This is a genomic window from Paenibacillus oryzae, assembly GCF_001675045.1.
GTDB classification, from domain to species: domain Bacteria; phylum Bacillota; class Bacilli; order Paenibacillales; family Paenibacillaceae; genus Pristimantibacillus; species Pristimantibacillus oryzae.
Window position 1 is genome coordinate 1 of sequence record NZ_LYPA01000043.1, and the last position, 115,343, is coordinate 115,343.

Consider the following 115,343-nt stretch of genomic DNA (forward strand, 5'->3'; position numbering starts at 1 on the left):
ACATAAGTAGGAGGATGCTAATAATGATGGTTCAAGGAATCCCTTGTCCCATCTGCCTTGGCGAATGCCGAGAGGCTATTAGAATTAAAGGTAGGCAACCTTTCGCTGCGTAACAATCGCGGGCGGGAGGTTGCCTTTTTTCATTCCGGCGAGGCTGACTTGCAATCCTTGCAAATGTAACGCACAATATAGGAATGCAGGTTGGCTCCCATGAAAAGGTGCTGATCGTGATGAATGACACAGAGCAAAAAATAAAAGAAATGATTATTGAGCTGCATCGCATTCCGGGCATAGGCTGGCATAACATCGACAGAGCCGTTAACGCCGCAATGTGGACCACGGAAAGCTGGGACGCCGGGCAGCTTCAGGAAATCGGGTTCCGCAAGGAACGCGCCCAGAAAGCGGCCGCTTTGCTTGCAGGCAAGCGACAGAGTCCGGATTTGGCAAGCTCTGGCCAGATAGAACAGAGCGGGACCGCAATCATCACATATTATGACAAAAATTACCCTTCTATATTAAAAGAGATTGCACAGCCGCCTTGGGTGTTGTATGCTAAGGGACGGCTGGAGTTGCTGGAACGCCCCGCTGTGGCGCTGGTAGGCACAAGGGTGCCCACCGCTTACGGCAGGCATACGGCGGCTTTAATGGCGCGCGAGCTGGCTCAGGACGGCTTTGCCGTAGTTAGCGGCCTTGCCAAAGGGGTAGATGCCATTGCGCATCTGGCGGCTTTGGAGGAGAAGGGCGGTACGATCGCCGTTTTGCCTACGCCCATTGATACCTGCTACCCGTCAGAAAATCAGTCCTTGTTCCGGAAGATCGCCCAGAATGGGCTGCTTCTTTCCGAAACGCCGCTTGGCACGGTGCTTCATCGCGGACAATTTCATCAACGTAACCGCATTATCGCGGGATTGTCCAGAGCAACGATCGTTGTGGAGGGAGCAAGCCAGAGCGGTTCGTTAATAACCGCCAAATTTGCATTTCAGATGGATCGTGAATTGTTTGCCGTTCCCGGACCGATCTCATCGCCCAAAAGCGAAGGTCCAAACGCCCTTATACGGGATGGAATGGCGAAGCTGATTAGCTCGTCCAGACAAGTAGCCAGTGAGCTGGAGTGGCTTGGAGATACAGTTTCCAAGCAGCTGGCAGGACGGAGTGACGGGCCGTCTTACGCTTCTTCAGGAGAAAGCGAGGAGGAGCTTAAGCTGATCGCGCTTTTGCAGGATCAACAGCTTACGATCGACGAGCTCCATGAAACATCTGGCATTCCGTTTGGACATTTGAACGCACTTCTGCTAAATTTATGTATAAAACGGAAAATCGGGCTGCAAGCAGGCTCTATATACTGTGTATTGTAACTAGTCGCAAAGAGAGGAGGCACCTCGTATGGCAGATTCATTAGTTATCGTAGAATCACCGGCCAAAGCCAAAACCATCGGCAAATATCTGGGAAGCAAATACATTGTGAAAGCGTCAATGGGTCACATTCGGGATTTGCCTAAGAGCCAGATTGGCGTCGAGGTGGAGAATGGCTTTAATCCCAAATATATTACGATTCGCGGAAAAGGCAGCGTCCTGAAGGAACTGAAGGATGCCAGCAAAAAAGTTAAACATGTCTTTCTAGCGGCTGACCCCGATCGCGAGGGGGAAGCGATTGCTTGGCATCTGGCTCATTACCTGGAGCTGAATGAAAAAGAAACCTGCCGGGTCGTATTTAATGAAATAACAAAGCAAGCGGTCAAGGATGCGTTCAAAAACCCGCGTCCCATTAATATGGATCTGGTTAACGCCCAGCAGGCGCGCCGTATTCTGGATCGTCTGGTAGGATACAAGATTAGTCCGCTGCTTTGGAAAAAAGTGAAAAAAGGGTTGTCTGCCGGGCGCGTTCAGTCCGTTGCGGTCAAGCTGATTAATGACAGGGAAAATGAAATTGAGGATTTTGTGCCTGAGGAATATTGGTCCATAACGGCAAAGCTGCAGCACAAAGGGCTGACGTTTGATGCCAAATATTATTCCTTAAGGGGCGAAAAGCGCGAGCTTGCCAAGGAAGCCGACGTTCAGGAAGTGCTCGCGGCCATGAAGGGGCTTCCGTTTAACGTTTCCGAGGTCAAGGAGAAAGAGCGGCTTCGCAATCCGGCGCCTCCATTTATTACGAGCTCGCTGCAGCAGGAAGCTGCGCGCAAGCTCGGCTTCCGCGCGTCCAAAACGATGTCGGTAGCCCAACAGCTGTATGAAGGCGTAGAGCTTGGCAAGGAAGGCACGGTTGGTTTGATCACCTATATGAGAACAGACTCTACCCGTATATCGCCTGTGGCTCAGGAAGAAGCTCAAGCTTATATTTCCGAAAAATACGGAGCAGAATTTTGGCCGGAGCAGCCGCGAGTTTATGTAAAAAAGAACAGCAATGCCCAGGATGCGCACGAAGCCATCAGGCCAACCTCCATTCTGCGCGACCCGGAATCCATGAAGCCTTTCCTGTCCCGGGATCAATTGCGTTTGTATAAGCTTGTATGGGAGCGTTTCACCTCAAGCCAGATGTCATCCGCCGTTCTGGATACGATGACCGTCGACTTAAAAGCGGGAGAAACTGTATTCCGCGCTTCCGGCTCCAAGGTTAAATTCCCCGGCTTCATGAAGGTGTACGTTGAGGGTAACGACGATGGAACGGTTGAAGAACATAAGTTTTTGCCTGCATTAGCGCTGGGCGAGGAAATCAAGCCGGAGGCCATCGAGCCCAAGCAGCATTTCACCCAGCCGCCGCCGCGTTATTCTGAAGCCCGCCTGGTCCGCACGCTGGAAGAGCTGGGCATTGGACGCCCCAGCACGTATGCCCCGACGCTGGAAACGATCCAGAAGCGCGGCTATGTTGCGATGGAAGAGAAAAAGTTTATGCCGACAGAGCTTGGCGAATTGGTTATCCAGCTGATGGAAGAGTTTTTCCCGGAAATACTGGATGCGGAATTTACAGCCAACATGGAGGGCAATCTTGACCACGTTGAGGAAGGAACCGAGGACTGGGTAAAGGTGCTCGCCAATTTCTATGAATCCTTCGAGAAGCGGCTTGAGGTTGCAGAGGAAGAGATGAAGGAAATCGAAATTCAGGATGAGGTTTCCGATGAGCTGTGCGAGAAGTGCGGCCGCCATCTTGTTTATAAAATGGGCCGCTTCGGCAAGTTCCTGGCTTGCTCCGGCTTTCCGGATTGCCGTAATACAAAGCCGATTGTGAAAGATATCGGGGTGGCGTGCCCCAAGTGCAGCGAGGGTAAAATTATTGAGCGCCGCAGCAAAAAAGGCCGGATTTTTTATGGCTGCGATCAATATCCGGGCTGTGACTTTGTATCGTGGGATAAGCCGACAGGCAAGCCATGTCCCAAATGCGAAGCCATGTTAGTTGAAAAGCGCAATCGCAATGGCGTACGCCTTCAATGTGTATCCTGCGATTACAGCGAAGAAGTGCTGGATGAGGACCATGAGGAGCAGGCATAACCATCTATTATAAAAGACGGGCCCCGGCTTAATAAGCCGGGCTTGCCTGTCCCTGCGGCATTGCCGCCGCTTTTGACTTTATCCGTCAGAATCTTCAAAAAATTAGTTTAAGGTTTGTTGTAGACAAGCCAATCGGAAGGAATGAAGTTTTTTGTCTCAGAAGGTGACCGTTATCGGCGCCGGTCTCGCAGGAAGCGAAGCCGCTTGGCAAATTGCGAGTCTCGGTGTACCGGTAGTACTTTATGAAATGCGTCCTGCTAAGCAGACGCCTGCTCATCATACCCATCAATTTGCGGAGCTTGTGTGCAGCAACAGTCTGCGCGCCAACGGACTCAGCAATGCAGTAGGCGTCTTGAAGGAAGAAATGCGCCGTCTGAACTCCCTTATTCTTAGCTGCGCGGATCAACATGCCGTGCCAGCGGGCGGAGCGCTAGCCGTTGACCGCGAGGGCTTCTCAGGCGAAGTGACGAACCGTTTGCGCAATCATCCACTCATTGAAGTTCGTAATGAAGAAGTAACCGAAATTCCGGGGGAGGGGATTACGGTTATCGCTACAGGACCGCTAACGGCGCCTGCGCTGTCGAGCGGAATCCGCGAACTGCTTGGAGAAGAGTATTTTTACTTCTACGATGCGGCCGCCCCCATTATTGAAAAAGATTCCATCGACATGAATAAGGTATATCTTGCTTCCCGTTATGACAAAGGCGAAGCGGCTTATTTGAATTGTCCAATGGACGAAGAGGAGTTTAACGCTTTTTATGAAGCGTTGATCGCGGCGGAAACAGCAGAGCTGAAGGAGTTTGAAAAAGAAATTTATTTTGAAGGCTGCATGCCTATTGAAGTGATGATGCGGCGCGGCAAGCAAACGGCTCTGTTTGGACCGATGAAGCCGGTCGGCCTGGTTAACCCTCATACGGGCAAGCTGCCGCATGCCGTTATTCAGCTTCGCCAGGACAATGCTGCGGGTACGCTGTACAATATGGTTGGTTTTCAGACCCATCTGAAGTGGGGAGAGCAAAAACGGGTGTTTAGCATGATTCCGGGGCTGGAAAATGCCGAATTTGTCCGTTACGGAGTGATGCACCGCAACACGTTTATCAACTCGCCCAAGCTGCTGAAGCCAACCTATCAAATGCAGCAGCGCGAAGGCCTCTTTTTTGCCGGTCAAATGACGGGCGTTGAGGGGTATGTGGAATCCGCGGCATCGGGTCTCGTTGCGGGCATTAATGCTGCGCGCGTCGCTAAAGGCGAGGAGCCGCTGGTTCTTCCCGAGATGACGGCGCTTGGAAGTATGGCTCATTACATTACGACTGCCGATTTTAAGCATTTCCAGCCGATGAATGCCAACTTTGGCCTTTTCCCGCCGCTTGAAAAACGGATTAAGGGCAAAAAAGAGAAAAACGAAGCGATCGCTAATCGCGCTCTTGAGCAAATTGAAGCTTTTAAAAAGGAACATTTGCCGCATATCGCCGTACAGTAGACTATGAGAACTTGATACAAGGAGGCATCGTCATGGAAATGCAGTTTCATGCCACAACGATTTGTGCTGTTCGTCACAACGGCAAAGGAGCAATTGCCGGCGACGGCCAGGTTACCTTTGGCAACAGCATGGTCATGAAGCATCAGGCGAAAAAGGTTCGCAGGCTTTACCGGGGACAAGTGGTTGCCGGATTTGCGGGTTCGGTTGCGGACGCGATAACGCTTTTCGAAAAATTTGAAGCCAAGCTGGAGGAGCATCACGGCAACCTGCAGCGGGCCGCAGTGGAATTGGCCAAGGACTGGCGATCCGATCGGATTCTGCGCAAGCTGGAAGCGATGATGCTGGTAATGGATAAATCGGGTTTGCTGCTTATTTCCGGCAATGGCGAAATTATCGAGCCGGATGACGGCATTTTGGCGATTGGCTCCGGGGGCAGCTTTGCTCTTTCGGCCGCAAGGGCGCTGAAGCGTCACGCGACGGATATGGAAGCAAAGGACATGGCGCGGGCGTCGCTTGAAATAGCCTCAGAGATTTGCGTGTTCACCAATCATAATATTATTGTCGAAGAAATCGTATAGATGATAGCGGAGGCGATGAAACCATGGGAAATGATGCGTTGACACCGCGCCAGATCGTCGCGGAGCTGGATAAATACATTGTAGGCCAAAAGGATGCCAAACGTTCCGTTGCGGTAGCGTTGCGCAATCGCTATCGGAGAAGCAAGCTGGACGAATCCATTCGGGACGAAATTGTGCCCAAAAACATTTTGATGATCGGCCCGACGGGCGTGGGCAAAACGGAAATTGCCCGCAGGCTGGCGAAGCTGGTCAAGGCGCCGTTCGTAAAGCTGGAGGCAACCAAGTTTACCGAGGTTGGTTATGTCGGCCGCGATGTGGAGTCCATGATTCGCGATCTGGTGGAAACAGCAATCCGTATGGTCAAGTCTGAAAAAACGGAAGGCGTCAAGGATAAAGCGGAGAAGATGGCGAACGAACGAATCGTCACGCTGCTGGCTCCTTCGGCGGCAAAGCAAAAATCCGCCAAAAATCCGTTTGAAATGTTGTTTGGCGGCTCTAGCGAGGAAAAACCGGAGGAAGTCGACAAGGAAGGCGACCAGTCGCTGCAGGCGCGGCGCGCGCAAATCAGGGAACAGCTCGCGGAGGGCAAGCTCGAAAATGAAGTGATCGAAATCGAGGTGGAGGACACCTCTCCAAGCATGCTGGATATGCTGTCGGGCCAAGGTCCCGAAGGCATGGGCATGAATATGCAAGAAATGTTAGGCCAACTGATGCCGAAGAAGCCGAAAAAACGGAAACTTCCGGTCAAGGAAGCCCGCAAAGCGCTTACTCAGGAAGAAGCCAACAAACTGATCGATATGGACGACGTTATTACAGAATCCATTACGAGAGCGGAGCAAAGCGGCATCATCTTTATCGACGAAATTGATAAAATAGCCAGCCCGTCCAGAGGCTCCGGCCCGGATGTTTCGCGCGAGGGCGTTCAGCGCGATATTTTGCCCATCGTGGAGGGTTCAACGGTCATGACGAAATACGGTCCGGTCAAAACGGACTATATTCTGTTCATTGCTGCGGGCGCGTTCCATATCGCGAAACCATCCGATCTTATTCCGGAGCTTCAAGGCCGGTTCCCGATCCGGGTGGAGCTTACCAGCCTTAGCCTGGATGATTTCGTCAGCATATTGACCGAGCCAAAAAATGCGCTGACCAAGCAATATACCGCACTCTTGCAAACCGAGGGCATTGACGTTCAATTTTCGCCGGAAGCCATTCATGAACTGGCATCCATTGCCGCTGACGTCAATCGCAATATGGAAAACATAGGAGCCCGCAGATTGCATACGATTCTGGAGAAGCTGCTGGAGGATTTATCCTTCGAAGCGCCGGAGCTGTCGTTGGAAAACATGACGATTACGCCTGAATATGTACGCGAGAAGCTGGGGAACATCTCCAAGGATCGCGATTTAAGCCAATATATTTTGTAAGGGTCAAGTCTGGGAGGACAATAGGAAATGAGCTTATTGAACAAAACAAGAACGCTAAACCGGCTGCTGCAGCGCGCAGCCGGCAAGGCGGTTAACTTCCGTGAAATGGCGGAGGTGCTGTGCACGACGATTCAGAGTAATGTATTTGTCGTTAGCCGCAGGGGGAAAATTTTGGGTTGCGCGGCCATCGACGTATACGATCATGACTTTCTACGCTCGCTTGGAGTGGACGAGCTTAGATTCTCAGTACCGGCAAATGACCGTTTTTTGGATGCGGGCGAGCCGTTAACAAACGTAAAGCCTGATGCCGGCATAGGTGAAGCCTTCCCGCGTCTTGGCGATGGCGAAATTATGACGATTGTTCCTATTGTTGGCGGCGGCGACCGGCTGGGTACGCTGATTCTAACCCGCCCGACGGGCGAATTTGATGAGGATGATCTTGTGTTGGCGGAATACGGATCAACCATTGTTGGCATGGAAATCCTGCGCGAGCGTGCGGACGAGATTGAACAGGAGGTTCGGAGCCGCGCCGTGGTTGCCGTTGCTGTTGGTTCGCTGTCGTTCAGCGAGCTGGAGGCGGTGGAGCATATCTTTGAAGAGCTGGACGGCAAGGAAGGATTGCTTGTGGCATCCAAAATTGCGGATAGAGTGGGCATCACGCGTTCCGTTATCGTCAACGCTTTGCGCAAGCTGGAAAGCGCGGGCGTTATCGAAACCCGCTCCTTAGGCATGAAAGGGACCTATATCCGTATCTTGAACCAGCAGCTTCAGCAGGAGCTGCAAAAAATAAAAGCTTAACAAAAGTCATGGTTCTCCATGCCGCATGCGTAAAGCCTTTTTCATATTTTTTTGGTCGAAAAGCCCCATCTTGATTTAAAAAGATGGGGCTTTTTTCTTATTGTAATAAATTAGGAAATTAGTGAAGATAGTCGTGTTAGCGAAAATCGACAAAGTCATCTCATTTTTTTAATAAAAATCTGTCGAACGAGGAAGGAATGCGCAAAATTCTGTTGAATATCTTATGTCAAAGAGATTTTCATAGCGAAAGTGGTGAACAAACATGAATCTTCTAAACGGCTCATCATTTCAGCGGATGGAAGCGGCTGTCTATGCGGCAGAAATGAGGCAGCGCGTCATCAACAACAATGTAGCCAATGTCGAAACACCGCATTTCAAACGCTCAGAAGTCGTCTTTGAACAACTTTTGGAGCAGGCAATAGGTACTGGATTGACAAAATTGTCGGGTATTAGGACTGATCCCAGACATCTTCCAATTGGGTCCTCGGCTTCGAAATTGCCTGAAGCTCAGGTCGTTACCGACACCGGAACAACAATGGGCAATAATCAGAACAACGTCGATCTCGAAAGAGAAATGTCCCTGCTGGCTAAAAACCAGCTCAGCTACAACTTCTACATTCAGCAAATCAACCATGATCTGAAAATGATGCGTACTGCTATTGAAGGAAGGGGGTAGCCTGAATGAGAATATCTACGGGGTTTGATATCAGCGCTTCGGCCCTTACAGCGCAGCGTCTGAGAATGGATGTTATTTCATCAAATATTACCAACGCAGAATCGACAAGAGGAAGTTATGTCAACGGTCAGTTTCAACCTTACAAGCGCAAGATGGTCGTGCTTGAGCCGCTGCAACAGTCCTTTTCATCTCTGCTAAACACGCAGCTTGGCCGTAAGGAATCCCTACAGGGCGTAAGAGTAGCCCAAATTAAGGAGGATCAGACACCAAGCAAACTAGTGTACAACCCAACCCACCCCGACGCCGACGCCAACGGCTATGTAAATATGCCTAACGTTGATATCGCCAAGGAGATGGTCGATATGATTGCGGCATCTCGTGCATATGAAGCAAACATAACGGCTCTTAACGCAACAAAAAGCATGTTTGTCAAGGCGCTGGAAATCGGCAAGAGGTAGTAGTCGACAACGATAAGGAGGGAAGAGATGATACAATCGGTAACGCTGGGCCAGACTGCGCAGGTGAAGCTTAATGAACTGGGACAAGCTCAAAAAGCAACGCCCGCCGAAATGACGGAGTCTTTCGGACAAATGCTGCAGACGGCCATCAACAATGTGAACGCACAAGAAAAAAATGTACATAAGTTGAACGATCAATATTTAGTTGGCCAGGTGGATGTAACGAAAGTGCTGATTGCCGCCGAGCAAGCGCAGCTCAGTTTGCAGTTTACCTCACAGGTCCGCAACAAGGTAGTGGAAGCCTATCAGGAAATGATGCGGATGCAGCTTTAGGAAATGGATCAGCATAGTAATTGGGTGAGGTGACAACGTGAACGAGAAAATCGCCCAATATCGCGGCAGACTTTCGCAATTCTGGAGCCAGATGGGCAGAAAACAAAAAATATGGCTAGGCGCGTCACTGGCTGGATTGGTGGTTGCAATTACATTGCTGACCATTGTATTCACCCGAACTGAATACGAGCTTGCGTTTCAAAACCTTGATTCGACAGACGCGCAAGCAGTGATCACTTATTTGGATGGTCAATCCATCCCATACAAGTTGTCCGATAGCGGGACAAGCATCTACGTGCCGAGCAAAATGGTTACGAAAACGAAAATTGCCGTAGGCTCCCAAGGCATGGTACAGAATGGTTCGATTGGATTTGAAATTTTCAGCTCCAACACCTCTCAGCTGGGAACAACGGAAAACGAATTTAATGTTATCAAACAAAGCGCTTTTAACGGCGAGGTTCAAAAGCTGCTGAATGGTCTTCAAGGTGTTCAAAGCACCAAGGTGCTGGTCACAGCTCCGGAAGCCAGCGTGTTTCTGACACCGGCTGATACAGGAAAACCTACAGCTGCTATCGTTATGCAATTTACGCCTGGCTTTAGGCCGACCCAGCAGGCCATTGATGGCTACTATAATCTAGTAAAAGCTACAGTGACCAACTTGGAAATAGAGGATATTACCATCTCCAGCCCGCAAGGCGAGCTCACTCCGTCTATGACGGCCAATGCAGCCGCTGGCAGCGCTGATGTTGTGGAGATGCAATTCCAGATTCAGCGTAAATACGAGGCCGAGCTTAAAAAGAATATCCAGCAATTTCTTGGACCGCTTGTCGGTACGGAAAATCTGGTGGTCAGCATATCCAGCAGCATGAACTTCGATAAGAAGGTCAGCAATGAAAACCTGGTGCGGCCGCTTGAAAATAACAATAATAACGGCATTATTGTGAGCGAAGAAATCAACAGCTCCACCTCGACGGGCGAAAGCTCGCCTGCGGGCGGTGTTGCCGGGACTGGCGAAACCGATGTTCCGGGTTATGAAGCGTCATCGCAAGGCAGCAGTTCTTCGGAAACGAACTCGCAAATTCGGAATTACGAGGTCGACCGGATTACCAGCAGCATTGAATCGGGGCCTTTTGTCGTAAAGGATTTGTCCATCAGCATCGGGATAGATGAGACGGTGTTGCCGGATGAGGCCAGCCGGACGCCAATTATGAATTATTTGACCACGCTGGTGCGCGCTCAATTGGCTGATTCTGGTCAGGATATTAATAATGACGCTGTCATTACCAGAAAAGTTTCGCTGATTGCCAGAAATTTTGCAGAAAATCAAACAACTGCAAGCTCAAGCGCCATTTCGCTTCCTTGGGCAATCGGGCTTGGCGTTGCCGCTCTGGCTATCATTGGCGGTTTGGTCTACTTCCTGTCGAGAAGAAGAAAGCAGGAGGCCATCGAAGAAGTGGAGATCGCCGCACCAAACAAGGTGGAATATCCTACGCTTGATCTGGATAATGTGACCAATGACAATCAAGCTCGCAAAAATCTGGAAACACTCGCCAAACGCAAGCCTGACGAATTTGTCAACCTTCTTCGCACATGGCTTGTGGATGAATAGAGGTGTTGTAATTGTCCAAAAGCATGCAAGGACTAACAGGGCGCCAGAAAGCAGCCATTTTGTTAATTACATTGGGACCTGAAGTGTCTGCGCAAATTTTCAAGCATTTACGCGACGAAGAAATTGAGCAGCTCACGCTTGAAATTGCCAATGTGCGCAAGGTGGACAGTCTGGACCGCGAAACAATATTAAGCGAGTTTCATCAGATTTGTCTCGCGCAGGAGTATATATCGCAAGGCGGTATTACGTATGCAAAAGACATTTTGGAGAAAGCGCTTGGCGAAGCAAAAGCGATGGAAGTTATTAACCGGTTAACGGCCACGCTGCAGGTAAGGCCATTCGACTTTGCAAGAAAAGCCGAGCCCGCGCAAATTCTGAACTTTATTCAGAACGAAAATTCCCAAACGATTGCGCTCGTATTGTCTTACCTGCAATCGGATCAATCGTCGCAAATATTGTCGTCGCTTCCGCAAGAGAAGCAAGCCGATGTTGCTCGCAGAATCGCGTTGATGGACAGCACATCGCCGGAGGTTATCGCTCAGGTGGAGCGAGTGCTGGAGCAAAAGCTGTCGGCTACGGTAACGCAGGATTACACCAATGCTGGCGGCATTGATTCCATTGTTCAAATTTTGAACGGCGTAGATCGCGGCACGGAGAGGACGATTCTGGACTCGCTGGAAATTCAGGACCCGGAGTTGGCCGAAGAAATCAAAAAACGGATGTTTGTTTTCGAAGATATCGTCAATATCGACAACCGCTCGATTCAACGGATTATACGCGACATCGAAAACGCCGATCTTCAGCTTGCCCTCAAAGTGGCGAGCGAGGAAGTACGCGAAGCGATTTTCCGCAATATGTCCAAACGTATGGCAGAAACGTTCAAAGAAGAAATGGAATTTATGGGCCCGGTCAGGCTGCGTGACGTGGAAGAAGCGCAAACCCGCATCGTGGCTACAATCCGCCGTTTAGAAGAGTCGGGCGAAATTATTATCGCACGCGGCGGAGGAGATGATATCATTGTCTAATTTGATTAAATCTTCTAGCGTTATTTCGTTGGACCAGCTCAAAAAGCTGCAGAGCGCAAGTCATCATCGCGAGGTTTTGACCCGCTTATCGGATGAAAACAGTCAGGATATCGAGGTTGGGCCAGATGAAGAAACGGTTTCGCTTCGCGATCAGATTTTGGCAGACGCACAGGCATTCGCCAATGAGCGGCTGCAGGAAGCTTCGCTGGAATGCGAAAGGATGCTGGCCGAGGCAACGGCTCAAATAGATGTCTGGTGGCTGGAAAAACGCTCCGAGGATAATGCGGCATTTGAGCAAGCAAGAACATCCGGTTTCGAGCAAGGCTTTCAGGAAGGCGCCGCCGCTGCGGAAGAAAAACTGAAGCAGGAATGGCAGGAGAACCTGGATGCAGCATCGGATGCTCTGAAGGGCGCTTATGCGCTTCGAGAGCAGATTATTCAGGAAGCAGAGCCTTTTCTTGTAGAGCTTAGCTGCGCCATTGCGGAAAAAATCATTGGAAAGCAGCTGAGTCAAGCTCCCGAAATGGCGCTGGAGCTTATTGTCAAAGCCTTGTCCCGCCGAAGGGAGCAAGGCGTAATAACGCTTTGCGTTTCACCTCAGCAGCTTCCATTCGTACAGGCGGCAAGGGAAGAGCTGAATATGGCCATTGATTCTCAGGCCGAGCTGCAAATTTTGCCCGATTCCACCGTTAAAGACAATGGTTGTGTCATTCGTTCGGCATTTGGCAGCATTGACGCGCGTATCGATACCCAGCTCCAGGAGATTAAACGCGAGCTGATCCAATTGGCGCATCAGAGCAATGAGGAGAGAAGTCAAAATGGGGACTGGAATCAAGCTTGATTCGGCAAAGTATCTGGAGCACCTCAGGCCGATTGATCCCGTACGCGTGAATGGCAAGGTAACCCAGGTCATAGGACTTACTGTGGAATCGGAGGGGCCGGATGCCAGCATTGGCGACTTGTGTTATATCTATCCTTCCAAAAGCGCCAAACCGCTGAAGGCGGAGGTGGTAGGCTTCAGGGACAACAAGGTGATCCTGATGCCCCTTGGCGATCTGCATGCCATAAGTCCTGGCTGCGATGTTGTAGGCTCCGGCAAGCCGTTATCGGTTCAGGTAGGCTCGGAATTGCTGGGCAAGGTACTGGATGGATTGGGTAATCCGCTTGATGGCAGCTTGTTGCCCAGCCGAATGCAGCATTATTCAACCCATAATGCTCCCAGCAACCCGCTTGGCCGTCCAAGAGTGGTACATCCGCTGAGCATCGGGGTCCGCGCCATCGACGGTTTGCTGACAGTAGGGCAAGGGCAGCGGGTTGGCATCTTTGCCGGCTCCGGAGTCGGCAAAAGTACGCTGCTGGGCATGATCGCCCGCAATACTTCCGCCGACGTCAATGTTATAGCGCTGATCGGCGAGCGGGGCCGCGAGGTATTGGAATTTATCGAAAAGGACCTTGGCCCTGAAGGGCTTGCGCGTTCGGTTGTCATTGTTGCGACCTCCGACCAGCCGGCTCTGATTCGTATGAAAGGCGCATTAATTGCAACGACGATAGCCGAATATTTTCGGGATCGCGGTTTGAACGTCATGCTGATGATGGATTCCGTTACCCGTTACGCAATGGCGCTGCGCGAGGTCGGTCTTGCTATCGGCGAACCGCCGGCAACCAGAGGTTACACACCGTCCGTGTTTGCCGCTTTGCCAAAGCTGCTGGAGCGCGCGGGAACCGGTGCAACAGGGTCCATTACCGCGTTTTATACTGTTCTGGTTGACGGAGACGATATGAACGAGCCAATTGCGGATGCCGTGCGCGGTATTCTGGACGGACATATCGTATTGAGCCGCCACCTGGCGCATAAGGGACATTTTCCGGCTATTGATGTTTTGGCTTCGGTCAGCCGCGTTATGAAGGAAATTGTTTCAGAGGAGCAGCAGGATGCGGCAAACGCGCTAAAACGTCTGCTCTCTATATACAGGGATTCGGAAGATTTGATCAATATTGGGGCGTACCAGCAAGGCTCAAACAAAGAAATTGATTTGGCGCTTCAATATATAGAAGACATTCACGCTTTTACAAAGCAAAAAACGAATGAAAAAGTGACCTTAGGCGAAACGCAAGAGTCATTAATTAATCAATTTCTTAGGAGTTGAGTGCTGCGGTGGCATCCTTCCACTATTCATTTCAAAAGGTTGTGGATCTTAAGGCAAGCCAGAAAACACAAGCGGAATGGGTGCTTTCAGGAGCGCTGGGCGAACTCTCCACTCAGGAACAAAATCTCTATCAGCTTCGTCAAAGCCAGGCAGAGTGGGAGGAAAGGCTGCATCAGGCCACCACACAAGCAGTGCCATTATCAGACCTGCTTGTTATCGGCCAATATCTGGACCATCTGCAAGCATGCATTGAACGCAAGCTGGAGGACGTTCAACACGCTCAAAAGGCGGTGGATCAATGCCGCTCCAAGCTGGCTGACAAGATGAAGGATGAAAAGGTTTGGCTCAAAGCCAAAGACCGCGCCTGGGAAAGTTTCCGTCATGCTTTGCAAATCAAGGAGCAAAATGAGCTGGATGAAATGGCAACGGTTCGTTTCATCATGCCGTCACCGTAGAAGGCTGCAACGCTGGCAAGAGGGAGTGATCGAAATTGGCGGACACAAATGATGAAGCTCAGAAATACAACGGCTTTGAACGTTTTATGTTTTTAATGATACCGATTCTTGTCGTGATCGTTTTGCTGGGCGTCTTGCTTTATGCAACAAACAGCGACTTCCGCAATCGGACGCTGGAAATCGGTCAAAACATACCTGTTCTCAAAAATGCGCTTCCAAAGCCTGAATCAATGAGCGGCATTAAAGACGACGAAAGCGTGCGTTCAGTCAAATTAAATGAAAAAATCGATGAATTGGAGACGGAGCTGCTGACGCTTAAAAGCGAGCTTGCCGCTGCAACCCAAACCAAGGAAACGCAGGAGCAGTCCATCAAAGACCTGGAAGATGAAAATGCCCGGCTTAAGCTGGCAAATGAAGAGGGTCTTCTGGAGGATGAGCAATATGAGGCCAAAATTTCCGAGCTCGCCAGCATGTTTACCAAAATGACGCCTAGCAAGGCTGCTCCAATTGTACAAAACATGACCGTGGATGAAATGGTTCTGCTGTTTTCCGCAATGAGAGTTGACGATCGAGTGCGCATTATGGAAAAGATGGATGCAAAAATTGCTGCGGAAGCAACCATGAAGATGAAGGACGCCGTTAAGGCCAAAGATCTGCAAATAGCGGCGCTGCAAGCGAGACTGGAAGAGGCGTCGCAGCCGAAGGAAACAACGGTTTCCTCTACTTTGGATCAGGATCAGCTAAGCGCAACCTTTGGCGCTATGAACGCAGCCAGTGCGGGAGAGCTTTTGGTCAAAATGATTGAAGTGAGCCCTAGCAAGGTGATGAGAATTTTAAATTCGGTCAGCGATTCGGCGCGCTCCTCCATTTTGAGCGAGATGTCCAAAATCGACAAAAACGCAACTGCCAGTATGATGTCCAGACTGATGTCCGGCTCTTAGACGCATTCATAAAGCCAGCCAATAAGAAGGGAGGTGAAAAACAATAATGGATGTAATGGTAGCAGGTTCAAATACCGCTGTAGCTCCTAACGGCTCAGCGCCAGTAGCAAGCGTGAAGCAAGGAACAACGGCTGCAGAAGGTGCAGCAGGCTTTCAAACGGTGCTGGTCAAGCAAATGGGCGGTCAAGCGGAAGCTCAGGAGTCAACAGCCGCTCCGAATGCTTTGGTTGCATCGGCAGCAGGTCTGCCGCAAGAAGGCGCTGTGCTGCCGGAATTGCCGGAGCTGGAGCAGCTTCTGGCACTAATGGATTCGTTAATAGACCAGCTTGATGCTCAGCCGGAAGAGGATGCTCAACAATCCAATGCCAGCCCTGAAGAGCTGTTGGCCGCATTGGAAGGTATGCAAGCTTTATTGGTTTTGCTTGGCCTTCCTGCCGTTCACTTGCAGAAGGCGGTTAATGAAGCAACTAACGCTGTCGTTCAAGCGGAGGATGACGCTTCTCAAACGTTAACCCTGAAAAGCGGCTTGCAGGATACGCTCCTCCAGTTGCAAACATTGCTCCAGCAAGGCTTGCATAAGCAGGTTCAAGGTCAGGAGCCCGCGGCTCTGGTTGCCAAGCAGCTTGGAGAGCTTGCTGCCTTGTTGAAAGGCGAAGCTCCGAAGCAGCAGCCCTCCCAGAAGGAGACCGTACAAACTCCTGCATGGGTCAATACCGCATCCGCTTCGGCTAAGGACGCTTCGGTTTTGCTTCAACGCATGTCTCACCAGGCTGTCCACCCTTCCATTCTGGCGGCGGCGGTTCAAGGCAGCGAAGTGACGACCCAGGCTGATGGAGGCTTGCAGCAGCAAGGAGAGATGGTTGCCGCAACGCCTGTTTCTCTGCTTGCTCAACAAACCGTCCGGGAGCATGCGCCGATGCCAGCACCAAGCCAGACCGCGAGCACGTTCGTGCTGGCTGAGGATTTTGCTGAAACGATGCGCGGCATGATTGTGACGAAGTTTGATATCCGATCCTTGAATGGAGCTTCAGAAGCCCGTCTTACTCTGTTTCCGGAGCATTTGGGCGGAGTAGATGTTCGCATTTCGATGCAAGGCGGCGTGCTTACCGCTGTTTTTATGACGGATACGGCGCATGCCAAGGATATGCTTGAAAATCAAATGGCGCAGCTGCGTTCATCGCTTCAGGCACAAGGCTTAAACGTCGATAAGCTGGAGGTTACTCAAAGCGAGTCCTCTGCCGTGCTTAGCGGGCAAAACGGGCAGGAGCAGGGCAATCGCAACCCGTTCCGCAATTCTCAGGATCAGCAGAATGACGAGCGCGTAACGGACAATGCTTTTGAATCGGAAATTGCCGAGCAGGCAGCCATTCAGGAGCTCGGTTTTGGAAGAAGTATTAACGAAACGGCTTAATGCAATTCCTATCGGACAAGGACGGGGGTGAACAGAAATGGCCGACAGTGTATCTACCAGTAACGTTTGGCCTAGCTATCACAAGAGCAATGTCCAGAAAGCAGCTGAAAAATCATCGTCCAATACGCTTGGCAAGGATCAGTTTTTGTCCATCCTGGTAACGCAGCTTCGTAATCAGGACCCCATGCAGCCTATGCAGGATAAAGAGTTTATTGCGCAAATGGCGCAGTTTACCTCTGTGGAGCAGCTGATGAATATGGCGACCGAAATCGGTAAATTGCGACAAAGCATCGGATCAGCTTCAAGCATGATCGGTAAATGGGTAGAGTGGCAGGAGTACGATGAGGAAGGGCAAATCATTCCTTTTAATGGTAAGGTTGACTCGATTTTGTCCAAGGAAGGCGTATTGTATGCAAAGATTGGCGATAGCGAGGTTGCATTGGACTACCTGATCTCTATTTCCGAAAGTCAGCCCGCTCAAGGAGCGGAATCAGCTGGGGAGAAGGATGAGGTGGAGGAAGCGTGAGCGACAGCATGAAAATTGGACACCTGTTCCCTATAAGTCCTTCGCCGCTGCAGGTTGACAAAAGCTATCAAAAAGCTCAGGGCGAAATGAAGAGGCAAGGCGCGGAGTTTCATGACCTGCTGCAATCGAAAGTGCTCAAGTTCAGCCATCATGCGGAAGTAAGAATGGAGCAACGCGGTATCCAGCTCAAGCCGGAGTCGCTGTCCCGAATTATGAATGCGGTGGACGAGGCGGCTTCCAAAGGCGCGCGCGATTCTCTTATTGTGTACAAGGATATTGCGATGATCGTTAATGTACCCAGTCGCACCGTTGTAACGGCAATGGATGAAAGCGGCATGCGGAGCAACGTCTTTACCCAGATTGACAGTGCGATTATTTTGACATAAGGCTGGACCATTCAGGAGGCCTGCGGCTGCGGACCGACAGATGTAGCCGCCAGTAAGCACTAATACCCCAAATTGGAGGAAATGAAACCATGTTGAGATCAATGTATTCAGGCGTTTCCGGCATGAGAGGGTTTCAAACCAAGCTTGACGTAATCGGCAATAACATTGCCAACGTCAACACAATCGGCTTTAAAGCCGGAAGGGTTATGTTTCAGGATATTTTGAGCCAGACCGTATCCGGTGTGACAGCGCCTGAAGACGGAGCGCGGGGCGGCGTAAACGCTCGCCAAATCGGCCTGGGCGTAGCGATCGGCGCAATTGATACAATCCATACAGCGGGCAGCGCCATGCAAACGAATGATGCAAAGGACCTGCGGATTGACGGCGACGGATTTTTTGTTGTATCGGCCGGAGACGGAACTGAACAGCTGCTGACTCGCGCGGGCAATTTCACCATTGACGGCGCGCGACAACTTGTTACTGCGGACGGCATGTTCGTTCTGGGCGTGGACGGAGCGCCTATCGTTCTTGCCCCAGAAATTACGGCATTCAGCTTCAGCCAGGACGGCAGAATTATTGGCGTAACGGCTGACGGACAGGCAGATGGTGGTCAGCTTGGCATCGTTAAGGTTGTCAATCCCAGCGGCCTGGAAAAAATCGGAGGCAATTTGTACCGGATGACGGTTAACGCCAATCCGGAAGGAGAATTCGAAATCGTTCCGGCTAATGACGCCGATGCAGGAACCGGCGCAGTTATTTCCGGCCAGCTAGAAATGTCGAACGTAGATTTGACGGCCGAGTTTACGGAAATGATTGTTGCGCAACGCGGCTTTCAGGCAAATTCCCGCATAATCAGCACATCCGATGAAATTTTGCAGGAAGTTGTTAACCTGAAACGTTAATTTTGTAGCAAGCCGGGAGGCTGGTTCAGCCTCCCTTACATAAAGGAGGCCGCCTGATGATTCCTGTAACGCGCTTGAACGGCACGAAGGTCATTATCAATGCTCTTCTGATTGAATGGGTTGAAGAGGCTGCCGACACGGTTATTTCACTCTCGACAGGCAACAAGCTTGTGGTTAAGGAAAGGGCCGACGAAATCATTGCATTGACCAGCCAGTATTTAGGCACGATCGGCCTTATTAACGCGAACCATAAGCTGGAAAGATTGGAGGGTCCGGCATCATGAAAAAAATGTTGCCCTGGTTAGTTTCTATTGTTCTCTCAATTATACTTATCGCCATTGTTGCGGTTATCGCATTTAACTACATGTTTGACGACAAAGACGGAAATAAAGAACCAAAACCCGAAGTCAAGGTGGAAACCTTGTCGGCCAAAGAACGGGTTGAGGTTACATCTGTTCTAACAGAGTACCGCCGGAACTTGAAGGATCAAAATTATGTCGTCATTTTGAGCTTTGCTTTCCAGCTGGACAGCAAAAAAACGAAAGAGGAATTTGATCAGATTTTGGATCTAGAAATTAAACCGGTCATCAGCCGGACTTTGGCCGATACGACGGCTAGCGAGCTTCAAGGTTCGCAGGGCGAGGATGCTCTTGAAACAAAGCTGCTTAATCTGCTGAACCCTATCCTCCCTAAAGGAAAGATGATCAAGGTTGAAATTACAGATATCATAATTACGGAACTGTAACGCCCTCGGCGCGATATTCCCGAAGGAGGTGAGAGAATTGGTTGATGTATTATCGCAGAATGAGATAGACGCGCTTCTTGCCGCGCTGTCATCCGGTGAAATGGACGCAGAAGACTTGAAGAAGGAAGAGGTTCAGCGGAAGGTCAGCGTCTATGATTTCAAACGCGCAGTTCGTTTCTCGAAGGATCATATAAGGAGCTTGACACGCATTCACGAAAACTTCGCGCGATTTTTGACAACCTATTTCTCGGCGCAACTCCGCACTTTCGTTCAGATTAATGTAGTAGACGTAGAGCAGTTGCCTTATGATGAGTTTATTCGGTCCATACCCAAAATGACGATTTTGAATATCTTTGAAGCGGAGCCGCTTGAAGGACGAATGGTCCTCGAGGTGCATCCTAACGTCGCCTATGCCATGCTTGACCGGATGTTAGGCGGACAAGGCACCGCGCCATCCAAAATCAACAACTTGACTGAAATTGAAACAACGGTCATGGAACGGGTTTTCGCCAGAACCTTCGACAGCCTGCAGGAAGCGTGGAAAACGGTTATCGACATTACGCCGAGACTCGAGGCGTTGGAAACCAATCCGCAATTCATGCAAATCGTTTCTCCCAATGAAACGATTGCGCTGATTTCATTCAGTACCAAAATCGGGGATACAACCGGCATGATCAATTTGTGTATCCCGCATGTCGTACTGGAGCCAATTATGCCAAGATTGTCCGTGCATCACTGGTTTGTGTCGCAGAAGAAGGAACGGGCGCCCGAAGAGGTTGAAATACTGGAGCAGCGCTTGCATAAAGCCAAGCTGCCGATTGTGGCGGAGCTAGGCGAGACATCTATAACGATCCATGAGTTTTTGACCTTGAATATCGGTGATGTTCTAACCTTAAACAAACCGGTTGATGAAGGACTGAATATAAAAGTTGGAGATAAGCTGAAGTTTATCGGCAGTCCGGGTTCCATTAGGGACAAGCTGGCTGTTCAGGTGGACGAAATTGTAAGCGAGGGAGCTGAAAAAGATTATGACGAGTAAAGACTATTTGTCCCAGGAGGAGATTGATGCATTGCTTCGGCAGTCCTCCAACGAGCCCGATGACGTTCCAGCCGAGGCTAACGAGGTTGTGCTGTCGGATTACTTGTCGGCAATCGAGCAGGATGCTCTGGGCGAAATCGGAAATATCACTTTTGGCAGCGCAGCTACCGCTTTGTCTACGCTTCTGGGCAAAAAAGTGGATATTACAACGCCTCAGGTTACGCTGGTCAAGCGTGAAGAGCTTGGCGACATTTTCCCCAAACCTCATGTTGCGGTCAGCGTTGAATATGTTGACGGGTTTGAAGGCATCAACTCGCTCGTTATACGTACTCAGGATGCGCAGATTATCGCGGACCTGATGTTGGGCGGAGAAGGCGTTGTTACGCCGGAAGAGCTGAATGAAATTCATATCAGCGCTGTTCAGGAAGCAATGAATCAGATGATGGGCTCCTCGGCTACCTCGATGTCCACTATCTTTAATCGTCTGGTCAACATTTCACCCCCTGGCATCGACATCCTGGATGTAGATGCGGGCAACGGGATGGAGCATTTGCCGCCTGTGGATGTGTTTATCAAAATTTCCTTCCATTTGACAATCGGAGATTTGATAGATTCAACAATTATGCAGTTGCTGCCGGTTTCCTTTGCGAAGGAAATGGTATCAACCTTGATGGGTGGCGTTGAAGAAAGCGCTCCGCCACCGCCAGCGGCCCCTCCTGCTGTTGCAGAAACGCAGGCAGCGGTTCAGCAGACAGCTGCAGCAGCAGCGCCGGCCCCGGCTCCGCCGACACCGCCGCCAGCTTATCATCAGCCGCCGCCGCAGCCGGCAGCAGCGCCTCCTGGTTATCCGCCGCAGGCTCCTTATTACGATGCTCCTGCCGGATATCCAAGTCCAGCTGCCCATGCAGCGCCTCCTGCGCGAAACATTAATGTGCAGCCGGTCCAGTTCGCAAATTTCGGCGGGCAGGCCTATGAAGGGCCAGATACAACAAATCTAAATTTATTACTCGACATACCGTTGAAGGTCACTGTAGAATTAGGAAGGACCCAGAAGCAAATCAAAGATATTCTCGAGTTGTCGCAAGGCTCAATAATTGAGCTGGACAAGCTGGCGGGCGAACCTGTTGACATTTTGGTCAACAATAAGCTTATTGCCAAGGGCGAGGTTGTCGTCATCGACGAAAACTTTGGTGTCCGCGTAACGGATATCGTTAGTCAATGGGACCGAATTCAAAAATTACAATAACTCCTGGGAGGAAATGAAGATGGCAAACCGGATTCTTATCGTTGACGACGCAGCGTTTATGCGCATGATGATTCGCGATATTTTGTCGAAAAATGGGTACGAGGTAGTAGGAGAGGCGCCGGACGGCGCGCAAGCGGTTGAGAGATATAAGGAATTGAAGCCAGACCTCATCACAATGGATATTACGATGCCGGAGATGGACGGTATTGCAGCGTTGAAGGAAATCAAGAAGCTGGATGGAAGCGCAAAAGTCATTATGTGCTCCGCCATGGGTCAACAAGCGATGGTTATTGATGCGATTCAAGCAGGCGCCAAAGATTTTATCGTTAAACCGTTCCAGGCGGATCGCGTAATTGAAGCGATTAAGAAAGCTTTGGGATAAGGTCCGCTTTAATGAACGTATTGCATAAGCGGACGGCCATTCTGACGGCCGCGGCATCGACGGTTTTCCCTGGAATGGTTGCCGCATCCGGCAATAGTGGGACTGAAGTCCCGGATACGCAGATTCCGTTTGATGGCCCGGGGAATATGTTGGGCAGCGTTGCGTGGCTGATGGTTGCGCTAGCCATTGTCATCGTGCTGATCGTGATCGTGATCAAATGGCTTTCCAAAGGAAGCCGGGCTTGGGGAATCAATCGTTCCATGCGTTCGCTTGGCGGAATAGCTTTGGGGCAAAACAGTTCCGTACAGGTTTTGGAAATCGCCGGAACTATTTATATTGTAGGTGTTGGAGATACGGTCACCTTGCTGGAGAAGATCGATGATGCTGAGCGGGTCGCCGATATCCTGAAGGTTTTGGACAAGGAAACAACTGCTGTGTGGGGACCAGGAAACGTTGTTGAGCTGTTGGGCAAATGGCGAGGTAAAAACGCCGGCAAAACAGGAGACAGCGGAAGCTCCACCTTCCAGCAAATGCTGGAAGGCAAGCTGAATGGACAATCGCAACGCAAGCAGCAGCTTGAGCAGCTGCTCAAAAATCAAAATAGTCATGAACGGTTGATGGATGATGAGAAATAAGAAGACGCTGGCCCTATTGAGTATTCTTCTACTGTCGCTGTTCATAAACGGACAGGCTTTTGCGGAGCCTCTGCCCGATATTTCAATCAATATCGGCAATAGCTCGGGAGATCAGCCAGGAACAAGTGCCTTGTCGCTGCTTCTTCTTATCACAGTGCTCAGCATAGCTCCCGGCATCATGGTTTTAATGACCAGCTTTACCCGAATTGTAATTGTGCTCGGCTTTGTTCGAACTTCGCTGGGGACACAGCAAATGCCGCCTAATCAGGTTCTGATCGGACTGGCAATGTTTATGACCTTTTTTATTATGGCTCCAACCTTTGGCCAGGTGAATGATGTAGCTCTTCAGCCCTACTTAAAGGGTGAAATTACTCAGACGGAAGCCTTTGAACAGGCTGCAATCCCTATGAAGGAGTTTATGGGAGCCCACACCAGGCAAAAGGATTTGCAATTGTTTCTGAACTACACCAAAACGGATCCTCCGGCTTCTATTCAGGATACACCGTTAACGGTGCTGGTTCCGGCTTATGCCATCAGCGAACTCAAAACAGCGTTTACGATGGGTTTTCTTATTTTTATTCCGTTTCTCGTGATCGACATGATTGTAGCCAGCACATTGATGGCGATGGGCATGATGATGCTTCCGCCGATTATGATATCCCTGCCGTTTAAATTGCTGCTGTTTGTTATGGTAGACGGCTGGTATCTGGTCGTCAGGGGTTTGCTGCTGAGCTTTAACACAACATGACAGCGGGAGGGGACGCCTTATGAGCGCGGAGTTTGTAATCGGTCTGGCCAGCAGTGCCTTATACACCGTTTTAAAGGCCAGCGCCCCCATGCTGGTATTGGCTCTGGTAGTAGGCTTGCTCATCAGTGTTTTTCAGGCTACGACGCAAATTCAAGAGCAAACGCTGGCGTTTGTACCCAAAATTGTTGCGGTATTTATTGCCGTCATTATATTTGGGCCATGGATCCTAAACACAGTTGTTGATTTTACCTACAGGTTGTTCAGCAACTTACATATCTACATCGGTTAGGCTGTGAGCTGATGAGTGCAATTGCTCAAGGAGCACCTATTTTTTTGTTAATCTTTTGTCGAATTACCGCTTTTTTCGTCGTGGCGCCTATTTTTTCGTCGAGAAGCGTCCCGAATACGTTTAAAATCGGCCTTGGTTTTTTTATATCGCTTATGGTCTATTTGACCTACGGAGTCGGCGAATCCGTCATTCCAAATGAAGAGTATGTACTGGCTGTTTTTCGGGAAATCATTATTGGCTTGTTGCTGGGGTTTGTTGTGTATTTGTTTTTCTCCATCGTTCAGATGGCTGGAGGCATTATGGATATGCAAATCGGTTTGGCAATGGCCAACGTGGTTGATCCGCATACCGGCATATCGGCTCCTTTGATGGGTAATTTCAAGTACATGCTTATGCTGGTTGTTTTTCTAATGATGAACGGCCATCATTACTTGCTGGGCGGGCTGATGAACAGCTATACCTGGATGCCGCTTTCCAACGAGTTTTACAGCATCATGATGAGCGGCGGGATTTCAGACTTTCTGGTGAGGACGTTTGCTACCACATTTGTACTTGCAATCCAAATCGCCGCTCCTATTATGGTGGCTATGTTTTTGACTGATGTAGGCCTTGGCTTTTTAACAAAAAGCGCTCCACAGTTCAACGTTTTTGTTATCGGCCTGCCATTGAAGCTGCTGATTGGCATTTTTCTTATGATTTTGTTGATGCCTTCGATGGGCGCTTTGTTTGAAAAGCTCTTTTCGATTATGTTTGATTCTCTGGAGCAGCTGTTCGGCATTGTGCAGGGGCCGCCATCCGGAGAATAGGGGGGAGGCCGTTATGCGCAGCTATCGCTTAAAGCTTGACCTCCAGTTGTTTAACCAGGAAAAGACGGAGAAAGCAACGCCGAAAAAACGAAACGATTCCCGTAAAAAAGGGCAGGTTGCCAAATCCGCCGATTTGCCTGGCGCATTTATACTGCTTTTTGTGTTCGCTTCGTTTCTCATGCTGGGCAATCACTACAGCTCTGGAGTGATGGGGCTGTTCAGAAGTCTCTTCGAGGACTGGCTGACGATGGAGCTCACAACCGAAAACATTATGGGATTGTTTCTGAACATCGTGTGGCAGGTTCTGTTGCTGCTGCTTCCCATTTTTGCAATCGCTATGGTTGTTGGCGTCCTAGGCAATGTGGTCCAATTCGGATTTTTGCTGACAGGGCATTCGCTGAAGGCCGACATAAAAAAGCTGGATCCTATTCAAGGCTTCAAACGCATTTTTTCGATGAGAAGTCTTGCGGAATTTTTAAAAAGCATTCTCAAGGTGACGATCATTGCGCTTATGGTGTATACCACTATAGCCGGCGAATGGGAAAAGCTGCTGCTTTTGCCGATGCAGCCGATCCCCGCCATCTTTGCCTTTGCGGCAAAAATTACGATTAATCTTGGCATTAAAATCGGCGCCGTATTAATTGTATTGGCCTTCCTGGACTATATGTACCAAAAGTATGAGCATGAAAAAAGTCTTAAAATGTCCAAGCAGGATATTAAGGACGAGTTTAAAAAATCGGAGGGCGACCCTCTGATCAAAGGCCGCATTCGCGAACGGCAGCGTAAAATGGCGCTGCAGCGGATGATGCAGGAAGTGCCAAAAGCCGACGTTGTCATTACGAACCCCACGCATTTTGCGATTGCGCTTAAATACGACGCATCGCAGATGGAAGCGCCGAAGGTGCTGGCGAAGGGCATGGATCATGTAGCCTTGCGGATTAAAGAAATAGCCAAGGAGCACGACGTCGTTACGATGGAAAACAAGCCGCTAGCCAGAGCGCTATATGAACGTGCTGAAATCGGTGATGTGATACCGGGGGATCTGTTCCAGGCTGTGGCGGAAGTGCTGGCATACGTATATAAGGTAAAAGGTCGCATCAAGTAGACATCATTTGGCGGGAGGAGGCGACATCATGAAAATTAAAGATCTATTCGTAATTGTAGGCATAATCGGGATCGTGCTCATGATGATTATCCCGATCCCGATTTTTCTGATTGACTTGCTTCTTATAATGAACATTTCGCTCGCGCTTATGATTTTGCTTGTTGCGATGAATACAAAAGAAGCGTTGGATTTCTCCATTTTCCCGACGATATTGCTCATTACGACCTTGTTCAGACTAGCGCTCAGCGTTTCCACGACACGGAGCATCCTGACGCATGCGGAAGCAGGCGAGGTTATTGCGACCTTTGGCAGCTGGGTCGGCGGCGGAGCGGTAGCGATCGGGTTTATCGTCTTTTTAATCCTTGTTGTTGTTCAATTTATCGTTATTACTAAAGGCTCGGAGCGCGTTGCCGAGGTTGCTGCACGCTTTACGCTGGATGCGATGCCGGGCAAGCAGATGAGTATCGACGCGGATCTCAATTCCGGGCTGATTAATGAACAGCAGGCTCGGGAACGCCGTTCCAAAATTGAGCGCGAAGCCGATTTTTACGGCTCCATGGACGGCGCCAGCAAATTTGTAAAAGGCGATGCCATTGCAACAATCATTATTATGATCATCAACCTGATCGGCGGATTTATTGTTGGTATGGCGATGCATGGCATGAGCTTTGGGGATTCGCTTGAAACCTTCTCCATCTTGACCATCGGCGATGGCCTGGTTGCGCAAATTCCTGCCTTGCTGATTTCGACAGCCGCAGGCATGATCGTTACTCGCGCGGCTTCCGATGGCAATCTGGCGGATGACCTGACGGGCCAGTTGTTCCGTTATCCTAAAATGCTGTACGTAGCTGCGGGCACGATTGCGATATTGGGCTTGACGCCAATCGGCATTTTGAGCACGTGGCCGTTTGCGATTGCAATTGCTGTTGGCGCTTATTATATGCAGCGCAGATTTGATCGTCAGCAGGTCGAGGATGAGATGATGGTAGAGGAGCAGCAGATCGAGGAGGTTCGCAGCCCGGAGAGTGTCATAAGTCTCCTGCAGGTGGACCCTATCGAATTTGAATTTGGTTACGGTCTGATTCCTCTGGCGGATACGACGCAGGGAGGCGACCTGCTGGATCGGATCATCATGATCCGAAGGCAATGCGCGCTCGAGCTTGGCCTTGTTGTACCCGTTATTCGGATACGCGACAATATCCAGCTGAAGCCCAATGAATATGTCATCAAAATTAAAGGCAACACAGTCGCCAGAGGCGATTTGCTGCTGAATCATTATTTGGCAATGAGCCCCGGTTTTGAGGATGATTCGGTTACCGGTATTGAAACGACGGAACCTGCGTTTGGCCTGCCGGCTATCTGGATTGATGAAGCCACCAAAGAAAGAGCGGAGCTGTCGGGCTATACCGTAGTTGACCCTCCATCGGTGGTTGCCACGCATCTGACGGAAATCATCAAGCGACATGCCCATGAGCTGATCGGACGACAAGAAACAAAACTTCTGATCGATAATGTGAAGGAGTCGTACCCGGCGCTTGTAGAAGAGCTTATCCCGTCCATTTTGACCGTTGGCGATGTGCAGAAGGTGCTCTCCAAGCTGTTGAAGGAAAAAGTTTCAATCCGTGATCTGGTGACCATTTTTGAATCGCTGGCTGATCACGGCCAATATACGAAGGATCACGATATTTTGACGGAATATGTTCGGCAGTCGCTCTCCCGCCAAATTACTCAGCAGTTTTCGCCAGGCGGAGACATGCTGAGAGTCATTACCGTCGGCCCGCAGCTGGAGAAAAAAATTGCCGAATCGGTCCAGCAGAGCGATACCGGAAGCTATATTGCGCTTGATCCCGTTTCGACCCAGCAGATTTACCAGCGTCTGGGCGAGCACGTAAACCGTCAAATCCAGTCCGGGCAGCAGCCAATCGTATTGGCTTCGCCGACGATTCGGATGTACCTGCGGCAAATTCTGGAACGCACGATGCAGGAAGTGCCGGTTTTGTCCTACAGCGAGCTTGAGCCCAATATTGAAGTGCAGAGCATCGGGGTGGTGAATCTATGAGAGTGAAACGTTACATAGTAGAAGCTTTGCCCGAAGCGGTTTCGCTCATTCGCACCGAGTTAGGCAAAGACGCCATCATTTTGGAAACAAAGGAAATCAAGGTTGGCGGTTTTATGGGCATGTTCCGCAAGCGGAAAATGGAGGTTATCGCTGCGGTTGAAACCAATGCCGCCAAAGCGCCGGAGCCTCCTCTTAGAAAACCCGCGCCGGAGGTTGCGGCTGTGGTGGAACAAATTTTACAAACCGCTCAACGATCTTCAACTGCGGTCGCCGAGCCGCCCAAGCCGGCGCCGCCCGAACCTGAAAAACCTGTGGAGAAACGGGGGAGTCAGGAGCAATTTATTATTGAGGAAATTCGTGAGCTGCGTTCTTTTATGGTGAAGATGTCGAAGGAACGCAGCGATCTTCATGCCATGTCGCCGCCCCTTCTGGCGCTGAAGCAGCGGCTGCTGAAGCAGGAGGTGGATGAAGAGCTGGTTGGCAAGCTGCTGGATTGGCTTCAAGAGCAGCAAACCCTCTCTTCCGTGGAGCTGGAAGCGGAGACGGTTTGGAGCTTGGCGGCAAGCAAGCTGGAGGAATGGCTTGAGCCCTTTAATCATGGGCGAATCGATCCTAGCGCACGGGTTGTTCATTTTGTCGGCCCGACAGGGGTAGGGAAAACAACAACAATAGCAAAGCTTGCGGCGGAGCAAACCATTAAGCTGGGCAAAAAGGTCGGCTTTATTACATCCGATACCTATCGAATCGCTGCCGTTGATCAGCTCCGCACCTACGCCAACATTTTAAATGTACCGATGGAAGTTGTGTTTTCGCCAATGGATTTGCCTAAGGCATATCGCCAGCTGGCGGAGCGGGATCTTATCTTGATGGATACGGCGGGGCGGAATTTTCGCAGCGAGCTGCATGTATCCGAGGTGAACAGCCTGCTTCAGTCGGATCAGCCGGGAGAAACGGTGCTGGTGCTCAGTTTGACTGGAAAAACGGCGGATATGGTCGCCATCGCCGAACGTTTTATCCAATACGGCGTACAAAAGGTATTGTTTACAAAGCTGGATGAGACAGAGGTTTATGGCGCTATTCTTAATCTGATTCTTCGGTTTGAATTGCAGCCAACTCATTTGGCAAGCGGCCAAACCGTTCCCGACGATATCGCTCCTTTCCAAGCGGGCTCCTACATAGCGATGCTGCTGGGGGAGGCTCTAAATGAATGACCAGGCGGAAGCGTTAAGACATCTGATCAGACAGCATGATCCTGAAAGGGAACGCAAATCAGCCCGGATCATTACCGTCACAAGCGGCAAAGGCGGAGTAGGCAAATCCAATTTCAGCTTGAATTTTGCTCTATCGTTGAGAAGGCTGGGGCAAAAGGTTCTTCTGTTCGACGCCGATATCGGCATGGCGAATATAGATGTTTTGATGGGCCGGACATCCACCTATAGCCTTTATCATTTATTGAAACAAGAGAAGAGCATTTGGGATATTATTCAGCTCGGCTCCGAGGGTCTGCATTACATTGCCGGAGGCTCCGGCTTCCACGATCTCATTGATATGTCGGAGTCGCAGCTCAATCGTTTCGCTACCGAAATCGAGAAGCTGCATGATCAATATGACATTATTTTGTTTGATACTGGCGCGGGGTTGTCCAAAGAAACGGTCAAGTTTATTGCGGCAGCCCAGGAAACGCTTGTGGTGACGACGCCGGAACCAACGTCGATTACCGATGCCTACGCTTTAATCAAAATGGTAAGCGGCATGAAGGATGTACAGGCGAACTTTAGACTTATCGTCAATCGTGCGAGCAATAGCAGGGAGGGCAAGGAAACCGCAGAGAAGTTTCAGCTTGTCGCCAATCAATTTCTCAAGCTTGAGCTGCCCTGGCTGGGGATGATCCCTGACGATAGTCACGTATCAAAAGCCGTAAAACGGCAAGTTCCGTTTCTTCTCGCGTATCCGGATTGTGATGCTGCAGCTGCCGTAGGCGGGATTGCCCAGTCGTTTCTGGCAATTCCGCAAAGCAAGGCGGAGGGCGGCGTCAAAGGATTTTTGACAAAACTATTCAGACTATCAAGGTAATCCTTTGAATGAAGGAGGAAAAAAGATGGCTCCTTATCGTGTGCTTATTGTCGACGATTCCGCCTTTATGCGGACCATCATAGGCGATCTGATTTTGCGGGACAAGCAATTTACGATCGTGGCAACCGCTGTTAACGGAATAGAAGCGGTATCCGCCATAACCCGGTACAAGCCGGATGTTGTTACGATGGACCTCGAAATGCCGGTTATGAACGGTCTTCAAGCGCTCCAGTACATTATGAAAAATTGCCCGTTGCCAGTCATTATGTTGTCAGGCATAAGCGAGGCCAATACAAGGGACACCATCATGGCGCTGGAATATGGCGCATTTGATTTTATCCGTAAGCCGTCCGGGCCTGCATCTGGCGATATTTATCAGGTTGGCGAGCTGCTTCGCGACAAATTAAGAGCGGCGGTTGATTTTGTTAAAGCCGCCAACCGCAATGCGCAGGCCAATCAGACGAATGAGCCGGCCGCCTCGCCGGCGCTGGAGTCTCCAAAGGAGACATTGCTGCAAAAAGCTCCAGAGCAAACCGGGCTGCTGTCCAAAGCGTATGGAAAGCCTTCGGCGCAGGACAAGCCGGTGGAGTCAAAATCTTCTGGAAAAGCGGAATTGGTGCAAAAGCCTGCCTTTGAACCCCATACGTCAGAGCTGAAAGCTGCGCCAAAAGCGGCTCAGGCAGCACCTGCTGCAGGCCTCGCGGATAGGGCCAAAAAGACGATTGAGGATAAACCTGCGTCTCAGCCGCTTAAGACTGTTGCCCGGCCTAAAGAAGTTACTCTTCCGCCTAAGCCGGAACCAAAGGCTCAAGCGGCGGGAGCCTTTAAGCACCTGGTGGCGATCGGCACCTCGACGGGCGGGCCTCGCGCGCTTCATGAGGTGATATGCTCCTTGCCTGCCAACTTTCCTGCGCCTGTGCTGGTGGTTCAGCATATGCCGCCGCGGTTCACCAAATCGCTGGCGCAGCGCTTGGATAGCTTCAGCGCCTTAAAGGTCGTTGAAGCGGAGCATGGCATGCGCGCGGCAGCAGGGACGGTGTATATAGCTCCCGGAGGCTTCCATCTGGAGCTTGCCCGCGATTCGCTGGGCTATTGGATTCAGCTTGGCAGCCAGCCTCAAGTCAATGGGCACCGGCCATCAGTAGATGTCATGTTTGAATCGCTTGTGCCATTGACGGAATTGACCCGGCATGCGGTCATTATGACCGGTATGGGGAGCGACGGCGCCAAAGGGATGAAGGCGCTCGCGAATAGCGGAGCAGCTTCAACGATTGCGGAAGCCGAGGAAACATGCATTGTTTACGGAATGCCGCGTTCAGCGGTGGAAGGCGGAGCTGTTCAAACGGTATTGCCGCTGCAGCATATTGCCACCCGGCTTGTGAGTGCAGTGTCGAAATAGGAAGTGATTGAACGAGTACACTAACAGGAGGTGCTGGAAATTGGATATGAATGCGTATTTGTCCATGTTTATCGACGAATCAAACGATCATCTTCAATCTTTAAATGAAAATCTGCTTCAACTGGAAGGCAGTCCCGAAGACCTGAGTATCGTTCAGTCTATCTTCCGTTCCGCTCATACGCTTAAAGGGATGTCGGCAACGATGGGGTTTGAGGACCTCGCATCGCTTACGCATGAGATGGAAAACGTGCTGGACTTGGTTCGCAACAGCAAGCTGAAGATGGACAGCTTTATTTTTGACACCTTGTTCAAAGGTCTTGACGCGCTGGAGGCAATGGTTCACGACATTGTAGGCGGAGGAACGGGACAAGCGGATGTAACGTCCATCGTGGCCTCCCTGCAAAAAATCGTGAACAGCGATTATCGCAGCGGAATGGCCGAAGCCGCGGCTTCCGGCTCTGCCATGCAAGAAACGTCAAGCGCGGAGCTGGGGAAGGCTCTGCTGGATCAATTCCAGACCTCCATTATGATGCAGTCGATGGAAAGCGGGCATCAGCCTTATTACATACAAGTCACGATTGATGAAAATTGCGTGCTTAAGGCGGCTCGCGCTTATATGGTTTTCAATTTGCTTGAAGCAAACGGAGAAATCGTCAAGTCCGAACCAACCGTACAGGATTTGGAGCAAGAGAAATTTGATCGCTCTTTTACCGTCTTTACGATTTCTACGGCATCTGTAGATGTACTGACGGAGCAAATCTCCAATATTTCAGAAATTGCTTCGGTTACTGTAACGCCGCTGGACGTGGAGTCGCTTAACGCACTTACGGCAGCTCCGGCTGCAGCTGCGTCAGCGCCTGCTCCTGCCGAGCCTGTTCAAGCGGCTGCGCCTCAACCGCAGGCGGAGCAGCAGGTGAAGAAAGCGCCTGCCGCACAAGCGCAATCCCAGCAGGGCGGAGGCGTAGGACGTACAATCCGCGTCGACATTGAACGTCTGGATACGTTAATGAATCTGTTTAGCGAGCTGCTGATTGACAGGGTCAGGCTGGAGCAGCTGGCAAGCGAAATCAAACGCACCGATTTGACAGAAGCGGTGGAGCATATGTCGCGCGTGGGCTCCGATATGCAAAATATCGTGCTGAAGCTGCGGATGGTGCCGGTTGACACTGTATTTAATAGATTCCCTCGTCTGGTAAGGGATCTTGCCAAAACGCTGGATAAAAAAATGGATCTTGTTATTACAGGCGCCGAAACGGAGCTGGACCGTACCGTTATTGACGAAATCGGCGATCCGCTTGTCCATCTCATTCGCAATTCCGGCGACCACGGCGTAGAAATGCCTCAAGAGCGTTTGGCGGCTGGCAAGCCAGAAACGGGAACCATCCATTTGAGAGCTTATCACAGCGGCAATCATGTATTTATCGAAATTGAAGACGACGGACATGGCATCAATCAGGATAAGGTAAAAGCCATCGCCATTAAAAATGGCGTCGTGACTGAAGAAGAGGCGAATAAGCTATCGCCGGATGAAATCAATATGCTCCTGTTTGCGCCAGGTTTTAGCACAGCGGACAAAATTTCCGATATTTCGGGACGCGGTGTTGGACTAGACGTTGTAAAAACCAAAATCACCTCGCTTGGCGGTAATGTCACAGTAACCTCGGCTTATGGCAAAGGCACCAAATTTTCGGTTCAGCTGCCGCTGACGCTGTCGATTATTTCTGCCATGCTAATCAAGCTGGGCTCTGAAAAATATGCCATTCCTTTGTCTTCCATTGTAGAGACGGGCATCATTCAGCGGGATAAAATTTTGAATGTGCACGGCAATCGAATGATTCAATTCCGCAGCTCCATCATTCCGCTCGTATCGCTTAGCCAAGTGCTGGAATCGCCGGACTATGACGAAAGCCAGGAGCAGGAAACGGAAATTATCGTCATTAAGAAGGGCGAGAAGCTGGCGGCGGTAATGGTGGATGAGTTTATTGGCCAAAGTGAAATCGTATTGAAATCGCTTGGCAAATATTTGACCAACGTCTACGGCATTTCCGGAGCAACAATTTTGGGAGACGGTTATGTAGCGCTTATTATTGATCCAAATGCACTTATCAAATAAGGAGGTTATTGCGATGGGAGAAGAATTGAAAGTTATCGTATTTGCGCTTGGCCAAGAGGAGTATGGCATAGAAGTAGACAAGGTTCGTACCATTGAACGCATGTCACCGATTACACGCGTGCCAAAAACGGCGGCCTTCATCAAAGGCGTCATTAACCTGCGCGGCGTCGTTGTGCCTGTAATTGATTTGCGCGGGCGCTTCGGACTGGACGAAACGGAGCCTACTGAAAATTCCCGTATTATCGTAGTGGCGGTTGACGAGCTGGAAGTTGGCTTTATCGTTGATTCCGCAAATGACGTCATCGACATTGACAGCGACACAATCGAATCCCCTCCTGAAATTGTAGGCGGCATAAAGGCCAAATATTTGCGCGGCATCGCCAAGCTGAGCGAAGGAAGACTGCTTATTATGCTGAATCTGTCCGAAGTGCTCAATAAAAGCGAAATTATTCAGCTTGAGCAATTAGAGGTTTAACCGTGCCTAAATTCAAATCATTTGAAGCTTTTGAACTGGATGTGCTTCGGGAGGTAGGCAATATTGGCGCGGGCAATGCCGCTACCGCGTTATCCAAGCTGCTGGACAAACCCGTTGATATGGCGGTGCCTAAAGTAAGCTTGCTTCCATTTGAAGAGGTAGCCGATTGCGTAGGCGGCGCTGAACAAATCGTATTGGCTGTATTTCTTCGCGTTGAAGGCGACGCGCCTGGAAACCTGTTTTTTATTATCGACGAGCCGTCAGCGAAACGGATTTTGAACCAATTGGTAGGTCTGGACCATACGGACGGCGAAGAATATTCAGAGATGGAATTGTCGGCTTTGAATGAAATCGGAAATATTATGGCAGGCTCCTATTTGTCTGCCCTTGCCGATCTTACAAAGCTATCCATGTCGCCTTCTGTACCGGCGATGGCACATGATATGGCCGGAGCCATTCTAAGCTATGGCTTGGTGCAATATGGGGAAATGGGCGATTCCGCTCTGCTTATTGAATCCAAATTTCTGGAAGACCGCCAGTCTCTTGAAGGACATTTTTTCCTCATACCCGATCCGGATTCCTTTGTCAAAATATTCAAGGCTCTGGGAGTCGTGCAGGAATGACGGAACAGACGTTGATAAAAGTAGGGATGGCGGATCTCAACATTGGACTGGCTGGCGCTATCCTGAAAACAACAGGACTAGGCTCCTGTGTAGGGTTAACCCTGTTTGACCCCGTGGCAAAAGTGGCGGGCATGGCGCATGTCATGCTGCCTTCTTCCGAAATTGCCAGGGAAGCTCAAATCAATGCCGCAAAATATGCGGATACAGCAATACCGCTGCTGCTGCAGCGAATGGAAAACAGCGGGGCCAAGCTGCTCCGTATGGAGGCCAAAATGGCCGGCGGCGCCCAGATGTTCGCCTTTTCGGGACAAGGCGACTCTTTGCGCATAGGGCCCCGCAATGTAGAATCGTGCCTGGTGCTGCTTCAGCAATACCGCATCCCTGTACGGTCGCAGGATACGGGGGGCAATTTTGGCCGGACCGTTGAATTCGACAGCATCAGCGGCATGTTGCTGATCCGCAGCATGCAGCATGGAGTAAAGGAGATTTAGTATGATAGGAACTTGGCGATGGAATGCGGGATTTGGAGTTTTGGGCGCCGGATTGACCGTCATGTTCTCTATTGGCAGCAATCCTCTGTCCACAATGCTGCTCAGAAGCTTGTTTGCATTTATTTCTTTTTTTATTCTAGCTTATGCAGCTCGTATGGCATTAGCTTTTATTCTGAAGCCGCCTGGTATATTGGCGGTACAGGACGAAGCTGCCGAAAGTGCTGGAACGCAGCTTGATTACACAACGCCGGATAACCCTGACGAATTAAACGATTTGCTGAAAGCTCAATTGCAGGGCGGAGCAGGAACGCCGGGAGCGGCGCAGGCTTCGCCGGAAAGCGAAGGCCAGAGTGGCGACTTTAAGCCGCTTAGTCCTCCGCAGCTAGTCACTGCAGACAACAAAAGCCCGGAGCAGCTGGCAAACGTACTACGTCACCTGACAGGAGAGTGAGTCGATGACTGAGCTTAAGACGCCTCATTTGACTAACATCGGGATGTGGCAGGCTTGGAGAGAGCATGGGAAGCTTGATGCCAAAAAGGCGCTGATTGAAAATTATTTGCCGCTTGTGGATTATGTCACGAATAGGATGGCGATTGGTTTGCCCAAAAACGTCATCAAGGACGACCTTGCAAGCAACGGGGTCATGGGACTGATTGACGCCATCGAAAAATTTGATTATATGCGGGGACTGCAGTTTGAAACCTATGCCTCCTGGCGAATTCGCGGTGCTATTATCGATGGATTAAGACAGGGGGACTGGGTGCCAAGATCCGTTCGGGAAAAGGCAAAGCGCGTTGAGGATGCCTACCAGCATCTTGAGCAGCAATATATGCGCTCTGTCACCGATCACGAAGTCAGCGCTTATCTGGGCATTACCGAAAAGGATTTTACGACGATGCTGCAAGATATCTCCGTAGCGACCATTTGTTCGCTTGAGGACCCTATACGCGAGGAAGAGTCCGAGACGCGCATGTCGCTGCTGGTGGACGACAAAGCCAAAAACCCGGATCACAAGGTTCATGAATTCTATTTAAAAGAATCGCTTGTGAAAGGCATCGAACGATTGACCGAGAAAGAAAGAATTGTTGTTTCTCTTTTTTATTACGAAGAGCTTTCTCTCAGCGAGATAGCCGAGGTTATGTCGCTATCACCATCGAGAATTTCCCAGCTTCATTCCAAAGCCATATTGAGGCTTCGGGGAGCGTTGGCTAAACATAAAGATCAACTGATGCAGCATTAAGCAAAGGAGGGGATTAAGGTGGACAATTACCAGCTGGAATCATATTTGCAAGTTCAAACAACCGTAGACAAGCTGTCTGCCTTTTTATTGTTCAGTAAGATGACGGATGAGTTTGAATGCACGCCGGCAGAGCTGGAGTTGTTTGTTCGAAGCAAAGGGATTGTCCATGGGCTCCGCAGCGATGTGCTGTCGCAGATTAGCAATAACCCGCTTGCGTATTGCAGGGAACAAACGCTTATCGCACAAGGACAAAGTCCTGGGGAAGGCAAGGATGGAATGGTTCGGTTTACCGTTAGCTTGGGCGATGAAGATAAACGCCCTGCGGAGGACCAGGATGGAAAAGTTGATTTCAAGCAGGTATCGCAGTTAAAAAACGTTATGAAAGGCCAGCTGATCGCGGAGCTGGTTGATCCGACGCCAGGTCCTCCGGGCCAGACCGTTACGGGCGAAATGATTCCGCCTAAGCTTGGTAAACGCGCCAGGTTCAAAATCGGTAAAAACGTCGTTCCAGGAGGCGACGGCACAGCGCTTTATGCCGCTATCGACGGAATGATCACCTTGACCGAAAAAGGGAAAATTAATGTTTTTCCTGTATATGAGGTTAATGGCGATGTCAATTACGGTATCGGCAATATCGACTTTGTTGGAACGGTTGTTATAAGGGGTAATGTACTGAACGGCTTTCGCGTTCGCGCGTCTGGCGATATTCGTGTTATCGGCGGCGTTGAGGGAGCGGAGCTGGAGTCGGAGGGCTCTATCGAGGTAACGGGCGGCATTTTGGCAAGCAATAAAGGACATGTTAAAGCGAAAGGCAGCGTCAAAAGCTCCTTTATTCAGGATGCGCACGTTTATGCAGGCGAAGATGTCATTATTGGCCAAAGCATTATGCATTCCAGTGTAAAAGCGGGAAAAAGCGTTGTTTGTTCCGGCGCAAAAGGCATTATTGTGGGAGGCAACGTGCAGGCTGGCGATCTGGTGGCCGCGCGTACGGTAGGCAATGCCATGTCGACCGCTACCGCGATTGAGGTCGGCGTCAATCCTCAGCTTCGCGAGGAGCTGCTGGAGCTGCGCGCATCCATTAAAACCAATCATGAAGCGCTGGATAAAACGGAAAAGGCTTTGGTTATATTGGATCAGCTTGCGGCTGCAGGCCAGCTTTCCCCTGACAGACTAGCCATGAGAATTAAGCTGAACTCGACCAAGCGGCAAAATGCGGCAGAGATTGAGGAAGCCAAGGAGCGCATGTTTGAAATCGAAAAAACGCTAGAGGAAACAGGACGGTCCAGAGTTGATGTAAGCGGAACTGTTTATCCCGGTGTGAAAATTGTAATCGGACGTTATACCAAGTTTGTAAAAGATAGCGCACAACGCATTTCATTCAGGTTAATGGAAGGCGATATTGCGCTTGTGCCTTATCAGCCTAAAGGATAAGCCAAACGTGTCTATTTGAGGTTTGTTCAAAAGCGGTTTTTTTGAACACGAACTTTTTCGGAAGGGGCGGTCCAAGTGACGTTTCAACCGCTTGACTTGCAAATATCGGTGCCGCGTACGCAAGAATTCAGCAGCATGCAGCAGCAGGCCGCGCAACGGCCGATCACCGAACAAAACATTTTGGCAGACCGTACAACCAAGCGCACGGAAGAGCTTCGGACGCAAAGCACGGAAACGGAAAACACGGCCAAAAGCAGCATGCGAACGGACAAAGACGGCGAAGGCTGGGAGAGCGGCAAAGGCCGGCAAGGAAAAAAGGCATCGGCGGAAGCCGAGCAGGAACAGCCGCAGGAGCCAGCCCATCCCTACAAAGGACATCATTTGGACATCAAGCTGTAGCCTTGCAAGGAGCTGCAGGAACTATCGAAGGGCGGTAGCTGATTTATGGATGCTTGGCAATATATCGTGCTTCTGGGAGCCGTTGTTGTTGTTTTTGCGATCATTTTGCCCAAACGGACAGGCAGCTCCGGCGCGTCCGGCCAAAGCTCGCAAAATATGGAAACGGCTCTGGAGCAGTTTATGGAAAATATGGAGCGGGACAATGAAGAGCTGGTGGAGCTGGTCAAAAGCAGCCAGCAAAGCAACCGGAAGGAGCATGCCGTCTTCGAGAAGCGAATTTCCGAGCTGGAGCTTCGCTGTCAGGAGCTGGACGGTCAGCTTCAGGCTGCTGCTACATTCATAAAGGAAACCGCCGCAAGCCGCCAAGCGGCGCCTGCTCCTCATTCTACCGCCGCAAAGGCGCTGGAGAAGAATGAGACGGCAATGGAGCAGCCTACTTCCCCTCACTCCATTGAAGCCCGGTACGGAGAGCTGTTTACGCTTTACCGGGAAGGGAAATCCATTGAATCCATTGCAAAAAAGCTGGGCATGAACAAAGGGGAAGTTTCGCTTATTATCGGCTTGGCCAAGCAAGAGGGAGGCGTCCATGGTTAACAAACGCTCCTTTTTGATCGGTTTAGGTCTTGGTATTATTATTGGCGCCTTGCTGCTGGAGCTTTTTTATATGGGCGAGGCCAGCCAGCGCGGGCTTGAAGGTATTGGGCGGGAGCTGGAGCAGGGGGCGCAGAAGCCTGAAGCAACGGCTGCGCCGTCTGCTGATCCCACGGCGAATTTGGCTTCGCCGAGCGGATCTGTTGCCGCCACGCCGAAGCCATCCTCTCAAAGGGAACAAAAGGACGAGGAAGCCTCTGAGGAGACCGCAAAAGCGCCGACTCAATCGCCGGAGAGCGGGACAGGATTGCTTGAGACGGCTCCCCCTCCCGCTGCTTCCCAAAATGCAGGGGATAAGCCGGCTGATTCCGTCGTTGTGCGTATAGAGCATGGAAGCAGCCTGACTGAAGCGGCTGAATTGCTGGCAGCTGCCGGCGTTTTGGATTCAGCGGAATCGTTTGCGAAAGAAATGAAATCCCGGAACAAGCTTGTTCGCGCCGGGTATTTTTTGTTTCCTCCGGGAGCAAGCACGCTCGATGAGGTGATCAACATTATTACCGGAATCCCGCTGCCCCCCAAAGAAGCAGCAAAGCTGGACAGTCTTCTGTGGCGCGGTTAATTAAACGTGTGTGAACAATCTCTATAAGGATTGTAACCAATTGTTGCGCCGCGTTCTCAGATATGGTATATTAATTCACGGTGTTAAAAACGCACGCCAATCAATTCTGTCAGGTTGCCCTCGTCCGGCGAAGGTTGCGGCAGAAAATGCGAGCGGCGGAGGGACACACAAAACCATTATTAGGAGGTGTTGAAGAATGGCGGTTATCTCCATGAAACAGCTGCTTGAAGCTGGGGTGCACTTCGGTCATCAGACTCGTCGTTGGAACCCAAAGATGGATCGTTATATCTTCACAGAAAGAAACGGCATTTACATTATCGACTTGCAAAAAACGGTTAAAAAAGTTGACGAAGCGTACAACTTTGTTAAATCGATTGCAGCTGAAGGCGGCACAATGCTGTTTGTAGGCACAAAGAAACAAGCTCAAGATTCCGTTAAGGAAGAAGCTGAGCGTTGCGGAAACTTCTACATCAACCAACGCTGGCTCGGCGGCACGCTGACGAATTTCCAAACTATTCAAAAGCGTATCGATCGTCTGAAACAGCTTGAGAAATGGGAAGAGGACGGCACTTTCGAGGTTCTGCCTAAGAAAGAAGTTATCATTCTTCGCAAAGAAAAAGATCGTCTGGAGAAATTCCTGGGCGGCATTAAAGGCATGAAGGGCCTGCCAAGCGCGCTGTTCATTATCGATCCGCGCAAAGAGCGTATTGCTGTTGCAGAAGCTCGCAAACTTGGTATTCCTATCGTTGGTATCGTAGATACAAACTGCGATCCTGACGAAATCGATTATGTAATCCCTGGCAACGACGACGCTATCCGCGCCGTTAAGCTGTTGACTGCCAAGATGGCTGACGCAATTGTGGAAGCTAACCAAGGCGAGCAAACAACTGCTTAAGGATTCCATAACCAACAAATGAGCAAACAACAAAGGGTGGTCAGATGGTGAAAACCTCTCACTACCCTTTTTTTGAACAAAATTACGATTCACAATAACGGGAGGTTTTTTTTATGGCAGTAAGCGCTAGCGCAGTAAAAGAACTACGCGAAAGAACGGGAGCGGGCATGCTGGATTGCAAAAAAGCGCTCGACGAAACAGGCGGAGACATCGACAAAGCAGTTGCTTTGCTTCGTGAAAAAGGCCTTGCAGCAGCAGCTAACAAAGCTGGACGCATTGCGACAGAAGGCGTTGTTGAATCTTATATTCATGCAGGCGGACGCATTGGCGTAATCGTTGAAGTGAACTGCGAAACAGACTTTGTTGCCAAAACGGATCAGTTCAAGGAATTTGCTAGAGACATCGCTATGCAAATCGCCGCCGCTAATCCAAAGTTCGTTCGCCGCGAAGAAGTTTCCGGCGAAGAGCTGGACAAAGAACGCGAAATTTTGAAGGCTCAAGCCCTGAACGAAGGCAAGCCTGAAAAAATCGTTGAAAAAATCGTTGAAGGCCGCATCTCGAAATATTATGAAGAGTATTGCCTTCTTGAGCAATCCTTCATTAAAGATCCGGACAAAACAATTAACGAGCTGCTGAACGAAAAAATCAGCAAAATCGGTGAAAACATCAGCATCCGTCGTTTCGTTCGTTATGAACTTGGCGAAGGTTTGGAGAAAAAAGTCGACAATTTCGTTGAAGAGGTTATGGCTCAAGCGAAACTTTAATCCGATCGCAAAGGCGGGGCGGGGCGTCCGCCCCGCCTTGTTTTTTGGAATCAACTTTAATAAGAACAGCCTCGCTTTTGAGGTGCATGATGGAGGTAGAAACGTTGGAACATCCAGTATATAAACGCATCGTTCTGAAGGTGAGCGGAGAATCGTTGTCCGGCCAGGAAGGCTACGGCATTGAAGCAACCGTCATTTCATCGATTGCCAATCAAGTGAAGGAAGTCATTGACCTGGGCGTAGAGGTTGCCATTGTTGTAGGCGGAGGCAATATCTGGAGAGGGATTGCCGGCTCGGCCAAAGGAATTGACCGCGCAACGGCCGACTATATGGGCATGCTGGCGACGGTCATGAATTCGCTTGCGCTTCAGGATGCGCTGGAGCAAATTGATGTGCCAACGCGCGTGCAGACATCAATCGCGATGCAGCAAATTGCCGAGCCATATATTAGACGGAGAGCCATCCGCCATCTGGAAAAGGGACGGGTTGTCATTTTTGCAGCCGGGACCGGAAATCCGTTTTTCTCTACCGATACAACGGCCGCCTTGCGTGCTGCCGAGATTGAAGCCGAAGTTATTCTGATGGCTAAAAACAAGGTGGACGGCGTTTATTCCGCCGATCCGTTCAAGGATGAAACGGCTGAAAAGTTTGAAGAGCTTACCTATATGGATATGTTGAACCGGAACCTCGGGGTAATGGACTCAACGGCATCGTCGTTGTGCATGGACAACAATATTCCGCTTATCGTCTTCTCCATTACGGAGCAAGGCAATATTAAACGGGTTGTGCTGGGAGAGAAAATCGGCACAATCGTAAAAGGGAGTGCAAAATAATGCCGCAAAGCATCAAAAAAGGCGCTGAAGAACGGATGGAAAAAGCCATTGGCGCATTGAGACGCGATCTGGCTACTCTGCGTGCCGGCAAGGCTAGCCCGGCTCTTCTGGATCGGGTGCAGGTCGAATATTACGGCGCTCAAACGCCGCTTAACCAGTTGGCTAACATCAATACGCCGGATTCCCGTACGCTGATGATTCAGCCATGGGACAAATCCTCTGTATCCGCTATTGAAAAAGCGATTTTGAAATCGGATCTGGGGCTGACGCCTTCCAACGATGGTTCCGCTATCCGTATTTCGGTACCGCCGCTTACGGAAGAACGCCGCGCAGACCTGGTAAAGCAGTCGAAGAAATTTGGCGAAGAAGCAAAGGTTGCGATCCGCAACATCCGCCGCGACGCCAACGACGATATTAAAAAGCTGGAGAAAGGCGAAATTTCGGAAGACGAATCTCGCCGTCATCAAGAGGACATCCAGAAGTCGACGGATAAATATATTGCCGAAGTCGAAAAAGTATTGTCCAGCAAAGAAAAAGAGATTATGGAAGTTTAAAAAGTTTGATTTTTACCGCCCCTCCGTCAGGTGGGGTTCGCTTTTATCATATACAATACAGCATGTACCTTGGCGATAAACTTGCCTCTAAACGTTGCCTTTCTTTATTGGAGGCGCGGTAGGGGTTTTCTCATTTGTGTTGGGAGGAAGCGGGATGATTAAGCGCTTTTGGGGCAAACAAAGGCGGGAAGACGTGCCGTCTGCCGATTCGCTGACATTGCAACACGTACCGGAGCATGTAGCCATCATAATGGATGGCAATGGCCGGTGGGCGAAGGGGCGCGGATTGCCCCGGGTGGCAGGCCATCACTCCGGCATGAAAGCCGTTAAACGGGTTACGATAGCCGCAAATGACCTTGGCGTTAAATATTTGACTTTATACGCTTTTTCAACGGAGAACTGGAAACGGCCCAAAGCCGAAGTGGACTTCTTAATGAAGCTGCCCCAGCAATTTCTGGAGATTGAGCTTGAAGAGCTTATTGAAAATAATGTTCAAGTCAGAATGATGGGGTATCGCAGCGAGCTTCCGCCGCATACTATTGCTGCAATGGAGGAAGCTGTTGTTAAAACAGCGAATAATACCGGTCTTGTCCTTAATTTCGCATTGAATTACGGCAGTCGCGCAGAGATGGTGGACGCTGTCCGCGCTATTGCTGCAGATGTAAGAGACGGGAAGCTAAAGCCGGAGGATATCGACGACGCCGAAATGGAGCGCCATCTGCTCTCCACTACGCTGCCAGACCCTGATTTGCTCATTCGCACCAGCGGCGAGCTGCGCCTGAGCAATTTTATGCTCTGGCAATTGGCCTACAGCGAGTTGTGGTTTACGGATGTCTATTGGCCTGAATTTACGGAAAAGCATTTTTATGAAGCCATAGCGGAATATGGGCGGCGTGCGCGCAGGTACGGCGGTTTATAGCACGCAGTTGATGGAGTGTGACGTTTACTTGAAGCAGCGACTAATAACGGGAATTTTGGCTGGCGCCTTGTTTGTAGCTCTGACCGTTGCCGGAGGGGCGTTTTATACCGGACTGCTTATTCTTTTAGCTATAATCGGTTTTACCGAATATGTGAGAATGAATGGCGTTTCGCCGTTTCATCCTCTTGCATTGCTGGGGTATGCCGGGGTTGCGCTGTTTGTGCTGCCTTGGCCGCAATGGGGAGTCCAATTGCCGCCATTGTCAACCTTGGTATGGGTGCTGGCGTTTTTGATGTTTGCCATAACGGTTATCACCAAAAACAAAATCACGATTGACGGCGTAGGACTGATGCTCCTTGGCGTTGTTTATGTCGGATTTGGGTTTGCGGCAATGATAAACATGCGGCTTATTGAAAACAATGGCTTGTTCTGGACGTTTCTTTCCTTTTCCTGCATATGGGCCTCTGATATCGGAGCTTATTTTACGGGGAAAGCGATCGGGCGCACCAAGCTGTGGCCGGCTATAAGCCCTAACAAAACTATAGAAGGCGCGTTGGGCGGCGTTGTGCTTTCGTTACTCGTAGGCGCTGCATTTGCGCTGCTTGGACCGGATAGCGCAAGTATTGGACGAGCCTTGCTGATTGGCGCTGTTGCGGCTGTTGCCGGACAGTTTGGCGACTTAATCCAATCCGCTTACAAAAGGGTGCGTGACATCAAGGATACAGGCAAGCTCCTGCCGGGACATGGCGGAGTGCTTGACCGCTGCGACAGCTGGCTGATCGTGTTTCCGCTGCTGCTCCTAACCGGTCTCGTTCCGGCTTGACAGGTTTGTTCAAACGGCTCAGCATTCAGTGCCGAGCAGCGTGAGTCCATACATAGCCTGGAGGTTATATCGTGAAAAAAATTGCACTGCTTGGTTCAACAGGTTCCGTCGGAACGCAAACGCTTGATATTGTGCGAAGTAACCCCGAACGGTTCCAGGTGGTTGCGCTGGCCGCGGGGAACAACAGCGAGCTGCTCATATCGCAGGCAAAGGAATTTCATCCTTCCCTCGTTAGCGTAGCGACTAAAGAGCTGGCAGACGAGGTCAAGCTTCATGTATCTCCCGGAACTGTTGTTGTTTATGGAGAAGAGGGATTGGTGGAGGCCGCATCTTTTGGAGAAGCGGATATCGTGATCACGGCAATAGTTGGCAGCAGGGGGCTCATGCCAACATTGGCCGCCATTGAAGCTGGCAAAACGATCGGGCTTGCCAATAAGGAAACGCTGGTGACCGCCGGCGAGCTGGTCATAGCCAGGGCCAAGCAGCGGGGCGTTGCTATTTTGCCTGTTGACAGCGAGCATTCTGCCATCTTCCAATGTCTGAACGGCGAACGTCGGGCTGACGTCAAAAGCATTACGCTAACCGCCTCAGGCGGCTCGTTCCGCGACCGCACCCGCGCCGAGCTTCAAGGCGTCACGGTGCAGGAGGCCTTGAATCATCCCAACTGGTCCATGGGCGCAAAAATAACGATTGATTCCGCAACGATGGTGAACAAAGGGCTTGAGGTGATTGAGGCCCATTGGCTGTTTGGCTTGCCATACGATGATATCAACGTAATAATCCATGCGGAAAGCATCATCCATTCGTTTGTGGAATTTACCGATCATAGCATTGTAGCCCAGCTTGGCATGCCGGATATGCGGGTTCCGATTCAATACGCTCTTACTTATCCGGAGCGTCATCCTTCAAGCGCGGACAGACTTGATCTTGCCGCCATTGGCAAGCTGAACTTCCGCGAAATGGACATGGAGCGTTATCCTTGCCTTGCCCTGGCCTATGCATGCGGACGGCTTGGCGGAACGGCCCCGACCGTCTATAACGCAGCGAATGAAGTGGCGGTCGCCCGCTTCCTGAAAGGGGAAATCTCTTTTCTGGACATTGAAAGAGTGCTGGAGACTACGATTGCGCGGCATACTGTCGTTCCTGTATCGGGACTCGACGTCATTCAAGAGGCAGATGGCTGGGCGCGCTCGGCGGCGGCTAAAGGGTAAAAAGATTGGCAGCTTTCCGGCAGTGCAATCCGCACACTTTTGGAACAGGTGCGCATACAGAATCCAAAAATGGGGTTCTCTTGTTTCGGGCGGGAGAATAATGATAATCTATGTACAGGCCTTAACGAACAGGAGGAAATCCATACATGGGAACAATTCAGGTCGTATTTATGACCGTACTCGTGTTTTTTGTTATTGTGACCATTCATGAATGGGGACATTTCTTTTTTGCCAAACGCGCCGGTATTCTGGTGCGCGAATTTGCGATCGGGTTTGGACCCAAGCTTCTCTCTGTGAAGCGGGGAGAGACGCGCTATACGCTTCGCCTTATTCCGGCGGGCGGTTTTGTGCGGATGGCTGGCGAAGACCCCGAAATCGTTGAGGTTCAGGAAGGCCAGACGGTGGCTGTCCGGCTCAAGGACGACAAGGTGACTCGCATCTACCTGGATCGCCTGGACGAGCGCAGCGGCGCCGTAAGAGGCGAGGTGGAAGCCGTTGATCTGGAAAGAGCAATGAGCATCACGCTAAATGTGGAGGGCGACAGCGAGCGCTATAGTGTAAATCCGCAGGCTCTGGTTATATCCAGAGGCAAGGAAACGCAGGTTGCGCCAATCGACCGCCACTTTGGCAGTAAGCCGCTCCGCCATAGAGCCATGACGATTTTTGCGGGACCGATGATGAATTTCATTCTGGCGTTTGTTCTGTTTGCCGCCTATGTGCAGATGGCTGGCGTTGCCGAAAAGCTGATGGTAGGCTCCGTAACCTCCGGCAGTCCGGCGGAAAGCGTGCAGCTTCAGAAAGGCGATGTTCTAGTTGCCGTTAACGGCGAAGAGATCGGAACCAACTTTGGACGGATGGTAGATGTAATTGGCAAGTCAGTCGACAAAACCGTTACGCTGGATATTATCCGAAACGGTCAAAGCATGCAGCTTAACGTAACGCCGCTGGCCGATGACAAGGGCATCGGGAAAATAGGCGTAACGCCGGAATATGAGCTTCGGAATGCGACATTTGGCGAGACGATAACCCGCTCCGCCACGCTCATGAAGGATATGACCGTATATATTTTTGACGGCTTCAAAATGTTGATTACGGGGCAGTTCAAGCTCGATGATATTGGCGGGCCTGTCAGAACGGCTGAAGTAACCAGTGAAATTGCAAGACAGGGTATCGTTCAGCTGACATCCTGGACCGCGCTTCTCAGTCTGTATCTTGGTATTTTCAACCTGCTGCCGATTCCGGCGCTGGATGGAAGCCGATTGATCTTTTTGGGTCTTGAGGCGGTTCGCAGAAGGCCGCTGGACCCAAGCAAGGAAAGCATGGTGCATTTTGTCGGATTTGCGATGCTCATGCTGCTTATGCTGGTAGTAACCTATAATGATATATTACGTTTAGTACGAGGGGAGTAGCTGGCCAGCCCATGTCTAAGGAAAAAGGTTTTGTAACGGAAATCACTCCGCAGAGCGAAGATTTTTCAAGATGGTATATCGACGTCATCAAAAAAGCGGAATTAATGGATTATTCGCCCGTGCGCGGCTGCATTGTTTTTCGGCCTGAGGGCTATGAGCTATGGGAGAACATTCAACGCGATCTGGATAGACGCTTTAAGGAAACGGGACATCGCAACGCCTATTTTCCGCTGTTTATTCCCGAGAGCTTTTTCCAGAAGGAAAAGGAGCACGTCGAAGGCTTTAATCCCGAGCTTCCATGGGTGACGGAGGCGGCCGGCGAAAAGCTGGAGGAGCGTCTTGCTATCCGTCCGACCTCGGAAACGATGTTTGGCCATATGTATGCCAAATGGATTCAATCCTACCGCGATCTGCCTCTGCTCATTAATCAATGGGCTAACGTTGTTCGCTGGGAAAAGCGTACGCTTCCTTTCCTGCGCACAAGCGAGTTCCTGTGGCAGGAAGGCCATACGGCTCATGAAACAGAGGAAGAAGCGCGTCAGGAAACGATGCAAATGCTTCAGGTCTATACGGATTTTGTAGAGGATTTCCTTGCGATTCCGGTTATCAAGGGAGAAAAAACGCCGTCCGAGCGTTTTGCGGGAGCAGTTGATACGTATTCCATTGAGGCGATGATGAAGGATGGCCGTGCGGTTCAGGCGGGAACCTCGCATTACCTCGGGACAAAGTTTGCGGTTGCGTTTGACATCAAGTTTCTGGATCGCGAAAATACGCTTCAATTTGCCCACACCACCTCGTGGGGCGTCAGCACCCGCTTGATCGGGGCGCTTATTATGGTGCACGGCGACGACCGCGGCTTGGCTTTGCCGCCAAAGGTAGCGCCGACGCAAGTCATCATGATTCCGATCGGCCCTCCAAAAACCCGCGACGCTGTCGTTGGACGAGTGGACGAGCTATACAGCGAATTGAAAAAAGCCGGCGTTCGCGTTCGCGTCGACGATCGAAGCGACGTTTCACCGGGCTGGAAGTTTAATGAATATGAAATGCGCGGCGTTCCGCTCCGTCTGGAGCTTGGGCCACGCGATATGGAAAATGGCGTTGTGGTGCTGGTTTCCCGCATAACGGGTGAAAAACGGATCGTACAGCAGGCCGATCTTGTTGCGGAAGTTCAGAAAATGTTGGATGAAACGCACGCGGAAATGTACAACAGAGCCAAAAGCTTCCGGGAAAACAATTCCCGCTCTGTCGATACGCTGGACGAGATGAAGGGCTTTCTTGAGGAGCAGCGCGGCTTTGTCGAGGCGGGCTGGTGCGGCTCGGAGGCCTGCGAGAAGCAGGTGAAGGAAGAAACGGGCGCGACAAGCCGCAACATTCCTTTTAATCCTTCCACCCATAAATCCAACTGCCTGGTATGCGGAGACAAAGCCAAACATACCGTTGTGTTTGCCCGCGCCTATTAGGGCATGATTGCAAACACGCCTATGCTAATACAGGGCTGTAAACTGAACAAGGGGTGAAATCGCATTGAAATTATCCAAACGCGAAAGCTTCGAGCTTCTGCTGCAGCAGGCAGGCTTGCCGCTGGAGCTTGTTCAGAGCTATTTTCAAGATGGTGAAATAGATCAAGTAATCGTTGGCAAATCCAATCAGGAGTGGACGTTTTGCATAAGCAAAACGTCCATGGTTCCTTTACAGGCCTTTAACGGCTTTTGCCAGGCGGTGCGCAACAAGTTTCAGCATATCGCCGCCGTATCGTTTGTGCTTAAATATGACGACGTTGTAGAAACGGAAAATATATTATTGCAGTATTGGCCGCTGTTTCTGGAGTGGGCGCAGCGTGAAATGTCCTCCGTTAACGGCTGGCTGACAAAAGCCTCCATGGAGGCGCAAGGCAATGCGATTACCTTGTCGCTGCTGGATGCCACAGGGCTGGAGCTTGCCAAGAGGAAGTCGGTTGATCAAGCTATTATTTCATTTTATAAACGCCATTTCGAACGTGATTGCAGGGTCAGCCTGACGGCTGGCGAAGCGCGCCAGGAAGTTTATGATCAATTCATGCAGAAAATCGAGCAGGAAGAACGGGAAGCCGTCCAGCAGCTAATGGCAGAAAGCGCCGCTGAAGCTCCGGAGCCGGGGCCGGAAGGCGAGGACGCAGTGCCGCTGGCAGTTGGCTACGATATTCGCGAAGAGCCCGTTCCGCTTATGAATATACAGGATGAAGAAAAGAAAATAACGGTGCAGGGCATGGTATTTGGCCTGGACGTCAAAGAGCTTCGCAATGGAAGCACATTGTTTATATTTAATGTGACGGACTTTACGGACTCGGTCGCCATGAAAATGTTTGCCAAAACAAAAGACGACGTCAAGGTCCTGTCCCAGCTGTCCAATGGCAAATGGGTAAAAGCGCGCGGCCGCATCGAATACGACCGCTTTATGCAGGAACCCGAGCTTGTTATGATGCCAAACGACCTGCACGAGGTGCGCGCACCCAAGGACCGGATGGATAACGCAGAGGAAAAGCGCGTTGAATTCCATCTTCACACCACGATGAGCACCATGGATGCGGTAACGCCAATCGGAGAGTATGTAAAAACGGCTGCCAAGTGGGGCCATAAAGCCATTGCAGTATCGGATCACAGCAACATTCAGTGTTTTCCCGACGCCGTAAAAGCGGCTAAAAAACATGGCATGAAGCTTTTATTTGGAGTGGAGGCCAATGTCGTTAACGACGCGGTGCCGATGGTGCTTAATCCTCGCTCTGCGGTGCTGGCCGACGCTACCTACATCGTATTCGATATTGAGACAACGGGTCTTTCCGTTGTGAACAACAAAATTATCGAATTGGCGGGCGTCCGGATGAGGAATGGCAAGGAAGTGGACCGCTTCTCGACCTTCATTAACCCGCACGAAAAAATACCGTATCACATTCAGCAATTAACCAACATTAACGATGATATGGTAAAGGACGCGCCGGAGCTTGAGCCAAAGCTTCGCGAGTTTGTGGACTATATCGGCGACGACATCCTGGTGGCCCACAACGCGCGGTTTGATATCGGGTTTATCCAGGCGAACTGCAAAGCGATAGGTTTGCCCGAGGTGCAAAACCCGGTGCTGGATACGTTGGAGCTGGCGAGATTTCTCCATCCAACGATGAAAAACCATCGACTCAATACGTTGTCGGATAAATACAAGATCAGCCTGGAAAACCATCACCGCGCTGTTGACGACTCCGTAGCGCTGGGCGGCGTTTTGTTTGGACTTATTGGAGATGCGGCGGAACGCAATATCCGCAATCTGGAGCAGCTAAACGATTATGTCGGCCTGGACCTTTCCAATGCGAGGCCGTTCCACTGCAACATTTACGCACTTAATGCGGCGGGCAAAAAAAATCTGTTTAAGCTGATTTCCTTATCCCATACCGATTATTTCAAAAAAGTCGCCACCATTCCGAAAAGCAAGCTGAAGGAGCTGAGAGAAGGCCTTCTCGTTATATCCGGCTGCGAAAAAGGCGAGTTTTTCGAAACGGTGCTGAACAAATCGCAGGAGGAAGCGACGGAGGTTGCCGAATTTTACGATGTGCTGGAAATCCAGCCGCTGGACTTCTACATGCATTTGGTTGAAAAAGGGCTGGTGGGCAGCAGAGCGGAGCTGGAAGGCGCAATGCGCCGGATTTGCGAAATCGGAGACAGTCTTGGCAAGCCTGTCATTGCAACGGGCAATGTCCATTATCTGAACCCAAGGGACAAAATGTACCGGGATATTACGATTCACGGCATAACGGGCTTTAGTCCGCTCAAAGCTATGCGCAAGCCGGAGGCGCATTTCCGCACAACTGAAGAAATGCTTCAGGAATTCAGCTTCCTTGGCGAAGCGCGGGCCTATCAGGTTGTTGTTACAAATACCTCCGAGCTGGCGGAACGCTTTGAAACGTACGACATGTTTCCGAAGGAGCTTTTTACGCCGAATATTGAAGGGGCGGACGAGGAAATCCGCAGCACCTGCTATGGAACGGCAAAAGCGATGTATGGGGAAGACCTGCCGCAGGTTGTTATTGACCGGCTGGAGAAGGAGCTCGTTCCGATCATTAAATACCGCTTTTCGGCCAACTATCTCATTTCCGAAAAGCTGGTTAAAAAGTCCAATCGCGACGGTTATCTGGTTGGCTCGCGGGGTTCTGTAGGCTCCTCGGTCGTTGCGACGTTTCTGGGCATATCGGAGGTAAATCCGCTTCCGGCGCATTATTTGTGCAAAAATCCGGAATGCAAGCACAGCGAATGGTTTCTGGACGGCAGCGTGCCAAGCGGTTTTGACTTGCCGGACAAGCTTTGTCCTCATTGCGGCAAGCCGATGAAGGGCGAAGGACAAGATATACCGTTCGAAACCTTCCTGGGCTTCAAGGGCGACAAGGTTCCCGATATTGACTTGAACTTTTCGGGGGAATACCAGCCTATCGCCCATAATTTTACGAAGGAAATGTTCGGAGAGAAAAACGTTTACAGGGCCGGAACGATCGGTACGGTTGCGGAAAAAACGGCCTACGGCTTTGCCAAAAAGTACGAGGAAGAGCATCAGAAAAAATGGCGCGGCGCGGAGCTGGCGCGTCTGGCCAGCGGTTGCACGGGCGTCAAGCGCAGTACGGGCCAGCATCCCGGCGGAATTGTGGTTGTGCCGGATTATATCGAGGTGGAGGATGTTACGCCGGTTCAGTATCCGGCAGACGATACTAGCGCAGAGTGGAAAACGACCCATTTTGACTACCACGCCTTTGATGAAAATCTGCTCAAGCTCGATATACTGGGACATGACGATCCCACGATGATGCGGATGCTTCAGGACTTGACGGGCGTTGATCCCACAACCATCCCGATGAACGATCCCAAAGTAATGAGCATGTTCAACTCTACGACGGCGCTGGAGGTAGCTCCGGAGAAAATTCGTTCGGCAGTTGCAACCTACGGCGTGCCGGAGATGGGCACCAAGTTCGTGCGCCAGATGCTTCAGGAAACCCAGCCTTCTTCCTTTGCCGACCTGCTGCAAATTTCGGGCTTGTCGCATGGTACCGGCGTTTGGCTTGGCAATGCGCAGGAATTGATCAAAAATGGCACCTGCAACATCAAAACCGTAATCGGCTGCCGCGACGACATTATGCTTTACCTCATTTATAAAGCCGGAATGGATGCCGGGCTTGCCTTCAAAATAACGGAAAGCGTGCGGAAGGGCAAAGGTCTCACGCCGGAGTGGATCGAGGAAATGAAAAATTGCAAGGTGCCCGCATGGTATATTGATTCCTGTTTGCGCATCGAGTATATGTTTCCGAAGGCGCACGCCGCCGCTTATGTTATTTCCGCTGTACGGACGGCCTTTTTTAAACTGTATTATCCTATTGAATATTACGCGACCTACTTTACCGTCCGGGCCGATGATTTCGATTTGGAGCTGCTGTGCCAGGGTTATGACGCCATCCTGCGCAAGCTGATTGAAATCGAAGGCAAAGGCTTCAGCGCAACGCCGAAGGAAAAAGCGATGACCTCCCAGCTTGAGATGTCGCTTGAAATGACGGCGCGGGGTTTTTCCTTCAAGCCGATTGATCTGTACCGTTCTCATGCAACCAAGTTTCAGGTGGACGGCGACAGCCTGATTCCTCCGTTTGCAGCGATTGCCGGCATTGGCGATAACGCCGCGCGCAATATAGCGGCGGCAAGGGAGGAAGGCGAGTTTCTGTCGATCGAGGACTTCCAGATGAAGTCCAAAGCGACCAAAACAATCATTGAGGTGCTGAGCGGCATGGGCTGTTTCCGGGGCTTGCCGGAATCCAACCAGTTATCGTTGTTTTAGAACTAGAAATCATTTCTTGTAAGGATTTTACGATTATGATATAATTTTTGTGGCAATGATGGGGATAGAATGTTGATGCAGAAGAGTGGGGAAACCCACTCTTTACGTTTTGTATTGCGGTATTATACGTTGCGCACGGCGCAGCCACAAACAGGAGGTTCATTCAAGTTGAGCACATCCAAAATCAAATCCGCCATTGAGGACATGGTGCAGCCTTACCTCAATGACAATGGCTTTGAACTGGTCGATATCGAATATATCAAGGAAGGCAGCAACTGGTTTCTGCGTATTTTCGTAGATAAGGACGGCGGCATTGACATTGACGAATGCGGGCGCATAAGCGAATATGTCAGCGAAATGCTGGATAAAAACGATCCCATCTCCGGAGCTTATTTTCTGGAGGTGTCGTCGCCCGGCGCCGAAAGGCCGCTCAAGAAACCGGAAGATGTGCGCAAGGCGGTTGGCAAGCATGTTTTTATAACGACGTATGAGCCGGTTGGCGGAGCCAAGGAGTTTGAAGGACGGCTGCTTTCTTTCGAAGACGATGTTGTCGTTGTGGAGGAAGGAAAGAAAAAAGTGTCCGTTCCGTACAGCAAGGTAGCCAGCGCCCGTTTGGCCGTCGTATTTTAACATGGTTTCTATTATGAAAGGGGGAACGGCATTCCAATGAGTATGGATTTTATTGAAGCCTTGCAAGAAATCGAAAGAGACAAGGGAATAGCCAAGGAAGTGCTGCTTGAAGCGATTGAGGCTGCATTGATTTCGAGTTATAAGCGCAACTTCAACACTGCGCAAAATGTGAGAGTCGACATTAACCGCTACACTGGCGTTATTCGGGTTTATGCTCGTAAAACGGTTGTGGATGAGGTGCTTGATCCGCGTCTTGAAATTGCGGCGGAAGCGGCCAGAGAAATCAACCCGCATTATCAGATCGATGATATCGCGGAAATCGAGGTAACGCCTCGCGATTTCGGACGTATTGCGGCGCAAACGGCAAAGCAGGTGGTCATGCAGCGTATTCGCGAGGCGGAGCGCGGCTTGGTCTACAACGCTTTTATCGACAAGGAAGAGGATATTGTCAACGGAATCGTGCAGCGTCAAGACGTTCGCAACCTGTTTGTTGATCTGGGCAAGGTTGAGGCGGTGCTGCCGCTTACCGAAATGATGCCGACTGACAAGTTCAAGCACGGCGATCGCATTAAAGCCTTTATTACGAAGGTGGAGAATACAACCAAGGGACCGCAAATTATTATGTCCCGCACCCATCCTGGCCTGCTCAAGCGTCTGTTCGAGCTGGAGGTTCCGGAAATTTATGACGGCGTGGTGGAAATCCGCTCCGTTGCCCGCGAAGCCGGCTTCCGCTCCAAAATCGCGGTTCATTCCCGCAACGATGAGGTTGATCCTGTAGGCTCCTGCGTTGGCCAAAAGGGGATTCGCGTCCAGACCATCGTCACCGAGCTGAAGGGCGAAAAAATCGACATCGTGCGCTGGTCCGAAAACGTAGAGGAATACGTGGCCAATGCGCTGAGCCCGTCCAAAGTGGTGGAGGTTATTGTTTTTGAAGCCGAAAAAATGGCGCGTGTCATCGTGCCGGATTACCAGCTTTCGCTTGCTATCGGCATCAAAGGGCAAAACGCCCGCCTTGCCGCCAAGCTGACTGGCTGGAAAATTGATATTAAAAGCGAAACGCAAGCCGAGCAGGAGTACGGCCGTCCAAAAACGGCATCGGGCACGATGCATCAGGATTCCATCTCCATCGACTAGCGGCTTGCTTGAGGAGGGTGCGACATGAGACCGAGGAAAGTGCCGCTTCGCAAATGCGTAGCTTGCCAATTGATGATGCCGAAGAGGGAGCTCATTCGGGTCGTGCGGACACCGTCCGACGAGGTGGAAATCGACCTCAAGGGAAAAAAAGCCGGACGCGGCGCCTACTTGTGCGGCAAGGCAAGCTGCTTCAAGTTGGCACGGAAGAGCAAGGCGCTTGATCGGGCGCTTAAGCTGCCCGTTGGCGATGACATCTACGACAGCCTGGAGAACCAGTTTGCAGCAGTAGAGGACGAGTTTTTAGCTGCAAAGGAGCTGGATCAGGATGAAGCCTAACAAAGCGCTGTCGATGCTTGGCATGGCCATGCGTGCGGGGAAGCTTATAACCGGCGATGAAATCGTATTGAAAGCCGTGCGCGGGCGCAAGGCGCATCTGGTTATCATCGCGCAGGACGCTTCTGATAATACCAAAAAAAAGTTCGCAGATAAATGCGGCACCTACGGAATACAACTCGCCGAGGCATTTCACCGTGAACAGCTTGGAAAGGCGATTGGCAAGTCCGAGCGCGTAGTGCTGGCCGTTACGGATGTGCAATTCGGAAAAATGATCTCACATCATCTGAGCCAAAATACGGAGGTGGATTCTATTGAGCAACAAACAGGAGAGCAAGGACAATAAAGACAAGCTGCGTGTCTACGAATACGCAAAATCCCTTAATATGAGCAGCAAGGAAATTATAACGATTTTGAAACGCCTTAACTTGCCCGTCAATAACCATATGAGCGTTATGGAAAATGAAATGGTGCATAAAGTAGAAGGGTTTTTCCGCGACATCAAGGCAAACGCAGCGGCAAAACGAGCTCAGGAAAGCGGCACAGCATCGGCATCGTCGAGTGCGAAGCCTCGGCCAGAGCAAAGCGCAACTCAAAATACAACTCAAGACGGACAGGGGACAATGAACTCTATTAATACGAAAACTCCAACACAACCAACAGCACAGCAACGTGAGTCAAGACCACAGCAGGGCGAACGGCCCGCAGGTCAAGGACAAGGTCAAGGCCAGAACCGCAGCGGCGGTCAAGGTCAAGGAAATAATCGTCCGCAGGGCAGTCAAGGAGCCAGCCGCAACGGATCAAGCCAAGGCAGCCGTCCTGCTTCCAGCGGACAAGGTACTGGTTCAGGCAATCGTCCACAGGGCAGCCAAGGCGGCAATCGCCCGACAGGCGGTCAAGGAGGAAGCCGTCCGGCAGGTCAAGGCGGCTCCGGACAACGTTCGGGCTTTGGCCAAGGCGGCAATAGCGGCAGCGGCGGTCAAAACCGTTCCTTTGGCGGCGGCGGACAAAATCGCACCGGCCAAGGCGGCGGCGCAGCTTCCGGCGGTGCAGGAAATCGTTCGGCATCAGCTCCTTCGCAAGGACAAAGCCGCAGCTTTGATTCCAGAGGTTCGCAGCCGCGCACAGGCTCAGACTTCGGCAAGGACAAAGCAAGAGGCGGAAACGGACAAAAACGCTTCGAGGACGGCCGCTCCGGCGGTTTTGGAAGAAACAGCAACCGAGGCGGCAAAGGCAGAGGCAAGCAGCAGCAATCTCCGCCACGGGAAAAAATCGACAATACACCGAAAAAAATTATTGTCCGCGGCACTATGACGGTTGGCGAGCTGGCCAAGCTGCTTCATAAAGACGCATCCGAGGTTATCAAAAAGCTGTTGTTCCTGGGCGTTATGGCGACCATCAACCAGGAAATCGACATGGACGCGATTTTGCTGCTCGCAAGCGAATACGGCGTTGAGGTCGAAGTGAAAATTCCGGTTGAAGAGGACACGTTCGAAACCGTTGAAGAGACGGACGAGGAAGAAGATTTGATGAGCCGTCCTCCGGTTGTTACCATTATGGGTCACGTCGATCATGGTAAAACAACGTTGCTGGATTCTATTCGCAAAACGAATGTATCCAGCGGCGAAGCAGGCGGCATTACCCAGCATATCGGGGCGTATCAGGTCGAAATCAACCACAAAAAAATTACGTTCCTGGATACCCCGGGCCACGAAGCGTTTACGCTGATGCGGGCGCGTGGCGCACAGGTAACGGATATTACCATTATCGTAGTTGCAGCCGACGACGGCATCATGCCGCAAACGGTGGAAGCCATCAACCATGCTAAAGCAGCGGGCGTTCCAATCATTGTTGCTGTTAACAAAATCGATAAGCCTGAAGCCAATGTGGATAAAATCAAGCAGGAAATGACCGAATACGAGCTGGTTCCTGAAGAGTGGGGCGGCGATACCATTTTTGTAGAGGTTTCCGCCAAACAGCGAATCGGACTTGAAACGCTTCTGGAAATGATTCTGCTGGTTGCAGAAGTGAATGAATATAAGGCGAATCCTAACAAACGCGCCCGGGCAACGGTTATTGAAGCCGAGCTCGACAAGGGCAAAGGCCCGGTTGCACGGATTCTGGTTCAGCACGGAACGCTTAAAGTTGGAGACGCGTTTGTTGCGGGCAACTGCTTTGGCCGCGTGCGCGCTATGGTCAACGACCGCGGACGCCGCATGAAGGAAGCGGGCCCTTCCACTCCAGTGGAAATTACCGGCTTGACGGAAGTGCCTCTTGCGGGCGATCCGTTTATGGTATTTGAAGATGAGCGCAAAGCGCGCGCAATCGCTGATCGCCGCGCGATCAAGCATCGTCAATCGGAGATGGGCGCCAATACGCGCGTTACGCTTGACGATCTGTACAATCATATCAAAGAGGGCGAAATCAAGGACCTCAACGTTATCATTAAAGCCGACGTGCAGGGCTCTGCCGAGGCTCTTAAAGGCTCCTTGGCCAAAATCGATATCGAAGGCGTTCGCGTTAAAATCATTCATACCGGCGTAGGCGCCATCACGGAATCCGACGTTATTCTGGCCTCGGCATCCAACGCTATCGTGATTGGCTTTAACGTTCGTCCTGATCCGCAGGCTGAGGCAACCATTGCTCAGGAAAAGGTTGACGTTCGCATGCACCGCGTTATTTACAACGTAATTGACGAGATCGAGCAAGCGATGAAGGGTATGCTTGATCCGATCTACAAGGAAGTTGTTATCGGCCATGCCGAGGTTCGGAACGTGTTTAAAGTAACCAAGGTTGGCGCAATTGCGGGCTGTATGGTTGTTGATGGTAAAATTACACGTTCGGCTGAAGCTCGCATAGTACGCAGCGGAATCGTCGTTTATACAGGCAAGGTTGATTCCCTGAAACGGTTCAAGGATGACGCCAAGGAAGTGGCTCAGGGCTACGAATGCGGTATAACGCTGGAGCGCTTTAGCGATATTAAAGAAGGAGATATGATTGAGGCCTTCGTCATGGAAACGGTAGAGAGGTGATAAAGCATGGCAAAGATACGTGTCGGAAGAGTAAGCGAGCAAATTAAAAAGGAATTGAGCCAGATTATTCAAGCGGAGCTCAAAGACCCGCGTATAGGCTTTATTACGGTTACCGGCGTTGAAGCAACAAGCGATTTGTCTCAAGCGCGCATCTATCTGAGCGTGCTTGGCAACGACGAGCAGAAGGAAGCTACGCTCAAAGCGCTGGCCAGCGCAACCGGCTTCCTGCGCTCCGAGCTTGGCAAGCGGATGAAGCTCCGCCACACGCCGGAGCTGCTGTTTAAATTCGACAGCAGCATCGAATACGGCAGCCGAATTGAATCACTGCTGGAAAGCATTAATACAGGGAACGGCGACAAGTGACAGAAGCCGAAACGTACAACAAGCAGCTGGATGACGCATTGGCTTTTATTGGGAAACATTCTTCCTTCCTTGTCGTTTCGCATGTACAGCCTGACGGCGATGCCATCAGCTCTGCCGCGGCGGTGTCTTGGCTGCTGGAACGGCTTGGCAAAACTTTTGTTCTAGTTAATGAAAGCCCGCTTCCGTCCAGGCTGGACTATTTGTATCGCTACCAGGACATCAAGGTATTAAAGGAGTCCCCGTTTGAGGGCTCCTTTGATGCCGTTATAACAGTGGATTGCGCGGACTTCCGCAGGGTAGGCGCAACGAGCGCGCTGTTTGCTCCGCAAGCGGAAATATTGAATATTGATCACCATCCCACAAACGATGCGTTTGGTTTGGTGAACGTTATCGTTCCTCATGCGGCGGCAACAGTTGAAATTCTGTATGATTTAATTCTGCGGGCAGGCTTTGTCCCGGATCTGGATTGCGCTACAGCCATTTACACCGGCTTGCTGACGGATACGGGAGGTTTCCGCTACTCCAATACAAGTCCGCGGGTAATGGAAATTGCAGCTAATTTGCTGGCCTTAGGGGTTTCCGGCAGCCAGCTTGCCGATTTGCTGCTTGAACGAATGACCATTGCCAAGCTTCGCTTATTGCAAACTACGCTAAGTCGACTTGTGTTTAGCGACAATTTGGAGATCGGCTGGCTTTATGTCACCCGAAACGATTTAAGCGAAATTGGCGCGGTGCCGGAGGATCTGGAGGGCATCGTTAATTATGCTCTCAATGTGGATGGCGTCGAGGTTGGCATTTTGTTCAAGGAAGCTGAGGATGGTTCGGTTAAAGCGAGCTTGCGCTCCGCCGGCAAAGCGGATGTAGCGGCCATTGCCCAAACCTTTGGCGGCGGCGGACATGTCCGCGCGGCAGGCTGCCGCTTGGAAGGGCCCCTGCAAGAGGCCATGTCAGCGATGGTGGAGGCAGTAAGAAAGGCGTTGATTTAATTCATGGACGGAATTCTGGCAGTCTGGAAGCCGGAGGGCTGGACATCGCATGACGTTGTCGCAAAAGTCCGGCGAATTCTCCGCTTGAAGCGAATTGGCCACGCCGGAACGCTGGACCCTATGGTTACAGGCGTGCTGCCGCTTTGTCTGGGTCGTTCCACCCGTGTTGTGGAATATATCCAGGATCGGCCAAAAGCCTATGAAGCGGTGTTGAAGCTGGGTCTCTCAACCGACACGGAGGATATGACCGGTCAAATCATTGAGCAGCGTCCCGTCCGTCCATTGACGCAAGGGGAAATACAGGAGGTGCTGGCGCGGTTCCAAGGAACCATTCAGCAGGTGCCTCCCATGTTTTCGGCTGTCAAGGTGGATGGGAAACGTTTGTACGAGCTGGCTCGGGAAGGCAAGCAGGTGGAGAGAAAGTCCAGAGAGGTGACCATTCACGAAATTCGGCTGGTGAATGCAAAGCTGGATATGGAGCAGCCTGAAATTGCTTTTTCGGTCGTTTGCTCCAAAGGAACTTATATTCGGACATTATGTGTGGATATAGGCAAGGCCCTGGAGCTGCCGGCTACGATGGCGAAGCTGGTTCGCACCATGTCGGGCGGCATAACGGCGGAAAGCTGTCTAACACTGGAGAACATTCAAGAGCTTGCGGAAGCGGGCGAGCTTGAGAAGCATTTAATTCCAGCCGATCAAGGGATTTCCCATATCCCGTCCGGCACGGTCAGCCCTTGGGCTGCCAAAAAGGCTTTATTGGGACAAAAGCTGCCGCTTGATAGCGCCGCTGTGACAGAAGCCCTCTTTCATGAAGGCCTAATCCGTCTGTATGACGGGAATGGCGCCTTTCTCGGCATTTACCGCAGTGATGTTGAAGCAGGGCTGTTTGTACCCGTCAAAGTATTTTTACCTTAAGAGATTTTCTCATAATACGTATGGCCTGCGGGAGATGGATGAGCAATCTTCCCCGTCATGGTCACTCAGGGAATGCAGGTGTGTCATCTGTGGAAATCATTCATATCTCTTATCCGCTTTCCAAAACGGAGTCAGGAGAAGGAAATAAGCAGCTTTCCATGGCCATCGGCCATTTTGACGGCGTACATCGCGGTCATCAGGACGTTATTGCGCGTGCGGTTACTGCAGGCAAGGAACGTGGCTTGACGCCCGCGGTGTTAACCTTTTCTCCCCATCCCAAAGAAGTATTGGGTCATGGACAGCATTATTTCAGCTGTCTGACGCCGCCCCGAGTTAAGATGGAGCAGTTTGCCAAGCTTGGCGTGGAAATCGTGTACATTATGAAATTCGACCGCGAATTTGCGGCGCTTCCCCCAAAGTCATTTGTGGATTGCGTCCTGGAGCCGCTTGGCGCCCGCCATGCCGTTGTTGGTTTTGATTTTACGTTTGGCAGCAAGGGAGCGGGCAAGGCGGAGACGCTGATGGAGCTTTGCAGCCCCTCCATTACCGTAAATATCGTGGAGCCGTTCCATCTGGAGAACCAGAAGGTCAGCAGCACCCGCGTGCGGGAAGCGCTTGGCCAAGGCGATCTGGAAGTGGTCAATATGCTTCTAGGAAGACCCTACGAAGTATGCGGCGTTGTTGTGCATGGCGACAAAAGAGGGCGTACGATTGGTTTTCCAACCGCAAACCTGGAGCTTGACGGCTCATATGTTCAGCCCCGGCTAGGCGTATATGCGATCACCGCACGGGTTGATGGCGAGCAATATGGCGGAGTGTTGAATTTCGGGATGAAGCCAACCTTTAATGCCGGCGAAATCAAACCGGTTATGGAAGCCCATCTTTTTGACTTCAGCCGTGAAATTTACGATCAGAGCATGAGCATACAGTTTAGGCATTTCATTCGGGCGGAGCGGAAATTTTCTTCTGCGGCCGAATTGATCGCCCAAATCGCGCTGGATCGGGATACGGCGGAGGCCTGGCTGGATCAGCATTTGCAATAATCAGGCGCCGCCGCTGTACATTGGGATTTATATGTGCTATGATATTTGAGGTTGCGGCTGATTACCATTGTTTTGCAATGGAGAAGCCGTACATTGAACCTTGGCTTGGTTGATCGTTCTCACCGACGGCGGCGAGGCCAATGGCGATTATAATGAAGGAGGTGAACAAGGATGGCTATCACTCAAGAACGCAAGCAAGAACTGATCGAGACTCACAAGACGCATGCAAGCGACACAGGGTCCCCTGAGGTTCAAGTTGCTATCCTTACGGAAAACATTGTTAACTTGACTGATCATTTGCGGACACACAAGAAGGATCATCATTCCCGCCGTGGTTTGCTCAAGATGGTAGGTCAACGCCGTAAGCTGTTGGCATACCTGAAGAACAAAGACGTTAGACGTTACAGCGCATTGATTGAAAAACTCGGCTTGCGCCGTTAAGCATGGGTAGTGAAAAGCAACCTGATTGTCCTTCCGTCCAGATAAACTGGACAAGGGGGTATCGGGTTGCTTTTTGCAATAGGAAAAGGAGGGATTTACGTACATGATGGATCGTGTTGAAATGACGTTGGGCGGACGGCCGTTAATTTTGGAAACAGGCCGCTTGGCGAAGCAAGCAAACGCAGCCGTTACCGTGAGATATGGGGAAACGGTTATTTTGTGTACCGTCACAGCTTCAACGGAGCCCAAGGACCTGGATTTTTTTCCGTTGACTGTAAACTATGAGGAACGTATGTATGCCGTAGGTAAAATTCCGGGCGGCTTTATCAAGCGGGAAGGACGTCCAAGCGAAAAGGCGATTTTGTCCAGCCGTTTGACGGACAGGCCTATTCGTCCGCTATTCCCGGAAGGTTTCCGGAATGATGTGCAAATCGCCAATATCGTTATGAGCGTTGATCAGGATTGCTCGCCTGAAATCGCCGCTATGATTGGCACTTCCGCTGCTCTGACTATTTCCGATGTGCCTTTCAGCGGCCCGATCGGCGGTGTCGTAGTAGGACGCGTTAACGGGGAGTTTGTCATTAACCCGACGGTTGAGCAAGAGGAGCAAAGCGACATTTTTGTTGTCGTATCTGGAACAAAAGACGCTATCATGATGGTGGAAGCCGAAGCTGATGAAGTATCTGAAGAAGTGATGCTGGAAGCCATTATGTTTGGTCATGATGCAATCAAAGGCATCGTGGAAACGATCAACAAGCTGCAAGCTTCTGCAGGCAAAGAAAAAATGGCCGTCAAGCTTCATAGCGTTAACGCTGAAGTGGATGCTGCGGTTCGCGCCTTTGCATCCGCGCGTCTTCAGGAAGCTATTCGCATCCCTGAAAAGCATGCCCGCCAGGAAGCGATTGACGCGGTTAACAGCGAGGCCGTCGCTCATTTTGAAGCGCAATATGCGGAGACTCCTGAATTGCTTGGCGATGTGAAGGAAGTATTGTACGACATCGTTAAAGAAGAGGTTCGCCGTTTGATTACACATGACAAGGTTCGTCCTGATGGCCGCGCTTTGGATGAAATTCGTCCTATTGAATGCGACGTTGCCATTTTACCGCGCACACACGGCTCCGGCTTGTTCACGCGTGGACAAACACAAGCGCTTAGCATCTGTACACTGGGCGCCATGGGCGATGTACAAATTCTGGACGGCATTTCGCCGGAAGAAACAAAACGGTTTATGCATCACTACAATTTCCCGCCGTTCAGCGTAGGCGAAGCAAGACCGCTCCGTCCTCCAGGCCGTAGAGAAATCGGTCATGGCGCGCTTGGCGAAAGGGCATTGTCCAAAGTCATTCCATCGGAAGCCGAGTTCCCGTATGCTATTCGTTTAGTGTCCGAGGTGCTGGAATCCAACGGCTCCACTTCGCAAGCCAGCATTTGCGCAAGTACGCTTGCCATGATGGACGCAGGCGTTCCGATCAAAGCGCCAGTTGCAGGTATTGCGATGGGTCTGATTAAAGACGGAGACCACTTCTCCATTTTGTCTGATATTCAGGGGATGGAAGATCATCTGGGCGATATGGACTTCAAGGTAGCGGGTACGGCAGAAGGCGTAACGGCTATCCAGATGGATATCAAAATTGATGGCATCGACCGCAGCATTTTGCAGCAGTCGCTGGAGCAAGCCCGTCTTGGACGTTTACACATCCTTGGCAAAATGCTTGAAGTTATCAAAGAGCCGCGCGGCAACCTGTCCAAATACGCTCCGAAAATTTTGACGCTTCGCATCAATCCGGACAAAATCCGCGACGTTATTGGAGCAGGCGGCAAAATCATCAATAAAATTATTGAAGAAACCGGCGTAAAAATCGATATCGAGCAGGACGGCATGGTGTTTATCGCTTCCTCTAACGAAGAGATGAACCAAAAAGCCAAGTCCATTATCGAAGGCATTGTGAAGGAAGTTGTTGTTGGAGAGGTTTACCTTGGCACCGTTAAGAGAATCGAAAAGTTTGGCGTATTTGTTGAGATTCTTCCTAACAAAGACGGTTTGGTTCACATTTCGCAGCTTTCAACGGATCGTGTAGCTAAATGCGAGGACGTTGTTAAAATTGGCGATCAAATTACCGTTAAGGTTACTGAAATCGATCAGCAAGGCCGTGTCAACCTGTCGCGCAAAGTACTGCTGACAGCCCCTGAGACAAGCCAATCCTAATTGCCCCAAAAACATACAGATTTGCCGAAGAGTCAGAGTCCATCTGTCTCTTTTTGCTGTTCCCTGCTTTTTGCCGAAGTTATATTCTTGTCCGCTCCTTCATAAACTTGATCGTAAGAGACAAGCGCAGCAGACCCAAGCTGCCGATCGGGAGTGGAGATCATGTTTTTGCGCAAAGCAACCGTAATTGCTGCCAGTATGCTTATGCTGCTTGTTTTTATTAAAATCAACGGGGATGTAAGCTCCTTTATCGCCACGGTGAAGAATAGCGACGCAACAACGGTGCTTGCCGCTCCATTATTGACCGAGGAAGACAAGCTGGAGCTGTATAATACGATTGTGCAACATGCGGAGAGCAGCAGGGTCCCGCCTGTTGATGCCCGGATCGACCGGGTTTGGCGCGCTATACCGGGGTACAACGGCCTTGAGGTGGATATCGAAAAGACCTACCAGGAAACGCTGGCCTCGCCAAGGGGAAGCGGAATAACGTACCGATACAAGGAGGTTGAACCCCGAATCGGCTTGCAGCAGCTAGGCGCTCAGCCTATCTACAGAGGTAATCCCGACAAAAACATGATTTCATTTATGATCAATGTGGCATGGGGCAACGAATTTTTGCCCGGAATATTGGAAACGCTGGAGCGGGAAAATGTAAAAGCGACATTTTTTCTGGATGGAAGCTGGTTAGCCAAAAACATAGAGCTGGCGGAGCAAATCGCGGCAAAGGGGCATGAGCTGTCCAATCACGCCTACTCTCATCCCGATATGGCGGCATTAAGCCGCAGCGAGCAATACAAGCAAATCAGCAGAACGGAAACATTGCTTAAAGAGAAGCTTGACGTAAAAAATCAATGGTTTGCGCCACCCTCCGGCTCCTTCAATGGAACAACCGTTCAAGTTGCTCGTGAAATGGGGCTGTACACGGTATTATGGACGATCGACACCATTGACTGGAAGAAGCCTTCTCCAGAATCCATCGTTGCCAAAATCGACCGGAAGCTGGAACCCGGGGCATTGATTCTGATGCATCCCACCGCGTCCTCCAGCGAAGCGCTGCCTGGCATGATAGCAGCAGCGAAACGTAAAGGCTACGGCATAGGTACGGTAGGGGAAACATTATCGTCAGCCCGGATGGCCCCCAATGTTGAGGGGATAGGGAGATTCTGATATAGTGATATCATTCAGGACTTTTTGAACACGCACTTATAGGAGGACGCTTGGTGAATAAATACAATCTTAGCAATGGACTTCGGGTCGTTGTGGAATACATACCTACGGTAAGGTCCGTTTCCTTCGGCATTTGGGTCAAAACGGGATCGCGCCATGAAACAAAGGACAATAACGGGATTTCCCATTTTATCGAACATATGCTTTTTAAAGGAACGGCCGACCGTTCTGCTAAGGATATTGCCGATTTGTTTGATGGCATTGGCGGAAATGTCAACGCATTTACCTCCAAGGAATATACATGCTACTTCGCCAAGGTGCTGGATCAGCATTTGCCCATTGCCGTTGACGCGTTAGCCGATATGTTTTTTCATTCGCAGCTGGATGAAGGGGAGCTGGCGAAGGAAAAAAACGTTATTTTGGAAGAGATTTCGATGTATGAGGATACGCCGGATGATAAGGTTCACGATGAAGCCTCCCGAGCTGCATTTGGCGATCATCCCTTGGCTTATTCCATATTGGGACTGGAAGAGCGCCTTTCGGCTATGAATGCCGATACGCTTAGAGCCTACATAAACGAACGCTATACGATAGAAAATGTCGTGATCAGCGTAGCCGGAAATATTGAGGAGGCAGCGATTCTTGAGCTGCTGGAAAAGCATTTTGGCGGTTTCTCCCGGCATAACGCTCCCATTGTTCCGGATGCGCCGACATTCCAGGGCAATTCTATTTTTTACAAAAAGAAGACGGAGCAAAATCATATTTGCCTGTCATTCCCGGGCTGCTCCAATAAAGATGCCAAGCTTTACGCGATGATTTTACTGAATAACGCGCTTGGCGGCGGCATGAGCTCCCGCTTGTTCCAGGAAATCAGAGAAAAACGCGGTCTTGCATATTCCGTCTATTCCTATCATATGGGCTATGCGGATTCCGGCTTGTTTACGATTTATGCGGGCACAGCTCCCAAACAAACGAAGGAAGTGCTGGAGCTCACGATGGAGCAGCTTGGAGAGCTTTCTGTTAAAGGTCTTTCCGAGGAGGAGCTTTTCCGGGGCAAGGAGCAATTGAAGGGATCTCTAATCCTCAGCCTGGAAAGCACCAGCAGCCGGATGAACCGTATCGGCAAAAACGAGCTTATGCTTGGACGCCATTATACGCTGGATGAGCTTCTTGCCCGAATCGACAATGTAACAATGGAGGATATACAGGAAGTAACCCGGAGAATATTGTCCCAGCCATTTGCGGTTGCAATGGTGGGCAATAGTGATAAAGATGCTTCCGGACTAAGGAGGGACCAATTTGTATCACGTTCTGTTTAAGCGGCTTGAAGGCAATGAAGATATTCAGTTGCCGCGTAAAATGTCGGAGTGGGCAGCAGGCTTTGACCTGCAGGCTGCAGTTGGAGAACCCGTAACGCTGAACCCTGGCGAGCGAAAATTGATTCCAACCGGCTTTGCCATGGCTATGCCGGCAAATCTGGAGGCGCAAATTCGTCCTCGCAGCGGCTTGGCCTTTAAACACGGCATAACGTCGTTGAACTCGCCGGGCACCATTGATGCGGATTATCGCGGGGAGGTTAAAGTGCTGTTGATTAATCACGGCCAGGAGCCGTTTGTCATTACAAGAGGCGAGCGAATCGCCCAAATGGTCTTTCATGAAGTTCCGCAGGTGGATATTGTGGAAGCAGAGGAGCTTCCCGATACTGTAAGAGGAGCCGGCGGCTTTGGCCATACGGGCGTCAAGTAAAAACGGAATGATTGTTTTTTCATAAAGTAAAAGAGCCGCGTTTATCATGCTGTCGTTCAGACAGCCGGGAAACGCGGCTTTTTCTTTTTGGTATTTTTCTCACCCCCGTTTGGGCAGCGGCATAAGATGCTTTATATCCACTGGCAAGAAAGGAGTGAAGCCTGATGCTTACCGGCGTTCAGGTGCTTTTGCTTGGAGGCGACGCCAGGCAGCTGGAGGTCATTCGCAAGCTGGGCATGCTCGACGCTTCCTTGACGGTATGCGGCTTCGACGGGCTGCATTCTCCGCTTGACGGAGCGGTTCACGGGGAGTATAGCGAGGAGTTGTTCGAGGGGGTGGACGCATTGGTGCTGCCGGTTGTCGGCACCGACGAAAAAGGCGTAATCCCGGCTGTATTCAGCGATCGCGAGCTGATTTTGACCGCTGACCATATGGCAAGGCTGCCTTCGCACTGCAAGGTGTATACCGGAATGGCAAAGCCTTATCTCAGCGCGCTTTGCGAGCGCCGCGGGCTCGGGCTGATTGAACTGCTTGATCGGGACGATGTTGCGATTTACAATGCAATACCGACGGCGGAGGGCGCCTTGATGATGGCGATCCAGCATACAGACATTACAATTCATGGCTCCCTCTGCATGGTGCTCGGATTTGGCCGGACCGGCTTTACAATGGCCCGGACACTCCAGGGCGTAGGCGCGCGAGTCAAGGTTGGAGTCCGTCGTTCGGAGCATTTTGCACGGGCGCTGGAGATGGGCTTTGAGCCCTTTTACATGGACAGTTTGTTAGCCGAATCGAGTAATATTGACTTGCTTTTTAATACAATTCCGACTATGATAGTCACAGCACAAATTATCGCTAATTTACCTTCGCGGGCCGTCATTATTGACCTTGCCTCGAAGCCAGGCGGAACCGATTTCCGCTTTGCCGAGAAGCGGGGCATCAAAGCGATGCTCGCACCCGGACTCCCCGGTATCGTCGCACCCAAAACAGCTGGACTTATTATAGCGGACTGCTTGGCTCAGTTGATTTTGGACGACAGTAATAAGCGGGGGAATGGGATATGAATTGGAACGGAATTACGGTTGGGTATGCCTTGTCGGGATCTCACTGCACCTTTGCAGAGGTGATGCCGCAAATCAAACGGTTTGTGGATGCCGGAGCCAATGTTGTGCCGATCGTCAGCCATACGCTGATTACGACTGACACGAGGTTTGGAACGGCAAAGGAATGGCAGGAGCAATTAACGGGTATTACCGGCAATGAAATTATTTCGACGATCGTGCAGGCAGAGCCGCTTGGACCATCCTTGCTGCTTGATGTGCTGGTTATTGCTCCTTGTACCGGCAATACAACGAGCAGGCTCGCCAATGCAATTACGGACAGTGCCGTGCTGATGGCTGCAAAGGCGCAGATGCGCAATAGCAGACCGGTGGTGCTGGGCATTTCCACTAACGACGGACTTGGTTTAAATGCCGCCAACATCGCAAAGCTGCTGGTGGCTAAACATATTTATTTTGTTCCGTTTGGCCAGGATAATCCTGTTCAGAAACCGAACTCTCTCGTAGCCAAAATGGATTTGATCATGGAGGCGTGCGAGGCGGCGCTGAATGGAAAGCAGCTTCAACCCATTCTTGTGGAGAGGGCTCTGTAATGGGCATCCTCGTTCAAAAGTTTGGCGGAACCTCGCTTGCCGACGCGGAAGCGCGCGAGCGAGTCATTGGACATATTATTCGGGAACGGAACAATGGGTATAGTCTGGCCGTAGTCGTATCTGCGATGGGACGCAAGGGAGCTCCCTATGCGACGGATACGCTGCTGGAGGCGGGCGGCGGGGGCCTGCTGCCTGCGCGGGAGCGGGATATGCTGATGGCTTGCGGAGAAATCATCTCCGCGGCAACATTATGCAGCCTGCTGCTGGAAAGAGGGATTCCCGCGGTGGCGCTTACAGGCGGCGCTGCCGGAATCCGGACCGATGATCATTTCGGCGCCGCAAGAATCAAGCGGATTGAGCCGGAGCATGTAACCAAACATCTGAACAATGGCGCCGTCGCCATTGTATGCGGATTTCAAGGCATTACGGATAGCGGGGAGTTAACGACTCTTGGAAGGGGCGGCAGCGATACCTCGGCAACTGCACTCGGCGCCGCGCTTCAAGCCGACATGGTCGACATCTATACCGACGTGGACGGCATATTGACGGCCGATCCCCGTCTCGTTAGCGAAGCGCGGCAGCTTTCCGTAGTAGGGTATGCGGAAATTTGCAACATGGCAAGGCAAGGAGCCAAAGTTATTCATCCCCGCGCTGTAGAGATCGCGCAGCAGGCGAGGATTCCAATACGCGTGCGTTCCACTTTCACAGAGGAAAGCGGCACTCTGGTAACGGACAAGGGGGAGCATGACGGAAGCTCCTTGGTTAAGGATAGGCATGTTACAGGCATCGCGCATGTTTCTGGAATTACGCAAATTTCGGTAAAGGCGCCTAATGATGCGCAAGACATGCAGCTCCATGTTTTCCAAACGATGGCGCGCCACCATATCAGCGTTGATTTTATTAATGTGACGCCAAGCGGAGCGCTCTATACGGTCTTTGACCGCGATGCGCAAAAAGCGGTGGAACTGCTGGAAGCAGCTGGCTTTGCCCCGGTTGCAGTGCCGGGCTGTGCGAAAGTATCCGTCATTGGCGGAGGCATGAACGGGCAGCCGGGCGTTATGGCCAGAATCGTTGAAGCGCTGGCAGAGCAAGGAATCCCCATTATGCAATCGGCAGATTCCAATACCACGATTTGGGTGCTTGTTCGCGAAAGCGACATGGTGAACGCTCTGCGTTCGCTGCATGCCAAGTTTGAGCTGCATCTATCACTGTAGGCATATAGGAGGAGTCTCAATGGATTTCGGAAGATTGATTACCGCAATGGTAACCCCCTTCGATGCGGAGGGGCAAATTGACTGGAGCGCTACGGAAAAACTGGTTGATTATTTAATTAATGAGCAAAAAAGCGACAGTCTTGTCGTGTGCGGAACAACGGGTGAATCCCCAACGCTTAGCGATGAGGAGAAAACATCCTTGTTTTCGTTTGTCGTCAACTATGCTGCCGGCCGCTGCAAAATTATTGCAGGAACCGGAAGCAACAATACGGCTCATTCCATTCATTTGTCCAAAGCTGCCAAGGCTTGTGGAGTAGACGGGCTGCTATTGGTTGCGCCCTATTACAACCGTCCGACTCAGGAGGGGTTATACCAGCATTTCAAAGCGATTGCCGAGGCCGTTGACCTGCCGGTCGTTCTGTATAATGTTGAAGGCCGAACAGCCGTCAATATTTCTGCTGAAACGACGCTTCGCTTGGCGCAAATCCCTAACATTGTTGCAACCAAAGATTGCGCATCGCTGGAACAGCTTACGCTGATTGCCGCCGGCGCGCCTGACAGCTTCCGGATTTACAGCGGCGACGACAGCGTCGGCTTGCCGGCTATGTCGGTTGGGGCCTACGGCATAATTAGCGTTGCCAGCCATGTGGCCGGCAAGGATATGAAAGAAATGATTTTTGCCTACCTGAACGGCGACACCAAGCGGGCTGCCGCTTTGCACGGCAAGCTGTTTCCAATCTTTAAAGGCCTTTTTATCTGTCCAAATCCGGTTCCTGTCAAATATGCTCTTGGCCTGCAAGGCGTACCCGTTGGCGGGGTAAGGCTGCCGCTTGTGGATGCCGATGAAACCGAAAAGCAATTTCTTCGCGAATTAATTCAATAATTCCCATAATTGTTTCATAAAGCCGGTGCAGATCGCATCGGTTTTCTTTTTGAGGAAATCTATTTTACATTTAGGCACAGGCAGTCACTTGTGTTGAAGCTTTTTCATCATGTATAATGATTTCAAGTGATTGGGTGCGGCAAGTGAAAAGTTGGAAGAAACCGTCAGAGCGGCATCTGACGTTTACTTAATATTGCTTACTAATATCTGTCAGGAGGTATAGATTCAATTGTCAAAAAAGAATAACCAGGACAAGCTGCTTATATTTGCATTAGGCGGTGTAGGCGAAATTGGCAAAAACATGTACGTTGTCCAGTACAATAACGATATTGTTGTAGTCGATGCCGGGCTTAAATTCCCGGAGGAGGATATGCTGGGCATTGATATTGTCATTCCCGATATTTCGTACTTATCGGAAAACCGCGACAAGGTACGCGGCATTCTGATTACACATGGCCACGAGGATCACATTGGCGGTTTGTCCTATGTGCTTCGTCATCTGAACGTGCCGGTATACGGAACTAAATTGACGCTCGGCCTTATTGAAGGAAAGCTGAAGGAAGCGGGGATGCTCGGCGACACCAAACGAATTCTGATCAATGCGGATTCCGAGGTCAAGATGGGCTCCATCACAGCAACATTCTTTAAAACAAATCACAGTATTCCGGATTCCGTTGGCGTGTGCCTGGATACTCCGGAAGGCATCGTCGTTCATACGGGCGACTTCAAATTCGACCATACGCCTGTAAATGATCAGTTTGCCGATCTGCAGCGTATTGCCGAAATCGGAAGCAGAGGCGTGCTCGCCCTGTTGTCCGACAGCACAAACGCCGAGCGTCCGGGCTATACGCCTTCGGAGAGCAAGGTAGGGGACGAACTGGAGGATATCTTCCGCAAATCGACTCAGCGCGTTGTTGTTGCAACCTTTGCATCCAATGTGCACCGGATTCAACAAATCATTAACGCTTCCATCGCTACCCGCCGTAAAATCGCGGTTGTGGGCAGAAGCATGGTTAATGTGGTTGGCATTGCATCGGAGCTGGGATATCTCAACATCCCGGAAGGCATGTTGATCGAGCCTGAGGAAGTAAACAAGCTGGCTGCAGACCGTGTGGTCATTTTGTGCACAGGCAGTCAGGGAGAACCGATGTCTGCGCTTACGCGCATGGCTCGTTCCACACATCGCAAGGTTGATATTTTGCCTGGGGATACGGTTATCATTGCCGCGACGCCAATCCCTGGCAATGAGCGTTATGTCGGCCGTACGGTCGATGAATTGTTCCGCTTAGGCGCTAATGTTATTTATGGGCCAGGCTCCGTATCCGGCGTTCACGTTTCGGGTCACGGCAGCCAGGAAGAGCTCAAGCTGATGCTTAATCTGATTAAACCGAAATATTTTATTCCGATTCACGGCGAATACCGCATGCTTAGGCTGCACGCCAAGCTGGGAGAAGCAATCGGAATTGAACGCGAAAATATCTTTATCGTCGACAATGGCGATACTGTTGAAATTCAGGGCGGAGTTGCCCGCAAAGGCGCCAAGGTTCAAGCCGGCAATGTATTGATCGACGGTCTTGGCGTAGGCGATGTAGGCAATATCGTATTGCGCGATCGCAAGCTCTTGTCTCAAGACGGCATCTTGGTTGTTGTTGTTACGTTAAGCAAGCAGGATGGCACCATTTTATCCGGTCCGGACATCATATCCCGAGGTTTTGTATATGTCCGCGAATCCGAAGGTTTGCTTGATGAGGCCAATCGCATCGTTACATCCACGCTTAACAAGCTGATGAACGACAAGGTGAATGAATGGGCTTCGCTAAAAACAAACGTTAAAGATGCTCTTGGGCGCTTCCTGTACGAACAGACGCGGCGCCGCCCCATGATTCTGCCGATTATCATGGAGGTTTAATACGATCCGACCCATCACATGAAACAATCGCTCCTGTACGCCTTCATTGGCGTTGGGGGCGATTGTTTGCGTTTGCGGATGGTTTGCCTGCCCGAGTGAATAAAATTCCCGCTCCTCCTCATACTAAGGGCGCGTTTAAAAATGGGTTTTAGTGCAGGTCATTGACTCTTTGGACTACCTTTAAAAGGGAGAAGTGAAGCAGTATGAGCCTAATAGGGACAGGGGCTAATCTATTAACGGGGCAGGAGCAGCCTGGAACGGCGGGAGAAGAGAGGAAAACAGCGCCGCTGACAGAAAGTATTCAGCAGCTAGGAACAACGGGACTGCCCGCTCCGTCGGAGTCCAATATTTTTTGCATGACCATTATCGGACAAATAGAAGGGCATCTTATATTGCCTCCTCAGAACAAAACGACAAAATATGAGCATATCATTCCCCAGCTCGTTGCAGCAGAGCAAAACCAAAAGATCGAAGGCGTGCTGATCGTTTTGAACACGGTTGGCGGCGATGTGGAGGCGGGTCTGGCTATTGCAGAAATGATTTCTTCCTTGTCCAAACCAACCGTTACATTGGTTTTGGGAGGCGGACATTCCATCGGCGTGCCGATTGCGGTGTCCGGCAAACGCTCACTGATTGCGGAATCGGCAACAATGACCATCCATCCTATCCGGTTAAACGGCTTAGTCATTAGCGTGCCACAAACGTTTGAGTATTTGGATAAAATGCAGGACAGGGTCGTTCGTTTTGTCGTTGCCCATTCCGAAATCAGCGAAAACGCGTTTAAAGAGCTTATGTTTAAAACTGGCGAGCTGACACGGGATATTGGAACAACGATTATTGGCCCCGACGCAGTCAAATATGGATTGATTGACAGGGTTGGAGGGCTTGGAGATGCACTAAAGGAGCTGAATGCTCTTATTGCAGAGCAGCGTAAGCCATCGGAGCTGGGAGCTCCCCTGCCGCCTTTGTCACCGCCGCTGTTAGCCGGGCAGCCGCCTGTCATAGAGGGGGGCGCGACGATATGACACTGTATACGACTATGCCGCTTGAGCTTGTGCTTCAACATACAGAGGAGGAGCATGAAGAAATGCTGGAGGTTTGGTCAGGCGGAATCAGAATGCAGGTCGTACCTGTCGCTCCGGGCGTTGGAAAAGTTGTCCGGCTTTTGGATTGCAGCCTGGACGATTATTTGAATCCCGCGTATACTCCCGGTTCATTAATTCAATATGGGCTTAAAGTCCAATCTTGATTGATTCCTGCCAATTGAAAATAGTCCGTCCTGCCGAACTGTGCTATAATGGTAAACCAGAGGTGACGGAATTGGCGAAAAAAAAGAGAAGAAAAAAGTCGGTTGCCGCAACGCTTAAATATGAGGTTTACGGCATTTTGCTCATTACGATTTCTATCATTGCGCTTTCCGGCGAAGCAACAGTGGGACGCGCTTTATCCAAGCTGTTCGGGCTGATCCTGGGCAAGTTTTATTTTGTGCTGGCACTGGTTGGCATTTTTATCGGTCTTAGCGTCATGGTAAAGCGGGCTTGGCCGCGGGGATGGACAAGCCGGAGAACGGGGCTGCTTGTTCTGGTTTTGGCTTTTGCGCTTAGCAGCGCCATTACCGAAATCAACGTCCGCTTTGCGGGAGTAGAGCGGGAGGCATTATCCGGAGGCGTAATTGTCAGCGTTTTGAACGAATCGCTTCAGGTGGAGCTTCTTCAATCCCCTCCTATTCCGGGGGAGACGGTGCGAGATAAAGCGATAAGCGGCGGTTATACGGGCGCGCTGTTGTATGGCATGCTGTTTTCGCTGTTTGGCTATTACGGAGCTTTTATTATTAATTTTGTCATGTATGCCATAGCGCTTATGCTGGTGACAGGCAAGTCTTATGTCGAGCTGGTATCCTGGTTGAAAAAACGGGTGCAAAGAGTGCTCAAGCTGCTTTTCTCCAAGCTGAAGAACAGCCGCCGCCGCAAGCGCAAAGCTCCGGTTGCCGCAGCGCTTGACCGAAATGCTGATGGGATGGCAAATGAGGCCGACGTTATTGAAGACGATGACCATTACGAGGCAGAGCCGAAGAAAAAGCGGAAATCGCTCTTTTTTGCATGGAAGCAGCAAGGCGGGGAGGATGGCGATCAGGGGCATCATGACGAATGGCAGCTTCCAGAGCAAAAACCGGCTGTTGCTAGCGATTATTCGTATAATGAAGAAGCGGCGGGGCCGTGGGAGCAATCGGGAGATGTTTATGACGAATTGGAGGGCAGAAATCAAGGCGACGCATTTCCTCCTTGGGAAGGGGAAGCCGAGGCGCCTGCTATGCCTGAACAATGGGAACCGGACATACATAATGAGGCTGATGCCTATCAACAACGACAAGAGCCGCATCCGTGGGAGAACGAGCAAGAAAGTGATAATGCCGGCCACGACTTCCAGCAAATGGACGAGGATATGCCGCCTGAATTGGCGTCTGACATTGATGGCGAAGAGGACGGACAAATGGTTGACGGGGCAGATGAAGAAAGCATCATCGTTGAGGGAGATGATAACGCTCCGCGAAGACCGATTGCGGAGCCTCAAGCTGATATTGCGGCTCCCAAGCCTTATCGTCTGCCTCCTTTTTCCCTGCTTAACAAGCCAAGCGGCATGAATAAAAGCGCTGAAGGCGCCGATATGTACGATTCACGGCGCAAGCTGGAGGCGACGCTTGAAAGCTTTGGCGTGAGGGCAAAGGTGCTGGATGTTGTAAGGGGCCCAGCGGTTACGCGCTATGAGGTTCAGCCCGCAACGGGCGTTAAGGTTAGCCGGATCGTAGGCTTGACGGATGATATAGCGCTGGCGCTGGCTGCCAAGGATATTCGAATGGAGGCGCCTATTCCGGGCAAATCTGCAATTGGCATCGAGGTTCCCAATTCCGAAGTGTCCGTTGTAACGATGCGTGAAGTGATGGAAACGCCGGCCTTTCAGAATGCGACCTCCAAATTGTCTATTGCTTTTGGCAGGGATATATCCGGCACAACGATTGTGGGCAACCTGGCAAGAATGCCCCATCTGCTTGTAGCGGGAGCAACGGGCTCCGGCAAGTCGGTATGCATCAACGGCATAATAACGAGTATTCTGTACAAGGCGAAGCCGGATGAAGTTAAATTTTTGATGATTGATCCCAAAATGGTGGAGCTGAACGTATACAACGGAATCCCCCATCTGCTGGCTCCGGTTGTTACCAATCCGCGCCGCGCATCACTGGCGCTTAAAAAAATCGTTGTGGAGATGGAGAAGCGGTACGAGCTGTTCTCCAAGTCAGCGACACGCAATATTGAAGGCTATAACGCATTAATGGAAGGGAACCCAAGCGCGCTCCTTCCTTATATTGTTGTCATTGTGGATGAGCTCGCGGATTTGATGATGGTGGCTGCTAATGATGTAGAGGATGCGATAGCGCGCTTGGCTCAAATGGCGCGGGCGGCAGGCATTCATCTGATTATAGCGACCCAGCGTCCGTCAGTGGACGTCATAACGGGCGTTATCAAGGCCAATATTCCTTCACGGATTGCGTTTGGCGTATCCTCTCAGGTGGACTCCAGAACTATTCTGGATTCAGCGGGAGCGGAAAAGCTTCTGGGCCGGGGCGATATGCTGTTCCTGCCGGTAGGCGTATCCAAGCCAACCCGCGTGCAAGGAGCATTTTTGTCCGACAGCGAAGTGGAAGCGCTGGTTGCTTTTGCTCGCGACCAAGGCGAAGCGGAATACAAGGAGGACCTTGTTCCCGAAATTGACGAGGAGAGCAGCGAGGAAGGCGTGGTGCTGGACGAGCTGTTTGATCAAGCTGTGCAAATTGTCGTTGAAGCCAAGCAAGCCTCCGTTTCGCTTCTTCAGCGCCGGATGAGAATCGGTTATACCCGCGCAGCGCGCCTGATTGACCAAATGGAGGCCAAAGCAGTTGTTGGACCGTACGAAGGCAGCAAGCCGAGGGAAGTATTGATTACGCCCGAGATGCTTGAGGCTAATAAAATCAGCTCGTAATTGTCTCAAGGGGCTGTCCGAAAAGTCTGTTGCGGTGAATAAGGATTCAGCACTCCTTATTCATTCCGCTTGACTTTTCGGACAGTCCGTTTTTATGTCACGCCTGTCTTCATAAGAGTTAGTTAGTTTGCATAGAAGAGCTGTAACTTTCTCATACTAGAGTCAGGCAAAGCTTCCTGAACCAAACTAACTTGCAAGAGAAAGGCAGATTCCGACATGAGACATTACTTGATGACGGTAACGGTGATTATCGTTATGCTGCTGTTTGGCATCTTTTCTCTGTTGAATGGGAATGACGGAGGAGTAAGGGCTGCTTTTACAGGCGCTACGCTCCGGGTTGGCTCCAGCGGACAGGATGTAAACGAGTTGCAAGGCCGTTTGACGTATCTGGGTTATTATAACGGTGAAATTGACGGTATTTTCGGCTCCAAGACAAAAGGCGCTGTTACGTGGTTTCAATGGAAGTTCGGGCTGAAGTCTGACGGTATCGTTGGGGCAGCAACCAAAAAAAAGCTGGTTGACGCTACAAAAAACTGGAAGCCGGGGGAGACTAACAGCGGTTCTGCTGGCGCAGGTTCGCCGGGAGGCGGCTCTGCCTCGTCAGGCCAGCCGCCGCTGCAGAAATCCAATCGGCTTGGACTGACCGAAAACGATATCCAAATTATGGCCAATGCAGTTTACGGCGAGGCGCGGGGCGAACCGTTCGAAGGTCAAATTGCCGTTGCAGCCGTTATTCTGAATCGCGTTAAGGACGAAAACTTTCCGAACACGGTTTACGGGGTCATTTTCCAGCCTCGCGCTTTTACTGCGGTGGATGACGGCCAAATTTATTTGACGCCAAACGCCAGTGCCAGAAAAGCGGTGGAGGAGGCTATTGCAGGCTATGACCCTACTCAGGGCTGCCTGTATTATTTTAATCCGGAAACCGCTACCTCCAAGTGGATTTGGACGCGTCCCCAATTTAAGACCATCGGCAAACACATCTTTTGCATGTAAAATGCGGGATGGGCTCGATTTACGCTCAAAAAACAATGCTCCGCTGAAGGAAGCAGTCATTTCTGCCACGAGCAGAGGTGGTTGCTTCTTCCATTTAGACTGAAGTAAAATAATGAAAAAGCGTACCTGAAAGGGGACAAACGCGTGAATGAATTTCAACGAGGGCGGATTGGCGCAATCAATCTGCATGTGCTTCCGACAAAAGTGTTTAAAACCTTTGCTATATCGCTTTACGCCGGAATCCCGCTAGCCGAAAATACGGTAACGCCGGTAGCCCTGACGCCATTTGTGCTTAGAAGAGGCACGGCGTCTACGCCAGAAACAATCGCTTTCCGGGAAAAGCTTGACGATCTGTATGGGGCCGGGTTTGGTTTTGATGTGTATAAAAGGGGCGACGCGCAAATTGTCCAGTTTCGGATGGATGTCATTAACGATCAGTTCGTGAGTGCAAGCCAACCCTTGCTGGCAGAGGCGCTGACCTTTTTGGGCGATGTAGTAAGCAAGCCCCTTTTGGAGGAAGGTACGTTTCGCAGTTCCTATGTGGAATCGGAGAAGGAGACGTTGAGGAACCGGCTTCAGGCCATCGTTAACGATAAAATCCGCTATTCCGCCGAACGCTGCGTAGAGGAGATGTGCAAAAACGAGCCGTACCGCCTACAGGCATTGGGGCGTCTTGACGATATAGCCGGCATTTCGCCGGAAGCGTTGTACCAGAACTATTCAGCCTGGCTGGATCATGCAGCCTTTGATTTGTACGTTGCGGGGGATACGACTCTTGAAGAGGTGGCGGAGCTTGCAGGAAAAGCCTTTAAGCTTAAGCCGCGACAGCCAGGCGCTTATGGTGCGCCCGACAAGGGATATTCCATTAAGGAAACAAATTATGTCGTTGAGGAAATGGATGTTAATCAAGGCAAGCTGAACATGGGGCTCAGAACCGGGATAACTTACGGCGACGACGCTTATGCGGCTATGCTGATGTATAATGGCATATTGGGCGGCTATCCCCACTCCAAGCTGTTCCGCAATGTCCGTGAAAAAGAAAGTCTGGCCTATTATGCCTCCTCCAGGCTTGACGGACATAAGGGCATTTGCGCCATTCAATCCGGCATAGAATTTCAAAACTACGAGAAGGCGCTGGAAATTATAACCGAGCAATTGGCCAGCATGTCGAAGGGCGAGCTGTCCGACTTGGAAATGAACCAGACCAAGGCGATGATTATGGGACATTTGCGCGAAATACAGGATTCCGCCTATGAGATGATTGCTTACGATTTTAATGGCGTATTAAGCGGAAACCTGCGTACGCGGGACGAGTTGATGGCTCAGATCGCCGCTATAAAGCCGGAAGACGTTGCAGAGGTCGGGAAGCATGTCCGGCTCGAGACGGTCTATTTTCTGCGCAACCGGAAGGAGGCATAACCTATGGAAAAGCTGAATTACCCCCAGGTTCAGGAGACGCTGTACCGCGAAGTGATGGATAACGGGCTTGAAGTGATTGTGCTGCCCAAGGAAGGCTTCAACAAAACCTACGCCACCTTTTCCACCCGGTACGGCTCCATCGACAATCATTTTGCGGTAGGGCAAGGCGAGCCTGTAAAGGTGCCGGATGGCATCGCCCATTTTCTGGAGCACAAAATGTTCGAGGAGCCGGAGGGCGACATATTTGCCACGTTTGCATCCCAAGGCGCGTCCGCCAATGCGTTTACTTCCTTTGACCGGACGGTTTATCTCTATTCCGCCAGCGAGCAGGTGTATGAAAATTTGAGCACCTTGATCGATTTTGTGCAAAATCCTTATTTTACGGATGAAAATGTGAATAAGGAAAAAGGCATCATCGAGCAGGAAATCAATATGTATCGGGACAATGCCGATTGGCGCGTTTATTTTGGCCTGATTGAATCGCTGTATAAAATGCATCCTTTGCGGATTGATATTGCCGGAACAGCGGAATCCATCTGGCAGATTAACAAGGAAACGCTGTACAGCTGCTACCATACCTTTTATCACCCGTCCAATATGCTGCTGTTTGTCGTCGGAGGCGTTCAGCCGGATGAGGTGTTCCGTCTGGTGCGGGATAACCAAAGCGCCAAATCGTTTCCCGGGCAAGGGGAGATCAGGCGGATCTTCGACGAGGAGCCGGAGGAAGTGCAGGCGCCGCGCAAGGTTATACAGCTTTCCGTGTCCCAGCCTAAATGCATGTTTGGGTTCAAGGAGCCAAAAACGGGCTATACCGGCGATAAGCTGCTGCGGCATGAAATAGCTACCAAGCTGATGATGGAAGCGCTGCTGGGACCAAGCTCAGCCCTGTATCAGGGGCTGTATGAGCAAAAGCTGATATCGGATTCCTTTGGACATGAATACAACTCCGCCAGCGACTATGGCTTCTCCGCCATGGGCGGCGATACGCCCGACCCCGACAGGCTGCTTACGGACATCGAGGCCGCCATAAAAAAAGCCAAAGAGTCTGGCATAACAAACGAAGCTTTTCAGCGCGCTAAGCGCAAAAAAATTGGCGGTTACCTGCGTATGCTGAACTCCCCCGAAGCAATCGCGGGTGAATTTACCCGTTACCGGTTTCGCGAAAGCGATATGTTCCGGGTTTTGACCCATTATGAAGAATGCTCGCTGGAGGAAGTGAACAAGCGCCTTCGGGAGCATTTCAACTTTGATCGGCTCGCCGTATGCATTGTGGAGAAGCCTTCGGAATGAAGACGCTGAAGGAAACGACGGTTTTAATTACGGGGGGCAGCAGGGGGATCGGCTCCGCGATTGCAAAACGTTTTGCCGCTGAAGGGGTCAACATCGTTCTTCATTATTTGCAATCCCATGAGCAGGCGAATGAAACGGCGCGAGCATGCATGATGCTTGGAGCCAACGTGATGACCATTTCTGCGGATCTTAAGTCAAAGGATCAGCTGGCTCGGATGCGAGAAAAGCTTGACAGTCACGGCATTAAGCCCGATATCCTGGTCAATAATGGCGGAATTGCCCATTATGGACTGCTGGGCGATGTAAGTGAGCAGGAATGGGATGACGTGATGGCAGTTAATTTGAAGGGGATGTTTCTTTGCACCCAGCTCTTTATGGAGCATATGGTGACCCAGCGGTATGGACGCATCATTAATGTTTCTTCCGTTTGGGGAATGTCCGGCGCGTCATGCGAGGTATTGTACTCCACAACTAAAGGAGGCATGAACGCCTTCACCAAGGCGCTGGCCAAAGAGCTGGCGCCCTCCGGCGTGACCGTTAATGCGGTTGCCCCGGGCGTTGTGGATACCTTGATGATGGACAATTTTAATCCGGAGGAAAAAGCGGCGCTAGAGCAGGAAATACCGGCTGGCCGTTTTGGCTCGGCGGATGAAATCGCCTCGCTGGTCTACTTTTTGTCCTTGCCGGAATCCTCCTATATAACGGGGCAGATCATCAGTCCCAATGGCGGCTGGCATACATAAATTAGAAGTGGAAGCAAGCAAGAGATGGCAATGGACTCATCGAATAAATGACTTGCTCTGGGGCTATCCTAATGACTGTTGATGATTCTTTTCAACACCAACCGAGGAGGCGAAAAGGCATGTCGACTGTTTTGTCGAATTTCGAAACCTGGAAGCATTTTTTGGCCGACCGTATTGAGCAAGCCAAAAAAATGGGAATGTCGGAAGACACCATTTCGAAGCTGGCATTTGAAGTCGGAAGTTTCCTGGATGAAAAAGTAGACCCCCGCAATGACGAAGAACGGGTATTGAAGCAGCTATGGGATGTTGGCGATGAAGCCGACAAAAAAACGATAGCTCGTCTGATGATGAAGGTCGCCGAACAATCGTAGTTGGCCTCATAACAAGCAGAAAAGCCTCCCCGACAGGAGGCTTTTCTGCAATGAATGCATAAGATTTGCAGGATTGTAGCGAAATTTGTAGAATAGACAGTGGGATAGTAAAATGAAGATCGGATGGATTGGCCGGCAAGGCGAGCAAATTGGACTTTTTGCACAACTTCTTATATCATTCAAGTTTAGGACGGTGAAAGCATCTTGGAGACGAAACAATGGTACATGGAGTACAAAATACATAAGAACCGCCCGGGCTTGCTAGGGGATATAGCATCGCTGCTCGGCATGCTTGGCGTCAACATTATGACAATCAACGGGGTTGAGGACCGGACCAGGGGCATGCTGCTGCAAACCGATGATGAAGAGAAAATAGAATTGCTTGGCAAGATGCTGCAAAAAGTAGATAATATTACAGTAAACAAACTGCGTGCTCCTACGATTGTGGATATTTTGGCCGTCCGTCACGGCAGATATATTGAAAGAGATTCCGATGACCGCAAAACGTTCAGGTTTACGCGTGACGAGCTTGGCATCCTTGTTGATTTTCTCGGTGAAATTTTCAAAAGGGACGGCAATCATGTCATCGGCCTTCGCGGCATGCCGCGAGTAGGCAAGACCGAATCCATTATTGCGGGAAGCGTTTGTTCCAATAAAAGATGGACGTTCGTATCTTCCACGCTCCTTCGCCAAACGGTGCGCAGTCAGCTCTCGGAGGAGGAAATGCAGCCAAACAATGTGTTCATTATTGACGGGATCGTAAGCACCATTCGTTCCAATGAGCGCCACTACGCGCTGCTGCAGGAAATAATGTCGATGCCTTCCACGAAGGTGATTGAACATCCCGATATCTTTATTAAGGAATCGCATTACGACTACAGCCATTTTGATCTGATTGTTGAGCTGCGAAATACGCCGGATGAAGAGATTACATACGAGACGTTTACCGCGCATTATACAGATGACTTTTAAAAAGTCATAAAGCTTTGAGCAGTACGCATTGCTTTAGCCTCTGGAAGAGGATGAAGGGTTGGTTGATGCTTGCGAGGCGGAAAGCCAGGCGCAGTGAACGCATGCTTCCGCTTACGCTGGGAAAGGAGGCTTTTTCATGTCTGATTTAGGCGCGTTGCTTCGCAAGGCGAGGGAAGAGCGGGGCTTATCGCTGGACGACATACAGGAACTGACGAAAATTAGAAAAAGGTATCTGGAAGCTATCGAAACCGGGGATTACCGTGTATTGCCCGGCACCTTTTATGTGCGCGCTTTTGTGAAAAATTATTCCGAAGCGGTGGGTCTGGAGCCCGAGGAAGTGTTGCGCTTATATCAGCATGAGGTTCCAGCGTCGCCTGTTGAGCAAAATACCGAGCCGATTCCGGCGCGGAAGCCTCGCCGCATCAAAGCTCAAACCTCCGATCGCTTGGGGAAAATTGGGTTTAATCTGTTGATGTGGAGCTTTATTATTCTTATTTTAATCGTGGTTTGGGTGTATGTGTTTAATAATGACGACACCAAAACCAACAAGCTGGATGAAACGCCGATTACGGAAAATTCCGCCCCTCCGCCGGATAACAACACCGGCAGCGGCGCAACGCCAACGGCAGCGCCTACCGCTACGCCTGAACCGACTCAAGCTCCGGCGACTGTTACGTTCAGCAGCAAGGTAGGCAAAGCAGATCAATTTGATATCGGGCCGGCTGGCGGAAGCTTCAAGGTGAAGTTGAAGGTGTCCGGCGGCAGAAACTGGGTTGAGGTGCGCACGGGAAGCGCCAGCGGCGAAAAGCTGTTTTATGCCAACGCCGAAGATGGCTCTGAGAAGGAATACGATTTGACGGGACCGTTATATATTAACGTGGGCCGTTCCGATTTTACAGAAATAACGGTTAATGGAGTGCTTGTCCCTGACGGAGACAGAGCTGCATCCAAAAAATTGTTGCTTAAGCCGTTAGTTGCCGAGTCCGGTGGCGGAGAGCTGCCCGAAGGCACGCAAACTGCGGAATAATGAATAAACAAAGGCATGGAAACGGAGTGTGGAAAAATGAGCTCGGAAAGTTTTTTTGATATTGTATCCAAAGTGGATATGCAGGAATTGGGCAACGCTATTACCCAAGCGGAGCGTGAAATCGAAACGAGATTTGACTTTAAAGGCAGCAAAAGCAGCATAACGCTTGAAAAAGAAGATATTGTGGTTGGCTCCGACGATGATTACAAGCTCAAAAGCGTCGTGGATATTTTGCAATCCAAAATGGTCAAGCGAGGCGTTCCGATCAAAAATATGGATTTCGGAAAGATTGAAGGAGCCTCCGGCGGTACGGTACGCCAACGCATCAAGCTGAGACAGGGCATTGAGCAGGACGTTGCCAAAAAGATTAATATTTTGATCCGCGATTCCAAGCTGAAGGTGAAAAGCCAGATTCAAGGCGATCAAATTCGTGTTTCCGGCAAAAGCCGCGATGATTTGCAAGCTGTCATTGCCATGCTGCGCGGAACAGAATTACCTGTTGAGCTGCAATTCACCAATTATCGGTAATTAATTTTCAGAAACTGGAAGTGAATGGCATGTATAAAGAAAAAACAACTGCGGGAACTGCCCGTACTTCCGGAAACGCCAGCCGCCCGGAGACAAATTGCAGCCTCGCCCCCGTAGAGGGCAGTATGGAGTCTGTAAGCAGGTTTGAATGTTCCGGGGAGGGAATGTAAGTGAATTTAGCCAACCGTATCACGCTGGCGCGGATTTTTTTGGTGCCGGTCATTATGTTTTTTTTGCTGACCAACGTTAATTTGGGCTCATTTTCCTTTTCAGACTATACGATTACATATAACCAGCTGGTGGCTGCCATCATTTTTATAGTTGCGGCAAGCACAGATGGTTTGGACGGTTATATTGCGCGCAAAAACAAAATTGTAACGAATTTGGGCAAATTGCTGGACCCGCTTGCCGATAAGCTGCTGGTAGCGGCAGTGCTTATTTCGCTGGTTGAGATGGACAAATTGAGCGCCCTGATTGCCATCATTATTATCAGCCGCGAATTTGCAGTTACTGGCTTGCGTCAAATCGCGCTGCTGGAAGGCTCCGTCATGGCCGCAAGCAAATGGGGCAAATGGAAAACAGCCATTCAAATTACGATGATTATTGCTTTGTTGCTTAATAATTTTCCATTTGTTTTAATTGATTTCCCGTTTGACATCATCTCCAGCTGGGTCGCCGCCGCCATCACGCTTTATTCCGGTTTTGACTACTTTGTCAAAAACAAAAAACTCATACCGGTTGAATAAAGCAAATGTTATGATTATGCCGCCAGGCGTCATTCGTGATGGGAAGCGTACTTTTTGAACTATCACTTTAGAAGCACTTTTCCGATTTGCGGAGAAGTGCTTTTCCATCAAGAAAGAGTTCCGAACCAAGAGGAGGAGCAAGTGGATGAAAGCAGAAATCATAGCGGTTGGTACGGAATTGCTGTTAGGTCAAATCGTGAATACAAATGCTCAGGCTTTATCGTTGAAATTGGCGGAGCTTGGCATCGATGTATATTTCCAGACAGTCGTTGGCGATAATGCCGCAAGACTGAAGCAAGCCATTGAGATAGGACGGAGCCGCGCAGATCTGCTTGTGTTTACAGGCGGCCTGGGTCCTACCCAGGACGATCTGACAAAGGATGTCCTGGCCGACTATCTGGGCCGGAAGCTGATCATGCACGAGCCGTCCATGGAGGCCATCCGCCATTTATTTTCCTCCCGGGGCATGGATATGGTAGAGAGCAACCGCAGACAAGCCCATATGCTGGAAGACAGCTTCCCTCTTGAAAATACGACGGGCCTTGCCGTCGGAAACGCGCTGGAGCAGGACGGGACGCTGTACGTGCTGCTGCCTGGTCCGCCTAGAGAGATGATTCCGATGCTGGAAGGCCCCGCCCAGGACTGGCTGCGCTCCATGCTTGGCGAGGAGCGTCCCCTTTATTCCCGCCTGCTCAAATTTGCCGGGATTGGCGAATCTAATCTGGAAGCCAAGCTGCTGGATTTAATCGAAGGCCAAAACGACCCCACTCTGGCGCCTTACGCCAAGGAGGGAGAAGTGTCCATTCGCGTATCGACAAAAGCATCGACCGTCCAGGAAGCCGAAGAACGCATTCAAAAGGCGGTTGACCTTATTAGCGAGCGCGTAGGCGAGCATCTCTACGCCCAGAAGGACATTCCGATCGAGGAGGAGATCGTCCATCTGCTCAGGGCATCCAGAAGGCGTCTGGCGAGCGCGGAGAGCTGCAGCGGCGGCTTGTTCGCCGAGCTGGTGACAAATGTGCCGGGCAGCAGCGGAGAGTTTGTAGGCGGCGTGGTGACGTATACCAATGCAATGAAGCATCAGCTGCTTGGCATACCGATGTCGCAGCTGGAGGGAGATGGCGCTCCCGGCGCAATCAGCGAATCTACGGCTGTGCTTATGGCGGAAAATGTGCGCAGCATTTGCGATGCCGACTTCGGCGTATCCCTTACGGGGGTTGCCGGCCCTGCGGAGTCGGAGGGCAAGCCCGTAGGGCTGGTTTATTTCGCCATTGCGGAGCGGGACAAAGAAACCGTAGTCTACAAGGTGCAAATGAGCGGCGGGCGCTCCATGATCAGGCTGAGGGCCGTCAAAGCGGCGCTTTACAGGCTGTGGCAGGCGCTCCGGGCTTAAAGGGCGTTTCATAAGTCTGTCTTCAAGCTTTGAAACATGCGGCAGCTGCAAAATGATGATTGCCATTTGATGAATATTGGCGTATAATGGACAACAGTTGATCGGAAGAACCGTGGCGAAGAATACTTTGCTGCGGTTTTTTTATATCCACAAAAAATACGAATGTTTGTTCGAAAAAAGGATTGGCAAAGCTTCGGAAATGAGTTATGATAGCAATATAAATCGTGAAGGATGTGAGTGTTTTGGCGGATCGTCGCGCAGCTTTGGACAACGCCCTTCGTCAAATTGAGAAGCAATTTGGCAAAGGCTCCATTATGAAATTGGGTGAATCAACTCATATGCAGGTTGAGACCGTACCCAGCGGCTCCCTTGCCCTAGATATTGCGCTTGGAATCGGCGGTTTGCCGCGAGGAAGAGTTATAGAGGTTTACGGTCCTGAGTCGTCAGGTAAAACAACGGTTGCGCTTCATGCCATCGCAGAGGTGCAGCGGATTGGCGGACAAGCCGCTTTTATCGATGCGGAGCATGCCCTTGACCCGCTGTATGCCAGCAAGCTTGGCGTCAATATTGACGAGCTGCTCCTGTCTCAGCCGGATACAGGCGAGCAGGCGCTGGAAATTGCAGAAGCGCTGGTACGCAGCGGAGCTGTCGACATCATTGTTATCGACTCCGTAGCGGCTCTAGTACCGAAAGCTGAAATTGAAGGAGATATGGGCGACTCCCACGTAGGTCTGCAAGCGCGCCTTATGTCGCAAGCATTGCGGAAGCTGTCCGGGGCCATCTCCAAATCCAAAACGATCGCCATTTTCATTAACCAGCTTCGCGAGAAGGTTGGCGTTATGTTTGGCAACCCGGAAACAACGCCGGGTGGACGAGCCCTTAAATTCTATTCCAGCGTTCGCCTGGATGTCCGTCGTGTCGAAACGCTGAAGCAAGGCAACGACATGGTCGGTAACCGTACTCGAATCAAGGTTGTTAAGAACAAAGTGGCTCCGCCGTTCAAGCAAGCGGAGATTGATATTATGTATGGCGAAGGCATTTCCAGAGAAGGCAGCTTGATTGATATTGGTGTAGAAATGGACATCGTACAAAAAAGCGGCGCATGGTTTTCCTACGATGGCGAACGTCTTGGACAAGGCCGCGAAAATGCCAAGCAGTTTTTGAAGGAGCATACGGAAATTTCAGCCGCCATTGAAAAGAAAATCCGCGATGCAAGCGATTTGTCCGCAACGGCAACGCCTGCGAACTTCTCACAGGATGAAGATGAGGATGACGATTTCGAAGAAATCGAATAACGTATTATAAACGATAAAGCTTCGCCACTCTACCAGGAGCAAGGCGGAGTTTTTTGTTTTAGTGCAGTGGTTTGGGCAGTGGAAGGAGCGGAAAACGTTTTGAATCAAGATTTTCAACATGCAGCAGGCGAAGAGCTGGAAATTATAACTGTGCGGGTGGAAAAAGAGGCAAGAAACAGGTATTTGCTATATGGTGCGGAAGGAAAGCTTCTATTGTCCCTCCATGAAGATATTATGGTGGCGTATCGGCTATTTAAGGGAAGCGTAATTACCCCGGAGCTGCTCCAGGAGGTCGTTATCAAGGATATGCAGCACCAGGCCTATAGTTTAGGCTTGCGTTATCTGGGTGTGAAACCGCGGACCCGCAGCCAGATTAAACAATATTTGCAGCGCAAAGACATAGAAGAGCAATATATCGAGCATGCCCTTGACCGTTTAGAAAATGAAAATCTGGTAGATGATGAAGAGTATGCCAGGCAATTCGCGCTTAGCCGGATGAATTCCGGGTTAAAGGGAAGGCTGATGATCAGGCAGGAGCTGCAGCAGCGAGGCGTGCCGAAGGAGCTTGCAGCTGCTGCATTATCCGATGTGGATGAAAGCAGCGAGCTTGCAGCCGCCCAAAAACTCGCGGATAAAAAAAGCCGCTCCCTAAAAGGAGAGCTTCGCGCCAGGAAAAACAAGCTGACTGCCTTTTTGCTTCGCCGCGGATTTCCTTCTCCTATCGTGAGGGAAGTCATTAGGGGTGTAAGCTGGGAACCCGACCATTCTTCACCTGAGGAAGAAGATGGGGCTTTTGCTTGACAACTGATTTTATGAAAAGATAAAATGAAAGTGTATTCCTTTACGGCTGAATCGATTTTTCTTCCAAAAGTTGATTCAAAAGTATTATTTTCGTCAAAATGTGTACGATGAAACGGTATGGAAGCCGGTTAAAACCAAATATCATCCCAAGCAATGCCTTGGTGTATGCGGCAAGGAGGTGAACAAGATGGGAGAGATCAACATCTGGATCTTCATCCCCGTTTGCATCCTTGTTGGCGCAATTTTCTTTGGGATTGGTTATTTTACTCGAAAGTCGATTGCCGAGGCAAAAATTTCAAGTGCTGAGCAAGCCGCGGTTCAAATTGTGGAAAACGCAAAAAAGGACGCAGAAGCACAGAAAAAAGAAACGGTGCTTGAGGCGAAAGACGAAGTCCACAGACTCCGTACAGAAGCTGAAAAGGACATTCGCGAGCGGCGCAACGAAGTACAGCGTTTAGAAAGACGGCTGCTACAAAAGGAAGAGTCGCTGGATAAAAAGTTGGAAACTTTGGAACGCAAAGAAGAAACTGTAGCCAACAAGGAAAAACGGATTGAAGAAACCCAGGAACAGATCGACAGTATTTACAAACAGCAGCAAAGCGAACTGGAACGTATATCCAGCTTGACAATGGAAGACGCCAAGTCGATTATTTTGACCAACGTCGAGCAGGAAGTACGCCATGAAACCGCGCAAATGATCAAAGAGATCGAGCAGCAGGCTAAGGAAGAAGCCGACAAAAAAGCGCGTGACATTATTTCATTGGCAATTCAGCGTTGTGCGGCCGATCATGTGGCAGAAACGACGGTTTCCGTTGTTACGCTGCCAAATGAGGAAATGAAGGGTCGTATCATTGGTCGCGAAGGCCGGAATATTCGCGCTCTGGAAACATTGACTGGTATCGATCTCATTATCGACGATACACCGGAAGCGGTCATTCTGTCGGGCTTTGACCCTATTAGACGTGAAATTGCCCGAACCTCTCTTGAGAAGCTTGTAGCTGATGGACGTATCCATCCGGCGCGTATTGAAGAAATGGTCGAGAAATCCCGCAAGGAAATCGACGAGCGGGTTCGCGAGTATGGCGAGCAGGCTACTTTCGAAGTGGGCGTGCATGGATTGCATCCTGACTTAATCAAGATTTTGGGCAGACTCAAATACCGGACGAGCTATGGACAAAATGTGCTGAAGCACTCCATGGAGGTTGCGTATTTGACTGGTCTTATGGCAGCCGAATTAGGCGAGGACATTACACTTGCGAAACGTTCGGGTCTGCTTCATGATATCGGCAAAGCGCTTGACCATGAAGTGGAAGGCTCCCATGTGGAAATTGGCGTGGAGTTGGCCAAAAAATACAAAGAGCATCCCGTTGTTATCAACAGTATTGCATCCCATCATGGCGATACGGAAGCAACTTCTGTTATTGCGATGCTGGTCGGCGCGGCTGACGCCTTGTCGGCAGCTAGACCAGGAGCGCGTCGTGAAACGCTTGAAACCTACATCAAACGTCTGGAGAAGCTGGAGGCCATTACGGAATCCTTCGACGGCGTGGAGAAATCGTATGCGATTCAAGCAGGACGCGAGGTGCGCGTTATGGTGCAGCCTGAGAAAATCGATGATACGGAAGCATTCCGTCTTGCTCGCGACATAACGAAAAAAATCGAGAGTGAACTGGATTATCCGGGACATATCAAGGTTACCGTTATTCGCGAGACGCGGGCAGTGGAATACGCCAAATAAAAAATGTTGTTCGGAAAAGTGGCTGCCCGTCAGCCACTTTTCTGTTCTTTTCAGGAAGGAACCTGTAGATGAATGTATTGTTTATCGGCGACATTGTTGGAAATGTGGGCAGAAGTGCGCTAAAAGAAACGTTGCCGGCGCTTCGGAGCAAATACAACCCGCATATCATTATCGTAAACGGAGAAAACGCCGCCGCCGGCAGAGGCATTACAAAAGCGATTGCCAAGGAGTTTTTTGACTGGGGCGTACATGGCATTACGATGGGAAATCATACGTGGGACAATAAAGATATTTTTGGATGGATTGACGATGAACCCCGCATTGTCCGTCCCGCCAACTTTTCTGCGGCTGCGCCAGGTAAAGGCATGGCTTATATTCAAGGCGGCGGCAAAAGCATGGCCATTATCAATTTGCAGGGCAGAGCTTTTCTTCCTCCTAATGATTGTCCTTTTCAGAAGGCCGATGAGTTGATCGAGGAAGCCGCAGAGCGCACCAAAACCATTTTGGTTGATTTTCATGCCGAAGCGACCTCCGAGAAAATAGCGATGGGTTGGTATTTGGACGGCAGAGCTTCTGTTGTGCTTGGCACACATACTCATGTACAAACCAATGACGATACTGTTCTGCCCGGCGGGACGGCTTATATAACGGATGTTGGGATGACGGGCTCCAAGGAAGGCGTATTGGGCATGGAGAAGGAAGCCGTGCTGCATCGTTTTTTGACTGGACTGCCATCGCGGTTTGTTGTTGATGAAGGAAAATGGCATTTGCATGGTCTGGTCATTCAAATTGACGAAGCAACGGGAAAAGCCCAAAAAGCAACAAAAATTCGTCTTACGGAAGAGGATTGGCTGCTGATGTAAAGCGGCCTTTTCGTCATAATAATCTAATAATTCAGAATGAACAGTTAATTTTAACCTTGAAAAGCAGGAATCTTTCCACCTCTCTCGAATATTATTTTAAAAGTGGGAACCATCCAACATTCTAGGGGAGGTACTTTTCATGGATGTATTAAAGGTTTCAGCCAAATCCAATCCTAATTCCGTTGCTGGCGCGTTGGCTGGGGTTCTACGGGAACGCGGCGGGGCCGAGCTTCAAGCCATTGGCGCCGGCGCACTCAATCAAGCGATCAAGGCGGTAGCGATTGCCAGAGGATTTGTTGCTCCAAGCGGCGTAGATTTAATTTGTATTCCGGCATTTACGGACATTGTTATCGACGGCGAAGATCGTACCGCGATCAAGCTGATCGTTGAGCCGCGATAGAGGCGATAAAAAGCCGGAAAAAATACATGGAGCGATTTTGCCTGTTTACGACCGTAAACAGGCTTTTTGCTTGGGAGGGCTTGCAATGGAAAGCATAGATTTGCATTGTGATGCTTTATTTAAGCTGATGACGGGAAAAGTGCCGAATTTACATGGAGATGGAACAGGGGGGCTGGATGTAACCTATGAGCGGCTAGGCGAATGCGGGAGCCGGCTGCAGGTTTTTGCGGTATTTATTCCTCCCCGGCTGGATGACAGGGGGCTGTATCCCTTATTGGAAAGTATAGATTTATTTTATGAGAAGGTGTTAAGCTGCCCTGGCATTGTTTTTGTCCGTAGCAGGGAGGAGCTGCAGAAATGCCGTGCGGAAGGAGCTATCGGGGCGATGCTGTCTCTGGAGGGAGTATCCGCTTTGCAGGCCAATCCTGTTGTATTGCTGCGGCTGCTGCATACGCTAGGCGTACGCGCGGTGGGGCTGACGTGGAACGGCGCAAACTGGGCGGCTGACGGCATCATGGAGGCAAGAGGAGGCGGATTAACGGCCTCCGGCAGCCAATTTGTCAGGCAATGCCGCAGTCTGGGCATACTGCTGGATGCCTCCCATTTGTCGGAGCGGGCCTTTTGGGATGTAGCGGCACTGCTGGATACGCCGTTTATGGCGTCGCATTCCAACGCACGCACAATATGCAGCCATCCCCGCAATTTAAGCGATGAGCAAATAAAAGCACTGATTCTGAAGCGCGGCTTGATCGGGGTTACGTTTGTGCCGTGGTTTTTAGAGGCTAGCGGAAACGCAACGGTGGGACATGTGCTGCGACATATTGATTATATCTGCTCACTGGGCGGAGAACATGCTATTGCGCTGGGTTCCGATTTTGACGGGATAGACGAACATGTCCCTGGTCTCTCGCATCCCGGCCAGCTATATAATCTGCGCAACGAGCTGCTTAAACGGTTTACAGAGGAGCAGACGCGAGGGTTTATGTCGCAAAATGCCTGGTCCTTTTTTGAACGCAATCTCCCTTCATAAGCAGCAGCAAGCGAAGCTGGAACACTCTCCATCACCAGTATTTCGTTAAACTGTAATGAACCGGACACTTCTGATTGCTTGTTTCTGAAAACCAATAAATGCTATGATAGAGAGGTCGAAGGCATTTATAAGCCGCGAAGTGTTCATTTGATCGGTTTGGAAGACATATTGGAGGATGGAGAGTGTACAGAATGGAAAAGAAAGTACCGGTAGGCGTATCAGCAAGACATATTCATTTGTCTCAGGAGCATGTTGAAATCCTGTTTGGCAAAGGGTATCAGCTAACCGAGATGAAGCCGTTGTCTCAACCGGGACAATACGCCGCCAATGAAACGGTGAGCGTAACGGGAAGCAAAGGAACTTTTCCGAAAGTGAGAATTTTGGGTCCGGCGCGTAAAGCGACTCAGCTGGAGGTTTCCCAGACGGATTCATTTACCCTTGGCGTTAAGGCTCCTGTTCGGGAGTCCGGCGATATTAAAGGCTCTGCGGGCATTACAATTGCGGGCCCGGCTGGTGAAGTGACGATTGAAGAGGGCGTAATTGTTGCAGCGCGCCATATTCATTTCCATACAAGCGATGCCGAGCGTTTTGGAATCGCGGATAAATCCAAGCTTCGCGTTCGCGTAGGCGGAGAGCGCGGCGTTGTGTTCGAGCATGTTATTGCCCGCGTTTCGGATGATTTTGCGCTGGACATGCATATCGATACCGATGAAGCAAATGCGGCAGGCGTAAAAAACGGAGATATTGCGGAAATTATTGATTAATTTTTCGCAGATAGAACGGAATATGAAAAACGGAGCCGGGATTGATATCCCTGCTCCGTTTTTTCGTAGGTCGAGCCATATAATCAGTGGCCCATCATCATATTCACTTGTTCAGTGCCGGCTTCGGAACCATCCGGCTGGCCTTGGGGTTTGGGTCTGCGGAGCAGCAACGCAACCAGCATGCCAAACACGGCGACACAGCCCAGAATAAAAAATACGTCGCCAAAAGAGAAATAAGGAATGTCCGGACCGGGATTAACGGCAGTGTAATGCTTGACGCGGTCAGCCAGCAAGGTGGACAAACCTGCGATGGCAAAAGAGCTCATCACCTGCTGCGCTGCGCCTGTCAGCGAAGTAACGCGGCCGACCAGATGCTTGGGCGCTGACTGTATGATATGCGTATTCAGCGGCATCATGGAGAAGCCCATACCCAGACCAAGCAGAACAAGACGAAGCATAATTTCCGGAATGCTTGTGCTGGCCGATATAGTCGACAGCAGGAACGCGCCTGTTGTAATCAGCGCCAAGCCGAACAAAACAACGGGCCTTGCGCCAAATTTGTCAAACAGCTTGCCGCCAATCGGCATGCCGATGCCGGCGGACAACGCTTGAGGCAGCAAAATCAATCCTGTTTCAAAAGCAGAAAAGCCTTTGGCCTGAATCAAAAAGACAGGAATCAGAAACAGGGTGCCGAACAAAGCGATTTGAACGATCCATTGCAGCAAAATGCCGCGAGTGAAGTCGCTGGATTTGAAAACGCGAAGCTCAAGCAGGGGCTGCTTCCGTTTCAATTCAATAATAATGAAAATAATCAGGGCAATGCCGCCGCCAATTAGGCCAAACAGCGTTTCCGGCGCGGTCCAGCCATTGCCGCCGCCATGCTCGCCGCCAGCAGAGCTGATGCCGTAAGCAAGACCGGCAAAAGCGAGCGGGGCAAAAATCATCCCAAGCAAATCGAGAGAAGGAACGGTTTGACGCTCCAGATTAGGCAAGGTGCGAATGCCGACAATAACAGCGATTATGCCGATTGGCAAATTGATCAGGAAAATCCAATGCCAGCTTGCGTATTCAACGAGCCAGCCGGAAACAACGGGACCCAGCGCCGGTGCAAGCAGCATCGGAATGCCGATCATGCCCATAACGGCTCCTTGTTTGCCGGGAGGGCTAAGCCGGTAAGTAAAGGCCATAGCAATTGGCGCAACCATGCCTCCGCCCAGGCCTTGCATAATACGGAAGATAATGAGCTGCTCAATGGAACCTGCGATGCCGCATAGCAGCGATCCCAATGTAAACAGCACGATCGAGGTGAGAAAAATCCTTTTGGCTCCAAAACGGTCCGATAACCAGCCTGCGAGCGGTATAACGGCGGCTTGCGCAAGCGCGTATCCCGTTATGGTCCACTGCACGAGCGAAAAGCTGCTTTGAAAGTCCTTCATAAATTGATCAATTGCAACATTCATCGCCGTACCGTCAAGTATGACCATAAACATGCCTACAATGATTGCGATTAGGGGGAGCATTATGCTTTTGATGGAAAGCGCCTGCTCGTTTTTGGGACTTGTTGCAGATGTTGACATTCGTTGTTCCTCCTTGGCTTAAACCGAATTGACTCTGTCATTCATTGACCGCACTGGCTGGTGCGGCTACAATAAAGATAGGTTTAACTTTAGCGGACAATTGTCCGCACCTAAGAATAATACAAACGATTAGGATAAAAGTCAATGCAGTAAATTTTATATTTTAGGGAGAACCCTAGCTAAGGAGAAATGACAATGACGACTGGAAATGCTCCTCGTTCAAGTGAGGAACTGAGAGAAGTCATCAAAAAAACGGCCAGCGAGCTTTTTGACAAGCATGGCGTTGAATTCGTAAGCATGCATCAAATTGCCAAGAAGGCAGGTATCGGCCAAGGAACGCTTTATCGGCGCTACGGCAACAAAGCTGATTTATGCATGGAGATGATGCATGGCAATTTTAACGAGCTGATCCGCAGGGTCCGGGAAATCGTCGAAGAAAAGCAGCATGAGCCCGTTTCCAGCCGGCTTAAGCAAGTCGTCGATATTATGGTTTATTTTTTAGATAAAAAGCTGCAGTGGCTTGGCGTCATTCATACTCAGAATACGCCCACACTTAACAAAGAAGACTTCTTGAAGTCGCAGCCATACCGTGAAATGCACGGTTTGCTGGAAAAGCTGCTTATGAGCGCAACCAACGATGAGCTGGTTCATCCCATTAATGCGGAATTTACGGCGCACGCCTATATCTCGATGCTGTCGCCGCACATGTACAGCCATTTGATTTGTGAGAGAGGATATACCTCCCAGCAAGTCGCAGATAACTTCTATCAATCCGTCATTGCGCCGTTATTTGCCGCCAAGGATTAATGTCATTTCCGTTCGCAGCGCTGCCTGTGGCGTGAAGGCGCGCCCTGACGCTCCAATTCGGGACTTTTTGCCCTCGCTACGATGGATTAGATCAGGCGGTTGTGATATAATTTTTTATTGATGCTTATAGAGGTTGTTCAAAATGAACCGAAATTATAGATTGTGTTCAATTGAATGGACGGATCATGAAATGAGGTAATGGATAGCAATGAAGGAGACCGATTCAAAGCTCCAGAAAACGGAAAAGGATTATTCCAAATACTTTGATTTTTCCGATGCCAAAATCATTGACGAGCAAGAGGGGAAAACGACTTACCGGATAAAAGGGCGCAATATCCAAATTAACGCCGCTCCTTCGTATAAGGATGAAAAGAAGCGCGGCAAGGAAGATATTCAGGTGCATTACGACTTTTCGATTCCGGAAGAGCTCAAAACAATGGGGATTGGCAAGTTTTATCTGATTCAGACCTATGGCTGCCAGATGAACGAGCATGACACCGAGGTTATGAAGGGCATGTTTGAGGAGATGGGCTACGTCTGGACGGATGACCGCAGCAAGGCGGACGTCATTCTTCTCAATACATGCGCCATACGTGAAAATGCGGAGGATAAGGTGTTTGGCGAGCTTGGCCACTTGAAGGTGCTCAAGACCGAAAAGCCGGGTCTGCTGCTTGGCGTATGCGGCTGCATGTCGCAGGAGGAGTCCGTTGTTGGCCGTATCCTGCAAAAGCATTCTTTTGTCGATATGATCTTTGGCACCCATAACATTCACCGCTTGCCGAATCTGCTGGAATCTGCTTATTTCAGCAAGGAAATGGTTGTAGAGGTTTGGTCCAAGGAAGGCGACATTATTGAAAACATGCCCAAAAAACGCGAGGGACTGCGCGCTTGGGTTAACATTATGTATGGCTGCGACAAGTTCTGCACGTATTGCATCGTTCCTTTTACCCGGGGCAAGGAGAGAAGCCGCAGGCCGGAGGATGTTATCGCGGAGGTCCGTGAGCTGGCGCGCAAGGGCTATAAGGAAATTACGCTGCTGGGACAAAACGTCAACGCGTATGGCAAAGATTTTGAAGACATGGATTACCGGTTTGGCCATTTGATGAAGGATATTTCGCAAATCGACATCCCGCGGGTCCGCTTTACAACGAGCCATCCGCGCGACTTCGACGATTATTTAATCGAGGTGCTGGCGACCAGAGGCAATCTGGTGGAGCATATTCATCTGCCGGTGCAATCCGGAAGCACCGAGGTGCTTAAGCGAATGAGCCGGAAATATACGCGCGAAAGCTTCCTGGAGCTGGTGTCCAGAATTAAAGCCGCCATTCCGGATGTTGTGCTCAGCTCCGATATCATCGTGGGTTTTCCTGGCGAAACCGACGAGCAGTTTGAGGAAACGATGTCTCTGGTCGAGCAGGTCGGCTTTGAATTCGGCTATACATTCATTTATTCTCCGAGGGAAGGCACGCCGGCTGCCGGTATGGAGGATAACGTTCCTATGGAGGTCAAGAAAAAACGGCTTAAACGCCTTAATGACTTGATGGCTTCTATCTGCAGGGAAAAAAATGAACAGCTGATCGGCCAAAGTATCGAAGTGCTGATTGAAGGCGAAAGCAAAAACAATCCCGATGTGCTGTCGGGACGCACCCGGACCAACAAACTCGTTCACCTGGAGGGTCCAAAGGAATGGATTGGCCAATTTGTGCAGGCGAGGGTTACGGATGCGCAAACCTGGTATATTAAAGCGGAGCCAATTGGCATCCCTTCAGAACAAGCCGTTGTGTAACGGCATATAAGGAGCGAATACGATGGCAGAACAGGGGCTAAAGAATGATCAGGTTAAGGGGCATGACGGGGAGCATCATCATCACGACGGATGCAATCATGGCGAAGGGCCTTCGATTCCATCCTTCCATACTCGCGATCTGATTGTAAAAGACGATATTTTGCAAAAAACAAGGGAGCTGGCCGATGTCATCTATCATTCGGCGGAAGTCCAGCAATACCGGAGGGCCGAGGCTCAAATCAACGGAAACAAACGCATTCAGGATTTGATTGCTCAAATCAAGAAAAAGCAAAAAGAAGTTGTGGCGTTTGAAACAACCTTTAAAAATGCCGATATGGTCAAAAAAATCGAAGCGGAAATGGAAACTCTCCAGGATGAGCTGGATGGCATACCGATTGTTTCGCAGTTCCAGCAAAGCCAAAGCGACATCAATTATTTGCTCCAAATGGTCGTAACGGTTATCCGCGACACCGTTTCCGAAAAAATCAACATGGAAGACGCGCAGCTCCCGGACCCCGAGGAATGCATCGACTAGGACATGTCTTACTAACATGTCCCCTTTTTAGAAAAAACCTTCAGAGCTCCCGGAACGAGAAGGGAGCCGCTGAAGGTTTTTTTGCTGAACTGGTTATGCCGATTAGGGAGAAAGGACTGTGAATGTCCGCTATGAACGAGCCTCCAGCCGCAAGCGAAAGTCCTTGATGTACGAATACATAGCTGTGCCGATAATAGCGCCAAACGCCGACTTGATGGCGTCTCCCGGGAGGAAGGTCAACGCAACATTAACCGTTTTGGTCCACGTATAATCGGTCAACACATGCTTCATCCATAACAGCCCTGTTGGATAAGAAAGCGCGGAGCTGATTACAAAAAAGATTAGAAACAATAAAAATAGTAAAATCGGCTTGTTTTGACTGATTTTTTCTCTTTTGAACACCTGGTTAATGGCCATGCTGGTCAGCAACGCGCAAAAAGGGAAAGCAAAGATAAACCCGCCGGTTGCTCCCAGCAGATGCGAGAGGCCTCCTCTGCCCCCAAATAAGGGTAGACCGGGTAATGTCAGCAAAATAACGACTACAATGCTCCCAAAAGCGTATTTGGGCTTTAGAAAAAGACCCGCAAAGATGATGCCTAACGTTTGAAGCGTAATGGGAATGGCGGAAATGGGCAGACGCATTTGCTGCATACTAAGCACAATGAACAAGGCGGCAAATAATGCGGTAAAGACTAATGCGCGAATTTGAATGATTTGCATGGTAGAGATAGTCTCCTTCAGGTCTTGTTATTTTATTGTTAACCTATTATTATGTAATCAGGTTAACAAATAGGATTCTAGCATAGCCCATGCGGTCTTGGGAAGAGGTCGGAGGAAAAAAAGTGACGCAACAACTACTTGTTGAATTACAGGATGTGTCCGTTAAAGCAAAATCACGTCAAGTGTCTGAAGGCGTTTTTCTTCTGCAATGTATTGATCTGTCCATCCGGCAGGGCGAATGGATATCGGTTCTGGGCATGAACGGAAGCGGGAAAAGCACGTTGTGCAAGCTATTGGCGGGCATTCATCCTTTTGAGATTTCCGGTGCTGTTCTGGTTGGCGCAGAGGGGAAGCGCAGCGATATTTTACCGGGAGCTGCGCCTATTGTCATGCAACATCCCGATGCCGGCTTGATCGGCTCCACGCCTTGGGAGGATGTTGTACTAATGCTTGAAAGGCACGGCTTTCCCGAAAAAGAAATCATAAATCGGGCGGAGGAGGCGCTTTACGAGGTTGGACTTGGGGAGCGGCTCCATCAGAAAATAGAAACGTTGTCTGGCGGACAGAAGCAGCTGGCGGCAATCGCCGGCTGTCTGGCGGTTGCGCCCTCCATGCTCCTGCTGGACGAGCCTACGGCCATGCTGGATGCTGAGGCCTCCGCCTACGTTTTAAGCCGGGTTCGGCGGCTACATGAGAGCGGAGTAACGGTGGTTTGGGTGACTCAGCTAGTAGAGGAGCTTAACGCCTTGGACCGAGTTTTGTTGCTGGATAAGGGACGTATCGTTTTTGACGAGCCGGCCCATCATTTGTTTAGCGGCGGGGAATCTGGGCAAAGTCCTGGCGAACACTATGGCTTTGTGCCTCCGTATGGCGTTCAAGCCGCCCGGGAATTAATGAATCGCGGCATAGTGCTGAAGCCGATGCCGATAAACCGCCGGGAGCTTGAACAGGCAGTGAAACATTATGGAAGCTAAAGACGTTGCGGCGATGAAGGAACAGTCCGGCGGGGAAGTCAGAATTTTCCATATCCGAATCGCCGCTGAAACGGGCGGCATCCTGTTGAACGATGCAAGCGCCGTTTTTCGAAGCGGAACCATTACGCTGCTTATCGGAAGAAATGGAGCCGGCAAATCAACCCTGCTGGAGAGCATGGCTGGTCTCAGAGAGCTGGCAGCGGGGGTCATCTATTACGGGCAAGACTCGCTCTGGAGAGGAAAACGCAACAGCAAGCTGAACAGGGATGTGCTTTTGCAGCTTGGCATTTCTATGCAGCAGTCTCAATCGCAATGGTTTAAATCAACGGCGTATGAAGAAATCGCTTATAGTTTAAAACCGTATTCTGTTGCGCGGGAGATTCAGAGTGATTTGATTACATCTGCAGCAAATTCGGCAGGCTTGGACCCAGACCTGCTGGAGCGGGACCCCTGGAGTCTTAGCGGGGGCCAGCAGCGGCGTCTGGCCTTGGCTTGCCTGCTCGTTTGCTCACCGGCGTGGCTGCTTCTGGATGAACCTACCGCAGGGCTGGACGAAACGGGGAAAAGGCGGTTGGCCGAAGTGCTTGCCTTCCATAAGGGGAAGGGAGGCGGCGCGGTCATTGCAACCCATGAGCCGGAGGCGCTGCTGGAGCTTGCGGATCAGGTGCTGGTGCTGGACGGGGGCACGATTAGGGCTGCCGAGGCCAGCGAGCTGCCTCGCCGTGAAGAACCGGCAGCTATGGCGGAACGCCTGGCTGCCGCATGGCATAATAAACATCAGCACCAGCAACAGATTCTTCAAGGTCAACTTTCGTCAATAAATGGCGCTTCAATCTCCCTGATTCAAAACAGAGGCGATGCGGGTCAGGTTCTGGCTAAAGATACGGCTCAAGCCGGATGGCTGCACCCTCATGCGTTTGACCCGCGTGTTTTGATGGCTGCCTATTTAATGATTACGTCATGCATGCTGGCATTGGGAACCTGGCGAGGCATTGCCGCAGCGGGGGCTGTCACCCTGGCTTTAGCTGGCCCTTGCTGGCCGTTATTCAAGCACTGGATACCGGTTATTCGCGGGGTTAGTCTACTATCAGTGGTTTTGATAGTGATTGCGGGGCTTCAATTTGGGCCGCTTGCCTTCCAGTGGTCCGGCGCTGAGGCGACGGCTATTACGCTATCCCGGCTTTTTTTGATGATGGTGCTCGGCATGCCGCTGCTGGGTCTTGTTACGCCGTTCCGGCTTCAGCGGGCACTGGATCAGACATTTGGATGGTTGACGAGATTTGGCGTTCCGGTAGCCGCGTTTACGATGTTGATCAGTCTCATTTTTCGTTTTATTCCATTACTCATGGAGGAGTGGGGCAGATTCAGGCGCGTAGCCAAGGCAAGAGGAAAAGTCGCCTCCAAAGGAGTGCCCTTATCCCAAATGAAGGTAATGTTATTGCCATACATGAGAAGTATTCTTCGTTTGGCGGAAAATATGGCGGATGCGCTGGAGGCGCGGGGCTTCGGGGTTCAGCGGAAAAAGCCGGTTTACGGTTTCCGCCTGCGCCCCGGCCGCAGCGATTTGTGGCTCCTGCTGGCGGCCTTGGGCGCTTGTGCCGTATTATTGCTGGTTTAGTGATTCTGGGCAAGCCGCAGCGTCCTCAAGCCATTCCTTTACAGTATCTGTCCACAAACCGTTTTCATCAGCCAATAAAACATGCCAGCCTGCTTGCCAGGCCTGCGCCAGATTGCTTGGGCTGTCGTCGACGAACAGCACCGGAGTCCCCGCAGGCAGCAGCTTCGCCGCAGTCCGAAACAGCTCGGGCTGCGGCTTTTCATAACCGACAGCACTGGATATAACGACATGTCCAAGACAGGTGCGGTATGGCTCCAGCAGAGGCAAAACCCAGGACTGGACATGATTGCTTAAAATATGAATGTCAGCGCGGGAACGCCATTGAGGCAGCAAGGACAAAGCGGGCAGCGGCATCAGGCATTCCTTCAAAAGCATCCTGTAGCGAGCCGCCCCGATGAATGGTGTTTTTAGGTCGGCCGCAGCTGTTTTTCCGCCAATCGGAACTGCTTTTCTGTCCAGCCAATCCCAGAATTGGGCCTCGCTGAACGTTCCTCGCCATAACCCGGGTCCGATCTCCCTTTTGTAATCGGCATACAGTTGCTGCTGATCTACATGTATGGCATCGGACAGCAGCTCCCAGAAACGAGGGGTCAAATTAGTTGCCAGCACGCCGCCGATATCCAGCACAAGCTGTGGCTTGGTGCTTGATTCATTCAGCTTGGGCCGGGAGCCGGATGATTGCCGGGGCAGCAGCGGAGGAACAATGTTGGTGTGATGGAATCGTTGTGCATTCATTAATCTCTTCCTCCCGTTGTTTGCTTGGCCGCTTTGGAGTGGTTTCCTGAATTTCGGCTCCACAGATCGCCAGCGCGCTGGCGATCGGAAGCAGCCCAGCTCCATAAAAGAATAGCTGCACCCGCGGCTAATATGGCGCCAAATGCAAAGCCGCTATCAAGACCCCACGTTTCATTAAGCCAGCCCGCCAGAAACGGGCCTGAGAACATTCCGATGGCATACAAGGCTTGATACATCCCCATAGCGGTTGCCCGATTAGCGTTGTCAACGTCAGCTATCGCCAGTCCCAGCAGCAGCGGAAGATGAAGGCCTTGACCCAGGCCGTTAAGCGCTTGAGTCACATAAAGCCACGTCATGGAAGGCATAAAAGGCATTAGGCCCGTACAAATTCCGCTCAAAATAAAGCCCGCAAGCAGCGTGCGCCGATAACCCAGTCTGGGTACGATCCACGCGGCGCTTCCGAAGGAGGCTGCCGCATGCGGCAGCATAAACGAAAAAACAAGCAGAGTGAGCTGCGCGCCATTTGCCCCAAGCTCTGTCGCCTTCAGCGGCGTAAAACCGAACATGGTTATAAATAGGATGCCATGGGCGAGAATGGATAACAGAGAAACGCGCAGAAGCGTAGTGTTGGAGACAACTTCCTTTATTCTGGAAAAAGACATCGCGCTTTGTTTGGTTTGTGCCGGAGCCTGTTCCTTGAGTCCAAAAGCAAGCAAAAGCCCGCATGCTGCGGCCAAAGCGCCCATAAGAAACGGCGCTGTCCCGTTTAAGCGGTCAGCCAGCGCGCCGCTTAGCAGCATGCCAAGCATCTGCCCGCCCACCGTCATCAGGCTGATATTGCCCATTGCCTTGCCAGTGCTTCCGCTGCCGAAATAGCTCGCGTACATAACCGTAAAGGTAACCCAGGTCGAAGCGCAGATGCCTGCGACAACCCGGCCGGCAAGCGGCCATACCCACGAGTCGGGAATCAAAAACAGAAGACAGCTTCCCGCTGCGGTTAACATACCCAGAAGAATAAAAGGTTTTCTGCGGCCCAACCGGTCAGAAGCGATGCCAAGCGGAAAACGGATCAGCATTTGGACAAAACCGTAGCTGCCCAGCACGATTCCGATAAACTGCAAAGAGTAGCCTGCGTTTTTCAAATAGGGGGATAGCGTTGGAACATAGATATACATAGAAGTCCAATACAAAAGAGTGACAAGGGTAAACAGCAGCCGCTGCATGGCGCTGGTTGATGTAGTAGTCAAAGTGGTAAACTCCTTTCTTGTATCAATGTAGACGATGAGCGCACCAATGTCACGGACTTTTTGAGAGGTTGTTCAAAAAGCACGCTTTCCATTACGCAGCATGTATAGCGACATGGACAGCGTCGAATATGGCATTCAACCGAAATCTCCGGTGCTCACTTAGCTCCCACTAAGCTCCGCTCCTCGATTTCTAGTTTCATCCCATCTTCTTGGTACTGAAAACCGGACTTTTTGAGCTTTTATTAAATGGGCAACCGCAACCTGTCGTATGTGAGAAACGTAGGGTTAATTTTAAAAACGTAATAATTTTGTAAGCTTTTATTTTCTCTTCCGTTAGAAATGGCCTTTATGATAATGTGAGGCGGAACAAAGGAGTGAGGCTGTGTCCATTCGGCTCAGATTGTATTTATCGTATCTGGCTATGGCGTTTGTTCCTCTTATTCTATTGATATTGTTAATGCTGATGATTTTACACAATTCAGGCGTCAAGGATATCAGAGAACTGGTAAACGTACAGATGGAGGAGCGCTTTAATCAGGCCAGCGTATACGGCGAATTTTCTTACATCATCCGCAATGATCCCGGGAAGCTGGAGGAACGCAGCTATGTGGAGTCGATGCAAAACAGGCTGAGCGAGCATTCGGCCGGACTTATTTTGGAGAAAAACGGCAAAGTAATTGAGGTTTCACCCTTTCTTACCGAACTGGCGCCTGATGAGGATTGGGCAGCTATCGCTGACAATTATCCATCGGAGCATCGCTTCAGGTATTATCCCTTTTCCTCCAACGGGATGGAATTTCAATATCCGGACGGCAGCTCCGGAAGGGCTGTTCTCCTTCACCGGACGGCGGCTTATCCGAGATTCTGGCATCCTCTGAGCCTTTCCATCACGCTGGTTATTATTGCATTGACGGGGCTTATGCTGACCTACTTTGTATCCTGGAGAATCATTAAACCGTTGCAGCTTCTGCGTAAAGCGGCGTTGCGCATCAAGGAGGGGGAGCTGGATCAGTCGCTGGATATCAACGGCGTGTGCGGCAAAGGCTCGGTTAACGAAATTGCCCAAGTAGGCTCGGCCTTTGAGGAAATGCGGGTCCGCCTCAAGGAATCCATAGACCAGAGTTTGCAATACGAGGAAAACCGCAAGCAGCTGCTGTCTCATATTTCCCATGATTTGAAAACGCCAATTTCCGCGATAAAAGGTTACGTGGAGGGCATTATGGATGGCATAGCCAGCACCGATGAAATGAAGCAGCGGTATATCGCAACCATTTACCGTAAAGCAAGCGACATGGATCAGCTTATTGATGAGCTGTTTTTGTTCTCCAAGCTGGATTTGCATAAGGTCGCGTATGATTTTAAAATCGTGGATATGAGCCGCTTCGTGGAAGACTTTATGGACGAGCAGCGCTTTGAGCTGGACAAAGAGGGTATTGCTCTTCATTGCCGCTCCTTAACCCACGCCGAGCTTTTTGTTGCGGCGGATCTCGACAAGCTGAATCGGGTATTTGTCAACATAATCGGCAATAGCGTCAAATATATGGCGCATCAGCAAGCGGAGGGCAAAGCGATATCGGTGACGATCAAGGATGGCGGCGACAATGAGGTGTGGATTATTGTGGAGGACACGGGGCCTGGAATCGACGCGGAGGATTTGCCGCATATATTTGACCGTTTTTACCGTGCGGAGCAATCCCGTAACTCCGAAACTGGAGGAAGCGGATTAGGACTTGCAATTGTTAAACAAATTATGGAGGGACACGGCGGCTCGGTCCAGGCCCAATCTGCAGCAGGCGGAGGGGCGGCAATTACGCTCAAGCTGCCAAAATATAAAGACAGCAAGGCGGTGACAGGGCATGAAGGAGATTCTGATCATTGAGGATGAGCTGGCGATTGCGGAGCTGGAGCGAGATTATCTGGAAAGCCACGGCTTTTCTGTAACCATTGAAAGCAGAGGCGATGAGGGGCTTCGAAAAGCGCTTGGCGGCCATTTTCACCTCATAATTCTGGATGTGATGCTTCCCAAAATGGACGGTTTTGAAATATGCCGCCAAATCCGCGGAGCGGGAAACGAGGTGCCCGTGCTGCTGGTAACATCCAAAAAAGAGGATATCGACAAAATAAGAGGCCTGGGCCTTGGAGCTGACGACTACATGACCAAGCCCTTTAGCCCCAGCGAGCTGGTTGCGCGTGTCAAAGCCCATCTGGCCAGATATGAAAGGCTTACATCCGGCAAAGAAAAAAGCGGAAGCGGTCACTTGATCGGAATAAGAGGTTTATTGATTGACAAGGAAGCGCGCCTGGTAAAAATTAACGAAGCCGAGGTGATGCTGACCTCCAAGGAATACGATTTGCTCGTCCTGCTGGCTTCCCATCCCAACCGCGTTTTCGAGAAGGAGGAACTGTTTCAGCGAATATGGGGCATGGACTCCAATGGAGACGCTGCGACTGTAACGGTTCATATCCGGCGGCTGAGGGAGAAAATCGAACACGATCCCTCCAATCCGCAATATATTGAAACCATTTGGGGAGTCGGCTACCGATTCAAGGTATAGAGGCAACACTACAGAGAAGGAGTGGTACAGGTTGAAAAGCATCATTCAATTTTCACTAAACAACAAATTTGCACTTTGGATCATTACGCTGATCGTACTGGTTGCGGGTTTACAGGCGGGCACAAGCATGAAGATGGAGACGATACCCGATATTACGATCCCTATCGTTAGCGTAACAACGGTATATCCCGGCGCAGCGCCTGAAGAGGTTATGGAGAAAATAAGCAAGCCGATCGAGCAGCGTACCCGCAATTTGAACGGCGTTGAAGCCATTACTTCAACCTCGTATGAAAATGCGTCCTCCGTCATCATTCAATATGATTTCGATACCGATATGGATAAGGCGGTCAGCGAGGTCAGCAAGGTGTTGAATGAAGTGAATTTGCCGGACGGCGCTGTTGAGCCGAGCATATCCCGGCTTAGCTTTAACTCGTTTCCCATTCTTTCCCTTAGTCTGGCAAGCAGCGATCAGGATTTAAAGGAACTGACCACAACCGTGGAGCAAAGCATCGTGCCAAGGCTGCAAGGCCTGGATGGCATCGGCAGCGTACAGGTATCAGGTCAAAACATTACCGAAGGCGAGCTGGCTTTTAATGCCGCAGCGCTTGAAAACGTTGGTCTTTCAGAGGAAATGGTGAAGGGCATCATTCAAGGCTCGGCGCTTTCCGTGCCGCTAGGTATTTTTGAATTCGGCAATACGGAAAAAGCTGTGCTTGTAGACGGAAACATCATTTCCGAAAACGACCTGCGGAATCTGGTTTTAGTTCCGGGCATCAAGCTGAGCGATGTGGCCGAGCTGAAGGTGGAGGACAAGGCGGAGTCCATTTCCCGCACCAACGGAAAAGAAGCAATCGGCATCAGCATTGTCAAAGCCGCAGACGCCAATACGGTCGAGGTTGCCAATGTGGTGAAAAAGGAAATCCAGGAGCTGGAGGCCCAAAATAAAGGGTTGAGCATCGACCTTACGTTGGATCAGGGGAAGCCGATCGAGAATTCCGTAAATACAATGTTGAGCAAGGCGGTTATCGGCGCATTGTGCGCGGTGTTCATCATTCTGCTGTTTCTGCGTAATATCCGTTCGACCATCATTTCCATTGTATCGATTCCATTGTCGATCTTAATGGCGCTGCTGGTACTTAAGCAGATGGACATTACCCTTAATATTATGACGCTTGGCGCGATTACGGTTGCGATTGGGCGGGTTATCGACGATTCCATCGTCGTAGTGGAAAATATTTATCGACGAATGTCGCTTTCGACAGAAAAGCTAAGCGGCAAGGAGCTTATTCTTGACGCAACCAAAGAGATGTTTGTTCCAATCATGTCGTCCACCATTGTTACGATGGCCGTATTTCTGCCTCTGGGATTTGTTTCCGGCATGGTTGGCGAAATCTTTATGCCGTTTGCGTTAACCGTTGTTTTTGCCCTTGCAGCTTCGCTTGTTGTAGCGATTACGGTTGTTCCTATGATGGCGCATATGATGTTCAAAAACGGCATCAAAAAAGGCAAGGGACACCATGACAAGCCTGGCAAATTGGCGCTATGGTATAAAGGCGTATTGAACTGGTCGCTAAATCACAAGCTGATTACGTTCGGGGCGGCGCTGCTGCTGCTGCTGGGAAGCGGGCTTTTGTACAATGCCGTTGGCGTCAGCTTCCTTCCTGAAGACGAGCAAAAATCAATGATTGTGACCTATAATCCGGCTCCGGGCGAAACGCTTGAGCAAGTCAAGGCTATGGCGATCGAGGCCGAAAAAGCGTTGATGGGCCGGGAAGGCCTGAATATCGTGCAATATTCCATCGGCGGACAAAATCCATTTAGTCCCGGCGCCTCCAGACAGGCGTTGTTTAACCTGAGCTACGATGAGTCGTACACTGACTTTTCCGCTGAAAAAGCAAAAATCGTACCGCTGCTGCAAGAGCTTAACGGGGGCGGAGAATGGAAGCAGCAGGATTTTACAGGCGGAGGACTTGGCGGTTCAACCATTACTCTGCAAGTATTCGGCCCGGACATGAAGTCGCTTGGTCCGGTAGTGGAGGAGCTTACGGCCAAGCTGAAGGAGCGCAGCGATCTTGACAACATTGGCTCTAGTCTATCCGAAACCTACGAGCAATACAGGCTCGTCGCCGACCGCGAAGCATTAAGCGGTTATGGATTGACAGCGGGACAAATTGCGATGGCGCTTAGTCCCGAACGGCAGCGTCCCGTGCTGACAACCATCGAAAAGGATGGCTCTCAATTTAATGTGTACGTCAAAACGGAGGCAAAAACATACGGCAGCCGCGCCGACCTGGAAAATGTTATGTTAGCCTCGCCGCTGGGCATGGAGGTTCCGCTTAAAGAGGTCGTAACCATTGAGGAGGGCGAATCGCCCAATACAATTACGCGTTTAAATGACCGCACTTACACAGAAGTATCGGCAGACGTCACAACAGCCAATCTTAATGTTGTTTCGAAGGAACTTAATGAGATGATCAACAACATGGATTTGCCGGGCGGCATTGAAATCAAAATGGGCGGCGTAACGGAGCAGCTTAACGAAACCTTCCAGCAGCTTGGGCTGGCTATTTTGGCCGCGATTGCCGTTGTATACCTGGTGCTTGTGCTGACCTTCGGGGGAGGCTTGACGCCGCTGACCATTTTGTTCTCTCTTCCGTTTACGATTATTGGAGCGATGCTGGCGCTTTATATTGCCGGTGAAACCATCAGCGCCACTGCCTTGATTGGCGTGTTGATGCTGATTGGTATCGTCGTCACTAATGCAATCGTATTGATTGACCGTGTTATTCATAAAGAGAATGAAGGATTATCGGTCCGCGAAGCGCTCTTGGAGGCTGGCATGACCAGACTTAGACCTATTCTGATGACGGCTATTGCAACGGTTGGCGCTTTGCTGCCGCTTGCTCTAGGCTTTGAATCCGGCGGACTGATTTCCAAAGGAATGGCGGTAACGGTAATTGGCGGATTAACAAGCTCGACGCTGTTAACCCTCATCATCGTCCCTATCGTATACGAATTTCTGAATCGCAGGAAAACCCGCAAGGCGCCCGTCCGGGCACAATAATAGGCTAGAATTATAGTGCACCCTTAGAATGGATATCGGATTCGATCCGATGACATTCTAGGGTGCTTTTTTTATGGAATGATCCTCGAAGCATTATCTTCATACAATCGTACTTTTTTTGTCTGAATTACCGCTTCTGTGATTGGAGTATAATGATGGAAGATATTAAAAAAGGAGAAGAACAAAATGATTTCTGATGCCGGTAATGCGAGAAAGGTTCAGCCTCTTGAATTTTTGTGGTTAGGCTTATACGCTTTTGCAGGATTTAGCATAGAGCTATTACTGGGCATTATGTATAATGTATTGGGCTTTGTGGAAGTGAACAAAGGATTAAATTTGACGGTGACGGGAGTTGTCTGGTTTGCTGTTGTTTATTTGTTAATTCTTTATTCAAAAAAGATAGCTGACTATGACATTTTTGCAGTCAGGCATCAACTAACAGGACGAAAAATTCTCGCTATTCTAGGATTAATCGTTCTCATAACCATTGTTACATTCATTGGTTTTAGCGGTTTCAAACCGTGGGTTGAATTTCAAAATGGTTCGTCAGGAAGCATCCTCGTCTATCTGTTGCAGATTTTTTATTACTTAGGAGAATCTGCGCTCATCGTTTTATGCATTGCTTTTGGGCAACGCTTCTGTGAACAGCAATATTCAATAAGCAATAAATTCCCAAGCGGCGGGCTGTTTCTAGCTTTAACATGGGGTGTCACGCATCTTTTTCTTCAAGGCATAAGCGGCGGTTTATTCGCGATATTTTTTTCTGTTTCAGCAGGGATCATTTATGTAATGTGCGGAAAAGATTTTAGGTGGAGCTTTTTGTTTATAGCAATTGCTTTTATTCTCTAATCTTACGACGCTACAAAACATTCGCGTTACAAAAAATCAAAAAAGTTGGGCAGAAAACAATGCGCTTTTCTGCTCAACTTTTTTGTCGCTTAGGCGTATGCAAGCATCTCCCGTGGATGACCTCTTTTTATTTATTCCAATAGTTAATGGTGTGAATGAAAAAATTGGAATTTGATGCAACAATTTAGGGGACAAATACGTTAGAATTATCATAAACAAGATTGAGATGAAGAGGGGTTACAGTGTGAGAGGATGGAGCCGAAAAACAACATGGCTGCTGGGAATGCTGACGCTTGCTGCAATGCTGCTGTTTGCGCCGCTATCCAGCGATGTGATTTATGGTGATGAGCCAGGGGGAATATCGGTAAGCAGTAATGCCGGCATTGACGGGAACTACAATAATTCAAAGTGGATTCCTGTCAACGTGACATTAACTAATGATCGGTCAAAGCCGATTAAAGGCGACTTCGTTTTCACTTATTTGGAAGGAAGCGGCGTATCGGTAGATCTTGTACAGTCCGTCGAACTGCCGGTTGGCAGCCCGGTTGAATTGAAATTTGGCATTCCGGGAACTGATTTGAACAAGGATTCAAACCGGATGTCGTTTTATGAAGGCGGATTTAAAGCTAAAAACAGCAAGGAAGTTAAGATGGTCGGCAATACATTTGTTGCGGGCAGAAACACAAGCAGTTTTTTGATCGGCGTCGTTTCCCGGGACCCCGATACGTTGAACTTTATGCCATCGTTGAACCAAAAGGGATATGATCTCAAGGTTCTTCCCATAGAGCCGCAAGCCGTGCCGGAGAAAGGTTATTTGCTGGACATGCTGAACGTATTGGTCATTAATGATATCGCGGCCGACTGGAGTGAAGGTCAAATTGCGGCGATCAAGGACTGGACGGCGCAAGGCGGTATGCTCGTTCTGGCTGGCGGCGCCGGGTATTCCAAAACGGCTCAGCCTTTCAAGGAGCTTTCGCCGTTCGAGATGAATGGCACAGCTCAATTGGACCTCAGCACGGCAATCACGCTGCAGGCCGCCGGTGCTGCGGAATATAGTGGGGACAAGCCAATTACATTGTCGACAGGGAATATTTTGGCAGGCGATATCGTGTTTAATGAAGGTGGCACGCCCATTGCGGTAAATCGTGCTTACGGCTTGGGTGATGTTGCATATGTTGCGTTTGACACATCGCTTGAACCCATGGCTACGTGGCCGGGGAGCGCGACTCTTTGGTCCAGGATCATGCATCTTTCATTGACCCCTGGCGGTATGCAAGTGAATTCGACTAATGATAATTTTTATTGGAATATGAGAAATACACTGGATCAATTCCCGTCTATTAAAACGCCTCCATTTGGTTTGCTTTTGCTCCTATTCGGGGTTTATGTCATTATTGTCGCCCCGATTCTTTATGTTATTTTGGCAAAAGCGGATCGTAGAGAGTGGAGCTGGTGGCTCATTCCTTCTTTGTCCATTATAATGGGGATTTCCATCTTTTTGTTCGGTTCCGGAGACAAGCGGAATATATCTTCCCATATTATCGATGTGGTCCAGTTTACGGATGACGGAAAGGCGCTGGTAACAAGCGGAGCCGGTTTGTTCAGCCCGACGGGCGGTACGGTCAGCATGACCTTGCCGGGAACGCATCAGCTAAGAATGTATCAAGACTCTATGGGGACAAGCGGTTTTCTGGAAAGCGGGCGCAATTTGATCCAGTATGGAAATGACGGGGCCGAAGCGACATGGAGATCTGTTCCGTATTGGTCAACCCGCAAGCTTATAATGGACAGAAGACTGGTTGATGCCGAAGAAATGGGGTCGCTGGATATCAAATACGAATTTTCGAATGGCTCCACCATTGTTAACGTCACTAACCAAACCACCTCGGATCTAAAGGACGTTCATTTGCTTTATTCCGGCAATGCGGTTCGGATCGGGGATTTAAAGATTGGGGATAGCGGAAAGGCGACGCAGCCAGCCGGACTTTCCCCGGCAGGTTATAATTACTATAACTATGGGTACAACGTTTATCCCAATGGCAATGACGAACATAGCAGAGAACGCGAACTTCTGAATTCCGCATTGTTGAACAATTACCATGAAGTCGGCATAAGTGCGCCGCTTATCGTCGGATTTGCAGTGGACAATGAAAGCCCGTATCTGGTAAATGGAGAAAAAGTTAAAGCGGACAGGCTGAGGCTTATGTTCAAAAGGCTGGATGGCGTACTTCGGAGTGAAGATGGCGTTAGCGTCCCTCCAAGCGCAATTCAGCCGGTGGTTGTCTCCAACTCGCTTGCTTTTATGAATACCTACGGAAATGGCATTGTTAATGTAGGAACCGGCGAGCTGGTTCTGGAATATTTTGTGCCCGACAGTTACGGCGTTGCTTATGAAACCGTTGATTTTACATTGAGCAACGGCAATCAAGGATCGGGCTTGTCATGGAGCATCTGGCATCAGGAGAGCGGGGAATGGGTACAACTGGGCGGCCCTCTTGGAGCGCCGAGGGAATATATGACGGAGAGCAATTCCATCCAGGTGAAGCTTGTCGCAACGGTTGAGGGAGAAACTGGATTTCCTCAAATTTCCTTGGAAGGGAAGGTGCTTCAATAATGGAGAACATACAAGTTAATTACGAAGAAACCGTCCCTATGATTCAAATTCGCGGCCTTTCCAAATCCTTTGGCAGCTTTCAGGCCCTGAAAGGAATTGATTTGACCATAGCAAAAGGCACCGTGTTCGGCTTTGTCGGACCAAACGGAGCTGGTAAATCAACAACGATGTCCATATTGGCGACGTTGATGGCGCCGGATAGCGGAATTGCAATGGTTGATGGCTTTGACGTTACCAAGCATCCGCACGAGGTGAGGAAACGGATTGGCTATATGCCCGACTTTTTCGGCGTCTACGATCAGTTCAAAACGATGGAATATATGCATTTTTACGGCGCTAGCTACGGCATTCCAAAGGCGGAACGCGACGAACTGATCCCTAACTTGCTGGAGCTTGTTAATCTGAGCGACAAAAAGGACGCTTATGTCGATACCTTGTCGCGTGGGATGAAGCAGCGCCTGTGTCTTGCCCGGTGCCTTGTCCACGACCCGGAGCTGCTCATACTGGATGAGCCTGCTTCCGGTTTGGACCCCCGCGCCCGCATCGAGATGCGGGAAATATTGAAGGAACTAAAAACAATGGGCAAAACGATTATTATTTCATCCCACATCCTTCCCGAGCTGGCCGAGATGGTTGACGAAATCGGAGTGATCGAGCACGGCTTGATGAGAGCTATAGGCAACGTGAACGAAATTCAAAACCGGCTGCGGGTCAAACGGTATTTGCATATTCGTTTGCTTGATAAAATGGACGAAGCCGAAACGTTTCTGCGCGATCGTCCTCATGTTAATAAGCTTCTCAGGGAAGAGGACAAAATCAACGTCCACTTCGGCGGAGGCGACGAGGAGCAAGCCGAGCTGCTGCGCTCAATGATGTCATACGGCTTTGAGATCGTATCTTTTAGCGAAGCGCAAAGCAATCTGGAGGATGTCTTTCTGGAAATTACAAGAGGGGGTGCTGACCCGTCATGAGCGTACAAAAAACGGCAAAAGCCGGAGGCTTCGGCAATTGGCGGAGCAAAATGATCAATCCCGTGCTGGATAAGGAATTCCGGCTGCGCATGAGATCGCCTCGGGCGATGTGGACACTGTTCTTTTATTTGCTGGCGATTGGCTTGATTTCGTTAAGCGCCATCTATTTGACGCAGGAGCTTTCGGGACGGAGCGGCACTTATAACCCGGAGGAAAGCAGAGTATTGTTTTATTTTCTGAGCTTTGCGCAATTAGGGCTCATTTCGTTTATGGCACCCGGCTTGACAGCTGGGGTCATTAGCGGCGAGCGGGAGAAACAAACGCTTAACCTGCTGCTAACGACGCAGCAGAGCTCAACCACTATTATTTTGAGCAAGCTGCTTTCGTCGTTAAGCTTTATGGTGCTGATCGTAATAAGCACCCTTCCGATCTATGGCATCATGTTTCTTTACGGCGGGGTGTCGCCCAAGCAGCTTTTGCTTGTTTTTGTCTTCTATCTGTTCATGATGCTGGTATTGGGTTCTTTCGGCATTTTATTCTCCACCTTGCTGAAGCGGACGATGATTTCCGTTATTTCCACCTATGGCATCACGCTGTTCATTTACGCCGGCACGGCTATCTTGTTTTTCATTATGCTGAGCGTTTGGCAACAGGCAGTGAACAATCAAGGCATGACAACAAGCAGCTATACTTGGATCGGGCATATCTTAGCGCTTAACCCCGCTACAGCCTTATACAGCATTTTGGAACCTTCCTTCTCCGACTCCGTTTATACGATAAACCGATGGAACGGCGGACAGACCAAGGGTGCGCCAATGGCTCTGTGGCAGGAATTTATGATAATCTACAGCGTGTTATCAGCGCTTGCTCTCTGGCTGTCTGTTCGCAAGCTCAGACCAAGACTGAAGAAAAAATAAGGGTTCGCTTATGGCTATAGCGCTTGCTTATCTGCGGGCGAGGCCTATGGCTAATGCTCTGGCGAAATCGACTTAACAGCAATATTCTTGCGGACACGGGTGACCGTTAGAAGCTTCTTTTTACGAAAAGTCAGCGTCTAAAGGACATCCGCGGCCGTAAAAACGCTTTTTTCTCGCCAGATACGCCACTTTTGAGGGCTAAGGGACACGGGTGTCCTTTATGGGATGCGAATCTGACTATATAATGTTCTATATAAGTTGAACAAAAGAGTTTCAGCGGTGTAGGCCGGCGTGTGAAAAGTTCTTCCGATCGCAGTTGTTCCCAGATTTCCCTGAATGATAGGTTCAAATGGTGAAATCCGGGAACACAAGCGACCGCTTAAAACGTTCTGGAAGAACGTTACTTCGTAAGCATATGCTTTTCTCCAGAACCCCTCACACTCTGGCCTGTCGCTACTTTTCTTTTGTTCAACTTATATAGCGGTCAAAAATGACCGGCGATCGTTAGACCAGACAAGTGCCGAGAAGATGGGGCGAAGCTAGAAAGTGAGTAGCGGAGCTTAGTGAAAGCTAAGAGAGGACCGGAAATTTCGGCTGAGCGCCATATTCGACGCTGACCATGCCGCCAGGCATGACTCGCAATGGAAAGTGAACTTTTTGAACATCCGCATCAAATGAAGTTCAAAAAGTTCGGTTTTCAGTGCCAAGAAGATGGGGCGAAGCTAGAAAGTGAGTAGCGGAGCTTAGTGAAAGCTAAGAGAGGACCGGAAATTTCGGCTGAGCGCCATATTCGACGCTGACCATGCCGCCAGGCATGATTAGCAATGGAAAGTGAAGTTTTTGAACATCCGCATCAAATGAAGTTCAAAAAGTTCGGTTTTCAGTGCCAAGAAGATGGGGCGATGCTAGAAAGTGAGTAGCGGAGCTTAGTGAAAGCTAAGAGAGGACCGGAAATTTCGGCTGAGCGCCATATTCGACGCTGACCATGCCGCCAGGCATGACTCGCAATGGAAAGTGAACTTTTTGAACATCCGCATCAAATGAAGTTCAAAAAGTTCGGTTTTCAGTGCCAAGAAGATGGGGCGAAGCTAGAAATTGAGGACCGGAGCTTAGTGAAAGCTAAGAGAGGACCGGAAATTTCGGCTGAGCGCCATATTCGACGCTGACCATGCCGCCAGGCATGACTCGCAATGGAAAGCGAACTTTTTGAACATCCGCTAAAGGGGGCGTTAGGTTTGGAGCGGGAAGTTTTGTATACCCTACTCAATAAAGTAAAGGCAAGAATCACGCTTCAACGCGGCGTGCGTCTTGCCTTTGCGGGTTTGCTGGGCGGCAGCGCCGCTGGTGTCATTTTGTTAGGATTGGGCAGATTGTTTCCGTTGCTCCATGTCGAGCTCTGGCTGTTGATCTTTTGCTCATGCGGCATTGGGACGGGCGTAGCTGTCGGCATCTGGAAGAGAGCTACGGTCAGAGAGGCAGCGAGGGCCGTTGATCATGGCGGCGCGGAAGATGCAGTAATGACGGCACTGGATGTGCTGGAGGGCAAAACACGAGCCTCGGAGGCTATAGTTCGCCTGCAGCGGGAGGCAGCGTCGGAGGCGGCAATCGAATATGTCGACCGTCTGAAGGAAAAGCTTCCTTGGCCAGCCTGGAGACAGTGGCGCAAAGCAGCGATTGGTTTGGCGTCATTGTGGCTTGTGGCTGCTGCTCTGCTTCTTTTTCCCAATCCTATGAAGGATAAAGCCCAAGCGATGTCCGAAGCCAGGGCAGTGCTTGAGGAAATGCAATCGGAGCTGGAAGAGAGCAAGGAAGAATTAAATGAAGCTGCACTGAACGAGGAAGACCGCCTCAAGCTGGAGCAAACGCTGGAGGAGCTGCGGAAGGAGCTTGAGTCTTTGGGGCTGGACAACTCCGAGGTATTGAAGGAGCTGGCTGAGACGTTGGAGA

109 protein-coding genes (1 of these 109 running past the window's edge) are annotated in these 115,343 nt (G+C 50.4%); 105 read left to right on the forward strand and 4 right to left on the reverse strand.

The window, feature by feature from the left end; all coding sequences use genetic code 11:
- Positions 1-230: 230 nt before the first annotated feature.
- From dprA to A7K91_RS07360, 92 genes are all read left to right on the forward strand, one after another.
- A complete protein-coding gene (dprA, locus tag A7K91_RS06905) occupies positions 231-1,355 on the forward strand; it encodes a DNA-processing protein DprA (protein WP_068681029.1) in 1,125 nt (374 codons plus the stop codon).
- A gap of 28 nt (positions 1,356-1,383) precedes the next feature.
- Positions 1,384-3,483, forward strand: coding sequence for a type I DNA topoisomerase (topA, locus tag A7K91_RS06910; protein WP_068681031.1), 2,100 nt, complete (start codon positions 1,384-1,386; stop codon positions 3,481-3,483).
- A gap of 151 nt (positions 3,484-3,634) precedes the next feature.
- The gene (gene trmFO, locus A7K91_RS06915) at positions 3,635-4,963 is read left to right on the forward strand and encodes an FADH(2)-oxidizing methylenetetrahydrofolate--tRNA-(uracil(54)-C(5))-methyltransferase TrmFO (RefSeq protein WP_068681033.1); all 1,329 of its coding nucleotides are present in this window, start codon (positions 3,635-3,637) and stop codon (positions 4,961-4,963) included.
- A gap of 32 nt (positions 4,964-4,995) precedes the next feature.
- The gene (gene hslV, locus A7K91_RS06920) at positions 4,996-5,541 is read left to right on the forward strand and encodes an ATP-dependent protease subunit HslV (protein ID WP_068681035.1); all 546 of its coding nucleotides are present in this window, start codon (positions 4,996-4,998) and stop codon (positions 5,539-5,541) included.
- A gap of 23 nt (positions 5,542-5,564) precedes the next feature.
- Complete coding sequence (hslU, locus tag A7K91_RS06925) at positions 5,565-6,965, forward strand: ATP-dependent protease ATPase subunit HslU (protein ID WP_068681037.1); 1,401 nt, start codon at positions 5,565-5,567, stop codon at positions 6,963-6,965.
- A 27-nt stretch (positions 6,966-6,992) separates the two neighbouring features.
- Positions 6,993-7,763, forward strand: coding sequence for a GTP-sensing pleiotropic transcriptional regulator CodY (gene codY, locus A7K91_RS06930; protein ID WP_068681039.1), 771 nt, complete (start codon positions 6,993-6,995; stop codon positions 7,761-7,763).
- Between the two features lie 262 nt (positions 7,764-8,025).
- Positions 8,026-8,439, forward strand: a complete 414-nt coding sequence (gene flgB / locus A7K91_RS06935) for a flagellar basal body rod protein FlgB (RefSeq protein WP_068681041.1) — start codon at positions 8,026-8,028, stop codon at positions 8,437-8,439.
- Between the two features lie 5 nt (positions 8,440-8,444).
- Complete coding sequence (gene flgC / locus A7K91_RS06940) at positions 8,445-8,897, forward strand: flagellar basal body rod protein FlgC (protein WP_068681043.1); 453 nt, start codon at positions 8,445-8,447, stop codon at positions 8,895-8,897.
- Between the two features lie 27 nt (positions 8,898-8,924).
- A complete protein-coding gene (gene fliE / locus A7K91_RS06945; RefSeq protein WP_068681046.1) occupies positions 8,925-9,230 on the forward strand; it encodes a flagellar hook-basal body complex protein FliE in 306 nt (101 codons plus the stop codon).
- A 37-nt stretch (positions 9,231-9,267) separates the two neighbouring features.
- A complete protein-coding gene (gene fliF / locus A7K91_RS06950) occupies positions 9,268-10,839 on the forward strand; it encodes a flagellar basal-body MS-ring/collar protein FliF (RefSeq protein WP_068681048.1) in 1,572 nt (523 codons plus the stop codon).
- A gap of 23 nt (positions 10,840-10,862) precedes the next feature.
- Positions 10,863-11,864 carry a flagellar motor switch protein FliG gene (fliG, locus tag A7K91_RS06955; RefSeq protein ID WP_425415648.1) on the forward strand — a complete coding sequence of 334 codons (1,002 nt, stop codon included), beginning with the start codon at positions 10,863-10,865 and terminating at the stop codon, positions 11,862-11,864.
- Positions 11,857-12,705, forward strand: coding sequence for a FliH/SctL family protein (locus A7K91_RS06960; RefSeq protein ID WP_068681052.1), 849 nt, complete (start codon positions 11,857-11,859; stop codon positions 12,703-12,705). Before fliG ends, A7K91_RS06960 begins: the two co-directional genes overlap by 8 nt.
- Complete coding sequence (gene fliI / locus A7K91_RS06965) at positions 12,683-14,011, forward strand: flagellar protein export ATPase FliI (RefSeq protein ID WP_068681054.1); 1,329 nt, start codon at positions 12,683-12,685, stop codon at positions 14,009-14,011. The genes A7K91_RS06960 and fliI overlap by 23 nt, the downstream gene beginning before the upstream one ends.
- 8 nt (positions 14,012-14,019) lie before the next feature.
- Positions 14,020-14,466, forward strand: a complete 447-nt coding sequence (gene fliJ, locus A7K91_RS06970; protein ID WP_068681057.1) for a flagellar export protein FliJ — start codon at positions 14,020-14,022, stop codon at positions 14,464-14,466.
- Positions 14,467-14,501: 35 nt separating this feature from the next.
- Complete coding sequence (locus tag A7K91_RS06975) at positions 14,502-15,407, forward strand: MotE family protein (protein WP_068681059.1); 906 nt, start codon at positions 14,502-14,504, stop codon at positions 15,405-15,407.
- A 46-nt stretch (positions 15,408-15,453) separates the two neighbouring features.
- Positions 15,454-16,818 (forward strand): flagellar hook-length control protein FliK, encoded by a 1,365-nt coding sequence (locus A7K91_RS06980; RefSeq protein WP_068681061.1) that lies wholly within the window; start codon positions 15,454-15,456, stop codon positions 16,816-16,818.
- Between the two features lie 37 nt (positions 16,819-16,855).
- On the forward strand, positions 16,856-17,344 hold the full coding sequence (locus A7K91_RS06985; RefSeq protein WP_068681063.1) for a flagellar hook capping FlgD N-terminal domain-containing protein: 489 nt from the start codon (positions 16,856-16,858) through the stop codon (positions 17,342-17,344).
- Positions 17,341-17,730, forward strand: coding sequence for a TIGR02530 family flagellar biosynthesis protein (locus tag A7K91_RS06990; RefSeq protein WP_068681065.1), 390 nt, complete (start codon positions 17,341-17,343; stop codon positions 17,728-17,730). The genes A7K91_RS06985 and A7K91_RS06990 overlap by 4 nt, the downstream gene beginning before the upstream one ends.
- Before the next feature lie 89 nt (positions 17,731-17,819).
- Positions 17,820-18,632, forward strand: coding sequence for a flagellar basal body rod protein FlgG (gene flgG / locus A7K91_RS06995; RefSeq protein ID WP_068681067.1), 813 nt, complete (start codon positions 17,820-17,822; stop codon positions 18,630-18,632).
- 56 nt (positions 18,633-18,688) lie between these two features.
- Positions 18,689-18,916, forward strand: a complete 228-nt coding sequence (locus A7K91_RS07000; RefSeq protein ID WP_068681069.1) for a flagellar FlbD family protein — start codon at positions 18,689-18,691, stop codon at positions 18,914-18,916.
- Entirely contained in the window at positions 18,913-19,377 is a 465-nt protein-coding gene (locus A7K91_RS07005; protein WP_068681071.1) for a flagellar basal body-associated FliL family protein, read from the forward strand. The genes A7K91_RS07000 and A7K91_RS07005 overlap by 4 nt, the downstream gene beginning before the upstream one ends.
- 37 nt (positions 19,378-19,414) lie before the next feature.
- Positions 19,415-20,416, forward strand: a complete 1,002-nt coding sequence (gene fliM, locus A7K91_RS07010) for a flagellar motor switch protein FliM (protein WP_068681072.1) — start codon at positions 19,415-19,417, stop codon at positions 20,414-20,416.
- Positions 20,406-21,662, forward strand: coding sequence for a flagellar motor switch phosphatase FliY (fliY, locus tag A7K91_RS07015; RefSeq protein ID WP_068681074.1), 1,257 nt, complete (start codon positions 20,406-20,408; stop codon positions 21,660-21,662). Before fliM ends, fliY begins: the two co-directional genes overlap by 11 nt.
- Positions 21,663-21,681: 19 nt before the next feature.
- Complete coding sequence (locus A7K91_RS07020; RefSeq protein WP_068681076.1) at positions 21,682-22,044, forward strand: response regulator; 363 nt, start codon at positions 21,682-21,684, stop codon at positions 22,042-22,044.
- An 11-nt stretch (positions 22,045-22,055) separates the two neighbouring features.
- A complete protein-coding gene (locus A7K91_RS07025; RefSeq protein WP_068681078.1) occupies positions 22,056-22,679 on the forward strand; it encodes a flagellar biosynthetic protein FliO in 624 nt (207 codons plus the stop codon).
- Complete coding sequence (fliP, locus tag A7K91_RS07030; protein ID WP_068681080.1) at positions 22,669-23,427, forward strand: flagellar type III secretion system pore protein FliP; 759 nt, start codon at positions 22,669-22,671, stop codon at positions 23,425-23,427. The genes A7K91_RS07025 and fliP overlap by 11 nt, the downstream gene beginning before the upstream one ends.
- A gap of 19 nt (positions 23,428-23,446) precedes the next feature.
- Positions 23,447-23,716, forward strand: a complete 270-nt coding sequence (gene fliQ, locus A7K91_RS07035; protein WP_068681082.1) for a flagellar biosynthesis protein FliQ — start codon at positions 23,447-23,449, stop codon at positions 23,714-23,716.
- Positions 23,717-23,727: 11 nt separating this feature from the next.
- Complete coding sequence (gene fliR / locus A7K91_RS07040; RefSeq protein ID WP_068681084.1) at positions 23,728-24,522, forward strand: flagellar biosynthetic protein FliR; 795 nt, start codon at positions 23,728-23,730, stop codon at positions 24,520-24,522.
- Between the two features lie 13 nt (positions 24,523-24,535).
- A complete protein-coding gene (flhB, locus tag A7K91_RS07045; protein ID WP_068681086.1) occupies positions 24,536-25,627 on the forward strand; it encodes a flagellar biosynthesis protein FlhB in 1,092 nt (363 codons plus the stop codon).
- 28 nt (positions 25,628-25,655) lie between these two features.
- On the forward strand, positions 25,656-27,686 hold the full coding sequence (gene flhA / locus A7K91_RS07050; protein WP_068681088.1) for a flagellar biosynthesis protein FlhA: 2,031 nt from the start codon (positions 25,656-25,658) through the stop codon (positions 27,684-27,686).
- Positions 27,683-28,897, forward strand: coding sequence for a flagellar biosynthesis GTPase FlhF (gene flhF, locus A7K91_RS07055; protein ID WP_068681090.1), 1,215 nt, complete (start codon positions 27,683-27,685; stop codon positions 28,895-28,897). The genes flhA and flhF overlap by 4 nt, the downstream gene beginning before the upstream one ends.
- Positions 28,890-29,759: a MinD/ParA family protein gene (locus A7K91_RS07060; protein WP_068681092.1), complete on the forward strand. Its 870-nt coding sequence runs from the start codon at positions 28,890-28,892 to the stop codon at positions 29,757-29,759. The genes flhF and A7K91_RS07060 overlap by 8 nt, the downstream gene beginning before the upstream one ends.
- A gap of 25 nt (positions 29,760-29,784) precedes the next feature.
- Positions 29,785-31,158, forward strand: coding sequence for a protein-glutamate methylesterase/protein-glutamine glutaminase (locus A7K91_RS07065; RefSeq protein WP_068681094.1), 1,374 nt, complete (start codon positions 29,785-29,787; stop codon positions 31,156-31,158).
- Between the two features lie 40 nt (positions 31,159-31,198).
- A complete protein-coding gene (locus A7K91_RS07070; RefSeq protein ID WP_068681096.1) occupies positions 31,199-33,271 on the forward strand; it encodes a chemotaxis protein CheA in 2,073 nt (690 codons plus the stop codon).
- Positions 33,272-33,284: 13 nt separating this feature from the next.
- Positions 33,285-33,746 carry a chemotaxis protein CheW gene (locus tag A7K91_RS07075; protein ID WP_068681098.1) on the forward strand — a complete coding sequence of 154 codons (462 nt, stop codon included), beginning with the start codon at positions 33,285-33,287 and terminating at the stop codon, positions 33,744-33,746.
- A 2-nt stretch (positions 33,747-33,748) separates the two neighbouring features.
- On the forward strand, positions 33,749-34,369 hold the full coding sequence (locus tag A7K91_RS07080; RefSeq protein ID WP_068681100.1) for a chemotaxis protein CheC: 621 nt from the start codon (positions 33,749-33,751) through the stop codon (positions 34,367-34,369).
- Positions 34,366-34,860, forward strand: a complete 495-nt coding sequence (locus A7K91_RS07085) for a chemotaxis protein CheD (RefSeq protein ID WP_068681102.1) — start codon at positions 34,366-34,368, stop codon at positions 34,858-34,860. Before A7K91_RS07080 ends, A7K91_RS07085 begins: the two co-directional genes overlap by 4 nt.
- A gap of 1 nt (position 34,861) precedes the next feature.
- Positions 34,862-35,311: a hypothetical protein gene (locus tag A7K91_RS07090; protein WP_068681103.1), complete on the forward strand. Its 450-nt coding sequence runs from the start codon at positions 34,862-34,864 to the stop codon at positions 35,309-35,311.
- 4 nt (positions 35,312-35,315) lie between these two features.
- The gene (locus tag A7K91_RS07095) at positions 35,316-36,101 is read left to right on the forward strand and encodes a FliA/WhiG family RNA polymerase sigma factor (RefSeq protein ID WP_068681105.1); all 786 of its coding nucleotides are present in this window, start codon (positions 35,316-35,318) and stop codon (positions 36,099-36,101) included.
- A gap of 18 nt (positions 36,102-36,119) precedes the next feature.
- Complete coding sequence (locus A7K91_RS07100; RefSeq protein ID WP_425415646.1) at positions 36,120-37,532, forward strand: flagellar assembly protein A; 1,413 nt, start codon at positions 36,120-36,122, stop codon at positions 37,530-37,532.
- 75 nt (positions 37,533-37,607) lie between these two features.
- Complete coding sequence (locus tag A7K91_RS07105) at positions 37,608-37,931, forward strand: hypothetical protein (protein ID WP_068681109.1); 324 nt, start codon at positions 37,608-37,610, stop codon at positions 37,929-37,931.
- Positions 37,932-37,976: 45 nt separating this feature from the next.
- Complete coding sequence (locus A7K91_RS07110; protein WP_068681112.1) at positions 37,977-38,525, forward strand: DUF6115 domain-containing protein; 549 nt, start codon at positions 37,977-37,979, stop codon at positions 38,523-38,525.
- A complete protein-coding gene (locus tag A7K91_RS07115) occupies positions 38,518-39,141 on the forward strand; it encodes a hypothetical protein (RefSeq protein WP_068681114.1) in 624 nt (207 codons plus the stop codon). Before A7K91_RS07110 ends, A7K91_RS07115 begins: the two co-directional genes overlap by 8 nt.
- Before the next feature lie 196 nt (positions 39,142-39,337).
- On the forward strand, positions 39,338-40,036 hold the full coding sequence (gene rpsB / locus A7K91_RS07120; RefSeq protein ID WP_068681116.1) for a 30S ribosomal protein S2: 699 nt from the start codon (positions 39,338-39,340) through the stop codon (positions 40,034-40,036).
- A 113-nt stretch (positions 40,037-40,149) separates the two neighbouring features.
- Positions 40,150-40,800, forward strand: coding sequence for a translation elongation factor Ts (tsf, locus tag A7K91_RS07125; protein WP_068681119.1), 651 nt, complete (start codon positions 40,150-40,152; stop codon positions 40,798-40,800).
- A gap of 104 nt (positions 40,801-40,904) precedes the next feature.
- Positions 40,905-41,633 carry a UMP kinase gene (gene pyrH / locus A7K91_RS07130; RefSeq protein WP_068681320.1) on the forward strand — a complete coding sequence of 243 codons (729 nt, stop codon included), beginning with the start codon at positions 40,905-40,907 and terminating at the stop codon, positions 41,631-41,633.
- A complete protein-coding gene (frr, locus tag A7K91_RS07135) occupies positions 41,633-42,187 on the forward strand; it encodes a ribosome recycling factor (RefSeq protein WP_068681121.1) in 555 nt (184 codons plus the stop codon). Before pyrH ends, frr begins: the two co-directional genes overlap by 1 nt.
- Positions 42,188-42,341: 154 nt before the next feature.
- The gene (locus tag A7K91_RS07140; protein ID WP_068681123.1) at positions 42,342-43,106 is read left to right on the forward strand and encodes an undecaprenyl pyrophosphate synthase; all 765 of its coding nucleotides are present in this window, start codon (positions 42,342-42,344) and stop codon (positions 43,104-43,106) included.
- Positions 43,107-43,134: 28 nt separating this feature from the next.
- A complete protein-coding gene (locus tag A7K91_RS07145) occupies positions 43,135-43,929 on the forward strand; it encodes a phosphatidate cytidylyltransferase (protein WP_068681322.1) in 795 nt (264 codons plus the stop codon).
- Positions 43,930-44,000: 71 nt separating this feature from the next.
- Positions 44,001-45,140, forward strand: coding sequence for a 1-deoxy-D-xylulose-5-phosphate reductoisomerase (locus tag A7K91_RS07150; RefSeq protein ID WP_068681125.1), 1,140 nt, complete (start codon positions 44,001-44,003; stop codon positions 45,138-45,140).
- Between the two features lie 146 nt (positions 45,141-45,286).
- Entirely contained in the window at positions 45,287-46,549 is a 1,263-nt protein-coding gene (rseP, locus tag A7K91_RS07155; protein WP_068681127.1) for an RIP metalloprotease RseP, read from the forward strand.
- 11 nt (positions 46,550-46,560) lie between these two features.
- Entirely contained in the window at positions 46,561-48,009 is a 1,449-nt protein-coding gene (gene proS / locus A7K91_RS07160) for a proline--tRNA ligase (RefSeq protein WP_068681129.1), read from the forward strand.
- A 64-nt stretch (positions 48,010-48,073) separates the two neighbouring features.
- On the forward strand, positions 48,074-52,384 hold the full coding sequence (locus A7K91_RS07165) for a PolC-type DNA polymerase III (protein ID WP_245697307.1): 4,311 nt from the start codon (positions 48,074-48,076) through the stop codon (positions 52,382-52,384).
- A 168-nt stretch (positions 52,385-52,552) separates the two neighbouring features.
- Positions 52,553-53,014, forward strand: coding sequence for a ribosome maturation factor RimP (rimP, locus tag A7K91_RS07170; RefSeq protein WP_068681133.1), 462 nt, complete (start codon positions 52,553-52,555; stop codon positions 53,012-53,014).
- Positions 53,015-53,050: 36 nt separating this feature from the next.
- Entirely contained in the window at positions 53,051-54,148 is a 1,098-nt protein-coding gene (gene nusA, locus A7K91_RS07175) for a transcription termination factor NusA (RefSeq protein ID WP_068681135.1), read from the forward strand.
- Between the two features lie 24 nt (positions 54,149-54,172).
- A complete protein-coding gene (gene rnpM, locus A7K91_RS07180; RefSeq protein WP_068681137.1) occupies positions 54,173-54,484 on the forward strand; it encodes an RNase P modulator RnpM in 312 nt (103 codons plus the stop codon).
- On the forward strand, positions 54,474-54,827 hold the full coding sequence (locus A7K91_RS07185) for a L7Ae/L30e/S12e/Gadd45 family ribosomal protein (RefSeq protein ID WP_068681139.1): 354 nt from the start codon (positions 54,474-54,476) through the stop codon (positions 54,825-54,827). The genes rnpM and A7K91_RS07185 overlap by 11 nt, the downstream gene beginning before the upstream one ends.
- Positions 54,828-54,867: 40 nt before the next feature.
- Positions 54,868-57,513, forward strand: a complete 2,646-nt coding sequence (gene infB, locus A7K91_RS07190) for a translation initiation factor IF-2 (protein ID WP_425415649.1) — start codon at positions 54,868-54,870, stop codon at positions 57,511-57,513.
- Positions 57,514-57,519: 6 nt separating this feature from the next.
- Positions 57,520-57,876: a 30S ribosome-binding factor RbfA gene (rbfA, locus tag A7K91_RS07195; protein WP_068681143.1), complete on the forward strand. Its 357-nt coding sequence runs from the start codon at positions 57,520-57,522 to the stop codon at positions 57,874-57,876.
- Positions 57,873-58,862: a DHH family phosphoesterase gene (locus tag A7K91_RS07200; RefSeq protein WP_068681146.1), complete on the forward strand. Its 990-nt coding sequence runs from the start codon at positions 57,873-57,875 to the stop codon at positions 58,860-58,862. Before rbfA ends, A7K91_RS07200 begins: the two co-directional genes overlap by 4 nt.
- A gap of 3 nt (positions 58,863-58,865) precedes the next feature.
- Positions 58,866-59,777, forward strand: coding sequence for a tRNA pseudouridine(55) synthase TruB (gene truB / locus A7K91_RS07205; RefSeq protein ID WP_068681148.1), 912 nt, complete (start codon positions 58,866-58,868; stop codon positions 59,775-59,777).
- Between the two features lie 89 nt (positions 59,778-59,866).
- Positions 59,867-60,820 (forward strand): bifunctional riboflavin kinase/FAD synthetase, encoded by a 954-nt coding sequence (locus A7K91_RS07210; protein WP_068681150.1) that lies wholly within the window; start codon positions 59,867-59,869, stop codon positions 60,818-60,820.
- 171 nt (positions 60,821-60,991) lie between these two features.
- A complete protein-coding gene (gene rpsO / locus A7K91_RS07215) occupies positions 60,992-61,261 on the forward strand; it encodes a 30S ribosomal protein S15 (protein WP_068681152.1) in 270 nt (89 codons plus the stop codon).
- Positions 61,262-61,364: 103 nt separating this feature from the next.
- Positions 61,365-63,467, forward strand: coding sequence for a polyribonucleotide nucleotidyltransferase (pnp, locus tag A7K91_RS07220; protein WP_068681154.1), 2,103 nt, complete (start codon positions 61,365-61,367; stop codon positions 63,465-63,467).
- A gap of 162 nt (positions 63,468-63,629) precedes the next feature.
- A complete protein-coding gene (locus A7K91_RS07225) occupies positions 63,630-64,634 on the forward strand; it encodes a polysaccharide deacetylase family protein (RefSeq protein WP_068681156.1) in 1,005 nt (334 codons plus the stop codon).
- A 53-nt stretch (positions 64,635-64,687) separates the two neighbouring features.
- Positions 64,688-65,953: a M16 family metallopeptidase gene (locus tag A7K91_RS07230; RefSeq protein WP_068681158.1), complete on the forward strand. Its 1,266-nt coding sequence runs from the start codon at positions 64,688-64,690 to the stop codon at positions 65,951-65,953.
- On the forward strand, positions 65,934-66,380 hold the full coding sequence (dut, locus tag A7K91_RS07235; RefSeq protein WP_068681160.1) for a dUTP diphosphatase: 447 nt from the start codon (positions 65,934-65,936) through the stop codon (positions 66,378-66,380). Before A7K91_RS07230 ends, dut begins: the two co-directional genes overlap by 20 nt.
- Positions 66,381-66,544: 164 nt before the next feature.
- The gene (dpsA, locus tag A7K91_RS07240) at positions 66,545-67,444 is read left to right on the forward strand and encodes a dipicolinate synthase subunit DpsA (protein WP_068681162.1); all 900 of its coding nucleotides are present in this window, start codon (positions 66,545-66,547) and stop codon (positions 67,442-67,444) included.
- A complete protein-coding gene (locus tag A7K91_RS07245; RefSeq protein WP_068681164.1) occupies positions 67,441-68,031 on the forward strand; it encodes a dipicolinate synthase subunit B in 591 nt (196 codons plus the stop codon). Before dpsA ends, A7K91_RS07245 begins: the two co-directional genes overlap by 4 nt.
- Positions 68,031-69,245: an aspartate kinase gene (gene dapG, locus A7K91_RS07250; RefSeq protein ID WP_068681166.1), complete on the forward strand. Its 1,215-nt coding sequence runs from the start codon at positions 68,031-68,033 to the stop codon at positions 69,243-69,245. Before A7K91_RS07245 ends, dapG begins: the two co-directional genes overlap by 1 nt.
- Before the next feature lie 19 nt (positions 69,246-69,264).
- Positions 69,265-70,128, forward strand: coding sequence for a 4-hydroxy-tetrahydrodipicolinate synthase (gene dapA / locus A7K91_RS07255; protein WP_068681168.1), 864 nt, complete (start codon positions 69,265-69,267; stop codon positions 70,126-70,128).
- A 229-nt stretch (positions 70,129-70,357) separates the two neighbouring features.
- Complete coding sequence (locus A7K91_RS07260; RefSeq protein WP_068681171.1) at positions 70,358-72,037, forward strand: ribonuclease J; 1,680 nt, start codon at positions 70,358-70,360, stop codon at positions 72,035-72,037.
- Between the two features lie 203 nt (positions 72,038-72,240).
- Positions 72,241-73,062 carry a ClpP family protease gene (locus A7K91_RS07265; RefSeq protein WP_068681173.1) on the forward strand — a complete coding sequence of 274 codons (822 nt, stop codon included), beginning with the start codon at positions 72,241-72,243 and terminating at the stop codon, positions 73,060-73,062.
- Positions 73,059-73,286, forward strand: coding sequence for a YlzJ-like family protein (locus tag A7K91_RS07270; RefSeq protein ID WP_068681175.1), 228 nt, complete (start codon positions 73,059-73,061; stop codon positions 73,284-73,286). The genes A7K91_RS07265 and A7K91_RS07270 overlap by 4 nt, the downstream gene beginning before the upstream one ends.
- 71 nt (positions 73,287-73,357) lie before the next feature.
- Entirely contained in the window at positions 73,358-76,051 is a 2,694-nt protein-coding gene (locus A7K91_RS07275; protein WP_068681177.1) for a DNA translocase FtsK 4TM domain-containing protein, read from the forward strand.
- Positions 76,052-76,267: 216 nt separating this feature from the next.
- Positions 76,268-77,047, forward strand: coding sequence for a spore cortex-lytic enzyme (gene sleB, locus A7K91_RS07280; protein WP_068681179.1), 780 nt, complete (start codon positions 76,268-76,270; stop codon positions 77,045-77,047).
- Between the two features lie 144 nt (positions 77,048-77,191).
- Positions 77,192-78,466, forward strand: a complete 1,275-nt coding sequence (yfmF, locus tag A7K91_RS07285) for an EF-P 5-aminopentanol modification-associated protein YfmF (RefSeq protein WP_068681181.1) — start codon at positions 77,192-77,194, stop codon at positions 78,464-78,466.
- 3 nt (positions 78,467-78,469) lie between these two features.
- Positions 78,470-79,756 carry an EF-P 5-aminopentanol modification-associated protein YfmH gene (gene yfmH / locus A7K91_RS07290; RefSeq protein ID WP_068681183.1) on the forward strand — a complete coding sequence of 429 codons (1,287 nt, stop codon included), beginning with the start codon at positions 78,470-78,472 and terminating at the stop codon, positions 79,754-79,756.
- Positions 79,753-80,499, forward strand: coding sequence for an elongation factor P 5-aminopentanone reductase (gene ymfI, locus A7K91_RS07295; protein WP_156739388.1), 747 nt, complete (start codon positions 79,753-79,755; stop codon positions 80,497-80,499). Before yfmH ends, ymfI begins: the two co-directional genes overlap by 4 nt.
- Positions 80,500-80,618: 119 nt before the next feature.
- On the forward strand, positions 80,619-80,870 hold the full coding sequence (locus tag A7K91_RS07300; RefSeq protein WP_068681186.1) for a DUF3243 domain-containing protein: 252 nt from the start codon (positions 80,619-80,621) through the stop codon (positions 80,868-80,870).
- Positions 80,871-81,074: 204 nt separating this feature from the next.
- A complete protein-coding gene (locus A7K91_RS07305; protein ID WP_245697308.1) occupies positions 81,075-81,842 on the forward strand; it encodes a DUF3388 domain-containing protein in 768 nt (255 codons plus the stop codon).
- Positions 81,843-81,978: 136 nt separating this feature from the next.
- A complete protein-coding gene (locus A7K91_RS07310) occupies positions 81,979-82,869 on the forward strand; it encodes a helix-turn-helix domain-containing protein (protein ID WP_068681190.1) in 891 nt (296 codons plus the stop codon).
- Positions 82,870-82,905: 36 nt separating this feature from the next.
- Positions 82,906-83,397 (forward strand): YajQ family cyclic di-GMP-binding protein, encoded by a 492-nt coding sequence (locus A7K91_RS07315; RefSeq protein ID WP_068681192.1) that lies wholly within the window; start codon positions 82,906-82,908, stop codon positions 83,395-83,397.
- A 170-nt stretch (positions 83,398-83,567) separates the two neighbouring features.
- Positions 83,568-84,143, forward strand: a complete 576-nt coding sequence (pgsA, locus tag A7K91_RS07320; RefSeq protein ID WP_068681194.1) for a CDP-diacylglycerol--glycerol-3-phosphate 3-phosphatidyltransferase — start codon at positions 83,568-83,570, stop codon at positions 84,141-84,143.
- A gap of 145 nt (positions 84,144-84,288) precedes the next feature.
- The gene (locus A7K91_RS07325; protein ID WP_068681196.1) at positions 84,289-85,536 is read left to right on the forward strand and encodes a competence/damage-inducible protein A; all 1,248 of its coding nucleotides are present in this window, start codon (positions 84,289-84,291) and stop codon (positions 85,534-85,536) included.
- A gap of 242 nt (positions 85,537-85,778) precedes the next feature.
- On the forward strand, positions 85,779-86,831 hold the full coding sequence (gene recA / locus A7K91_RS07330) for a recombinase RecA (protein WP_068681198.1): 1,053 nt from the start codon (positions 85,779-85,781) through the stop codon (positions 86,829-86,831).
- A gap of 99 nt (positions 86,832-86,930) precedes the next feature.
- Positions 86,931-87,632, forward strand: coding sequence for a regulatory protein RecX (locus tag A7K91_RS07335; protein ID WP_156739390.1), 702 nt, complete (start codon positions 86,931-86,933; stop codon positions 87,630-87,632).
- Between the two features lie 187 nt (positions 87,633-87,819).
- Complete coding sequence (rny, locus tag A7K91_RS07340) at positions 87,820-89,370, forward strand: ribonuclease Y (protein WP_425415647.1); 1,551 nt, start codon at positions 87,820-87,822, stop codon at positions 89,368-89,370.
- A gap of 68 nt (positions 89,371-89,438) precedes the next feature.
- Positions 89,439-90,233 (forward strand): TIGR00282 family metallophosphoesterase, encoded by a 795-nt coding sequence (locus A7K91_RS07345; RefSeq protein ID WP_068681200.1) that lies wholly within the window; start codon positions 89,439-89,441, stop codon positions 90,231-90,233.
- A gap of 139 nt (positions 90,234-90,372) precedes the next feature.
- On the forward strand, positions 90,373-90,633 hold the full coding sequence (locus A7K91_RS07350; protein WP_006036664.1) for a stage V sporulation protein S: 261 nt from the start codon (positions 90,373-90,375) through the stop codon (positions 90,631-90,633).
- Positions 90,634-90,718: 85 nt separating this feature from the next.
- Positions 90,719-91,663, forward strand: coding sequence for a dipeptidase (locus A7K91_RS07355; protein WP_068681202.1), 945 nt, complete (start codon positions 90,719-90,721; stop codon positions 91,661-91,663).
- 191 nt (positions 91,664-91,854) lie between these two features.
- Positions 91,855-92,427: a phosphate propanoyltransferase gene (locus A7K91_RS07360; RefSeq protein WP_068681204.1), complete on the forward strand. Its 573-nt coding sequence runs from the start codon at positions 91,855-91,857 to the stop codon at positions 92,425-92,427.
- A gap of 83 nt (positions 92,428-92,510) precedes the next feature.
- On the opposite strand, the gene A7K91_RS07365 is transcribed toward A7K91_RS07360, so the two are convergent.
- Positions 92,511-94,004: an MDR family MFS transporter gene (locus A7K91_RS07365; RefSeq protein WP_068681206.1), complete on the reverse strand. Its 1,494-nt coding sequence runs from the start codon at positions 94,002-94,004 to the stop codon at positions 92,511-92,513.
- A gap of 195 nt (positions 94,005-94,199) precedes the next feature.
- Here A7K91_RS07365 and A7K91_RS07370 point away from each other — a divergent pair, with 195 nt between their 5' ends.
- The 3 genes from A7K91_RS07370 to A7K91_RS07380 all read left to right on the forward strand — a co-directional run bounded on the left by A7K91_RS07370 (position 94,200) and on the right by A7K91_RS07380 (position 97,132).
- On the forward strand, positions 94,200-94,811 hold the full coding sequence (locus tag A7K91_RS07370) for a TetR/AcrR family transcriptional regulator (RefSeq protein ID WP_068681208.1): 612 nt from the start codon (positions 94,200-94,202) through the stop codon (positions 94,809-94,811).
- A gap of 208 nt (positions 94,812-95,019) precedes the next feature.
- The gene (miaB, locus tag A7K91_RS07375; RefSeq protein WP_068681210.1) at positions 95,020-96,597 is read left to right on the forward strand and encodes a tRNA (N6-isopentenyl adenosine(37)-C2)-methylthiotransferase MiaB; all 1,578 of its coding nucleotides are present in this window, start codon (positions 95,020-95,022) and stop codon (positions 96,595-96,597) included.
- Between the two features lie 22 nt (positions 96,598-96,619).
- A complete protein-coding gene (locus A7K91_RS07380) occupies positions 96,620-97,132 on the forward strand; it encodes a YlbF/YmcA family competence regulator (protein ID WP_068681212.1) in 513 nt (170 codons plus the stop codon).
- 129 nt (positions 97,133-97,261) lie between these two features.
- Here the strand turns inward: A7K91_RS07380 and A7K91_RS07385 are convergent, their stop codons facing one another.
- Positions 97,262-97,852: a biotin transporter BioY gene (locus tag A7K91_RS07385; protein WP_068681214.1), complete on the reverse strand. Its 591-nt coding sequence runs from the start codon at positions 97,850-97,852 to the stop codon at positions 97,262-97,264.
- Positions 97,853-97,974: 122 nt separating this feature from the next.
- Here A7K91_RS07385 and A7K91_RS07390 point away from each other — a divergent pair, with 122 nt between their 5' ends.
- Both A7K91_RS07390 and A7K91_RS07395 read left to right on the forward strand, forming a co-directional pair.
- On the forward strand, positions 97,975-98,826 hold the full coding sequence (locus tag A7K91_RS07390) for an energy-coupling factor ABC transporter ATP-binding protein (RefSeq protein WP_068681216.1): 852 nt from the start codon (positions 97,975-97,977) through the stop codon (positions 98,824-98,826).
- Positions 98,816-100,444, forward strand: a complete 1,629-nt coding sequence (locus tag A7K91_RS07395) for an ATP-binding cassette domain-containing protein (RefSeq protein ID WP_068681218.1) — start codon at positions 98,816-98,818, stop codon at positions 100,442-100,444. Before A7K91_RS07390 ends, A7K91_RS07395 begins: the two co-directional genes overlap by 11 nt.
- On the opposite strand, the gene A7K91_RS07400 is transcribed toward A7K91_RS07395, so the two are convergent.
- Entirely contained in the window at positions 100,430-101,179 is a 750-nt protein-coding gene (locus tag A7K91_RS07400) for an HAD family hydrolase (RefSeq protein WP_068681220.1), read from the reverse strand. The two genes, A7K91_RS07395 and A7K91_RS07400, sit on opposite strands and share 15 nt — an antisense overlap.
- Positions 101,179-102,426 carry an MFS transporter gene (locus A7K91_RS07405; protein WP_245697310.1) on the reverse strand — a complete coding sequence of 416 codons (1,248 nt, stop codon included), beginning with the start codon at positions 102,424-102,426 and terminating at the stop codon, positions 101,179-101,181. The genes A7K91_RS07400 and A7K91_RS07405 overlap by 1 nt, the downstream gene beginning before the upstream one ends.
- A 382-nt stretch (positions 102,427-102,808) precedes the next feature.
- Between A7K91_RS07405 and A7K91_RS07410 the strand changes: the two genes are divergently transcribed.
- From A7K91_RS07410 to A7K91_RS07445, 8 genes are all read left to right on the forward strand, one after another.
- Positions 102,809-104,305 carry a sensor histidine kinase gene (locus A7K91_RS07410; protein ID WP_068681224.1) on the forward strand — a complete coding sequence of 499 codons (1,497 nt, stop codon included), beginning with the start codon at positions 102,809-102,811 and terminating at the stop codon, positions 104,303-104,305.
- Complete coding sequence (locus tag A7K91_RS07415) at positions 104,283-104,981, forward strand: response regulator transcription factor (RefSeq protein ID WP_068681225.1); 699 nt, start codon at positions 104,283-104,285, stop codon at positions 104,979-104,981. The genes A7K91_RS07410 and A7K91_RS07415 overlap by 23 nt, the downstream gene beginning before the upstream one ends.
- A 31-nt stretch (positions 104,982-105,012) precedes the next feature.
- Positions 105,013-108,045, forward strand: coding sequence for an efflux RND transporter permease subunit (locus A7K91_RS07420; protein ID WP_068681227.1), 3,033 nt, complete (start codon positions 105,013-105,015; stop codon positions 108,043-108,045).
- Positions 108,046-108,231: 186 nt separating this feature from the next.
- Entirely contained in the window at positions 108,232-108,894 is a 663-nt protein-coding gene (locus A7K91_RS07425; protein WP_068681229.1) for a hypothetical protein, read from the forward strand.
- A gap of 244 nt (positions 108,895-109,138) precedes the next feature.
- Entirely contained in the window at positions 109,139-111,508 is a 2,370-nt protein-coding gene (locus A7K91_RS07430) for a hypothetical protein (protein WP_068681231.1), read from the forward strand.
- A gap of 38 nt (positions 111,509-111,546) precedes the next feature.
- Entirely contained in the window at positions 111,547-112,479 is a 933-nt protein-coding gene (locus A7K91_RS07435; RefSeq protein ID WP_068681328.1) for an ABC transporter ATP-binding protein, read from the forward strand.
- On the forward strand, positions 112,476-113,396 hold the full coding sequence (locus tag A7K91_RS07440; protein WP_068681233.1) for an ABC transporter permease: 921 nt from the start codon (positions 112,476-112,478) through the stop codon (positions 113,394-113,396). Before A7K91_RS07435 ends, A7K91_RS07440 begins: the two co-directional genes overlap by 4 nt.
- A 1,190-nt stretch (positions 113,397-114,586) precedes the next feature.
- Positions 114,587-115,343 carry the beginning of a coiled-coil domain-containing protein gene (locus tag A7K91_RS07445; RefSeq protein WP_156739392.1) on the forward strand. 1,049 nt of this gene lie beyond the right edge of the window, so 757 of the gene's 1,806 nt are visible here — the first part of the coding sequence; the start codon lies at positions 114,587-114,589; its stop codon lies off the right edge, out of view.

Bases quoted from the DNA above. Each gene is read 5' to 3' on its own strand.
- dprA (WP_068681029.1), top strand. From the start codon at position 231: ATGAATGACACAGAGCAAAAAATAAAAGAAATGATTATTGAGCTGCAT.
- topA (WP_068681031.1), top strand. From the start codon at position 1,384: ATGGCAGATTCATTAGTTATCGTAGAATCACCGGCCAAAGCCAAAACC.
- hslV (WP_068681035.1), top strand. From the start codon at position 4,996: ATGGAAATGCAGTTTCATGCCACAACGATTTGTGCTGTTCGTCACAAC.
- hslU (WP_068681037.1), top strand. From the start codon at position 5,565: ATGGGAAATGATGCGTTGACACCGCGCCAGATCGTCGCGGAGCTGGAT.
- codY (WP_068681039.1), top strand. From the start codon at position 6,993: ATGAGCTTATTGAACAAAACAAGAACGCTAAACCGGCTGCTGCAGCGC.
- flgB (WP_068681041.1), top strand. From the start codon at position 8,026: ATGAATCTTCTAAACGGCTCATCATTTCAGCGGATGGAAGCGGCTGTC.
- flgC (WP_068681043.1), top strand. From the start codon at position 8,445: ATGAGAATATCTACGGGGTTTGATATCAGCGCTTCGGCCCTTACAGCG.
- fliE (WP_068681046.1), top strand. From the start codon at position 8,925: ATGATACAATCGGTAACGCTGGGCCAGACTGCGCAGGTGAAGCTTAAT.
- fliG (WP_425415648.1), top strand. From the start codon at position 10,863: ATGCAAGGACTAACAGGGCGCCAGAAAGCAGCCATTTTGTTAATTACA.
- fliI (WP_068681054.1), top strand. From the start codon at position 12,683: ATGGGGACTGGAATCAAGCTTGATTCGGCAAAGTATCTGGAGCACCTC.
- A7K91_RS06980 (WP_068681061.1), top strand. From the start codon at position 15,454: ATGGATGTAATGGTAGCAGGTTCAAATACCGCTGTAGCTCCTAACGGC.
- A7K91_RS06985 (WP_068681063.1), top strand. From the start codon at position 16,856: ATGGCCGACAGTGTATCTACCAGTAACGTTTGGCCTAGCTATCACAAG.
- flgG (WP_068681067.1), top strand. From the start codon at position 17,820: ATGTTGAGATCAATGTATTCAGGCGTTTCCGGCATGAGAGGGTTTCAA.
- A7K91_RS07000 (WP_068681069.1), top strand. From the start codon at position 18,689: ATGATTCCTGTAACGCGCTTGAACGGCACGAAGGTCATTATCAATGCT.
- A7K91_RS07005 (WP_068681071.1), top strand. From the start codon at position 18,913: ATGAAAAAAATGTTGCCCTGGTTAGTTTCTATTGTTCTCTCAATTATA.
- fliY (WP_068681074.1), top strand. From the start codon at position 20,406: ATGACGAGTAAAGACTATTTGTCCCAGGAGGAGATTGATGCATTGCTT.
- A7K91_RS07020 (WP_068681076.1), top strand. From the start codon at position 21,682: ATGGCAAACCGGATTCTTATCGTTGACGACGCAGCGTTTATGCGCATG.
- A7K91_RS07025 (WP_068681078.1), top strand. From the start codon at position 22,056: ATGAACGTATTGCATAAGCGGACGGCCATTCTGACGGCCGCGGCATCG.
- fliP (WP_068681080.1), top strand. From the start codon at position 22,669: ATGAGAAATAAGAAGACGCTGGCCCTATTGAGTATTCTTCTACTGTCG.
- fliQ (WP_068681082.1), top strand. From the start codon at position 23,447: ATGAGCGCGGAGTTTGTAATCGGTCTGGCCAGCAGTGCCTTATACACC.
- fliR (WP_068681084.1), top strand. From the start codon at position 23,728: ATGAGTGCAATTGCTCAAGGAGCACCTATTTTTTTGTTAATCTTTTGT.
- flhB (WP_068681086.1), top strand. From the start codon at position 24,536: ATGCGCAGCTATCGCTTAAAGCTTGACCTCCAGTTGTTTAACCAGGAA.
- flhA (WP_068681088.1), top strand. From the start codon at position 25,656: ATGAAAATTAAAGATCTATTCGTAATTGTAGGCATAATCGGGATCGTG.
- flhF (WP_068681090.1), top strand. From the start codon at position 27,683: ATGAGAGTGAAACGTTACATAGTAGAAGCTTTGCCCGAAGCGGTTTCG.
- A7K91_RS07060 (WP_068681092.1), top strand. From the start codon at position 28,890: ATGAATGACCAGGCGGAAGCGTTAAGACATCTGATCAGACAGCATGAT.
- A7K91_RS07065 (WP_068681094.1), top strand. From the start codon at position 29,785: ATGGCTCCTTATCGTGTGCTTATTGTCGACGATTCCGCCTTTATGCGG.
- A7K91_RS07075 (WP_068681098.1), top strand. From the start codon at position 33,285: ATGGGAGAAGAATTGAAAGTTATCGTATTTGCGCTTGGCCAAGAGGAG.
- A7K91_RS07085 (WP_068681102.1), top strand. From the start codon at position 34,366: ATGACGGAACAGACGTTGATAAAAGTAGGGATGGCGGATCTCAACATT.
- A7K91_RS07090 (WP_068681103.1), top strand. From the start codon at position 34,862: ATGATAGGAACTTGGCGATGGAATGCGGGATTTGGAGTTTTGGGCGCC.
- A7K91_RS07095 (WP_068681105.1), top strand. From the start codon at position 35,316: ATGACTGAGCTTAAGACGCCTCATTTGACTAACATCGGGATGTGGCAG.
- A7K91_RS07110 (WP_068681112.1), top strand. From the start codon at position 37,977: ATGGATGCTTGGCAATATATCGTGCTTCTGGGAGCCGTTGTTGTTGTT.
- A7K91_RS07115 (WP_068681114.1), top strand. From the start codon at position 38,518: ATGGTTAACAAACGCTCCTTTTTGATCGGTTTAGGTCTTGGTATTATT.
- rpsB (WP_068681116.1), top strand. From the start codon at position 39,338: ATGGCGGTTATCTCCATGAAACAGCTGCTTGAAGCTGGGGTGCACTTC.
- tsf (WP_068681119.1), top strand. From the start codon at position 40,150: ATGGCAGTAAGCGCTAGCGCAGTAAAAGAACTACGCGAAAGAACGGGA.
- frr (WP_068681121.1), top strand. From the start codon at position 41,633: ATGCCGCAAAGCATCAAAAAAGGCGCTGAAGAACGGATGGAAAAAGCC.
- A7K91_RS07140 (WP_068681123.1), top strand. From the start codon at position 42,342: ATGATTAAGCGCTTTTGGGGCAAACAAAGGCGGGAAGACGTGCCGTCT.
- rseP (WP_068681127.1), top strand. From the start codon at position 45,287: ATGGGAACAATTCAGGTCGTATTTATGACCGTACTCGTGTTTTTTGTT.
- proS (WP_068681129.1), top strand. From the start codon at position 46,561: ATGTCTAAGGAAAAAGGTTTTGTAACGGAAATCACTCCGCAGAGCGAA.
- nusA (WP_068681135.1), top strand. From the start codon at position 53,051: ATGAGTATGGATTTTATTGAAGCCTTGCAAGAAATCGAAAGAGACAAG.
- rnpM (WP_068681137.1), top strand. From the start codon at position 54,173: ATGAGACCGAGGAAAGTGCCGCTTCGCAAATGCGTAGCTTGCCAATTG.
- A7K91_RS07185 (WP_068681139.1), top strand. From the start codon at position 54,474: ATGAAGCCTAACAAAGCGCTGTCGATGCTTGGCATGGCCATGCGTGCG.
- infB (WP_425415649.1), top strand. From the start codon at position 54,868: ATGAGCAGCAAGGAAATTATAACGATTTTGAAACGCCTTAACTTGCCC.
- rbfA (WP_068681143.1), top strand. From the start codon at position 57,520: ATGGCAAAGATACGTGTCGGAAGAGTAAGCGAGCAAATTAAAAAGGAA.
- truB (WP_068681148.1), top strand. From the start codon at position 58,866: ATGGACGGAATTCTGGCAGTCTGGAAGCCGGAGGGCTGGACATCGCAT.
- rpsO (WP_068681152.1), top strand. From the start codon at position 60,992: ATGGCTATCACTCAAGAACGCAAGCAAGAACTGATCGAGACTCACAAG.
- pnp (WP_068681154.1), top strand. From the start codon at position 61,365: ATGATGGATCGTGTTGAAATGACGTTGGGCGGACGGCCGTTAATTTTG.
- A7K91_RS07225 (WP_068681156.1), top strand. From the start codon at position 63,630: ATGTTTTTGCGCAAAGCAACCGTAATTGCTGCCAGTATGCTTATGCTG.
- dpsA (WP_068681162.1), top strand. From the start codon at position 66,545: ATGCTTACCGGCGTTCAGGTGCTTTTGCTTGGAGGCGACGCCAGGCAG.
- A7K91_RS07245 (WP_068681164.1), top strand. From the start codon at position 67,441: ATGAATTGGAACGGAATTACGGTTGGGTATGCCTTGTCGGGATCTCAC.
- dapG (WP_068681166.1), top strand. From the start codon at position 68,031: ATGGGCATCCTCGTTCAAAAGTTTGGCGGAACCTCGCTTGCCGACGCG.
- dapA (WP_068681168.1), top strand. From the start codon at position 69,265: ATGGATTTCGGAAGATTGATTACCGCAATGGTAACCCCCTTCGATGCG.
- A7K91_RS07265 (WP_068681173.1), top strand. From the start codon at position 72,241: ATGAGCCTAATAGGGACAGGGGCTAATCTATTAACGGGGCAGGAGCAG.
- A7K91_RS07270 (WP_068681175.1), top strand. From the start codon at position 73,059: ATGACACTGTATACGACTATGCCGCTTGAGCTTGTGCTTCAACATACA.
- sleB (WP_068681179.1), top strand. From the start codon at position 76,268: ATGAGACATTACTTGATGACGGTAACGGTGATTATCGTTATGCTGCTG.
- yfmH (WP_068681183.1), top strand. From the start codon at position 78,470: ATGGAAAAGCTGAATTACCCCCAGGTTCAGGAGACGCTGTACCGCGAA.
- ymfI (WP_156739388.1), top strand. From the start codon at position 79,753: ATGAAGACGCTGAAGGAAACGACGGTTTTAATTACGGGGGGCAGCAGG.
- A7K91_RS07300 (WP_068681186.1), top strand. From the start codon at position 80,619: ATGTCGACTGTTTTGTCGAATTTCGAAACCTGGAAGCATTTTTTGGCC.
- A7K91_RS07310 (WP_068681190.1), top strand. From the start codon at position 81,979: ATGTCTGATTTAGGCGCGTTGCTTCGCAAGGCGAGGGAAGAGCGGGGC.
- A7K91_RS07315 (WP_068681192.1), top strand. From the start codon at position 82,906: ATGAGCTCGGAAAGTTTTTTTGATATTGTATCCAAAGTGGATATGCAG.
- A7K91_RS07325 (WP_068681196.1), top strand. From the start codon at position 84,289: ATGAAAGCAGAAATCATAGCGGTTGGTACGGAATTGCTGTTAGGTCAA.
- rny (WP_425415647.1), top strand. From the start codon at position 87,820: ATGGGAGAGATCAACATCTGGATCTTCATCCCCGTTTGCATCCTTGTT.
- A7K91_RS07345 (WP_068681200.1), top strand. From the start codon at position 89,439: ATGAATGTATTGTTTATCGGCGACATTGTTGGAAATGTGGGCAGAAGT.
- A7K91_RS07350 (WP_006036664.1), top strand. From the start codon at position 90,373: ATGGATGTATTAAAGGTTTCAGCCAAATCCAATCCTAATTCCGTTGCT.
- A7K91_RS07355 (WP_068681202.1), top strand. From the start codon at position 90,719: ATGGAAAGCATAGATTTGCATTGTGATGCTTTATTTAAGCTGATGACG.
- A7K91_RS07360 (WP_068681204.1), top strand. From the start codon at position 91,855: ATGGAAAAGAAAGTACCGGTAGGCGTATCAGCAAGACATATTCATTTG.
- A7K91_RS07365 (WP_068681206.1), bottom strand. From the start codon at position 94,004: ATGTCAACATCTGCAACAAGTCCCAAAAACGAGCAGGCGCTTTCCATC.
- A7K91_RS07370 (WP_068681208.1), top strand. From the start codon at position 94,200: ATGACGACTGGAAATGCTCCTCGTTCAAGTGAGGAACTGAGAGAAGTC.
- miaB (WP_068681210.1), top strand. From the start codon at position 95,020: ATGAAGGAGACCGATTCAAAGCTCCAGAAAACGGAAAAGGATTATTCC.
- A7K91_RS07380 (WP_068681212.1), top strand. From the start codon at position 96,620: ATGGCAGAACAGGGGCTAAAGAATGATCAGGTTAAGGGGCATGACGGG.
- A7K91_RS07385 (WP_068681214.1), bottom strand. From the start codon at position 97,852: ATGCAAATCATTCAAATTCGCGCATTAGTCTTTACCGCATTATTTGCC.
- A7K91_RS07395 (WP_068681218.1), top strand. From the start codon at position 98,816: ATGGAAGCTAAAGACGTTGCGGCGATGAAGGAACAGTCCGGCGGGGAA.
- A7K91_RS07400 (WP_068681220.1), bottom strand. From the start codon at position 101,179: ATGAATGCACAACGATTCCATCACACCAACATTGTTCCTCCGCTGCTG.
- A7K91_RS07415 (WP_068681225.1), top strand. From the start codon at position 104,283: ATGAAGGAGATTCTGATCATTGAGGATGAGCTGGCGATTGCGGAGCTG.
- A7K91_RS07425 (WP_068681229.1), top strand. From the start codon at position 108,232: ATGATTTCTGATGCCGGTAATGCGAGAAAGGTTCAGCCTCTTGAATTT.
- A7K91_RS07435 (WP_068681328.1), top strand. From the start codon at position 111,547: ATGATTCAAATTCGCGGCCTTTCCAAATCCTTTGGCAGCTTTCAGGCC.
- A7K91_RS07440 (WP_068681233.1), top strand. From the start codon at position 112,476: ATGAGCGTACAAAAAACGGCAAAAGCCGGAGGCTTCGGCAATTGGCGG.